This is a genomic window from Amycolatopsis sp. NPDC028719 (assembly GCF_055565395.1).
Genome location: NZ_JBVHUL010000009.1, coordinates 140,678 through 252,003, shown reverse-complemented (window position 1 = coordinate 252,003; position 111,326 = coordinate 140,678). Strand labels below are relative to the sequence as shown.

Annotated in this window: 110 protein-coding genes and 1 tRNA gene (1 of these 111 cut by a window edge); 51 read left to right on the top strand and 60 right to left on the bottom strand. The window is 70.9% G+C overall.

Features of this window, described 5'->3' with window-relative positions; all coding sequences use genetic code 11:
- Window positions 1–566 precede the first annotated feature (566 nt).
- From ACZ4TR_RS35930 to ACZ4TR_RS35920, 3 genes are all read left to right on the top strand, one after another.
- Window positions 567–1,556 (top strand): hypothetical protein, encoded by a 990-nt coding sequence (locus tag ACZ4TR_RS35930; protein ID WP_465292419.1) that lies wholly within the window; start codon window positions 567–569, stop codon window positions 1,554–1,556.
- On the top strand, window positions 1,529–1,843 hold the full coding sequence (locus ACZ4TR_RS35925) for a hypothetical protein (RefSeq protein ID WP_465292417.1): 315 nt from the start codon (window positions 1,529–1,531) through the stop codon (window positions 1,841–1,843). Before ACZ4TR_RS35930 ends, ACZ4TR_RS35925 begins: the two co-directional genes overlap by 28 nt.
- A gap of 1,830 nt (window positions 1,844–3,673) precedes the next feature.
- Window positions 3,674–4,513 carry a class I SAM-dependent methyltransferase gene (locus tag ACZ4TR_RS35920; RefSeq protein WP_465292415.1) on the top strand — a complete coding sequence of 280 codons (840 nt, stop codon included), beginning with the start codon at window positions 3,674–3,676 and terminating at the stop codon, window positions 4,511–4,513.
- Window positions 4,514–4,527: 14 nt separating this feature from the next.
- Here ACZ4TR_RS35920 and ACZ4TR_RS35915 read toward each other — a convergent pair whose 3' ends face one another.
- From ACZ4TR_RS35915 to ACZ4TR_RS35895, 5 genes are all read right to left on the bottom strand, one after another.
- The gene (locus ACZ4TR_RS35915; RefSeq protein ID WP_465292413.1) at window positions 4,528–5,310 is read right to left on the bottom strand and encodes an LLM class flavin-dependent oxidoreductase; all 783 of its coding nucleotides are present in this window, start codon (window positions 5,308–5,310) and stop codon (window positions 4,528–4,530) included.
- A 19-nt stretch (window positions 5,311–5,329) separates the two neighbouring features.
- Window positions 5,330–8,050, bottom strand: coding sequence for an FxSxx-COOH system tetratricopeptide repeat protein (gene fxsT / locus ACZ4TR_RS35910; protein WP_465292411.1), 2,721 nt, complete (start codon window positions 8,048–8,050; stop codon window positions 5,330–5,332).
- Window positions 8,051–8,827: 777 nt separating this feature from the next.
- The gene (locus ACZ4TR_RS35905; RefSeq protein WP_465292410.1) at window positions 8,828–9,190 is read right to left on the bottom strand and encodes a hypothetical protein; all 363 of its coding nucleotides are present in this window, start codon (window positions 9,188–9,190) and stop codon (window positions 8,828–8,830) included.
- Between the two features lie 98 nt (window positions 9,191–9,288).
- On the bottom strand, window positions 9,289–10,164 hold the full coding sequence (locus ACZ4TR_RS35900; protein ID WP_465292408.1) for a Scr1 family TA system antitoxin-like transcriptional regulator: 876 nt from the start codon (window positions 10,162–10,164) through the stop codon (window positions 9,289–9,291).
- 88 nt (window positions 10,165–10,252) lie between these two features.
- Window positions 10,253–10,651: a MarR family transcriptional regulator gene (locus ACZ4TR_RS35895; protein ID WP_465292407.1), complete on the bottom strand. Its 399-nt coding sequence runs from the start codon at window positions 10,649–10,651 to the stop codon at window positions 10,253–10,255.
- Window positions 10,652–11,093: 442 nt separating this feature from the next.
- Between ACZ4TR_RS35895 and ACZ4TR_RS35890 the strand changes: the two genes are divergently transcribed.
- Window positions 11,094–12,497, top strand: a complete 1,404-nt coding sequence (locus ACZ4TR_RS35890; protein WP_465292406.1) for a transcriptional regulator — start codon at window positions 11,094–11,096, stop codon at window positions 12,495–12,497.
- On the opposite strand, the gene ACZ4TR_RS35885 is transcribed toward ACZ4TR_RS35890, so the two are convergent.
- From ACZ4TR_RS35885 to ACZ4TR_RS35875, 3 genes are all read right to left on the bottom strand, one after another.
- Window positions 12,486–12,836: a signal peptidase I gene (locus ACZ4TR_RS35885; protein WP_465292404.1), complete on the bottom strand. Its 351-nt coding sequence runs from the start codon at window positions 12,834–12,836 to the stop codon at window positions 12,486–12,488. The genes ACZ4TR_RS35890 and ACZ4TR_RS35885 overlap by 12 nt on opposite strands.
- The gene (locus ACZ4TR_RS35880; protein ID WP_465292402.1) at window positions 12,833–14,395 is read right to left on the bottom strand and encodes a transcriptional regulator; all 1,563 of its coding nucleotides are present in this window, start codon (window positions 14,393–14,395) and stop codon (window positions 12,833–12,835) included. The genes ACZ4TR_RS35885 and ACZ4TR_RS35880 overlap by 4 nt, the downstream gene beginning before the upstream one ends.
- A gap of 144 nt (window positions 14,396–14,539) precedes the next feature.
- A complete protein-coding gene (locus ACZ4TR_RS35875; protein WP_020640049.1) occupies window positions 14,540–14,920 on the bottom strand; it encodes a helix-turn-helix domain-containing protein in 381 nt (126 codons plus the stop codon).
- Between the two features lie 156 nt (window positions 14,921–15,076).
- On the opposite strand from ACZ4TR_RS35875, the gene ACZ4TR_RS35870 reads away from it, so the two are divergent.
- The 7 genes from ACZ4TR_RS35870 to ACZ4TR_RS35840 are packed head-to-tail and all read left to right on the top strand — an operon-like array spanning window position 15,077 to window position 20,633.
- A complete protein-coding gene (locus tag ACZ4TR_RS35870) occupies window positions 15,077–15,265 on the top strand; it encodes an excisionase family DNA-binding protein (RefSeq protein ID WP_465292400.1) in 189 nt (62 codons plus the stop codon).
- Complete coding sequence (locus ACZ4TR_RS35865) at window positions 15,262–15,597, top strand: WhiB family transcriptional regulator (protein WP_465292398.1); 336 nt, start codon at window positions 15,262–15,264, stop codon at window positions 15,595–15,597. The genes ACZ4TR_RS35870 and ACZ4TR_RS35865 overlap by 4 nt, the downstream gene beginning before the upstream one ends.
- Window positions 15,594–15,923, top strand: a complete 330-nt coding sequence (locus ACZ4TR_RS35860; RefSeq protein WP_465292396.1) for a hypothetical protein — start codon at window positions 15,594–15,596, stop codon at window positions 15,921–15,923. The genes ACZ4TR_RS35865 and ACZ4TR_RS35860 overlap by 4 nt, the downstream gene beginning before the upstream one ends.
- Window positions 15,920–16,609, top strand: a complete 690-nt coding sequence (locus ACZ4TR_RS35855) for a hypothetical protein (protein ID WP_465292395.1) — start codon at window positions 15,920–15,922, stop codon at window positions 16,607–16,609. The genes ACZ4TR_RS35860 and ACZ4TR_RS35855 overlap by 4 nt, the downstream gene beginning before the upstream one ends.
- Complete coding sequence (locus ACZ4TR_RS35850) at window positions 16,602–18,728, top strand: cell division protein FtsK (protein ID WP_465292393.1); 2,127 nt, start codon at window positions 16,602–16,604, stop codon at window positions 18,726–18,728. Before ACZ4TR_RS35855 ends, ACZ4TR_RS35850 begins: the two co-directional genes overlap by 8 nt.
- The gene (locus ACZ4TR_RS35845) at window positions 18,725–18,889 is read left to right on the top strand and encodes a hypothetical protein (protein WP_465292391.1); all 165 of its coding nucleotides are present in this window, start codon (window positions 18,725–18,727) and stop codon (window positions 18,887–18,889) included. The genes ACZ4TR_RS35850 and ACZ4TR_RS35845 overlap by 4 nt, the downstream gene beginning before the upstream one ends.
- Window positions 18,879–20,633, top strand: coding sequence for a recombinase family protein (locus tag ACZ4TR_RS35840; protein WP_465292390.1), 1,755 nt, complete (start codon window positions 18,879–18,881; stop codon window positions 20,631–20,633). The genes ACZ4TR_RS35845 and ACZ4TR_RS35840 overlap by 11 nt, the downstream gene beginning before the upstream one ends.
- Here the strand turns inward: ACZ4TR_RS35840 and ACZ4TR_RS35835 are convergent.
- From ACZ4TR_RS35835 to ACZ4TR_RS35825, 3 genes are all read right to left on the bottom strand, one after another.
- A tRNA-Leu gene (locus ACZ4TR_RS35835) sits at window positions 20,615–20,698 on the bottom strand. The genes ACZ4TR_RS35840 and ACZ4TR_RS35835 overlap by 19 nt on opposite strands.
- Window positions 20,664–22,451 carry an AfsR/SARP family transcriptional regulator gene (locus ACZ4TR_RS35830; protein WP_465292388.1) on the bottom strand — a complete coding sequence of 596 codons (1,788 nt, stop codon included), beginning with the start codon at window positions 22,449–22,451 and terminating at the stop codon, window positions 20,664–20,666. Before ACZ4TR_RS35830 ends, ACZ4TR_RS35835 begins: the two co-directional genes overlap by 35 nt.
- Before the next feature lie 36 nt (window positions 22,452–22,487).
- A complete protein-coding gene (locus ACZ4TR_RS35825) occupies window positions 22,488–23,429 on the bottom strand; it encodes an NmrA/HSCARG family protein (protein ID WP_465292386.1) in 942 nt (313 codons plus the stop codon).
- A 154-nt stretch (window positions 23,430–23,583) separates the two neighbouring features.
- Between ACZ4TR_RS35825 and ACZ4TR_RS35820 the strand changes: the two genes are divergently transcribed.
- Window positions 23,584–24,363 (top strand): cellulose binding domain-containing protein, encoded by a 780-nt coding sequence (locus tag ACZ4TR_RS35820; RefSeq protein WP_465292384.1) that lies wholly within the window; start codon window positions 23,584–23,586, stop codon window positions 24,361–24,363.
- Here the strand turns inward: ACZ4TR_RS35820 and ACZ4TR_RS35815 are convergent.
- The 3 genes from ACZ4TR_RS35815 to ACZ4TR_RS35805 form a co-directional block, all read right to left on the bottom strand.
- Window positions 24,335–25,387 carry a cytochrome P450 gene (locus ACZ4TR_RS35815; protein ID WP_465292382.1) on the bottom strand — a complete coding sequence of 351 codons (1,053 nt, stop codon included), beginning with the start codon at window positions 25,385–25,387 and terminating at the stop codon, window positions 24,335–24,337. The two genes, ACZ4TR_RS35820 and ACZ4TR_RS35815, sit on opposite strands and share 29 nt — an antisense overlap.
- Window positions 25,388–25,445: 58 nt before the next feature.
- Window positions 25,446–25,523 carry a tryptorubin family RiPP precursor gene (locus ACZ4TR_RS35810; protein WP_225440239.1) on the bottom strand — a complete coding sequence of 26 codons (78 nt, stop codon included), beginning with the start codon at window positions 25,521–25,523 and terminating at the stop codon, window positions 25,446–25,448.
- A 133-nt stretch (window positions 25,524–25,656) separates the two neighbouring features.
- Complete coding sequence (locus ACZ4TR_RS35805) at window positions 25,657–26,547, bottom strand: LysR family transcriptional regulator (RefSeq protein WP_465292381.1); 891 nt, start codon at window positions 26,545–26,547, stop codon at window positions 25,657–25,659.
- Between the two features lie 97 nt (window positions 26,548–26,644).
- Here ACZ4TR_RS35805 and mdlC point away from each other — a divergent pair, with 97 nt between their 5' ends.
- Genes mdlC through ACZ4TR_RS35790 form a run of 3 tightly spaced genes read left to right on the top strand, consistent with a single transcriptional unit; the run spans window position 26,645 to window position 30,880 of the window.
- Window positions 26,645–28,219 carry a benzoylformate decarboxylase gene (mdlC, locus tag ACZ4TR_RS35800; RefSeq protein WP_465292379.1) on the top strand — a complete coding sequence of 525 codons (1,575 nt, stop codon included), beginning with the start codon at window positions 26,645–26,647 and terminating at the stop codon, window positions 28,217–28,219.
- A 2-nt stretch (window positions 28,220–28,221) separates the two neighbouring features.
- Window positions 28,222–29,649, top strand: coding sequence for a benzaldehyde dehydrogenase (locus ACZ4TR_RS35795; RefSeq protein WP_465292377.1), 1,428 nt, complete (start codon window positions 28,222–28,224; stop codon window positions 29,647–29,649).
- A gap of 19 nt (window positions 29,650–29,668) precedes the next feature.
- A complete protein-coding gene (locus ACZ4TR_RS35790; RefSeq protein ID WP_465292375.1) occupies window positions 29,669–30,880 on the top strand; it encodes an MFS transporter in 1,212 nt (403 codons plus the stop codon).
- On the opposite strand, the gene ACZ4TR_RS35785 is transcribed toward ACZ4TR_RS35790, so the two are convergent.
- Complete coding sequence (locus ACZ4TR_RS35785) at window positions 30,881–31,054, bottom strand: hypothetical protein (RefSeq protein ID WP_465292373.1); 174 nt, start codon at window positions 31,052–31,054, stop codon at window positions 30,881–30,883.
- Window positions 31,055–31,111: 57 nt separating this feature from the next.
- Window positions 31,112–31,720: an HSP18 transcriptional regulator gene (locus ACZ4TR_RS35780; RefSeq protein WP_465292372.1), complete on the bottom strand. Its 609-nt coding sequence runs from the start codon at window positions 31,718–31,720 to the stop codon at window positions 31,112–31,114.
- A 105-nt stretch (window positions 31,721–31,825) separates the two neighbouring features.
- Between ACZ4TR_RS35780 and ACZ4TR_RS35775 the strand changes: the two genes are divergently transcribed.
- Window positions 31,826–32,626, top strand: a complete 801-nt coding sequence (locus tag ACZ4TR_RS35775) for an ANTAR domain-containing protein (RefSeq protein ID WP_465292370.1) — start codon at window positions 31,826–31,828, stop codon at window positions 32,624–32,626.
- A 46-nt stretch (window positions 32,627–32,672) separates the two neighbouring features.
- Here the strand turns inward: ACZ4TR_RS35775 and ACZ4TR_RS35770 are convergent, their stop codons facing one another.
- From ACZ4TR_RS35770 to ACZ4TR_RS35760, 3 genes are read right to left on the bottom strand one after another with little or no spacing between them, the layout of a single operon-like run.
- Complete coding sequence (locus ACZ4TR_RS35770) at window positions 32,673–33,119, bottom strand: nitroreductase/quinone reductase family protein (RefSeq protein WP_465292369.1); 447 nt, start codon at window positions 33,117–33,119, stop codon at window positions 32,673–32,675.
- A 52-nt stretch (window positions 33,120–33,171) separates the two neighbouring features.
- The gene (locus ACZ4TR_RS35765) at window positions 33,172–33,345 is read right to left on the bottom strand and encodes a hypothetical protein (protein WP_364516526.1); all 174 of its coding nucleotides are present in this window, start codon (window positions 33,343–33,345) and stop codon (window positions 33,172–33,174) included.
- A 46-nt stretch (window positions 33,346–33,391) separates the two neighbouring features.
- Complete coding sequence (locus tag ACZ4TR_RS35760) at window positions 33,392–33,991, bottom strand: TIGR03086 family metal-binding protein (RefSeq protein ID WP_465292367.1); 600 nt, start codon at window positions 33,989–33,991, stop codon at window positions 33,392–33,394.
- Window positions 33,992–34,090: 99 nt separating this feature from the next.
- On the opposite strand from ACZ4TR_RS35760, the gene ACZ4TR_RS35755 reads away from it, so the two are divergent.
- The 3 genes from ACZ4TR_RS35755 to ACZ4TR_RS35745 are packed head-to-tail and all read left to right on the top strand — an operon-like array spanning window position 34,091 to window position 37,152.
- On the top strand, window positions 34,091–35,350 hold the full coding sequence (locus ACZ4TR_RS35755; protein ID WP_465292365.1) for an amidase family protein: 1,260 nt from the start codon (window positions 34,091–34,093) through the stop codon (window positions 35,348–35,350).
- Window positions 35,351–35,358: 8 nt separating this feature from the next.
- Window positions 35,359–36,162 carry a MerR family transcriptional regulator gene (locus ACZ4TR_RS35750; RefSeq protein WP_465292363.1) on the top strand — a complete coding sequence of 268 codons (804 nt, stop codon included), beginning with the start codon at window positions 35,359–35,361 and terminating at the stop codon, window positions 36,160–36,162.
- A 12-nt stretch (window positions 36,163–36,174) separates the two neighbouring features.
- Complete coding sequence (locus ACZ4TR_RS35745) at window positions 36,175–37,152, top strand: TIR domain-containing protein (RefSeq protein ID WP_465292361.1); 978 nt, start codon at window positions 36,175–36,177, stop codon at window positions 37,150–37,152.
- A gap of 74 nt (window positions 37,153–37,226) precedes the next feature.
- On the opposite strand, the gene ACZ4TR_RS35740 is transcribed toward ACZ4TR_RS35745, so the two are convergent.
- Genes ACZ4TR_RS35740 through ACZ4TR_RS35730 form a run of 3 tightly spaced genes read right to left on the bottom strand, consistent with a single transcriptional unit; the run spans window position 37,227 to window position 40,432 of the window.
- Entirely contained in the window at window positions 37,227–38,405 is a 1,179-nt protein-coding gene (locus ACZ4TR_RS35740; protein ID WP_465292359.1) for an MFS transporter, read from the bottom strand.
- A gap of 57 nt (window positions 38,406–38,462) precedes the next feature.
- Entirely contained in the window at window positions 38,463–39,659 is a 1,197-nt protein-coding gene (locus tag ACZ4TR_RS35735) for an MFS transporter (protein WP_465292357.1), read from the bottom strand.
- A complete protein-coding gene (locus tag ACZ4TR_RS35730) occupies window positions 39,656–40,432 on the bottom strand; it encodes a DeoR/GlpR family DNA-binding transcription regulator (RefSeq protein WP_465292355.1) in 777 nt (258 codons plus the stop codon). The genes ACZ4TR_RS35735 and ACZ4TR_RS35730 overlap by 4 nt, the downstream gene beginning before the upstream one ends.
- 122 nt (window positions 40,433–40,554) lie before the next feature.
- Between ACZ4TR_RS35730 and ACZ4TR_RS35725 the strand changes: the two genes are divergently transcribed.
- Complete coding sequence (locus ACZ4TR_RS35725; RefSeq protein WP_364516542.1) at window positions 40,555–41,142, top strand: TetR/AcrR family transcriptional regulator; 588 nt, start codon at window positions 40,555–40,557, stop codon at window positions 41,140–41,142.
- Here the strand turns inward: ACZ4TR_RS35725 and ACZ4TR_RS35720 are convergent.
- Window positions 41,139–42,239, bottom strand: coding sequence for a Gfo/Idh/MocA family protein (locus tag ACZ4TR_RS35720; RefSeq protein WP_465292353.1), 1,101 nt, complete (start codon window positions 42,237–42,239; stop codon window positions 41,139–41,141). The genes ACZ4TR_RS35725 and ACZ4TR_RS35720 overlap by 4 nt on opposite strands.
- On the bottom strand, window positions 42,236–42,970 hold the full coding sequence (locus ACZ4TR_RS35715) for a sugar phosphate isomerase/epimerase family protein (protein ID WP_465292351.1): 735 nt from the start codon (window positions 42,968–42,970) through the stop codon (window positions 42,236–42,238). Before ACZ4TR_RS35715 ends, ACZ4TR_RS35720 begins: the two co-directional genes overlap by 4 nt.
- A gap of 210 nt (window positions 42,971–43,180) precedes the next feature.
- Here ACZ4TR_RS35715 and ACZ4TR_RS35710 point away from each other — a divergent pair, with 210 nt between their 5' ends.
- Both ACZ4TR_RS35710 and ACZ4TR_RS35705 read left to right on the top strand, forming a co-directional pair.
- The gene (locus ACZ4TR_RS35710) at window positions 43,181–43,375 is read left to right on the top strand and encodes a hypothetical protein (protein ID WP_155546414.1); all 195 of its coding nucleotides are present in this window, start codon (window positions 43,181–43,183) and stop codon (window positions 43,373–43,375) included.
- Between the two features lie 77 nt (window positions 43,376–43,452).
- A complete protein-coding gene (locus tag ACZ4TR_RS35705) occupies window positions 43,453–44,298 on the top strand; it encodes an SAM-dependent methyltransferase (protein WP_465292568.1) in 846 nt (281 codons plus the stop codon).
- An 81-nt stretch (window positions 44,299–44,379) separates the two neighbouring features.
- Here the strand turns inward: ACZ4TR_RS35705 and ACZ4TR_RS35700 are convergent, their stop codons facing one another.
- The 10 genes from ACZ4TR_RS35700 to ACZ4TR_RS35655 all read right to left on the bottom strand — a co-directional run bounded on the left by ACZ4TR_RS35700 (window position 44,380) and on the right by ACZ4TR_RS35655 (window position 55,443).
- Window positions 44,380–44,820 (bottom strand): hypothetical protein, encoded by a 441-nt coding sequence (locus ACZ4TR_RS35700; RefSeq protein ID WP_465292349.1) that lies wholly within the window; start codon window positions 44,818–44,820, stop codon window positions 44,380–44,382.
- Window positions 44,821–45,087: 267 nt separating this feature from the next.
- Complete coding sequence (locus ACZ4TR_RS35695; protein ID WP_465292347.1) at window positions 45,088–45,456, bottom strand: CU044_2847 family protein; 369 nt, start codon at window positions 45,454–45,456, stop codon at window positions 45,088–45,090.
- Window positions 45,457–45,479: 23 nt separating this feature from the next.
- Window positions 45,480–46,778: an ABC transporter substrate-binding protein gene (locus ACZ4TR_RS35690; protein ID WP_465292345.1), complete on the bottom strand. Its 1,299-nt coding sequence runs from the start codon at window positions 46,776–46,778 to the stop codon at window positions 45,480–45,482.
- Window positions 46,775–47,878: a hypothetical protein gene (locus ACZ4TR_RS35685; protein ID WP_465292343.1), complete on the bottom strand. Its 1,104-nt coding sequence runs from the start codon at window positions 47,876–47,878 to the stop codon at window positions 46,775–46,777. The genes ACZ4TR_RS35690 and ACZ4TR_RS35685 overlap by 4 nt, the downstream gene beginning before the upstream one ends.
- Window positions 47,875–49,287: a vWA domain-containing protein gene (locus ACZ4TR_RS35680; protein WP_465292341.1), complete on the bottom strand. Its 1,413-nt coding sequence runs from the start codon at window positions 49,285–49,287 to the stop codon at window positions 47,875–47,877. The genes ACZ4TR_RS35685 and ACZ4TR_RS35680 overlap by 4 nt, the downstream gene beginning before the upstream one ends.
- A gap of 4 nt (window positions 49,288–49,291) precedes the next feature.
- On the bottom strand, window positions 49,292–51,481 hold the full coding sequence (locus tag ACZ4TR_RS35675; protein ID WP_465292339.1) for a serine/threonine-protein kinase: 2,190 nt from the start codon (window positions 51,479–51,481) through the stop codon (window positions 49,292–49,294).
- A complete protein-coding gene (locus ACZ4TR_RS35670; RefSeq protein WP_465292337.1) occupies window positions 51,478–52,935 on the bottom strand; it encodes a trypsin-like peptidase domain-containing protein in 1,458 nt (485 codons plus the stop codon). Before ACZ4TR_RS35670 ends, ACZ4TR_RS35675 begins: the two co-directional genes overlap by 4 nt.
- Before the next feature lie 246 nt (window positions 52,936–53,181).
- Window positions 53,182–54,153: a transporter gene (locus ACZ4TR_RS35665; protein WP_465292335.1), complete on the bottom strand. Its 972-nt coding sequence runs from the start codon at window positions 54,151–54,153 to the stop codon at window positions 53,182–53,184.
- Window positions 54,150–55,034 (bottom strand): ABC transporter ATP-binding protein, encoded by an 885-nt coding sequence (locus tag ACZ4TR_RS35660; protein WP_465292333.1) that lies wholly within the window; start codon window positions 55,032–55,034, stop codon window positions 54,150–54,152. Before ACZ4TR_RS35660 ends, ACZ4TR_RS35665 begins: the two co-directional genes overlap by 4 nt.
- A gap of 13 nt (window positions 55,035–55,047) precedes the next feature.
- Window positions 55,048–55,443, bottom strand: coding sequence for a GntR family transcriptional regulator (locus tag ACZ4TR_RS35655; protein WP_465292331.1), 396 nt, complete (start codon window positions 55,441–55,443; stop codon window positions 55,048–55,050).
- A 119-nt stretch (window positions 55,444–55,562) separates the two neighbouring features.
- Between ACZ4TR_RS35655 and ACZ4TR_RS35650 the strand changes: the two genes are divergently transcribed.
- From ACZ4TR_RS35650 to ACZ4TR_RS35640, 3 genes are all read left to right on the top strand, one after another.
- Window positions 55,563–56,336, top strand: coding sequence for a cyclase family protein (locus ACZ4TR_RS35650; protein WP_465292329.1), 774 nt, complete (start codon window positions 55,563–55,565; stop codon window positions 56,334–56,336).
- Window positions 56,333–57,961: a thiamine pyrophosphate-binding protein gene (locus tag ACZ4TR_RS35645; protein WP_465292327.1), complete on the top strand. Its 1,629-nt coding sequence runs from the start codon at window positions 56,333–56,335 to the stop codon at window positions 57,959–57,961. The genes ACZ4TR_RS35650 and ACZ4TR_RS35645 overlap by 4 nt, the downstream gene beginning before the upstream one ends.
- Window positions 57,962–58,054: 93 nt before the next feature.
- A complete protein-coding gene (locus tag ACZ4TR_RS35640; RefSeq protein WP_465292325.1) occupies window positions 58,055–59,047 on the top strand; it encodes a hypothetical protein in 993 nt (330 codons plus the stop codon).
- Between the two features lie 269 nt (window positions 59,048–59,316).
- On the opposite strand, the gene ACZ4TR_RS35635 is transcribed toward ACZ4TR_RS35640, so the two are convergent.
- The 3 genes from ACZ4TR_RS35635 to ACZ4TR_RS35625 all read right to left on the bottom strand — a co-directional run bounded on the left by ACZ4TR_RS35635 (window position 59,317) and on the right by ACZ4TR_RS35625 (window position 61,891).
- Window positions 59,317–60,603, bottom strand: coding sequence for an HNH endonuclease signature motif containing protein (locus ACZ4TR_RS35635; RefSeq protein ID WP_465292323.1), 1,287 nt, complete (start codon window positions 60,601–60,603; stop codon window positions 59,317–59,319).
- A 108-nt stretch (window positions 60,604–60,711) separates the two neighbouring features.
- Window positions 60,712–61,443, bottom strand: coding sequence for a hypothetical protein (locus ACZ4TR_RS35630; RefSeq protein ID WP_465292321.1), 732 nt, complete (start codon window positions 61,441–61,443; stop codon window positions 60,712–60,714).
- Between the two features lies 1 nt (window position 61,444).
- A complete protein-coding gene (locus ACZ4TR_RS35625; protein WP_364516580.1) occupies window positions 61,445–61,891 on the bottom strand; it encodes an Lrp/AsnC family transcriptional regulator in 447 nt (148 codons plus the stop codon).
- 158 nt (window positions 61,892–62,049) lie between these two features.
- Here ACZ4TR_RS35625 and ACZ4TR_RS35620 point away from each other — a divergent pair, with 158 nt between their 5' ends.
- Window positions 62,050–65,442, top strand: coding sequence for an indolepyruvate ferredoxin oxidoreductase family protein (locus ACZ4TR_RS35620; protein WP_465292319.1), 3,393 nt, complete (start codon window positions 62,050–62,052; stop codon window positions 65,440–65,442).
- Here the strand turns inward: ACZ4TR_RS35620 and ACZ4TR_RS35615 are convergent.
- The 4 genes from ACZ4TR_RS35615 to ACZ4TR_RS35600 all read right to left on the bottom strand — a co-directional run bounded on the left by ACZ4TR_RS35615 (window position 65,423) and on the right by ACZ4TR_RS35600 (window position 68,436).
- The gene (locus ACZ4TR_RS35615; RefSeq protein WP_364516584.1) at window positions 65,423–66,049 is read right to left on the bottom strand and encodes a response regulator; all 627 of its coding nucleotides are present in this window, start codon (window positions 66,047–66,049) and stop codon (window positions 65,423–65,425) included. The genes ACZ4TR_RS35620 and ACZ4TR_RS35615 overlap by 20 nt on opposite strands.
- Before the next feature lie 63 nt (window positions 66,050–66,112).
- Window positions 66,113–67,078, bottom strand: a complete 966-nt coding sequence (locus tag ACZ4TR_RS35610) for a GlxA family transcriptional regulator (protein ID WP_364516586.1) — start codon at window positions 67,076–67,078, stop codon at window positions 66,113–66,115.
- 1 nt (window position 67,079) lies between these two features.
- Complete coding sequence (locus ACZ4TR_RS35605; protein WP_364516588.1) at window positions 67,080–67,589, bottom strand: ATP-binding protein; 510 nt, start codon at window positions 67,587–67,589, stop codon at window positions 67,080–67,082.
- 205 nt (window positions 67,590–67,794) lie between these two features.
- Window positions 67,795–68,436 (bottom strand): FMN-dependent NADH-azoreductase, encoded by a 642-nt coding sequence (locus tag ACZ4TR_RS35600; protein ID WP_465292317.1) that lies wholly within the window; start codon window positions 68,434–68,436, stop codon window positions 67,795–67,797.
- An 82-nt stretch (window positions 68,437–68,518) separates the two neighbouring features.
- On the opposite strand from ACZ4TR_RS35600, the gene ACZ4TR_RS35595 reads away from it, so the two are divergent.
- Entirely contained in the window at window positions 68,519–68,995 is a 477-nt protein-coding gene (locus ACZ4TR_RS35595) for a MarR family winged helix-turn-helix transcriptional regulator (protein WP_465292315.1), read from the top strand.
- 3 nt (window positions 68,996–68,998) lie between these two features.
- On the opposite strand, the gene ACZ4TR_RS35590 is transcribed toward ACZ4TR_RS35595, so the two are convergent.
- Both ACZ4TR_RS35590 and ACZ4TR_RS35585 read right to left on the bottom strand, forming a co-directional pair.
- Entirely contained in the window at window positions 68,999–69,601 is a 603-nt protein-coding gene (locus ACZ4TR_RS35590) for a SecDF P1 head subdomain-containing protein (RefSeq protein WP_465292313.1), read from the bottom strand.
- A gap of 22 nt (window positions 69,602–69,623) precedes the next feature.
- Window positions 69,624–71,411, bottom strand: coding sequence for a glycoside hydrolase family 76 protein (locus ACZ4TR_RS35585; protein ID WP_465292312.1), 1,788 nt, complete (start codon window positions 71,409–71,411; stop codon window positions 69,624–69,626).
- 153 nt (window positions 71,412–71,564) lie between these two features.
- On the opposite strand from ACZ4TR_RS35585, the gene ACZ4TR_RS35580 reads away from it, so the two are divergent.
- Window positions 71,565–72,629, top strand: a complete 1,065-nt coding sequence (locus ACZ4TR_RS35580; RefSeq protein ID WP_465292310.1) for a serine hydrolase domain-containing protein — start codon at window positions 71,565–71,567, stop codon at window positions 72,627–72,629.
- Here the strand turns inward: ACZ4TR_RS35580 and ACZ4TR_RS35575 are convergent.
- The 3 genes from ACZ4TR_RS35575 to ACZ4TR_RS35565 are packed head-to-tail and all read right to left on the bottom strand — an operon-like array spanning window position 72,626 to window position 75,046.
- Window positions 72,626–73,210, bottom strand: coding sequence for a lysostaphin resistance A-like protein (locus tag ACZ4TR_RS35575; protein WP_465292308.1), 585 nt, complete (start codon window positions 73,208–73,210; stop codon window positions 72,626–72,628). The two genes, ACZ4TR_RS35580 and ACZ4TR_RS35575, sit on opposite strands and share 4 nt — an antisense overlap.
- Window positions 73,207–74,103 (bottom strand): NAD(P)H-binding protein, encoded by an 897-nt coding sequence (locus ACZ4TR_RS35570; RefSeq protein WP_465292307.1) that lies wholly within the window; start codon window positions 74,101–74,103, stop codon window positions 73,207–73,209. The genes ACZ4TR_RS35575 and ACZ4TR_RS35570 overlap by 4 nt, the downstream gene beginning before the upstream one ends.
- 37 nt (window positions 74,104–74,140) lie before the next feature.
- Window positions 74,141–75,046, bottom strand: a complete 906-nt coding sequence (locus ACZ4TR_RS35565; protein ID WP_465292305.1) for a DMT family transporter — start codon at window positions 75,044–75,046, stop codon at window positions 74,141–74,143.
- A 73-nt stretch (window positions 75,047–75,119) separates the two neighbouring features.
- Here ACZ4TR_RS35565 and ACZ4TR_RS35560 point away from each other — a divergent pair, with 73 nt between their 5' ends.
- Window positions 75,120–76,043, top strand: a complete 924-nt coding sequence (locus ACZ4TR_RS35560; RefSeq protein WP_465292303.1) for a LysR family transcriptional regulator — start codon at window positions 75,120–75,122, stop codon at window positions 76,041–76,043.
- A gap of 5 nt (window positions 76,044–76,048) precedes the next feature.
- On the opposite strand, the gene ACZ4TR_RS35555 is transcribed toward ACZ4TR_RS35560, so the two are convergent.
- Window positions 76,049–76,939 (bottom strand): LysR family transcriptional regulator, encoded by an 891-nt coding sequence (locus ACZ4TR_RS35555; RefSeq protein ID WP_465292301.1) that lies wholly within the window; start codon window positions 76,937–76,939, stop codon window positions 76,049–76,051.
- 85 nt (window positions 76,940–77,024) lie between these two features.
- On the opposite strand from ACZ4TR_RS35555, the gene ACZ4TR_RS35550 reads away from it, so the two are divergent.
- Window positions 77,025–77,969 (top strand): threonine/serine dehydratase, encoded by a 945-nt coding sequence (locus ACZ4TR_RS35550; protein WP_465292300.1) that lies wholly within the window; start codon window positions 77,025–77,027, stop codon window positions 77,967–77,969.
- On the opposite strand, the gene ACZ4TR_RS35545 is transcribed toward ACZ4TR_RS35550, so the two are convergent.
- Together ACZ4TR_RS35545 and ACZ4TR_RS35540 are read right to left on the bottom strand one after the other, a co-directional pair.
- Entirely contained in the window at window positions 77,923–78,741 is an 819-nt protein-coding gene (locus ACZ4TR_RS35545) for an LLM class flavin-dependent oxidoreductase (RefSeq protein ID WP_465292298.1), read from the bottom strand. The two genes, ACZ4TR_RS35550 and ACZ4TR_RS35545, sit on opposite strands and share 47 nt — an antisense overlap.
- 294 nt (window positions 78,742–79,035) lie before the next feature.
- Complete coding sequence (locus ACZ4TR_RS35540) at window positions 79,036–79,866, bottom strand: peptidoglycan-binding domain-containing protein (RefSeq protein WP_465292296.1); 831 nt, start codon at window positions 79,864–79,866, stop codon at window positions 79,036–79,038.
- Window positions 79,867–80,276: 410 nt separating this feature from the next.
- Here ACZ4TR_RS35540 and ACZ4TR_RS35535 point away from each other — a divergent pair, with 410 nt between their 5' ends.
- The 5 genes from ACZ4TR_RS35535 to ACZ4TR_RS35515 all read left to right on the top strand — a co-directional run bounded on the left by ACZ4TR_RS35535 (window position 80,277) and on the right by ACZ4TR_RS35515 (window position 82,668).
- Window positions 80,277–81,329 (top strand): C40 family peptidase, encoded by a 1,053-nt coding sequence (locus tag ACZ4TR_RS35535; RefSeq protein WP_465292294.1) that lies wholly within the window; start codon window positions 80,277–80,279, stop codon window positions 81,327–81,329.
- A gap of 64 nt (window positions 81,330–81,393) precedes the next feature.
- Entirely contained in the window at window positions 81,394–81,822 is a 429-nt protein-coding gene (locus ACZ4TR_RS35530) for a hypothetical protein (protein WP_465292292.1), read from the top strand.
- 67 nt (window positions 81,823–81,889) lie between these two features.
- The gene (locus ACZ4TR_RS35525) at window positions 81,890–82,090 is read left to right on the top strand and encodes a DUF3072 domain-containing protein (RefSeq protein WP_364516619.1); all 201 of its coding nucleotides are present in this window, start codon (window positions 81,890–81,892) and stop codon (window positions 82,088–82,090) included.
- A 114-nt stretch (window positions 82,091–82,204) separates the two neighbouring features.
- Window positions 82,205–82,483 (top strand): hypothetical protein, encoded by a 279-nt coding sequence (locus ACZ4TR_RS35520; RefSeq protein WP_364516621.1) that lies wholly within the window; start codon window positions 82,205–82,207, stop codon window positions 82,481–82,483.
- A gap of 11 nt (window positions 82,484–82,494) precedes the next feature.
- Window positions 82,495–82,668 (top strand): hypothetical protein, encoded by a 174-nt coding sequence (locus ACZ4TR_RS35515; RefSeq protein WP_465292291.1) that lies wholly within the window; start codon window positions 82,495–82,497, stop codon window positions 82,666–82,668.
- Between the two features lies 1 nt (window position 82,669).
- On the opposite strand, the gene rho is transcribed toward ACZ4TR_RS35515, so the two are convergent.
- Window positions 82,670–83,731 carry a transcription termination factor Rho gene (rho, locus tag ACZ4TR_RS35510; RefSeq protein ID WP_465292289.1) on the bottom strand — a complete coding sequence of 354 codons (1,062 nt, stop codon included), beginning with the start codon at window positions 83,729–83,731 and terminating at the stop codon, window positions 82,670–82,672.
- Between the two features lie 241 nt (window positions 83,732–83,972).
- Between rho and ACZ4TR_RS35505 the strand changes: the two genes are divergently transcribed.
- A complete protein-coding gene (locus ACZ4TR_RS35505) occupies window positions 83,973–84,494 on the top strand; it encodes an ATP-binding protein (protein ID WP_465292287.1) in 522 nt (173 codons plus the stop codon).
- Window positions 84,495–84,743: 249 nt separating this feature from the next.
- Here the strand turns inward: ACZ4TR_RS35505 and ACZ4TR_RS35500 are convergent, their stop codons facing one another.
- Window positions 84,744–84,956 carry a hypothetical protein gene (locus ACZ4TR_RS35500; protein ID WP_360681344.1) on the bottom strand — a complete coding sequence of 71 codons (213 nt, stop codon included), beginning with the start codon at window positions 84,954–84,956 and terminating at the stop codon, window positions 84,744–84,746.
- A 42-nt stretch (window positions 84,957–84,998) separates the two neighbouring features.
- Window positions 84,999–86,171: a glycoside hydrolase family 64 protein gene (locus ACZ4TR_RS35495; RefSeq protein ID WP_465292286.1), complete on the bottom strand. Its 1,173-nt coding sequence runs from the start codon at window positions 86,169–86,171 to the stop codon at window positions 84,999–85,001.
- A gap of 326 nt (window positions 86,172–86,497) precedes the next feature.
- Here ACZ4TR_RS35495 and ACZ4TR_RS35490 point away from each other — a divergent pair, with 326 nt between their 5' ends.
- Together ACZ4TR_RS35490 and ACZ4TR_RS35485 are read left to right on the top strand one after the other, a co-directional pair.
- Window positions 86,498–87,394 carry a glycoside hydrolase family 16 protein gene (locus ACZ4TR_RS35490; RefSeq protein WP_465292284.1) on the top strand — a complete coding sequence of 299 codons (897 nt, stop codon included), beginning with the start codon at window positions 86,498–86,500 and terminating at the stop codon, window positions 87,392–87,394.
- A 17-nt stretch (window positions 87,395–87,411) separates the two neighbouring features.
- Window positions 87,412–87,906, top strand: coding sequence for a methylated-DNA--[protein]-cysteine S-methyltransferase (locus ACZ4TR_RS35485; protein ID WP_465292282.1), 495 nt, complete (start codon window positions 87,412–87,414; stop codon window positions 87,904–87,906).
- On the opposite strand, the gene ACZ4TR_RS35480 is transcribed toward ACZ4TR_RS35485, so the two are convergent.
- On the bottom strand, window positions 87,903–89,183 hold the full coding sequence (locus ACZ4TR_RS35480; RefSeq protein WP_465292281.1) for an extracellular catalytic domain type 1 short-chain-length polyhydroxyalkanoate depolymerase: 1,281 nt from the start codon (window positions 89,181–89,183) through the stop codon (window positions 87,903–87,905). The two genes, ACZ4TR_RS35485 and ACZ4TR_RS35480, sit on opposite strands and share 4 nt — an antisense overlap.
- Window positions 89,184–89,318: 135 nt before the next feature.
- On the opposite strand from ACZ4TR_RS35480, the gene ACZ4TR_RS35475 reads away from it, so the two are divergent.
- Genes ACZ4TR_RS35475 through ACZ4TR_RS35460 form a run of 4 tightly spaced genes read left to right on the top strand, consistent with a single transcriptional unit; the run spans window position 89,319 to window position 93,422 of the window.
- Complete coding sequence (locus tag ACZ4TR_RS35475; RefSeq protein ID WP_465292279.1) at window positions 89,319–90,881, top strand: alkaline phosphatase D family protein; 1,563 nt, start codon at window positions 89,319–89,321, stop codon at window positions 90,879–90,881.
- 60 nt (window positions 90,882–90,941) lie between these two features.
- The gene (locus ACZ4TR_RS35470; RefSeq protein ID WP_465292277.1) at window positions 90,942–91,814 is read left to right on the top strand and encodes a helix-turn-helix transcriptional regulator; all 873 of its coding nucleotides are present in this window, start codon (window positions 90,942–90,944) and stop codon (window positions 91,812–91,814) included.
- Between the two features lie 46 nt (window positions 91,815–91,860).
- A complete protein-coding gene (locus ACZ4TR_RS35465; protein ID WP_465292276.1) occupies window positions 91,861–92,706 on the top strand; it encodes an oxidoreductase in 846 nt (281 codons plus the stop codon).
- Window positions 92,703–93,422, top strand: coding sequence for an SDR family oxidoreductase (locus ACZ4TR_RS35460; RefSeq protein WP_465292274.1), 720 nt, complete (start codon window positions 92,703–92,705; stop codon window positions 93,420–93,422). Before ACZ4TR_RS35465 ends, ACZ4TR_RS35460 begins: the two co-directional genes overlap by 4 nt.
- 4 nt (window positions 93,423–93,426) lie before the next feature.
- Here the strand turns inward: ACZ4TR_RS35460 and ACZ4TR_RS35455 are convergent, their stop codons facing one another.
- On the bottom strand, window positions 93,427–94,296 hold the full coding sequence (locus ACZ4TR_RS35455; protein WP_465292272.1) for an NAD(P)H-hydrate dehydratase: 870 nt from the start codon (window positions 94,294–94,296) through the stop codon (window positions 93,427–93,429).
- A complete protein-coding gene (locus tag ACZ4TR_RS35450) occupies window positions 94,274–94,993 on the bottom strand; it encodes a histidine phosphatase family protein (RefSeq protein WP_465292270.1) in 720 nt (239 codons plus the stop codon). Before ACZ4TR_RS35450 ends, ACZ4TR_RS35455 begins: the two co-directional genes overlap by 23 nt.
- An 82-nt stretch (window positions 94,994–95,075) precedes the next feature.
- On the opposite strand from ACZ4TR_RS35450, the gene ACZ4TR_RS35445 reads away from it, so the two are divergent.
- Window positions 95,076–96,296 (top strand): PP2C family protein-serine/threonine phosphatase, encoded by a 1,221-nt coding sequence (locus ACZ4TR_RS35445; RefSeq protein WP_465292268.1) that lies wholly within the window; start codon window positions 95,076–95,078, stop codon window positions 96,294–96,296.
- A gap of 19 nt (window positions 96,297–96,315) precedes the next feature.
- Here ACZ4TR_RS35445 and ACZ4TR_RS35440 read toward each other — a convergent pair whose 3' ends face one another.
- On the bottom strand, window positions 96,316–96,699 hold the full coding sequence (locus ACZ4TR_RS35440; RefSeq protein WP_465292267.1) for an STAS domain-containing protein: 384 nt from the start codon (window positions 96,697–96,699) through the stop codon (window positions 96,316–96,318).
- 169 nt (window positions 96,700–96,868) lie between these two features.
- Between ACZ4TR_RS35440 and ACZ4TR_RS35435 the strand changes: the two genes are divergently transcribed.
- The 6 genes from ACZ4TR_RS35435 to ACZ4TR_RS35410 all read left to right on the top strand — a co-directional run bounded on the left by ACZ4TR_RS35435 (window position 96,869) and on the right by ACZ4TR_RS35410 (window position 104,632).
- Window positions 96,869–97,252, top strand: coding sequence for an STAS domain-containing protein (locus ACZ4TR_RS35435; protein WP_465292265.1), 384 nt, complete (start codon window positions 96,869–96,871; stop codon window positions 97,250–97,252).
- Complete coding sequence (locus ACZ4TR_RS35430) at window positions 97,249–98,823, top strand: PP2C family protein-serine/threonine phosphatase (protein ID WP_465292263.1); 1,575 nt, start codon at window positions 97,249–97,251, stop codon at window positions 98,821–98,823. Before ACZ4TR_RS35435 ends, ACZ4TR_RS35430 begins: the two co-directional genes overlap by 4 nt.
- Window positions 98,820–99,245 (top strand): ATP-binding protein, encoded by a 426-nt coding sequence (locus ACZ4TR_RS35425; protein ID WP_465292261.1) that lies wholly within the window; start codon window positions 98,820–98,822, stop codon window positions 99,243–99,245. The genes ACZ4TR_RS35430 and ACZ4TR_RS35425 overlap by 4 nt, the downstream gene beginning before the upstream one ends.
- Before the next feature lie 81 nt (window positions 99,246–99,326).
- The gene (locus ACZ4TR_RS35420) at window positions 99,327–103,403 is read left to right on the top strand and encodes a SpoIIE family protein phosphatase (RefSeq protein ID WP_465292259.1); all 4,077 of its coding nucleotides are present in this window, start codon (window positions 99,327–99,329) and stop codon (window positions 103,401–103,403) included.
- Window positions 103,400–103,702, top strand: a complete 303-nt coding sequence (locus ACZ4TR_RS35415; RefSeq protein WP_465292257.1) for an STAS domain-containing protein — start codon at window positions 103,400–103,402, stop codon at window positions 103,700–103,702. Before ACZ4TR_RS35420 ends, ACZ4TR_RS35415 begins: the two co-directional genes overlap by 4 nt.
- Window positions 103,703–103,909: 207 nt before the next feature.
- Entirely contained in the window at window positions 103,910–104,632 is a 723-nt protein-coding gene (locus ACZ4TR_RS35410; protein ID WP_465292255.1) for an ANTAR domain-containing protein, read from the top strand.
- A gap of 3 nt (window positions 104,633–104,635) precedes the next feature.
- On the opposite strand, the gene ACZ4TR_RS35405 is transcribed toward ACZ4TR_RS35410, so the two are convergent.
- Complete coding sequence (locus ACZ4TR_RS35405) at window positions 104,636–105,046, bottom strand: ATP-binding protein (protein ID WP_465292253.1); 411 nt, start codon at window positions 105,044–105,046, stop codon at window positions 104,636–104,638.
- A 123-nt stretch (window positions 105,047–105,169) separates the two neighbouring features.
- Between ACZ4TR_RS35405 and ACZ4TR_RS35400 the strand changes: the two genes are divergently transcribed.
- On the top strand, window positions 105,170–108,439 hold the full coding sequence (locus ACZ4TR_RS35400; RefSeq protein WP_465292251.1) for a glucodextranase DOMON-like domain-containing protein: 3,270 nt from the start codon (window positions 105,170–105,172) through the stop codon (window positions 108,437–108,439).
- An 18-nt stretch (window positions 108,440–108,457) separates the two neighbouring features.
- Window positions 108,458–109,027 carry a DinB family protein gene (locus ACZ4TR_RS35395; protein ID WP_465292249.1) on the top strand — a complete coding sequence of 190 codons (570 nt, stop codon included), beginning with the start codon at window positions 108,458–108,460 and terminating at the stop codon, window positions 109,025–109,027.
- A 119-nt stretch (window positions 109,028–109,146) separates the two neighbouring features.
- Here ACZ4TR_RS35395 and ACZ4TR_RS35390 read toward each other — a convergent pair whose 3' ends face one another.
- The 3 genes from ACZ4TR_RS35390 to ACZ4TR_RS35380 form a co-directional block, all read right to left on the bottom strand.
- Window positions 109,147–109,530 carry a hypothetical protein gene (locus ACZ4TR_RS35390; protein ID WP_465292247.1) on the bottom strand — a complete coding sequence of 128 codons (384 nt, stop codon included), beginning with the start codon at window positions 109,528–109,530 and terminating at the stop codon, window positions 109,147–109,149.
- Window positions 109,531–109,603: 73 nt separating this feature from the next.
- Window positions 109,604–110,869: a sensor histidine kinase gene (locus ACZ4TR_RS35385; protein ID WP_465292245.1), complete on the bottom strand. Its 1,266-nt coding sequence runs from the start codon at window positions 110,867–110,869 to the stop codon at window positions 109,604–109,606.
- On the bottom strand, window positions 110,866–111,326 hold the 3' portion of the coding sequence (locus ACZ4TR_RS35380) for a response regulator transcription factor (RefSeq protein WP_465292243.1). It continues 229 nt past the right edge of the window; only the last 461 of its 690 coding nucleotides appear in the window; its start codon lies beyond the right edge, outside the window — the gene reads right to left on this strand; it ends in the stop codon at window positions 110,866–110,868. The genes ACZ4TR_RS35385 and ACZ4TR_RS35380 overlap by 4 nt, the downstream gene beginning before the upstream one ends.

The following is a 111,326-nucleotide window of genomic DNA, read 5'->3' as shown; positions in this document are numbered from 1 at the left end:
GTCAATCGTTAGTTCGGGTGACATAGTTACATAATCCAGAAGTGAGCCTTGATCACAGGTGCATATCGGTTCTCCGCAGCCGATCATGAGCACCTTCGAGAGCCTCTGACCTCGCTTTTTGTGTTTGCGGGCTCGACGCTGACCAAGCGACGTTGGCCTGGATCTTCCGCAGCTCCTCAGTCAGCGCGAACCACTCCTCGCCACGATCCGCCCCCGCCACCTTTGCTGCCGCCGGACACAGTCGAACAGCTGATCGACCTCGGGAAGGACCGTTCGCAACTTGACCACTTTTTGTCACGTTCCCGCCATACACCTTCCAGTTGGGTGGGACGACACACCTCGATGCACCCGACTAACCCAGCCGCGCGCTGGGTAGCATGGGTGATCTCCTCCGAACCTGCAGGGCGATAAAACGTGCGACGCCGGGAATCGGGAAAGTGGCGAAGTCCTTGAACATGTCCTCGCAGCGGGGCATAGCCGAGCTGGGCACGCCAGCGCGTAGTGCGCCCAGCCTGGTGGGCGCCCGCGACTGCGACCAGCTGGTACAGAGAAACTCCCGGCGGTCGGTGACCGGGTTGGCCTGGGAGGCTGATGCGGTGTACGCGCGTGATGATGAGAGTGTTGAATTGAATGCGGAGTTCTCGGTGGTTGCCGACGGCGAGCACCTGAATTTGGTGCTGGAGAGCGCCGGCGGCCGGGCGGCTGGACCTCGGCCACGTAACGACCAGTATGTGCCCGCGTTGACGTTGCTGCTTGGTCGGCTTCGCGACCGACGGGCGGTGCTGGTCTCCGGCTTGGTGGCGTCGGCGCGGACCGCCCACTTGTCGGAGGAAGCTCGCAGCATCGTTCCGAGTCCGATCCAGTTGGCCGCGGAGCACGCCATCAACGAGGTGGGGCTGCAGATCACGCGGGCGCAAGGGCGGGTCGGTCTGCCGGACGGTGCTGCGAAGGAAGGAAACAACCGGAAGCGAATCGAGCTGCACCTGGATGTTCCGGGTTACGGTCCGGACGATGCTGCACGGCTCGCGGCAGATCTCGCGGCACCCGCCAAACCGGCCTCGATCGCGGAGCTGCCGCAGGCAGACGAACTGCTCCGAGATCTCGCTGGCGAGACGATCCTGACCGTCGCCGGTCGACAGAACAGGGTGCTCAAGATCGAGGACGGATTCGTGCTGGTGGCTACCGACCGGTCGCCGGAAGGGCGACCGGTCGCCGTCGCCGACGTACAGCCTGGGCTCGACTTGCTCGCTGAACGGGGCTCGGTCCATGTTTCGGTCAACGAACTCGGTCACCGAAGCGCTTTCGTCGGGGCAGTGCTGGCAACTCTGCCGCACGCTGACGTCAGCTCGTCGCCTGTGATGGTGACACTGGAAAGCTCAGCGGTCGAACCGGCCCGGGTGACATCCACTTCGGCGAGCTCGACGCGCTCGCTCAGGTTAAGGTCCGAACCGAACAGGCACGACTCCGTCGGCTGCTCGCGGATGGCCGCGACAGCGCGGCGTGCGCATTGTGCGGCGACGAGTATCCGGTGCGGTTCCTTGTCGCCGCGCACGTGAAGAAGCGCGCAGCCTGTACCGACGCCGAGCGTCGGAACCTGCGCGACGTAGCGATGCTCGCATGCAGCTTCGGATGCGACATCCTCTACGAGTCGGGCTGGGTCACAGTCGACGGCACCGGCCACATCCGAACCGTCGAGGTCGACGGACTCCGGGCCGGGAGCCTGAAAACGCGCATAGAATATCTGTCCAGTCGACGCTGCGAAGCCCACGGGCCGGAGTCCGAGCCATACTTCGCCTGGCACCGCACGACCACGTTCCGCGGCCGACTCGGCAGCCAACCCTGAACGCTGGCGCTTCGAGCTACAGAGGTTGAACGGCTGGCATTACGGAAGTTGCGGGCGAGTTCCAGGCCGACGTGAGTGAGGAACGCGTAGATCAGCTCGGGCCGGTACTGGATACGTTTGAGTCGGGTTGGGTCTCACCTACGGCGTCCTGTCAATCCGCCGAAAGAGCTCACTCCGGCACCCAACCAGCAGCACCTCTGGACGTAGCCCCGCGGTCGCCTCATCCTGACTTACTGAGACTGAGCGTAGCTGCGAAGCCGAGCCGGAAGGGATTAAGTTATGAAAGCGTCAGAGCTTGCCTATCAGACATCAGCACGCGTGACTACATATACCCGATTGCCAACCCTCGACTAATGAATTATGGGCGTTGACGTAAACGTATGATGGAAGCTAAAAACCAACAGGAGAATCAGTGCAATTGCGAGACGCAATAGACTCGGACATTATGCCGCCTAGCTTGACTCACTTCCTTCCCGTTGGCACACTTATCACTGCAAAATCGCTTCAGGACCTAATGGATCGAGCGCTTCTACTTTATTCACAGGAACCACATCTTCACCCATTAACAGATAGCACTCTAGCTCGTATCGCACGTCAAGATTGCATTGACCTGGGTCTCGATCCACGTGAGCCCGCGCGCGCTGAAGCCCTTACCAAACTTGAATCAGGCTCCGCAAAACTGGCCGTAAGCCATCAACCAACATTTCTCGCCTACACCGGCGTCGTTGGCCAGTTCGAGCTAGCCAGTCGTCTTTCAAAATTCACCAAAGATGCCGGATCCGTAATCCTCTACGTCGCTCTCGATGCCGACGACGCGGCCGACTCAAGGATTCACGCAAGCCACTTTCCTTCGATCTTCTGCCACAATGGATCAATTCCGCTCGCGGCAATGTACAAAAGATTCAAGTTCAAAGACATCCCACACTTTATAACTCCACCAGTTTTACCAAGTGACGTCACCCGTTGGCGAAAGTCCATCTTTGGCGTTATTTCACAAGAAGGGGAACTTCCTGGGACACCCTTGAGGGCAGTTCGACAACGACTCGAGGTCGCGACACACAAAATGCTAGGCCTAGCAGCTAGCACTCACTCCTACGCAGCGTTCAACGCTGGAATGATCATCCACGCTGCCCAGAAGCGAGCGAATGTGACCGCCCTACCGATCCGTCTCACGAGCCTTCTGAATTACGCTAATGACCATCTTAGACATCTCGTGAATATCTGGTCGGATGTTAGCCAGACTGCTCGCAGCCAACATGAAATCCTTCGGCATGGAGGCCTTGAATCAAAGATGTCCAATGCTTCTTTTGAATGGCCACTCTGGGTGCTATGCCCTAGATGCCAACACCGCTTTAGAGCACTCTCGCTGAACGATCCACCTCCAACTAGCCATGACTGCGTTACACGCAGCCTTCGAAGTGCTGCAACGTCAGCTGTAACACACTTCCCGCGAGTTCTCCTGGAGGATCTTTTTGTAGAAGCGGTCCTTCGACCACTAGTAACGTTGACCTACTCCGGCAGCGCCAATCACGTGATCCTTTCACAATGGACGAGTCAAGAAGTCTATGGTCGCCCAATGTCTAGCTACACTTCGCGTCCAGTCCAAGCTATGTATGGACCTGCCGTCAGCGCGAAACTCCACCACGCTGCACCAACAGCGACTGTCCGCCAAAACGTCCAAGAGCGCGTGAAATTTGGTCGAGAGTCCCTCCTCTATCCTACTCTCTATCCACAAAGTCTGTCGACGTTGAGTTGGCCCAGACTGCAATCGAGTGACCTCGAACCTCAGTAGATCACACCTTGGAGGCCTTGATCGACAAGGAGGATTAAATGTCACCAGCAATACCCTTTAATATCACCTGCGCACGAGTACGTCGCATGATTCAGGTTATGGAACAATTGGGAGTTGCCCAGGTTACAACACAAGTTCGCGAGCATCTCGACGCATGTACACAATGCTGGAGAGCATACAACGCGGCACGGTGGCGCATAAGCGATGGATCACAGGAGGTTCTAGAGCTGCGCGAATTCCTCGGAGACCAATTCATCTACGGCATCGACGCCTCGACCAAGCTCGCAGAAGACTGGCGCACTAAGCCGCGGAAAGCAATCAAAGAGGTTGAAGAGTTCTATATGCATACGCCGTGGTATGCGTATAATCTCGTCATTTGGAAGGCTAGCGGCAGACGCCCAGACTACGTCGGAATGGCATACAGTGCACTAAGAGCTCTCGGCGTTACGAGGATCCTTGACTTCGGCGCCGGCGTGGGTACCGACACATTGCAGTTCGAAGCCTTAGGTTTTGACGTGATAGCCGTGGACTTTGACAATCTGGCTTCTCGCTTCCTTCGTTACCGCCTAGATTCCCGCGGCGCCAGAGGCGCACGCTTTCTTCTGCCGCACGAGGCCACAAGAACGGACTACGAAGGACGCATCTTGTGGTGCATGGATGTCGTCGAGCATCTTCCTGATCCCGAAAGTATTTTATCTCCTATTCTTCAGACGGTCAGAGGCGTCGTCGTCAGCTCCGAACATTCGGGCAAGTCTAACGGACGCCAAGATTTCCACTTTGACCACTCCGATGAAAGACTGTCGAGCCTCTGGAGGCAGGCCGGCTTAGTGAGAAGTGACCTGATATCCAAGGAGAGTCCTCTGAGTCTCTTCGTTTAAATGCGTCGAGTACACTACACTGATGAACGAATCAGTTCCATTGCAGCCAAGGCGCCAGCGAACTGCGAAGAGAAAGGTGGATAAACATGCATAATGATGCGATCGATTGACGCTTCAACCCACCTTTTGACATTTTCCACCGAGCGACATTTATCGTCGTCGACCCGAAGTCGAGTCGATATCGAGAATCGCTTGCATTCAAGAAGTCGAGAACGCGCGAAATCAATCAACTTCAGCGGATCCTGCACGTGCGACTCGATGTCCATCCCATCTGCGATCTCCGTTGCTAGTGCGGCCATTTTGCAACCGTGAACACCGAGGACAATATCGGGATGAGGCATCGGCTCAAGAAATCCTTCTCTGAGAGTCCAGGTTGAGCGAATACTCGCTACCGCATGCCGCACGTTGCCTCGCCTCTCTTGATCGCACGGAACTTGGCGATTGAGCCTTGCCTGTTCCTTGGAGAAAATATTGCGTGGACCTGGACCGGCCCCTAGGCCAAGTATCAAGCGTCCTGAAGAAACATGATGGAGCGTCGCGGCCATAACCGCTAACGAGCCAGGGTCTCTGTTTGCAACATTCAGAACCATGGGTCCGACAGAGATTCTGGAAGTAACTGCAGCTAGGGCGGAGACCACAGTCCACGCCTCTAGCGAATGAGGTGCGCCGTACTCGCGGCCGCTGAAATGATCCCAAGTCCAAACCCCGTCGAATCCGACATGCTCTGCCCAAATTGCGGCGCTCTGCATATCTGGCCAGCTCGCACCGAATGGGACAAGGAGTAGATCGACCTTCATAAACTTCCTTCCCAAATTTCTAACTATCGTTCCTACCGTCAGGTGGCTCGATATCAAGAGATAGGGATTCCCTACTTTCTTGCGTCTCGTGGTTTAGTCCTCCGAGGATTCTGGACCGAATGTCCAGCGCTTCCGCATCGAGTGTGACTGCTTCGCTGACCCTTCCAAGACGTCGTAAGTCGGACGCCGACCAACTAAGACTCCGTGCAGTATCAGGGTGCCCGTCAGGATATAGACTTCGCCACGCCTCAAGTGCAGACATCTCGAACTCCAACGCGTGCAAGAAATCTTTTGCTACCCTGTAGTCCCTGGCGATGCTTGAGAGAGAACGCGCAACGGTTGGGTGGTTGTCGCCGAACAATCGTCGACGCATTTCCAGGGCCGCTTGGTGATTCTGCAACGCCAGACCGAGATTGCCTAGTTCACGCAGATCGGAACCAATCATGTCGAGACTCCAGGCCACCTCGGGGTTGTCACCGACGTAGAGTCGCCGGCGGACTGACAATGCTTCCCGATCTAGCTCCAATGCCTTTTCGTAAGCACCCAGGCAGTGGTAGTCGTACGCCAGGCTGTCGATTGTCCAAGCTATTTCAGGTCGATCGCCATGAAAAGCCTCTCTCCACAAGGAGAGCGCCTCGATATGCATGTCACGCGACCGCTCATAGTGCCCTAGCCGACGAAGAGACACTGCGAGATTCTCAAGCGTCCAGGCACGTCGACTATCTTTGATGTTCAACCTTTTCCACAGATCGAGCGCCTTGATGTGCAGGTCCTTTGCCTGCTCGTATTTTCCTTGCACGTGGAGGTCATGAGCAACTTCGCTTAGTAGCGCGGCCAAGTCCGCCGAGTCGTTTCCATCGACCTTCATAATCGCGAGAGCGCGAGAGTGTACGGCGAATGCCTCGCTATAATGACCGAGGATGCGATGGACGGCGCCCAACTCTGTCATGCACGCTGCCACCTCCCTCCCATCTGTGACACCCAAGCTGGGCCAATCAATCTCGATAGCGAGCTTAAGGTGACGAAGTGCTTCGCCAAGATCGGCGCCCGTCGCCGTGAGGTAAGTCCCAAACCAAGTTCTAAGTCTGGCGCTGTGAATGGTTGCCGTTTTCAACTCTCCCGCATGTGAAAGTGCAGACTGAACGTGCGGAGATATGGCCCGGCAACGCGGCCAGTCGTCAGGAGATTTCGGATTGGGAAGGTTGTAGGCAAGACCTTGCAGCAGGTCATGTATTGTCATTTTCCGCATCGGCCCATCAAGTCGATCTCGACATACTGTTTGAGTGAGGCTGTGTATTCCAGGGTTTTCGGGAAGTTCGGTGACCAGGCCGTACCTTCCAAGTATGGCGACCGCTTCAGCCCAGTCCAAGGGGTCATGTTGATTCAATTCAAGTGACTGCTTGCTGAGATGCTCGATCGGCACCTGATCTGCTGCACAGAACGCCAGGCTATTCATAATCTTAGCAGCGAGCAAAGAAGATGAAGCTACCCGATCGAGAGTGGACGAAATAGTAGCATAGATTGACACAGGGTAAACCAAAGGGTATCCGCGCTTCAGTAGATTCGCCCCGCTCTGTTCAGCGTGCGCTAAGTACGATGACAGGGTAATTCGCTGCTGACTTGCGTAAAGGCCAGCCTGATCGAGGGCCAGCGGGAGGCACCCTAGATGTTTCGCCAATCGTCGTGCGCTCAGGCTGTCGTTGTCTCCGCTGCGAAGTGCGAGGAGCGCGGCGGCGCTGGACACATCAAACGGTCCAACATAAATAGGCTCGGCGATGCCGCTCCATGACTCGTTAAGGGACGTCACGAGTACATGACCTCCAATAGAGGAAGGTATGTAGCAACTAATTGTTTCGGGTGCTTCAGCGTTGTCAAAAACAAGAATCCATCGGCCCGTAGCGGACAAGTGAGCGAGCACGCGATCGATGACTACGTCTTCCTGAATGGTGACATCGTGACCCAACGCGTAGCCAAGGTTGGTAAGTCCATCTTTAGTGGTTTGACGGCTACTCGCATTGATCCACCAACGTATCTTGTATCGACTAGCGGAGTTTTGAAGGAATCGTCGGGCAATCTGCGATTTCCCGACGCCTGGGTAGCCGACCAGCGCGACTACAGTTGAGTCTGCCGTAGGCAGATCTTTTGCCAGCTCGACACTTATCGATTTAAGGATGTCTTCACGACCAAGGAAACCGGAGACCGACGGCGCCACGTTGCTAACTACCTGCACCTTATGCGCAGGAAGATGGTAATTACGATTCTTTACGTCTGGTAGTGTGGCTTCGTTATCTCTAGCATGACTGCGTGCGGCATCGAAAAGTTTGAACCAATAGGTAGAATTAGGCTTGCGTCCGGCCCAGCTGTGCCAGACCTGAACAAGCCCCCACAGCCGGTCCCAGTCGTGTGGAACAGTTGTGAGTTGTTGATCTGCAAGCCAATCGCTGATGCGCTGGCCACCTGCTCCAAGCTCGACGCCGTGGGTGACCTTGGCTTCCTTCGCTGCCTCGCGCCGCGACACAGGTCTGCGGATTGCTCGACGGGCAGCCACCGCTTCCTGCTCGAGCTGCTGCAGGGCTGCACGGAGGGCGACCCGTCCGGTTTGACGCATTGAGCTCGATCCTCTCGATCCTGACTCGATGGTCACTCCTGGAGCGCCCGCCTTGCCCGGAGCGGGCACCTGGGCAGTCGCAGGATCAGTACCTAGACCTGCAACGTAGCCGTCTGGCAGCGTGACTTCCAACCGGATCGCCCTGGATTTGGGGACGGGCAGGTGGGCGTCGTCCCAACCTCATCGCGTGCCCTTCCGCTCAGGAGGGCGTTCGAGGAGGTCTCGTGTCAACCACGTCCGCCGGATACGACGTCATAGCCGCTGCAGGGGAACCAGGGCCTGGGCTTACACAGATCGTCGCATGTGCGTATGTCGCCGTACCGTTACTCGCGGTTTTGGCGGCGGTAATCGTGCTCGTCTGGCACGGTGTGCGCGGCACCGATCCCGGCCCTGCTGGCCAGATGCTCATCTCACTTGTGCGTATCGTTCTACGCCGTTCGACCAGCTTTGAACCAAAGTTCGGACCTACCGCAAATCAAGGTACAGAAGATCCAGCAGCACAAGAATAGCTTCGGTCATCACCGGGGTTGCGCAGCAGTCGCGGACGGGCGCTCGACCTTCACAGAAGGTGCGGTGGCGACTTCGGGTCTGCCCAGGGTCAGGTTAAGCCAGTCGGTCACAGAGGCCGGCTCGGCAAGCGCGGACAGGATCATCGCCGGACACGAGGGCGCGGCGCGCGTCGGCAGCTGCTGGTCCTGCCCGGTTAAGCAGGACTAGCAGCCGACGGGCAGCGAGCAGGGCACGGCAGGCGTGTTGGCGGCACGCCGGGCCGTGATAGGTCGCCGACGCCCCCGTCCGTGGGCCAGGCAGCCTCTTGCCGCAGCCGGCGCGGACCGATTTGGCCGGGCTGAGCCCTCCAGCCTTTCGGGACGATGACACAGTGTGCCGACCTCATTGTCATGAGAGATGTCACGAATATCGCCGTCGCAGCCGTCCCGCGGACCATCGCGCCGTCACATTCCCTGTGACGGCCACAAAGACGCATTTACCAGCGTAGATGTTGTTCCTGGCAGCTGTGACGAGCGCACTTGAACCCGTCACAGCCGTCACATATAGGCGCTGCGCACCGGACTTGAGGCCGAGACAGACCACCTGCCACATCAGGCGATCGGCGGATCGGAGTTCGCCAAAACCGTACGTCTCGCCGCAGTATGCGGTCAGTGGCTCAACGACGATGGATCCGATCTTGCTGAGGTGGAATCCCCTGCTCACGTCGATAGATGGCGTCGCAGCGCTCGCGCTGACGAGGAATTCGGCGCCGTCGACGCTCACGGGATGGCTGGAACACCGCGGCTCCGGAGGCACCGCAGAGCATCGTGATGACCTGCCCGGGTACAGGGATCTCGGTCAGACGGGTCCGATGCCACTCGTCATCGATCACCGGGTGTAGCGCGAGCGGGTCGATATAGATCGCCGCGGTCATCACGACCTCTAATCGGCGCAGGTGTACCGAACGCGTCGGCATTTCCAAACTCGTCGATAAGGCGTCGCAAGAGGGTCTTCGCCGTGTCGCGGTAGCAGCTCAGCAGCTTTCGGTCGGTCAGGTACGTGTTGCAGTAGTGGTGGCCGAGCACCACAGCAATCGGATCGGATTGATCCTCGAAGAGCGTGAAGGCGCCGACCGATTTCAGCACCGTCTCCGTTGACGGCACGATCCGGACCGTCACGTGCTTGAGTTGCGCCGCCGCGCGAAGGTGTTCAATCTGCTCGTCGCGCAGGTCGTCCATGCCGTGAAATGCCTGGTCAGCGATCAGGAATACGTAGCGACGGTTCCCGTCGTTCAGTGCTTGCTGGCGGACTTGTCGGCTCAGCAGGTCCATGTCCCTGCGATCGTCCTGCACCACGGTCTTGTCAAGCACTCGTTCGGCATACGCTCGGGTCTGGAGAAGCTCGGGAATGCACGACGGTGCCCACTCCACGACGCGGCTTGAGAGCTGCTCATACGTCCACAGCAGGTGCCCTAGCTGCGGATCAGACTGGTCGACCAGGTTCGCGTCGCCGACGTGCGGGGCGAGCGCCATCACCCGGTCGTACTCGGCCCACTCGACCCGGAGATACCCGAGGATCCATGCCACAGCGGTCTCCGGCGCGACTTTGATTCCCAGCTCCCACGCCGAGAGCGTCGCGGGATGAACACCGATCTTCTCGGCCAGTCTCCGCAGGCCGATTCCACGGCGCTTGCGGGCGTCGCGCAGGCTGCTGCTGACAGCAACCGTGGCGGGCGGACGGATGATCGGCTTGGGCATCTTCAGGTCCTTGCTGGGGATGTTGGTGGCAGAGGCGCGCACGTGAGCTGCGGTTCGAGACCCGTCTGGGTGGGTTGGTGCTCGACCGCTATGGCGGGTTCTCGGCGGGGAGCGCAGCTCGTACGTCCGCGACCAGAGCACCGGCCGTTGCCGCGACCGTTTTCAGAGCGCCGATGTGCTCCAGCAGCCGGTCCAAGCCGAGCGGGGTAAGGCGGAGCTCGCGGGGTTCAGCGCGCGACTGGAGGTAGCCAGACGCGCGCAGGAACTCGATGTGCAGTTCGAGGTCGGGCGTGGGAAGCCCCAAAGCCTGCTGAACGGCGAGTTGCGAACGCCAGCTGGTGTCGGCCAGCAGGCAGGCGATGAACAGGCGGACCGGCTGGAGCAACAACGCGTCGAGGTCCGTACGCGCCAAGGGAGAGATCGGCGTCATCGTCGCCTCACCGCGACGCGAGCGGAGGCGTTCACGAGTCCACGGCACGTCGGACATGAACGGTCGGCCGGAGCCAGGCAGGAGTGAATCAGCACTTCGTGGCCGCAGAGTGAGCGGTACCGGCCTTGCTGGAGGCGGATGCCGCGCAGGAACTCCTCGTCCGTGACCGCGTGCGTCATGCCGTCCAGCACGCACCGGTACCAGCTGATGTAGAGCGCTGAGTGCAGCGACCTGCAGCTAGTGCCTGTCACGTCCACTCCCTTCGACCTCGCGAGTTGATGAAATCAGTCAAACGACTGTCAGATTCGACGACCAGAGCAGCAGCGCGGCAGTTGTGCGGCGCCTACACCGCACTAGCAGCTCTGAGCTGCAGTTACTGCTGCTACATTGACCCCGTCACGCGAGGTTGGGAGGTCGGTCATGCACGTAGGGCGACGTCGAGATGGGCTGATCTCAGCTCGTAAGGTCGCCGGCCTCACTCAAGAGGGCTTGGCGAAACGTGCTGCACGTCGACCGGTCGACCGTTGCTCGCTGGGAGGCGGGCGACTACGTGCCACTCCCCTACCTCTGGCCGAAGCTCGCGAGCGTGCTCGGTCGTTCACGAGACGAGCTGCAGACCCTGATCGGCCCGAGCGCTGCCACAGAGGAGTTCAGCCCGGACGACTCGTTCGAAGCGGCGTTCACGTGGCTGGATCGGCACGCCGGGTGGCCACTGGGGCGAGCCCGTGAACAGGTGCACGCGCGCGCCGCCGCCTCAACTCGGAACCGGCCGCATCCACCGCGAAGCGTCATCGCGGATGCCTTGGCTGGCTACTACGCGCCGCCGACCAGCGACCACCGGCCATACGCCGCGCGCTGCGGTCGGGTGGAGGTGACCACCAGCGTCCTTACGCGGCCGACATGGCTGGATCTCGCCTGCTCGCTCACGCCCACGGGCGAGCACACCGCCTTCGAGGGTGGCAGAGTGAGGCCACCGGCGGTGGTCGATGAGCGAGCTGCGGTGCAGCGTCTCGCGGATGCAGCAGCGTCCGGCATCCGGATCGCCGACGTTCCCCTGTACCGGCTGATCGAAGTCGACCCGCGGCTCGGGGCACTGCGGACGAAGGTCGGGATCGCGTCGTTCGCCGAGTACGCGCTTAGCGTTGACCTGCTGGAACGCGAGTTGATCGAGCACTTGGCGAGCGGTCGCGCCGCGCGTCCAGGACACATGCCGCTCCGGGACCGCCAACTTCCTGACGTGACCGCGGTGCTCGACCTGCCCGGCCGTCTCTGCGCGGGTGGCGTGCTGGCGTTGACAGCGATCGCGCGGCCAGCGGACCCGCTCCGTGGTGGCGCCGACTTCGTGCTGCTGGTGCAGAAGAGGTCAGCGCAGGTTGTGAACACGGCCAATCGTCTGTCGGTGATCCCGAAAAGCTTCCATGGGCCGCTCGCGGACCGGCGAGGCGACGCCCGGATCGGCGTCACCCTGCGCCGTGAGCTTGAGGAGGAGCTGTTCGGCAGGACCGACGTCGACCGATCCGCCGGAGATCTCAGGGTCGCTGATCCTATGCACCCGACCAGGCTTTCCGCTCCGATGCGGTGGCTGACCGAACAGCCCGGCCGGCTGCGGATGGAGTGCACCGGGTTCGGGCTCAACCTGGTCAGCGGGAACTACGAGTTCGCCAGCCTGGTCGTGATCGAGGATGAGGAGTTCTGGCCGCGGTTCGGTGGCGACGTGGAGGCGAACTGGGAGGCAGCGGGGCTACAGCAGTATTCGACGCTCGACGGCGACTTGATCACCGAACTGATCGGTGATGAAAACTGGAGCAACGAAGGACTGTTCGCGTTTCTCCAGGGTTTACGTCGCCTCGCGGAGATCGGCGGCGATCGAGTGGAGATTCCCGCCGTCGAATTAGGTTGCTGAAGGCCAACGAACGGTCAACACGACCGAATCCGCCAACGCTTCCCACGAATGGTCGACGCCCGGGCCCCACATCACGTAGTCACCCTGGCGCGTCATAATCTTGCCGCCGCCGGTGACCTCTACGCGGAACTCGCCGGAGATCAGCATCACCAGCGTGGTTCGCTGGTCGTCGGACGTCCACTCAGGACGCTTATCGCCCGCAGGGTGGTTGGCCCACTTGATTTCGACGTCCTTGGATGCGCGGACGCCCTGCGACGGGTCGATGAAGTGACCGACCAACCAGCCGCGCGTGTCGGCCGCGTCCTCGTTGGCATTGCCGGCGGTCCAACCGTCACTCACTGGCCTATCTCCCATTCTATCGCAGGCAGTTTCACGCGCTCTCCACCGATTTCCGCAAGGCACCGCAGCCCTTGCGTCATGGCGAACAGTCCTTCGTTGCTCCACGCTACATCACCCAACAACTCGGTGACGAGTTCCGCATCAGTAGTCGAATACTGACGAAGAGTCGCGGATTCCCAGTTCGCTTCGACCACTCCGCCGTAGCGTGTCCAGAATTCTTCGTCGTCGATGACGATCAGGCTGGCGAACTCGTAGTTCCCGCTCACGAGGTTTAGGCCGAAGCCGGTGCACTCCATCCGTAGGCGGCCGGGCTCGGCGAGGAGCCAGCGCATCGGCTCCGTGAGCCTGGTTGGGTGCATCGGGTCCGCGGTCAGCGTGTCGGCGACGGTGTTGTCAGCGTCTGGCCGGCCGAACAACTCCTCTTCCATCTCTCGTCGCAGGGTGGCGCCGATCTGGGTTTCTCGCCGGACGTCGGTGAGCGGCTGGTGGAAGCCCTTCGGGATGACGGCGAGCCGGCGCGTGGCGTTGAGTACGTGGCCGGAGCGTTCCTGGACCAAGAGCACGTAGTCCGCTTCGCCGCGGTACGGGTCGGCCGGCCGCGCGATGGCCGTCAACGCGAGGGCTCCGCCTGCGCAGAGTCGGCCGCCGACGTCCAGGACGGCTCCGAGGTCTGGGAGGTAGCGATCACGCAGGGGCAGCGACGTCGTGTCGCCGGCCGCGAGCGCGTCGAGCAGCTCGCCTTCGAGCAGGTCTATCGTCAGGGCGTAGTGGACGAAGTGGTCCACGCCGAACGTGCCGCCGAGGTGGCGTTCATGGATGTCCGTGCTCAATAGTCGGTAGAGCGGCGCGTTCATGAGCCGCGTGTTCATGGCCACCGTCTCGGCCAGCCGGTTAACCGCTGCATTCGTCGCGTGCTCGTCGAGCACTTCTCGCGGGTCCGGCCGGGCGCTCGCGATCGTGAGCCCGTCGTGCGGCGGGCGTAGTTCGCACGCCAGGTCGAGCCAATCAGCGCAGGTCAGGATGCTGGTGTTCACGGCCTGGTCACCGCAGCTTCCGGCGTACAAGCCGTGGTCACCGTGGTGCCGGCCGTAGTACTCGGCGAGTGCGTCGGTCACGGCGCGCTGGTCGACCCATGCGCGGCGCGTGGCCCGGGCGTACGCCTCCTGCGCGTCGACGCGCGCAGCCTGCTCGGCTACGGCGCGGCGTGCAGCGCCGGGGCTTCGGTAGGCGTGCTGGTCGAGCCATTCGAGAGCTGCGCCGATGTGGGGGTCCGCAGCAAGTCGCCGGTCGGCTTCCTTTGTGTCCGGCCTGGTGTGGACGGCCGGCCCGTCGCCGGTCAGCTCGGCGAAGCGCGCACGCTCGGCGTCCGACGCCCGCTCATACGCGGTATCGAGAACCTGCTGCATCTCCGACTGCGGGCGAAGTTCCGGCTTCTGATGCCATGACGCGACCGTGCGCGCGCCGATTCCGAGTTTCTCGGCGAATTTCTCATTGCTCAGCCGCAACGCGGATTGCAGCGCCGACGCTGACCGTCCGGTCCAACCGCCTACCCCGCTCATTGCAGCCCCAGAGCGCTCTTGTGCAGCGGATATGCAGTGGTTGCGCACTGCTCCTGCACTGGTTGTGCATGGGATCGGACGTCGTTTCGGCCTTGAATTCTAGGTATGGAAATCACCTGGTTCACCAGCCCGAATCGCCCGTCGCTAACGCTTCGGCTTCACGTGCTCGACCACGGTCGCGAGGCTCGTTTGGACGTCCTCCAGCCGATCGGTGATCTCGGCCAGGCGCTGTTCCAGTGCGTCCAGTCGGGACCACAGCTCGTGGCCGTCGTCGGCCGGCTCATCCGGGTGGGGCGGGGTGCGGTTTTGCAGCACGGCCAGCAGATGCTGCGGGTGCCAGCCCAGGGTCGTCGACAGCGCTTCGAGCGTGCGCGCGCTCCTGCGGCGCTCCACCGTGTGGTGCTGGAGCTCGCGCACGATCGCCTGCGACACGTGCGAACGCTCGGCCAGCTCGCGTTGTCGCCAGCCGAGTTCGTTCACGCGCATGTTGATGGCCTTGGCGACTGCCGCCCAGTCCTCCGTCACGTATTCCTCCGCGCTCCGCCTCAGCGCCGAGATTAGCGGTTCTTCAAGCCTTCACCACGTCGCTTAGCACTTCGTCGGCGGCGCGTCGGACAAACGCGCCCTTCGAAGAGCTGAAATCAACAACATAATCTTGAAATCATCAGATTGGTCTTTCTCATGAACTCGCACATCACCTTTCACACCATTCGAGAAGCGGCCTGGCTGCTCGGCGTCTCCCGCGCTGCGGTGAGCCAGGCCATCCGGACGCGCGAGCTGCGCGCCACCCGGTGCCGTTCCGGGCTCCGTGTGTCGTCGACCGAGCTGGCCCGTCTGCTCGGGTCGCGTCAGGCCGGAGGTGCCGCATGAGCGCCGACGACCTGCAGTTGATCGGGATCGCCTGGCGGCTGGACCGGCTGCGCTGGGTGCCGACCCAAGTCCTGACCGACGTCGTGACCAGCGAAGGAGTCTGTATGTGGCCCCCGCCGGAAGACGGGCCACCTGACGCTGACAGCGACGGCGAGCTGGCCGATCGGCTGTGCGGCGGGTGCCCTGTACGGGACGAATGCCTGGAGCTGGAGTTGCGGACGGCCGGCGTCGACACGGTCGGTGTCTGGGGCGGGATGACCGACGACGATCGGCGCGCGTTGTACCCGCTCTGGCTGCGTCGTGGCGAGCGGACCGATCGGGGTTCGCGATGAACGGACTCACCGTGACGCCCACGCAGATTCTCGCCGGTGTCGGCGTGCTGCTTGTGCTGTTCTGGGTCTGGCGGGCGGGTTCCCGCCGGGCGAAGGCCGCAGCGGAAGCTGCCCGGTCTGGAGCGCGGCTCGTGTCGCTGGCCGGACGGGTGCTGTTCAACGCCGGGCTGATCGTCGCCGTCCAGTGGGTGGTGATCGCTCACCCGGGTAGCCCGTGGCTTCTGTTCGCCGTGCTCGGGCTGCCCGCGCTGTTCGCGTCCTACGCGCTGACCCGCGCCATGACCGTGACCACGGTCGACACCTCGAAGCGGGGTGGTCGGCGATGAACCGGGCGCAACGGCTCGCGCAGGACGCGGCCGAAGCCGCGGAAGTGCGCGCTTACCAGACCGATCCGGACGTCGTCGCGCTGCGGATCGAGCGCGTTCGACGGCAGGTCGATTGGATGTGCTGGTCCGGGATTGTGCTCGGGCTGGCTTTCACGATGACCAACGTCCAGGGCTTCGCGTCGTCCGGCACACGGCCGGGGTCGTTGCCGTGGCTGGCTGCATGGGTGCTGGACCCGACCGTCTCGCTCGTCCTGCTTGCGATCCTGCGAGCTGAGCAAGTGACCGCGCGGTACCAGGTCAAGACGGGCGCGTGGGTGCGGCGGGCGAAGTGGTTCACGCTCGCGGCTACGTACGTCATGAACACCTGGACGTCGTTCGCGGCCGGAGAAGCTGCCTCGATCGTGCTGCACTCGGTGCCGCCGCTCGTCGTGTTCGTCGCCGTCGAGGCGATCACCGACCTGCGGGACAAGCTGACCGATGCCGTACTGGTTGCTGCCGAGCGGCGTCCCGTTCAGCAGGAGACCGGCGGGCGTGTGCTGTTCGCCGACTACCTCGCCATTGCTCGGGAGATCTGGACACCGGACGTCGAGATCACGCCGGCGTGGGTGCGGCGGGCAACCGGGTGCTCGCGTGGCCTGTCGCCCCGGCTGGCGCGGGCTCTGCGGGCGGAGGTGGGCCATGACTGACTCGTTGCCGGTCAAAGCCGATCCCGTGCTCGACGGCGAACTGGTCGACGACACGTTGCCGCAGCCGCGTCCGCGCGCAGCGAAGAGGAATCGCTTCGTGTGGTGGTGGCTGCATTCGCCGCGAGTCCCGTTGTGGCTCAAGAGCAAGGCTCAGGCGAGGCAAGCGCTCAAGGATGCCGTGGTTTGGCTGGTGCTGTCGCCGTTGAGGTTCCTCGGTGCCGTGGTGCGCGGTGTCGTGGTCGGCGCGCGGTGGTGGCGCGGTTGGGTGACCGTCCGGGACTACCGGACGGCGGCCGAGGAGTCGGAGAAGCTTGCCGACAAGTTCACCGAGATTCGGGCGCTGACATTGTTCCGGTGGAAGGTCACAGGTGCAGTCGTGGTCGTGACGGCCGTGGCGGTCGCCATCGTCGATCTCGTGTACGGAGCCGATCCTTTGTGGATCGGCAGCGCCGGCGCCGCAGTCGCACTCGCGATCTTCGGGCGAAGGAAGGACGGCAGTCCTGGCCGCAAGCGAGCGCTCGCCGGGCCGCGGACGTTGACCTGGACGATGGACCCGCAAGTCCTGGTGGACGCGTTCCGCGACGCGAAGCTGATCGGCAAGGACGAGACGTTGCGGCTCGTCGAGCGTGCAACGCGCGTCGGCGACGGTTGGGCGGTCACCGTCGATCTCCCTGCCACCCGCAAGGCGGCTGACGTGGTGAAGAACCGGGACGCGCTCGCGTCGGCTCTCGCGGTTGATGAGGTACAGCTCATCGTGGAGCGTGTCCGGGGCAATGGCGGCCACGCCGGGCGCGTATCGATGTGGGTCGCCGACGAAGACCCGTACAGCTCGCCGCCGTTGCGGACGCCGCTGCTCGGCGTGACGCAGTGGGACGCGTGGCGGCCGATCCCGTTCGGACGCGACGCCCGAGACCGGCGGATCGACCTTCCGCTGGTGTGGACGTCGCTGCTGGTGGGTGCGATTCCACGGCAGGGTAAGACGTTCGCCGCGCGGCTCGCGGCGGCTGGACTCATCTTGGACGCGTGGGTGCGGCTGTACGTGGCGGACTTCAAGGCCGGGAAGGACTGGGACGCGGCCGGATTGGTGGCGCATCGGTTCATGTCCGGCGACGAACCCGAACACGTTCTGGCGCTTGTGGACTGGCTGATTGAGCTGGTCGGCGAGGTCCAGACGCGGTTCCGGCGGATGCGCGACCGGGACGACCTCACGTGTCCGGAATCGAAGGTCACACCGGAGATGTCCCGCGATAAGGCGCTGAACATGCCGATCACGGCCATTTTCATCGATGAGGTTCAGGTTCCGCTGGAGGATCGCACCCCCGTCGACGTGCAAGGCAAGAAGCTCACGGCGGGCGAGTACATCGGCGAGCTGCTGACGTGGCTGGCGAAGAAGGGGCCGGCCGCTGGGATCGTCCTGGTGCTCGCCACACAGCGGCCGGACTCGAAGACGATCCCGTCGGGGCTGCGGGCGGTGCTCGGGTCGCGGTTCGCCCTGCGGGTGATGGACTGGCGCGACTCGAACATCGTGCTCGGCGAGCAGATGAACACGCGCGGGTTCGACTCCAGCCGACTGCTGCCCTCCCACAAAGGCGTCGGCATCCTTCGGCCGGACGGCGACACGTCAGCCGGCGCCGACGTGCTGGCCATGACGGTTCGGACCTACTACATGCCAAACGAGGACTGGCGGACCATCTGCGAGCAGGGCCGGACGATGCGCGAGGCGGCCAGGACGCTCACCGGGCACGCAGCCGGGCAGGACACCATGCCGGTGCTTGACCACGCGGCCGCGGTCAGGGCAATTAGTGCAGGTCACGCGGCTGAGTCGCCTGGTGAACTGCCCGACGTACTCGCGTCGCTCGTCGAGTGCTTGGGAGACGATCTCGGACCGGACGGTAGGGACTTCGTGGCGACAGCCGAGTTGCTGGACGTTCTGGAAATCGACTCCCGGACGTTCGCGCAGCAGATGGCCGAGGTGGGGTGCCGGCCGACGCGCGACCGCGTGATCGGCGAGGACGGCGAGACGCGGCAGGTCCGCGGGTACCGAACGGCTGAAATCAGAAGCGCGATCAGCCGGGCGGCCGCTGGCGCCAGCATCGCAGACGAGGACGGCCGACCATGAGCGCCGCTCGTTCCGAAGAGCCGCAGATCCGGGTTATCCTACCTGCGGGATTGCCTGAGCTGACGCCTGCAGTCGCGCGTGCACTGCTGGCCGTTCTGATCGAGGTTACTGAGGTGCCGGTGCTCGACGTTCCGGCGGAGGAGGTGAACCGTGGCAGCTGAAATCATCAGCGATCCGTGGGCAACACTGGATGACATCCTGGGCCTTGAGGTCGCCGACGTGACAGACGACGGAATCGGAAACCTGGCGGGCTACGGCCGGTGCTCGACCGAGGACAACCAAGACCCGGAGACCTCGCGCGGCTGGCAGTTCGGGAACGCTCGCAAGTTCGTCGAGCCGCTCGGCGGGCAGATCGTGGCGGAGTTCTTCGACGTCGGGCAGTCACGGTCTGTCCCGTGGGAACGACGAACCGAGGGCGCACGGCTGCTCGCCGAGTTGAAGAATCCGCGCCGCGGATGGGATGGGATCGTCGTCGGCGAGGGGACGCGGTGTTGGTTCGGTAACCAGTTCTCGCTCATCGCGCCGAAGTTCGCTGCCTACGGGGTTGACCTGTGGGTGCCGGAACTGGGCGGGAAGTACGACCCGCGTAACCCGTCCCACAAGATGCTCATGAGCGTGCTCGGCGGAATGAGCGAGTCCGAACGCCAGCACGTTCAGGCTCGCGTCCGCGCCGCGATGGATGCCCAGGTGATCAACGAAGGACGACACCAGGGCGGCCGGGCGCCGTACGGGTACGTCGTCGTCGACAGCGGTCCGCATCCGAACCCGCGGAAGGCTGCTGAGGGGTTCAAGCTGCGGGTGCTGGCGATCGATGAGTCGACGGCGGACGTCGTGCAACGAATCTTCGCCGAATACCTCGACGGCAACGGCGATCGAGCGATCGCCAACCTGCTCAACCGCGACGGCATTCCTTGTCCCTCCGCGCATCGGCCGGACCAGAATCGGCACCGGCTTGCCGACGGCTGGCAAGGAAGCTCAGTACGAGCGATCCTCGATAACCCGCGATACACCGGCTACGCCATCTTCGGGCGCTGGACGAAGCACGAGACGTTGCTTGACCCGGAAGACGTCGCCGCGGGCCACGTGGTGCGATTCAAGCGCGCGGCGCCGGACCGGATTGTGCGGTCACGCGAGCAGGCGCATCCGGCGATCGTCTCCGTGGAGACGTTCACGCAAGCTCAACTACTGCGGCGGTCGAAGTCGGCGGGTGGGTTGAAGACGGCACGCAAGGCCGAGCGAGGCGCCCGGAAGACCGCGCGGTCCTACCTCCTGCGCGGACTGGTCCGATGTGGAATCTGCGGCCGGAAGATGCAAGGCGCGACGATCAGGAAGGGTGCCTACTACCGCTGCACGTCGAGGACCATGGCGCCCGGCTCACTGGCGCTGGCGAATCATCCGAAGACGGTCAACTTGCGCGAAGGCGTGGTCGTCGAGGCGCTCAGCGGATGGCTTCACGAGCTGTTCCACCCGGACAACCGCGACCGGACGGCGGCCGCGCTACTCGGGTCGGACGGCAATCAGGCCGGCGGTGGCGCGTTGGACGCGGTGAGAAACAGGCTGGCGGACGCGGAGGCAAGGCTTCAGCGGTATCAGGCCGCCATCGCGGCCGGAGTGGAGCCCGAAGCACTCGTCGACCCGATCAACCAGGCACAGGCCGAACGAGCCACCGCGAAAGCACAGATCGAGAGTCTTCCGGCAGGCACGAGCGTGTCAACAGCTGAGGTCTACGCGAGGATTGATCAGCTCGGCGACGTCTGTGGAACGCTGGCCGATGGAACCACGGCCGGCCTGAGCCGCCTGTATCGGGCCCTGAACCTGGAGCTACGCTACGAACCAAAAGAGCTGGCCGTCTATGCGACGACCAGCCCGGGTGTAGATAGTGCGTGTGTCCGAGGGGGGACTTGAACCCCCACGCCCGTTAAGGGCACTAGCACCTCAAGCTAGCGCGTCTGCCATTCCGCCACTCGGACCTGCTGAAGAAAGAGTATACGGCCGCCCGGTGGGCTTGTTCAGGGGGGTCTGGATCCGGCCGGAAGCAGGCTCTGGCATCATCGGCGAGTTTTGGATCTGCTGCATCGATTCAGCGCCACGGCTCCGGGCGAACATGCGGAGCGGCTCCTGATAGCTGTAGCGGGACGGGCCGGCCGGGTCCAGTAAGTGCGCGTCCACCAGGGACTCCAGCAGGGTTGTCGTGTCTGCCAGGCCCAGCTCCAGGACCTCGGACGCCGTCTCTGCCGAGAACGTCGGGAACGCTGACAACCTCGAGAATGCCCGGGCCTGCCAGGGGGACAGCTCCGCCAGCGCCGACTCGTACGGCTTCTCGATCGCCTGGCACTCCGGGGGTGTTGCCGGTGCGCCCGGGGCCGGGCGGCCCACTCGCTCCAGTGCCTCGGCCAGCGTCCAGGCCGGGCGGGCCGCCAGGCGCGCGCCTATTGCCTGGATCACCTGGGGCAAGCCCGCTGTGTGGGACAGCAGCGTTCGCGCCTCCGGCAGCTCGCGGTTCACTCGCTCCGGGCCCAAAAGTCCAGTGAGCAGCGCCACCGAGTCCGGGAGGTCCAGGCCGCCCAACTTGGTCCAGTGGGCGTGGGCCAGGTCGTACCGGCGGCGGCGGGACGTGATCATCACCGCCGGGCCTCCGGCTCCCGGGAGCAGGGAACGGAGGTCGTCCGTGGGGCGGGCGTTGTCCAGGATCACCAGCAGCCGGCGGCCGGTCGTTCGGGTTCGCCACAGGGCCGCGCGTTCGCTCAACGAAGGCGGGGAGTCCGGCACACCGATGCCGCGCAACAGCTCCGACAAGGGGTCCGCTGACGTGGACATGTCCAGGAACAGGCGGCCGTCCGGAAAACTCGGGGTCAGGGCGTGGCCCAGGTGGACCGCCAAGGTCGTCTTGCCGATGGCCGCCAGGCCCTCGATACCGACTACCGACGCCCTGGTCAGCGCTTCGGAGAGCGCCGCGATCTCCGGCACGCGGCCGACGAACTCCGGGAGGTCCGGGGGTAGCTGCGACGGGCGGGACATCGGCGCCAGCGACGGGTCCGCCGCGAGGATGCGGCGCTGCATCTCCTGCAGTTCGGGGCCCGGGTACAGGCCCAGTTCGGACTCGAGGAGGCGCTGCATCCGGGCGTAGACGTCCAGGGCCTCGGCCTGACGGCCCGAGCGGTACAGCGCCAGCATCTGCAGCTCGCGGGGCCGCTCGCGCAACGGCTGCTCCGCGATCAAGCCGGACAGAGCCGCCACCGCTTCGACGTGCCGACCGGCCTCGATGTCGGCCGCCGCCAGGTCTTCGAGGGCTGTCAGGTGCAGCTCGGACAGGCGGACGCGTGCGGCCTCCGCGTAGTCGCCGTTCATCCCGGCCAACGGCGTGCCGTGCCATAAAAGCAGCGCCGCGCGCAAGGACTCGGGGTCGGACGAAGACAGCAGGCGCTCGAACTCCGTGACGTCCAGGGCGGCCGGCCGGATCGCGTAGCCGCCGCCGGCGGACTCGATCGGCACGCCCGCGTGCCGCAGACGCGATACGTACGAGCGCACCATGCCGATCGCCGCCCGCGGCTCGGCGCCGCCCCACAACGCCGAGACCAGCTGGGACGGCGACAGCGGCGTGCCCTCCTGCAGGAGCAGCACCGCCAGCGCCGCCCGCTGCTGGGGCGGGCCCAGCTCGACCTCGGCGTCGCCGCGCCACGCCCGGACCGGGCCCAGGACTTCGAACCGCATCGCTTCGGTCACGCAGAGCGCAACCGGCCGCCGCGGAGCGGTATTCCGTCACAGCCCCTGGAAGGCCTCCCGGTGCCCGGCGAGCCAGGTGGCGAAGTCCTGCAGCCGCGGGTTCAGCTCCCGCACCGCCTCCGGGTCGCGCGCGCCGGCGAACGCGTCTTCGTGCTCGGTGTAGTAGAAGAACATGTTCGAGAGGTCGTCGGCGCTCGGGAAGCCCGCCGCCCGCAGCGCCTCGACGCTCATCGGCCGGTAGGCGACGTCGGTGCCGAGCTCCTTGGCGAACGCCGCCGCGTACTCCTCGCCGGTCAGGTTCTCGCCCGAGATGCTGATCGTCTGCCCCGCCAGCGACGGGCCCTTCACCAAGACGCCGAACGCCGTCCGGCCGATGTCCTCCGCGGCGATGCCCGGCAGCCGGCGGTCGGCCATCGGCAGGTGCAGCGCGAGGACGCCGTCGTCGTCGCGGACCGGGCGGAAGAAGTCGACGAAGGCCTCGAAGTAGAACGTCGTCGAGAGGAACGTCGTCGGCACGCTCGCCTCGACGAAGTACTTCTCGGCCTCGGCCTTGCTGTCGAAGTGCGGGACCTTGTACCGCTCGTGGAGCGTCGGCACGCGGTCGTCGCGCAGGTGCAGGCGCGTGTCCGGCAGGGTCGACCAGATCACGTGCCGCAGCCCCGCGGCCTTCGCGGCCGCCGCCATCGCGCGGGCCTGCTGCTGCTCACGCTCGACGGAGTTGTACTCCCAGAACGCGGTGACCAGGTAGGCGCCGTACGCGCCTTCGAAGGCTTTCGTGAGGCTCGCTTCGTCGTCGAGGTCCGCGGCGACGACTTCGGCGCCCCGCGCGGCCAGTGCCTTCGCGGCCGGCGAATCCGGGTTGCGCGTGAGCGCACGCAGGGCGAACCGCCGCTCCGGGTCGTCGAGGATCGCGCGGGCCACCCCGCCACCCTGCTGGCCGGTCGCGCCCACGACGGCGATGATCTTCTGCTCGGACATCGGGAACCTCCTGGGATCGGGCCGGGCGTTCCGGCCACCGCTCCAGGTAAGCGCGGCGAGATGCACGGCGGGTGCACGCCGCGTGCACGCGGTTTACAAGACCCGCCGGGGTTTCTAGGATTCGCCGGTCGGGCCGCAGAACTGGAGGATCCGGATGGCGCGTGCCGGTCGGCGGCAGGACGACGAGATCTCGGTCGCCGAGCTGCTCCGCGAGACCGGGGCGACGCCGCGCTCGCTCGGCGGGCCGCCCGAGACCACGCCCGCCCGCGACGAGGACACCGGCGACGGCTACCGCGAACGCCTCGAGCAACGCGCCCGGGAAGCGGCCGCGGCGCAGCAGCGGGCCGGCCGGCGGATCCGGTGGGTTTCCGCGGTCGGCGGCGCCGTCGTGGTGCTCGGCAGCCTCGTGGTCATCGCGGTCGCGTCCGAAAGCTCCCCGGGCCGGCAGGCGGCGCTCGCCCCGGACTCGCTCGCGCCCGCGACGACTCCACGGCCGACGACGCCGGCCCCGGCGAGACCGAGTCCGACGCCGAGTCCGACGCCGATCCCGACCGTGCTGCGGCAGACCGAGGCTCCCCCACCCCGCACCCAGGCGCCGCCGCCGGTCGAAGCCGCGCCGTGCGTCGTGCGCTTTTCCGTGACGGACCAGTGGAACGACGGCTTCACCGCCGGCGTCGCCATCACCAACAAGGGCAGCGCGACGCTCTCGCCGTGGACGCTGTCCTGGACGTTCACCGCCGGCCAGCGGGTCACTCACGGCTGGGACGGCAAGTACGGCCAAAGCGGCAGCCGCGTCACGGTGACCCCCGAGTCCTACAACGCCACCCTCGCACCGGGCGCGACCGTCGGCACCGGCTTCAACGGCGCCTTCGACCACGGCAACCCGGCGCCCACGGGGTTCACCCTCAACGGCGCCCGCTGCGACGTGGGCTGACGACCTTCACGTCGGCCAGCTCCAGCAGGCCGTCGAGCTCGACGTGCGCGCGAGTGCGCCGCGGATCGGGCACCAGGCCCTCGGCGCGGACGACGTCGAGCAGCCGGCTCGCCAGCGGCAGCACCAGGTGCCGGCCCCAGCAGCGCTCGGTGACGTGCCCGAACGGCAGGTAGCCCGGGTGGCGGTCGGCGTCGAGGTCCGCCCAGCGCCGCGGCCGGAACTCGTCCGGCGCCTCCCAGAGCTTCGGGGAGCGGTGGCTCAGCAGCGGCAGCAGCAGGACGTCGTCGCCCGGGGTGATGCGGGCGTCCACCTCGGTGAACTCCGGCGAGCGGACGCGCAGGATGTTCCACGACGGCGGCAGGAGCCGCAGAGTCTCGTTGATGACGTACTCGTTGGGGACGTCGTCGTCGAACGGCGCGCCCAGCCAGACCGCGTTGGTCACCAGCGCGGCGACGGTGAAGCAGATCGGCCCGGCGACCCGGCGGTAGAGGTACATCCGGAAGCGCCGCTCGGCCAGGGTCTCGGCGGCCACGACCTGCCGTGCGAGGGTCGAAAGCGGCACGCCGGGAGCGGGTGGGCGGACCAGCGCGGCGCCGGCGGTGACGGCCGACCACGTCAGCTTCGGCGTCAGTTCCAGGCGGCGGTCGACGAGCACGCGGAACCGCCGGAGCTCCGGGCCGAAGACGAACCGGCGCAGGTGGGCGTGGGGCACGGCCGGCCACGCGCCCGTGAGGTCGGGGCGGTCGGCGGGCCGCTTCAGCGCGGCTCGCACGTCCGCGCCCAGGGCCTGCATGAGGCTCGCGGACTCGGCGCGGGTCACCTCGCGGTCCAGCACCGGCTTGAACGTCGGCCGCTCCTCCGCGCCGGCCGGGCGGGCGCGCAGGACGGCGTCCATCAGCGCCGGATCGGCGATCCCGACGGTGTCCGGTTCGAGCCGGAAGAGCCCGCTCTCGCGGTGGTCGCGCAGCAGTCGTTCCAGGCGGGGCGCGAAGACGACCGCGCGGTGGGCGGGGGCGATGACCACGTTCGGCACTCCTCGGGGAGAAACGGCCGGTCCCGGTGACCGGGACCGGCCGCGGTGATCAGATCCAGCCGTACCAGGCGTAGGCCTTCAGGCTTTTCTTGGGAAGCGCTTTCTTGACCAGGCGGACGAGCTTCACCGGATTCCTCCCTAGCTCGGTTGTCAGAACCGTGATCGACACTGGCAGCACCGGAACGGTTCCGCACGAAGCACTACACGTTCGGCCCAGACCTTTCGGCGTGAAATGGGCACCAAGGAAAATGCGTGTTGAATCAGCTGAGCACTTCGCGCATGAATGTCACAAGCCAATGCTGTGCCGGGCTGCGCGCGTGCGTGTGGCGCGTGTACACCGAAACCTGCGCGGGCTCCACGTCCATCGGCAGCTCGAACAGCCGGACGCGGTGCTGGGCCGCGAACATCTCCGCCACCAGGCGCGGCACCATCGCCACCAGCTCGCCGTCCTGCACGAGGTACGGCAGGGCCGCGAACCGGGTCACCTCCAGGACCACCCGGCCGAGCAGCCCGCACGCCTCCAGCGCGCGGCGGGGGCCGTCGTGGCCGGTCGGGCCGAACACCGTCACGTGGCGCTCCGCCGCCAGCTCGTCGAACTCCACCGACGAGCCCAGGCGCGGGTGATCGGCCGCGACCATCCCCAGGTAGCCCTCGGAGAACAGCGGGACCCGCGCCACGCGCTGCGAGCTGATCAGCGGCGACGCGATGAACGCGTCGATCTCGCCGCGGCCGAGCTGGTCGGCCGCGCGGTCGACGTCCAGCGGCCGGACGGTGAGCGTGACGCCGGGCGCCTGTGCGGGCAGCGCCGCCATCAGGCGCGGCAGCAGCGAGATCTCCCCCAGGTCCGACAGGCACAGCGTGAACGCCGCCCGGGCCGTCGACGGCGAGAACGACCACGCGCCGCTGACCGCCGTCTCGATGCCGGACAGCGCGCTGTGCAGCGGTTCGTAGAGCGCGCGAGCCGTCGTCGTCGGCACCAGGCCGCCGCCCGTGCGGCGGAACAGCTCGTCGGAGAACCGGCGCCGCAGCTTCTGCAGGCTGTAGCTGATCGTCGGCTGCGTGACGTGCAGGGACTCCGCCGTCGCGGTCACGCTGCGGGTCTCGTAGAGCAGCACGAACGTGCGCACCAGGTTGAGGTCGAAATCCCGCATCATCGATCCTGTCTATATGAGTAGACGACAACATTTATTGGAACACAGGCGGCGACCTCCCTAGGGTCTGGGCAACCCGTCCGAGGAGGACTCGCGCATGCCCACCGCCCGCCGGCTCGCCCATGAGTTCCTGCACCGCCGAGGCCTGACCACGATCTTCGGCAACCCCGGCTCCAACGAGCTCCCGTTCCTGACCGAGCTGCCGGACGGCTTCCGGTACGTCCTCGGCCTGCACGAAGGCGCCGTCGTCGGGATGGCCGACGGCTACGCCCAGGCGACCGGCCGGCCGGTGCTGGTCAACCTGCACGCCGCCGCCGGCTCGGGCAACGCGATGGGCGCGCTGACCAACGCCGTCTACTCGCGCTCTCCCCTGGTGCTCACCGCCGGCCAGCAGGTGCGGGCGGCCATCGGCATGGAGGCGATGCTCGCGAACGTCGACGCCACGCAGCTGATGCGTCCCCTGGCCGGCTGGTCCGGCGAGCCGAGCTGCGCCGCGGACGTCCCGCGCTCGCTCGCGCAGGCGGTGTTCGAAGCCGAGCTGCACCGGCGCCCGAGCTACCTCTCGGTGCCCTACGACGACTGGGCCGCGGAGCTGGACGCGAACGCCGCCGTGACGCTGGACCGAAGCGTCCAAAGAGGACTCACCCCGAGCGGGAGCCAGCTCGACGACCTCGCCGCGAGCGTCGCCGAAGCGAAGACCCCGGCGCTCGTCCTGGGCGGGGACCTCGACGCCACCGGCCTGTTCGACCGGGCCGTCGCGCTCGCCGAGCACCTCGGCCTGCCGGTCTGGGTCGCGCCGTCGCCGCACCGGCTGCCCTTCCCGAACCGGCACCCGCTCTTCCGCGGCGTGCTCCCGGCCGGCATCGCGCCGGTCTCGGACGCGCTGACCGGGCACGACCTCGTGCTCGTCCTCGGCGCGCCGGTGTTCCGCTACCACCAGTACGTGCCCGGGGCGTACCTGCCGGAAGGCACGCGGCTGATCCAGGTGACCGACGACGTCGGCGCCGCGGCCCGCGCGCCGATGGGCGAGGCGCTGGTCGCGGACTCCGGGCCGGTGATCGAGGCGCTGCTGGCCAAGGTGCCCGCCCGGACGTGGACCGGTAGCCACGCCGCGAACCCGGAGCCCAGGACCGGCGAGAAGGCGCTGCACCCGGAGGAGGTCTTCGCGGCGCTGCGCGCGACCCAGCCGGACGACACCCGCTACGTCGTCGAATCGACCTCGACGAACTCGGCCTGGTGGCGGCAGCTGGACCTGCGCCGCGAGGGCTCGTACTTCTTCCCCGCCGCCGGCGGGCTCGGGTTCGGCCTGCCCGCCGCGGTCGGCGTCGCCATGGGCAGCCCGGACCGCCCGGTCGTCGGCGTGATCGGCGACGGCTCGGCGAACTACGGCATCACGGCGCTGTGGACCGCGGCGCACTACCGCGTCCCCGTGACGTTCGTGATCCTGCGCAACGGCGTCTACGGCGCGTTGCAGTGGTTCGGCGAACTGCTCGGGACGCCGGACGTGCCGGGCACCGAGATCCCCGGCCTGGACTTCACCGCGATCGCCGCCGGGTACGGCGTTTCCGCCACCACCGTCACCGACCTCGACCACCTGCACACCGAACTCAAGACGATCCCGGACGGCCCGCGGCTGCTCCAGGTCGACACCGAACCGACCTCCCCGGAGTGATCATGACCCTGCTCGACGAAGACTTCCTCCGCGGTACCGGCGGGACCCACCCGGTCGTCGAACCGGCCACCGGGGAAACCCTGGGCGGCGTGGGCATCGCGACGCCGGACGACGTCGCGAAGGCCGCTTCGACCGCCGCGGCGGCCCAGCGTGACTGGGCCCGGCGCAAGCCGGCGGAGCGCGCCGCGGTGCTGCGCCGCGCCGGGGAACTGTGGGAGGCGCACGCGGCCGAGGTACAGGACTGGATCGTCCGCGAAGCCGGTTCGACGCGGCCGAAGGCCGGGATCGAGACGGAGATGGCGGCCGGGATCTGCTTCGAGGCCGCGGCCTTGCCGACCCACCCGCGCGGCGAGGTGCTGAGCACCGGCGAACCGCGCTGGTCCCTGGCCCGCCGCGTCCCGGCCGGGGTGGTTTCGGTGATCTCGCCGTTCAACTTCCCGCTGATCCTGGCGATCCGCTCGGTCGCGCCCGCGCTCGCGCTCGGCAACGCCGTGCTGCTCAAGCCGGACCTGCGCACCGCGGTGTGCGGCGGGGTGAGCCTGGTGCGCGTCTTCGAGGAGGCCGGGCTGCCCGAAGGACTGCTGCACCTGCTGCCCGGCGACGCCGCCGTCGGCGCGGCGGTGGTCGACGCGCCCGAGGTGTCGGTCGTGTCGTTCACCGGGTCGACGGCCGCCGGGCGCAAGGTCGGCGAGGCCGCCGCGCGGGCGCTCAAGCGCGTCCACCTGGAGCTGGGCGGGAACAACGCGCTCGTCGTGCTGCCGGGTGCCGACGTCGCCAAGGCCGCGTCCGCCGGCGCGTTCGGCTCGTTCCTGCACCAGGGCCAGATCTGCATGACGACCGGCCGCCACCTCGTCCACGAGTCCCAAGTGGACGAATACGTCGAGGCCCTCGCCGAGAAGGCGCGCCGGCTGCCGGTGGGCAACCCGGCCGCGGGCGACGTCGCGCTCGGCCCGATCATCGACGACCGGCAGCTCGCGCACGTCACCGACGTCGTCGACCGCAGCGTCGCGGCCGGCGCCCGCGTGCTGGCCGGCGGCAAGCCCGACGCGCCGTACTACCCGCCGACCGTCCTCTTCGGACTCTCCGACGACACACCCGCGTGGCGCGAGGAGATCTTCGGCCCGGTCGCGCCGGTGCGCGCCTACCGCGACCTCGACGAGGCCGCGCGGATGGTCAACGATTCCGAGTACGGCCTGTCGGTCGGCATCCTCGGCGACGTCGGCACCGCGATGACGCTGGCCGACGAGGTCCGCTCGGGCAAGGTGCACATCAACGAGCAGACCGTCGGCGACGAGCCCACCGCGCCGTTCGGCGGCGTGGGCGACTCCGGCAACGGCTCCCGCTTCGGCGGCGCCCAGGCCAACATCGAAGCCTTCACCGAGACCCAGTGGCTGACCGTCCGCGCGGACATCGCGGGCTACCCCTTCTGATTCCCCCAGGAGTACGACGATGACGACGACGTCACCCGCCCGTACCGCGTGGACGGCGGTCCTCTGCTGGCTGACCGTCCTGCTCGAGGGCTACGACCTGGTCGCGCTCGGCGCCACCATCCCGACCCTGCTGAAGAGCGGCTACCTCGGCTTCACCGCGGCCGGCGCGACGGCGGTCGCCACCGTGTCGCTCGTCGGCGTCGCCGTCGGCGCGGCGTTCCTCGGCCCGCTCACCGACCGCTTCGGCCGCCGCGTCATGCTCATCGGCTCGGTGCTGCTGTTCTCGTTGTTCACCCTGCTGACGCCGCTGGCGCCGAACGTCGCGACGTTCGGGATCTTCCGGTTCGCCGCCGGGCTCGGCCTCGGCGCGTGCATGCCGGTGGCGCTGACCGTCATGTCGGAGAACCTGTCCGCGCGGCGGCGGGCCAGCGCGAGCACGTTCACGATGACGGGGTACCACGTCGGCGCGGTGCTGACGTCCATCCTCGCGCTGTACGCCAAGGACGACTGGCACCTGCTGTTCTACGGCGGCGGGATCGTCGGCCTGCTGGCCGTGCCGCTGATGTGGTGGAAGCTGCCGGAGTCGGCGGCCTACCTCGCGTCCCGGGAGGACGCGGCGGCCGAGCGCGTCGGCCTGCGCGACCTGCTGGGCGCGCGGTTCCGGCGGATCAGCATCGCCGTGTGGACCGGCTCGTTCATGGGGCTGCTGCTGGTGTACGGGCTCAACACGTGGCTGCCGCAGCTGATGCGCACGGCGGGCTACCCGATTTCGACGTCGATCACGCTGCTGCTGGTGCTCAACATCGGCGCGGTGCTCGGGCTGGTGCTGGCCGGCACGATCGCCGACCGGTTCGGCATCCGGCCGATCGCCCGGATCTGGTTCGGCGCGGGTGCGGTGCTGCTCGCGGCGCTGAGCCTGCGCATCGGGAACGCGTTCGTGCTCAACGCGGTCGTGCTGCTGACCGGCGTGTTCGTGTTCTCCGCGCAGGTGCTGATCTACGGGTACGTGGCGCAGGCCTTCCCGGCGCAGGCGCGCGGCACGGCGCTCGGGCTGACGTCGGCGGTCGGGCGGCTCGGGTCGATCCTGGGGCCGTTCGTGACGGGCGCGCTGGTCACGGCCGGCGTCGCGTACCCGTGGGGGTTCTACTTCTTCGCCGTCGTGGCCGCGTTCGGGCTGGTCGCGGTGCTGACGCTGCGAAGCGAGACACGTGTGGCGCCCGCAGCCGTGTAGTCAGGTCGTTTCCTCGGGGCGGCGGCGCATGGTGGGCTCGGGGGCCTCGGTGCGGCGGTCGGAGTCCTTCAGCACTTCACGGGCCTGCGCTTCGGGGTCGGCGCTGTCGGCGGCTTGTTCTTCCGGCAGCAGCTCGGCGCGGGTTTCGGTGCGGTCGGGGATCTTGTCGTCCATGCCGGGGTGGTACCCGCTGACACACGGGCTCAGACACCGGCCCACGCCGCCGCGTCGTCAGTCCTTCGCCGCCCGCCGATGGCCCGCCTCGCGGCGGAGGCGATTCGTCTCGTCCGAGATCTGCCCGAGCTGCTCCGCCAGCCCGGCGTGAGCGCCGGTCAGGTGGGGGCGGGCCGCGGCCAGCGGCGGCAGCAGCGTCGCCGGGTCGTCGTCGCCCAAGGCCGCCCCCAGCCGGTCCGCGCTCTCCTGGGCCGCCGGGCCGAGGCCGTCCAGTGCGCTCACCCGGCCGGCGAGCTGGCGCAGGATCACCGAGTTGCGGCGCGCCCAGTCGGCGACCGCCCGGTCGCCCGCCCGGCGGTCCCGCTCCGCGTCGACCCGGGCCTCGCCCGTCCTCTCGCCCGTGTGAGACGGCTGCAGCCGCAAGTAGCGGCGTTCCGCGGCCTGCCGGCTGGCCACGCCGAGCGCCGGCGCCAGCGCCACCCAGCTGGCGCCCGCCGCGCGGGCCGCGGTGATCAGCTCCGGTTCCCAGCGGGCGAGTTCCTCGCGCAGCACGCGCAGGCCGGCCAGCGCGGACAGCAGCCGATCCTGGTCCGCCGCCCCGGCGCGTGCGGCCTCTACCGCCTGATGGATCCGGCGTAGCGCACCGGCGGGATCACTGGCGTCCATCCGTCATCCTTTCGACGACCCAGTTCTTGTCATCATTTTGACGACATGCTAGAACAAGAGTGTGCGGTGACGCCAGAGCCGTCGAGTCCTGGAGGTGAGCGCAGGGTGACACAGCATCGCGTGACCCTCGAACCACCCGCGACGGACGAGCACACGCCCGTGTCCGCGTTGCTCGAGGAACTCCTGGCGCGGATCGCCGCCGACGTGCCCGGCACCCTCGGCGCGGCGGTTTCCGTGGACCACGACGGAAAGCCGCTGCACCTGGTCGCCACCCACGGGCTCGCGGCCGCCTTCGTCCCGGCCCAGCTGGACGGGCTCGGCGGCCCGGTCCCGACCGCCGGCCGCACGGGCGAGCCGGTCGTCACCGCCGACGTCTTCGCCGACGAGCGCTGGCCGTCGCTCACCCTGAGCGGCCTGATCGAACGCCACCCCGAGCTGGCGGCGGACTGGTCGCGCGTCCGCGGCGCCGCGGCATTGCCCGCCCCCTGGGACGCCGAGGACAGCCTGGTCCTGTCGGTGACGCTCGACCGGCCCGCCACCCAAGAGACCGTGGAAGTGCTGCGGCGCAACGAAAGGCTCACGGCGATGGCGCTCGTCGTCGCCGAAGCGGCCCGGCCGGACCGGACCGGGCAGATGCTCGATCTCCTGCAGTCGCGGGCCGCACTCGAGGAGGCGAAAGGCATCGTCATCGCGCTGCGCCGCTGTGACCCCGACGAGGCCTGGGAGACGCTCAGACGGGCGAGTCAGGAGTTCAACGTCAAGGTGCGCGAACTCGCCGTGGCGCTGGTGGAACTGCTGGCCGGAGCCCCGGCGCCGCAACCCGGCGGCGACCGCACGATCCGTCCGGGACGCGCGGCGCGCACCGCCGCCGAGCAGGTGCTGCGGGCGTTCGAGGCCGACCGGTAACGGCGCGCGCACCGGCCCTCGAGCCGCGTACCTCCCCAGCCACGACTCAGACCGGGTCGATGCGGAACACGGCGATGCGGTCCGCCGCCGCGGCCGCCGCTTCCGGGGTCGCCGCCTCCGCCAGCCCCGTCGTCACCAGCCGCTTTCCCACGCTGGCCGGACTGTTCGCCACCAGCTCGCGCAAGAGCGGGCGCCGCTCCTCGACCGGGACCTCCGTCAGGCGGGCCGGCTTCGTCCGGCGGCCGCGGGTCAGCGTCACCGACGCCGCCGCGCGGGCGTTCGCGACCCACGCCGCCTTCGGGTAGGCCTGGAAGATGTAGCGGTCGCCGTCGATCGGGATCACCGCGATCGGGAACGTGCGCGGCACGCCCGTGCGCCGCCCGGGCACGGTGAGCAGCTGCATCGGGCCGAACGCGACACCCAGCCGCTGGAGCCCCACGACGATCTTGTTGCCGGCGTTGACCATCCGCCGGTAGTTCTGCGCTGTTGTCATGCCACGACCGTACACGAGATCATATGAAACTCATATGATCTGTGATTCGTATTCAGTGGCGCTCCGGGCCCGGCTGCGGATCCGGCGGCATCGGGTCCGGCACGGGCGTGCCCGGCTCGGGCGCCGGCCGGCCCGGACCCGGGTCGGGCAGGTCCGGGACCACGGGATCCGGCGGGATCGGTTCGGGCGGCGCCGGGGGTGCGGTCATGCGGGGTGCGGTCGGCATCGGTCTTCCCTCCGCCACGCTGCGCCGTCCGCGGCTCGGACGGCGATCACCGGGGACTACCACCACGGCCCGAAACGGAAACGCTCAGCGCGCGGCGGCCGAGGAACGCCAGCATCCGCGTCTGCTCGTCGGCGTCGTCGGGCGGGACGAGCTCCGGCCCGAAGAACCCCGGCCGCCGCACGACGTTCGCCCGCGCCCAGGCGAACGCCACCGCCACGAGTTCCGGCGGGAGCCGCACGTCCTGACCGGTCGCCGAGCCGATGTCCCAGCTGTGCGCGACGAGGTCGGTGGTCAGCAGCGTGACGATGCCGGCGACCGGGATCTCGCCGAGCCCGGGCAGCGAAACCGGCCGGCCCAGCTCCTCCGCGGTCAACACGCCGACCAGGGAGCTCCGCCACGTCTCGACGGGGTCCGCCCCGGCCAGCACGGCGGGATGCGGCGCTCCGGGCGCGCCCGCGGTCTCGGCGTAGTCCTCGCCGGCCGCCCAGGCCCGCAGCTGCCGCTGACCCCAGACGACGTGCCCGGCGACGTCCCGCACCGACCACTCCGTGCACGCCGACGGCGTGTCCCACTGGTCGTCGCGCACCACCGCCAGCACCGCGTCGAACCCGTCCTGGGCGCGCCGGTACAAGTCCATCGTGTCCATTTCGCTCCTTCGCCGAGGTGTGCTGTCTTCCGAGGACGAACGGGCGGGGCCGGACTCGACAGTTGACCCTGACACCGTGTCAGCCGTTAATCCGGACCCATGACGTTCTTCCGCACCGCCATCGAGGTGGCCGCCGACCTCCGCCGGGGCACGCTCTCGGCCCGCGAGCTGACCGAGCAGCTCTTCGCCCGCATCGACGCGTCCGACGTCACCGCCGTCGTCGCGACGCGCCGCGGCTTCGCGCTCGAAGCGGCTTCGAAAGCCGACGCGACGACCGGCGGCCCGCTGCACGGCGTCCCGATGACGATCAAGGACGCCTTCGCCGTCGCCGGGATGGCCACGACCTGGGGCGAGCCGGCGTTCGTGGACAGCGTCGCGGAGCACGACGCCGCGGTCGTCGAACGGCTGCAGGCGGCGGGCGCGATCGTCGTCGGGAAGTCGAACGTGCACCACCTGCTCGCCGACTTCGGCCGGACCGAGAACCCCGTGTACGGCCGGACGGTGAACCCGAGGGACCACTCCCGGACCCCGGGCGGGTCGAGCGGCGGCGCGGCGGCGGCGCTCGCGGCCGGACTGTCCTTTTTGGAGTACGGCTCCGACCTGGCCGGGTCGATCCGGATCCCGGCGGCGTACTGCGGCGTCTACGGCCTCAAGCCGACGCCGGGAACCGTGTCCCTGCGCGGTTTCCAGCCGCCCGGGCCGCCCGCCGAGCCCGTCCGGGAGTTCCCGTCGGCCGTCGGTCCCCTGGCCCGCTCGGCCGCGGACCTGCGCCTCGCGCTGAACGTCACCGGCGGGCCGGGAACGCCGTCGCGGCGGTCACGGCTCGCGGACTTCCGCGCCGGCGTCGTCCTCGACGATCCGAACTGCCCGGTGACCGACGAGGTCGGCCGGGTCCTGTCGGACGCCGTCGACGCCCTCGCCCGGGCCGGTGTGCAGGTGGTCGAAGGCTGGCCGGACGGCGTCGATCCGGCCGTCCAGGCGGAGGCGTTCGGTTTCCAGGTCGAGTGGTTCTTCGCCGCGATGGAAGGCCGCGAACCGGCCGGCGCGCACGAGCAGGAGCGGCGGCGGGCGGCGCTGGGAGCGGCGTGGGCCCGGTACTTCGCGCACGTCGACGTCTTCCTCTGCCCGACGGTGTTCACGACGGCGCTCCGGCACGACGACCGGCGCCGCTACGACGACCAGGTGTTCTGGGTCGCGCAGGCGTCGCTGCCCGGGCTGCCGGCGGTGAGCGCGCCGGCCGGGGGCGCGCTGCCGGCCGGGCTGCAGGTGCTCGGGCCGGCGCACGAGGACGACACCGCGATCACGTTCGCGGAGCTCGCCGCGGACGTCCTCGGCGGGTTCGTCCCGCCTGCGGAATGATCGGGTGCGTGTTTTCGATCGGCGACTTCGCCCGCCACGGCCGGGTGTCGGTCCGGATGCTGCGCCACTACGACGCGCTCGGGCTGCTGCGGCCGGCGCGCGTCGACCCCGCGACCGGCTACCGCAGCTACACGGCGGGCCAGCTGGCGCGGCTCAACCGGATCGTCGCGCTGAAGGACCTCGGGTTCACCCTCGACCAGGTGGCGACGCTGCTGGCCGACGACCTCCCGGTCGAGCGGGTGCGCGGCATGCTCGCGCTGCGGCGGGCGGAGCTGGAGGCCGCGCTGGTGGAAGGCGCGGCGCGGCTCGCGCAGGTCGAGGCGCGGCTGCGGACGATCGAGGAAGAAGGTCGCGCACCCGACGTCGTCGTCAAGGAACTGCCCGCGACGCGGGTGGTGGAGCTGACGGGTGTGGCGGCGGGGTTCGCGCCGGAGGCGATCGGCCCGGTGGTGCGCCCGCTGTGCGCGGAGCTGGGCCGCCGTCTCGCCCTCGCGGACGTCACCCCGGCCGGGCGGCTGACGTGCTATTACGAGCAGCGCGCGGAGGACGAGGTCGTCGTGCACGCGGCGGTTCCGGCGTCCGTCGGGCCGGGCGACCTCAACGGCTTGGCGGTGGTGGACCTCGCCCCGGCCCGCGCGGCGACGCTGGTCCACCGCGGCGCGATCGACGGCGTGCTGCCGAGCTGGCAGGCGGTGGTCCGGTGGATCGCCGACCACGGGTTCGCCACGGCCGGGCCGCAGCGGGAGCTCTACCTGGACTGCCCGGAGGATCCTTCGGGCTGGGTGACGGAGCTGCAGGAGCCGATCGGCTGAGAGGATTCCCCGATGACGCCGCCCCGTGCCTTCATTTCCTTCACCCCGGACACCGACCAGCACTGCGAGGCGGTCCGGGAGTTCGCGGCGCTGCTGCGGGAAAACGGGATCGACGTCGAACTCGACCAAGGAGCCCTCACCGAAGCCGATTTTGTGCTCGTGGTGGCGTCGGAGGGCTTTCGGCGGGCGGACGATCGCACGCTCGAAGCTTCGGCGCTGCGCGACCTTCTCCAGGCCGATCGGCCCCTGAAGCTCCTTCCCGTGATCCTGCCCGGCCGGAAGCTCGGCGACCTCCCCTCGTTCTTGCGGGGTCACAGCGCCGATCACTTCCTGGTCCCCGCGCTGACGGCGGACGGGATCGACCACCTGCTCCGTCACCTGACCCGGCAGTCGCTGCCGGTCTCCTGGCGATCGGAACTGCTCCCGCAGGGCTACGAGCCGCGGAGTCCGCTCGTCGAGGTGCACCTCGTTCCGGCCGGGCCGGCAAGCGGGCACGACGTGCTCGAGCGGACGTGCGACGAACTGGCGACGCTGGGAAGGTCCGACGGGCTCTTCGCGCCGACGCAGCCTTTGAGCGCCGGATCGTCAGCGGACGCGGCGTGGGCGTATTCGGCCGACCGGCAAGGCGGGGAATGCGGACTCGCCGTGGTGCGCGACGGACAGCGGACGTGCTGGTTCCCGTTGCCCGGCGCCATTCTCGACCGGGCGGACCTGGCGCGGCAGGTCTCGGCCCGGCTGCGCACCCTGCTGGCCATCAACCTCCCGGGGTCCGGCCGGCTGGCTCCCGGAATCGGGCTGGATCCGGTCACCGCGACAACCGGGATCGCCGAGGCGTCGGCCCACCACAAGACGTTCAGTTTGACCAGTCCCGGGCGCATCAGGATCGGTCCCGAAGAGGCCTTCGCGCCCGAAGAGCTGCATCGCGCGGCCGGGGAGATCGCCGAGGAGCTCGTCGCGCGGCTCGCGGCTCCGCTCGGCCACCACCGCTGACGGGCATCACACGTGATTGAAGGGGCATCACGTGTGATTGAGGAGGCATCACGTGTGTTTGGAGGGGCATCACGTCAGGCCGGGGCCGGCTGACGTGCGCTGGCTCGCCAGACCACGGCGGCCGACAGGGCGGTCAGCGTCGCCAGGGCGCCGGACACCGCCACCGCCGTCGCCGGGCCGACCTGCTCCGCCAGCACTCCCGCGCCGACGATCGCCACGCCCTGTGAGCTGTACAGGCACGTGCTGAGGCGGCCCATCACCGTGCCGCGGCGGGCGTCCGGGACCAGGCCGGCCACCGCCGCCTGCAGGCGGATCAGGTACACCGTCGACAGGCCGCCCGACAGCGCCCAGAACCCCGCCGCCCACCACGGGCCCGGCAGCAGCGGGCAGGCCAGCAGCGGCAGCCCGGCCAGTGCCGCCGGGACGGCGACCGACCGCGGCGCCTCCCGCGGCCGGGACGCCGTGCGGGCCGCCCACCAGCCACCCAGCACGCTGCCCACCGGGTCCGCCGCCATCAGGATCCCCACCCCCGCGGACCCGATGCCGGCCGACGCCGCGTACGGCGCCGCGAGGCCTTCCGGCACCACGAGGAAGCCGATCAGGGCCGCGAACGCGTACACCGCGACCAGCACCGGCCCCGTCTTCGCCGGCGGACCGGCCGTTTTCGCGGCCCGCGCCGCCGGGCGCGGGCGCACATACGCCAGGACGACCGCCGCGCTCGTGAGGAAGGTTGCCGCGTTGACCAGCAGCGCGAGGGCCGGCCCGGTCGCCGTCACCAGGACGCCGCCGGCGCCGAACCCGGCGACCTGCACCGCCTGGATGGTGATCTGCCGCAGGCCCATCCCGGCCTGGAACAGCGGGCCCGGCAGGACGTCCGGGAGCAGCGCCAGCTGCGCGGCCTTGAACGGCGCGGACGCCAGCGTCAGCACGCCGACGAGTCCCCACAGCAGCCACAGCGGCAGCCCCGGCACGGCCATCGCGGCCGCGAGCAGTCCCCGGACGACGTCGGTCGCGACGATGACCGCCCGCCGCGGGTACCGGTCGGCCAGCCCGGACAGCAGCACGCCGCCGAGCACAGCCGGCACGAAGGTCAGCGCGTACGTCAGCGCGGTCAGCGCCGCCGAGTTCGTCCGGGCGAAGACCACCAGCGCGAGCGCGACCCGCGCGACCTGGTCACCGCCCACCGACAGGCCTTCGGCCAGCCAGAGCGCCCGGAACTCCCGGACGCGCAGCACGTCGGCGAACCCCGCCATCCACACCACCCCGGGCAGTGCACGCGCGGGACGGCCGGCCGGTTTAGCCCCCGCGGGTCAGGAGGCGACCGGTTCCTCCGCCGGTTCCGGCTTCGGGCTCAGCACGCCCGCGAACACCGCCGCCAGCACGCACAGCACCACCGGCACCGCGAAGGTGACGTTCAGCGGCATCCACCGCGTCAACCCGCCGATCAGCGCCGGTCCCGCCAGCAGACCCACGTACCCCAGCCCGACCACCCGGGCCATCAACGCCCCCGAAGCCCGCGTGTCCAGGTTGCCCGCCGCCGTGAACAGCTGCGGCACCCCGCCCGATAGGCCCAGCCCGAACAGCGCCCAGCCCACCAGCGACAGCGGCACCCACGGCGCCGCCGCGGCCGTCGTCAGGCCGACCGCCGCCAGCGTCGCGCCATAGCGGACGATCGCCGCCGGGCCCGCCCAGGCCGCCACGCGGTCGGTCAGGAACCGGCCGGTCGTCATCGCCACCGCGAACGCGCCGTACGCCAGCGCCGCCGTCGAGGACGACGTCCCCAGGACCTTCTCCATGTGCAGCGCCGCCCAGTCGTTCGCCACGCCCTCCGACAGCATCAGCGCCAGCGCCAGCAGGCCGAGCAGCCACACCACGCGCCCCGGCGTGCGCCGGCGGGCCGGCGTGGCTTCGGCGGCGGATTCCGTGACCACCGAAGGCGCGTCCGTCGGCTCCATCAGGAACCGGGCCGACACCAGGGAAAGCACCACGCACAGCAGGCCGGTGCCGGTGAGCGTCACGCCCGTCGGCACACCCGCGCCCAGCGTCGCCGCGCCGATGACCGCCGCGAACGCGCCGCCGATCGACCACATCGCATGGAACGCCGCCATGATCGGGCGCGGGTAGGCGCGTTCCACCACCACCGCGTGCGAGTTCATCCCGACGTCGATCGCGCCGTTGCCGAAGCCGAACAGGATCAGCGAAAGGCCCAGCGTCCACCACGAGTTCGCGAACCCGGGTGCGAGCAACGCGAGCCCGAGCAGGACCCCGGCCGCCGGGACCAGGCGGCGGTGGCCGAGCCGGTCGACGAGCGGCCCGGAGATCTGCATGCCCGCGAACGCCGCGCCGCCGAGCACCAGCAGCAGGCCCCCCAGCGTGCTGTGCGAGATGCCGGTCGCGCGCTCGACGTTCGGGATGTGCACGACCCACATGCCCATCGCGAACCCGTTGAGGCCGAAGAACATGAAGGTCGCGAACCGGGCGGCGCGCGGGCGGGGCGGGGCGGTCATCGGTTCTCCCAGGGGACGGCGACGTGCACGAGCACGCCGAGGCCGGCCAGCGCCGCGCGCTGGTCCTCGGGCGCGCCCGGGTCGGTGATCATTACGTCCGCGCGGTCGGCGGGACAGACGTGGGCGAGCGCGGCGCGGCCCCACTTGGCGCCGTCGGCGAGCACGATCGCCCGGGCCGCGACGTCGAGGGCGGCCCGCTTGACCTCGGCGTCGCCCAGGTCGAACGCGGTGAGCCCGGCGTCGAGGCCGAACGCGCAGGGGCTCAGCACGGCGACGTCGAAGCGCAGGGCGCGCAGCGACGCGACGGTCAGCGGGCCCACCAGGGCCTGCTCCCCCGGCCTCGGCTCGCCGCCCGGCAGGAGCAGGCGGATGTCAGGGTCGTCGGCCAGCTCCCGGGCCGCGTGCAGCGACAGCGGCATCACGGTGACCGGGCGCCCGCGCAGCAGCCGCGCGAGCTCCAGCGCGGTCGTGCCGCTGTCGAGGACGATCGTTTCGCCGTCGCGGATCAGCTCGGCCGCCGCGGTCGCGATGGCCCGCTTCGCCGCGACGGCTTCCGTCGCACGGGCGGCGAACGGCGGCTCGACCCCGGACGGCGACGCGGGGACGGCTCCGCCGTGCACCCGCCGCAGCACGCCGCGCGAGGCCAGGTGGTCGAGGTCGCGGCGCACGGTCATTTCGGACGCGCCGGTGGCCGCCGCCAGGTCCGCGACGGCCACCTGGTCGGTGTCGCGCAGCCGCTCCACGATGATCCGCTGCCGTTCCGCACTCTTCACGCCGCGATGTTCGCAAGCCACGAGCATTCGCACAACCGATTTGTTCGTCCGCTCACGTCGCTTGTCGAAACACCGCTGCGGCATGATGGTGCCGTGCACGCCGCCGAGACCACCGCGACCCCGTGACCGGGGGCTACCTGAAGGGCCGGATCCGCCGCGAGGACATCATCACGGCGGCGGCCGCGGCCTACGGCGAGCTCGGCTACCACGGCTCGTCGCTGCGCGAGATCGCCAAGCGCGTCGGGATTTCGCACGCCGGCCTCCTGTACTACTTCCCCACCAAGGAGGCCCTGCTCGCCGCCGTGCTCGAACGGCGCGACACCGAGGACTCCGAGCGGGAGCAGCTGACGGTGCCGCCCGGCCTCGAGGTGCTGCGCCACTTCGTCGCGCTCGCCGAGCACAACGTCCGCCACCCCGGGATCGTCGACCTCTACTCCCGGCTCGCCGCCGAGGCCGTCGCCCCGGACCACCCGGCGCACGAGTACTTCGTGCGCCACTACCGGGCCGCGCGCGAAGGCGTGCGCGAGTCGTTCGCGGTGCTGGCCGCCCGCGGCGAACTGCGGGACGGCGTCGACCCCGGGCTCGCGACGCTGACGTTCATCGCGCTCATGGACGGCCTGCAGGTGCAGTGGCTGACCGTCCCCGGCGACGTCGACCTGGTCGGTTCGCTGCGCTTCTACCTGCAGAACCTGCTCACCGTCCCGGTCTAGAGGGTCTTCGCGTACGGGTCCCAGTCCGCCGGGAGCAAGGGCGGGACGTCGACCGTGCTGCCGACGTCCACCGCCTGGCCGCGGGTCATCGACTCGTCGATCGCCAGCATCGTGTCGAGCACGTGGTAGGCCAGCTCGCCGGACGCGCGTTCCGGCACACCGGCCCGGATCGCCCGCGCCAGTTCCAGGGTGCCGGTGCCGCGCGACGCCGCGTGTCCTGCCGCCGGCAGCTCTTCCGGCTGGTCGTGGCCGAGCAGGTGCAGCCGGGTCGGCTCGTCGAACCGGTTGGGGTCCGGCAGCACGGCGGTGCCGAGCGTGCCGGTCAGCTCCACCAGCCCGGTCCGCTTGAGTGCCGAGTCGAAGCTCAGCACCAGCTGCGCCGAGGCGCTTTCGAACTCGACGAGAGCGGTGACCGTGGTCGGCACCAGCACCGGGAACTCCGTCCCCGCCCGCGGCCCGGACCCCACGACCCGGGTGTCGCGCGCCCGCCCGCCGGCCCCGGTGACGCGCCGGACCGGGCCCAGCAGGTGCACCAGCGTCGTCAGGTAGTACGGGCCCATGTCGAGCAGCGGCCCGCCGCCGGCCTGGAAGTAGAACTCCGGCGCCGGGTGCCACACTTCCGGCCCCGGCACCTGGAACAGGGCCAACGCGGTCAGGGGACGCCCGATCCGGCCCGCGTCGACGCTCCGGCGCGCGGTCTGCAGCGCGGCGCCGAGCACGGTGTCGGGCGCGCTCGCCACGCGCAATCCCTTCTCCCGTGCTCGGTCCAGCAGCTTGCGGCCGGTCTGGCGGTCGAGCGCGAGGGGCTTCTCCGCCCAGACGTGCTTGCCCGCCTCCAGGGCCGCGAGCCCGACGTCGACGTGCGAGGCCGGGAGGGTCAGGTTGACCACGATCTCGACTTCGGGGTCGGCGAGCAGCTCGGCCACCGTGCCCGAATGCGGCACGCCGTGGGCCGCCGCCTGGGCCGCCGCGCGCCCGGTGTCGAGGTCGGCAACCCACCGCACGCTGACGTCCGGGAAGCTCGTCAGGTTTTCGAGGTAGGTGCCGCTGATGACGCCGGCGCCGATGATCCCGACGCCGACCGGCCCGCCGGTCACCGGCCCGCGCCGGTCAGGAAGGCGTGGCTGGCGGCGATGGCCTCGAAGACGTCGCCGTCGTAGGCGTCGAACTCGACCACGCGCAGCGCGTCCGGCGCGGCGGCGAGCACGTCGGTGACGGGCAGCCGGCCCTGTCCGGCGGGCACCTGGCCGGTGGCGTCGGTGGCCAGGCCGCCGTCCTTGACGTGGATCGCGCGGACGCGGTCGCCGAGCCGGCGCAGCAGGGCGGGTGCGTCCTCGCCGCCCGCCGTGGCCCAGTAGGTGTCGACCTCCAGCGCGACGGCCGGATCGAGCTGGTCGGCGAACACTTCGAAGGCGCTGCGGCCGTCGATCCGGGACTCCAGCTCCCACCAGTGGTTGTGGTAGCCGACCTGGACACCGTGTTCGGCCGCGAGCTTGGCGGCGGCGTTCAGCGCGTCCGCCGTGGCGGCGATGTCGGCCGGGTCCTGCCACTGCTCCGGCTTGACGAGCGGGTCGATGACCAGGCCGATGCCCAGCTCGGCGGCCGCGGTGAAGACGGCCGCCTGGTCGGCGCCGATCAGGCGGGCGTGCGCGCTCGGGGCGCTCAGGCCGTTCGCCGGCAGCCCGGCCCGCAGCGCTTCGACGTTCTCGACGACCCCGTACGGCTCGACGCGCGTGAAGCCGATCGCGGCGAGCCGCCGCAGGGTGTCGGCGGGATCGGCCGCGAAGGCGTCGCGGACCGAGTACAGCTGCACGGAATGCTCGCTCATCACCGGCTCCTGGAGGTCACGGGGTTCGCTGAATTTCTACCACCTGGTCAAAATTGGCACCAGGGATTTCCCGCCTGGTCAGCCGGACGGCCGCACCGGCGTGCCCGGGCTCACCGCCGTCGTTTCGACAGGCACCGTTTTGGCGAGGGCCGGTTGGGGCAGTAACGCTGGGACGAGGTCAGGGCCGATCCGACCCGGGAGGTGCCGGTAGTGGACAGGGCAGGGGACGAAGTGGACACGGGGGCCGTCGGGCACCCGGCGTCCCGTCGCGACCTGACGGAACTGTCCGAGGCCGCACGCGACCTCGACCGCCGGATCGAGCAGCACCTCGCCCGGCTGCGCCGCGAACGCGCCGAGCGTGCCTGGGACGACATTCCCGACCAGCGGCTCCGGCCGAGCGGCTGACCTCGCGTTCACCGCGCGGACCCGGGCTACTACGCTGGGTGGCTCCACGCCACGCGCCGAAGTACTGCGAGGTCGCCATGTCCGAGACGCTGTCCCCCAGCCAGAAGCCGGTGGGGGTCGACCCCGAGCGGCCGAGCATCGCCCGGATCTACGACGGGTTCCTCGGCGGCCACAACTTCTACGAGGTCGACCGCGTGGTGATGGAGAAGATCCGCGCGACGGTCCCGGAAGCGGTCGACATCGCCCGCGGAAACCGCGGTTTCCACAACCGAGCGCTGCGGATGCTGGCCGCCCAGACCAAGATCCGGCAGTTCGTCGACTGCGGGTCCGGGCTGCCGACGGCGGAGAACACGCACCAGATCGTCCAGCGCATCGACAAGGACCACACGGTCGTCTACATCGACAACGACCCCGTGGTCCTCGCGCACGGCCGGGCGCTGCTCGTGGAGAACGACTTCACGCACATGGTCGAGGCGGACATCTTCAAGCCGGAAGAAGTGCTCGGCCACGAGGACGTCCGGCAGCACATCGACTTCTCGGAGCCGGTCGCGCTGCTGCACGTCGGCACGATGCACCACTTCGAGGGCGACGGCGCGGCCGACGTCATGCGGGAGTACATCGACGCGCTCGCCCCGGGCTCGTACGTGGTGCTGTCGCACTTCTTCGACCCCGAGGTGCCGGAGCTGACCGCGATCGCCAAGCGCATCGAGGACATCCTGACCCAGGGCCCCCTCGGCGCCGGCCGGTTCCGCACGCGGGCGGAGATCGAAGCCATGCTGCCGGGCCTGGAGTTCCTCCAGCCGAACGCGACCTCCGAGCCGGGCCTCGCGGTGTGCGACGAGTGGTGGCCGGACGGCCCCCGGCTCACCCCGCTGTCGGGCTCGGCCAAGTGCGTGGCCGGGATCGTCGGCGTCAAGCGCTAGCTTGGCTCGCCACCGCAGTGGTCCGCGGTTCCGGTTCGCCGAACTGCACCACCCGGGCTCTGTCCACCGTGGACAGAACACCTAGGGCGCGTTCGGCGAGACCGGATCAGATCCCGCAGAGGGAGCACCGTCGGCCGGGTCGCGCGCCAATCCACCCGTATTCTCCCGGAAGAAAGGCGCGCCACCTCTGACGAACCTGCGACGAAGGCGAACCCGGAAAGGAACTTTCAGGCTCGCGCGAAGCCGCCCGTCTCGGTACCCCTGGGGCGTTCGGTGGACAACCAAGTTGTTCAAGTACTCGAAGTACTCTTGCCAGCGCCCCGGATCAGCGGAACCAGCCGCTCTGCGTTTCGCACGCTCGACCACCACGAGCGGATACAATTTTTTCCATGAGTCCGCTATCGAGCCGCCCAGGTAGCCGGCGACAGGCTCGATGTCGATGATGTCGTGGAGCACCAGCGCGCCGAGGTTGTCATAGAACCAGGCCAGGTCACGAACGAGTTCTCTTTCGTCCGCGGGCAAGCCCTCCAGCCCACGGGAAAGATCGTAGGTGGAGAGTTCGGCGTGGATGAATCCGCGCGCGGGCCAACCGGTCGCCCCGGTGCTCCCTGAAGAGATCCACCAGGACGGAGATCGAGTTGGAATGCCTGGAGAGCCGGGTCTGCCGCCGGGTGTTCGCCAGGGACGCCACCAAGGCGACTATCGACAGTACCAGCGCCGCGAGTTGCATTGAGCTGTCACCTCTCTGCCACTAGCTCCACCGCGGTCATGTCAAGCATGGGAACCGTGCTAAGGCAGCGGCACCTGCGCGGCCGCCGGTTCCTCCTCTGCACTGTCCTCAGTGGACGCCTCGCCGCGCATCCACTTCAGCTTCACCTCGAACTGGCCCTGCAACCCCGTGCGCGCGATCACCGCGCCGGCCTGGGCGTCCAGCTTGACGCCGAACTTGAGCTCGACCTCGTCCGGGCCCAGGTCGCGGAACTGGGCCAGCGCCGCGCCCGCTGCCGCGCGGACCTCGTTCAGTGCGTGCTCGAACGTCGTCGTCGCCTTGCGGAGCACCCCCGATGGCGCCGAAGCGCGCTCGAAGCCGGGTTCCACCTCCACTTCGACGAGCACCGATCCGCCGTCGGCCAGCGGGAAACGCACTAATTCCGGCAAGTGATCCTCCAAGGCGGCACCGATCAACAAGACAAATCCAGCCACTGCTCCGGGCCGATGCCGCGGCGCACCTGTTCCAGCTCGGCGAGCAGCCCGTCCTGCCCGTCCAGGCGGTCCGGGTGGACCAGGTACTCCAGCACCGCCTGGGAGAACGCGCTGCTCATCGCCGACGGCATCAGGTCCGACGCGTCGAAGCACAGGTCGGTGCCCTGCGCGAGGGTCGTCGCGATCCGCCGGGTGACGTCGCTGCGGTAGACGCCTTGCCCGACGAGCCGCTGGTGCACCGAGAACGTCGTCCCGCCCGACGGCCAGATGCGCTGGCCCGCCTCGCTGGCGAGGTAGACGATGAGCTTCCGGGCGGCCGGCGTGTCGTGGAACATCGCCGCGAGGTCGGCCGAGACCTCGACGGGACCGCCCGCCCCCGCGCCCGGGAACGGGAAGAACCGGAAGTCGCGGTCGGGTACGGGTGGTCCCGGGAGCGCACCGTACCCGCCGATCGCGAACGAGCCCAGGTGCTCCCAGACGCACCCCGGCGGTTCGGCGAACATCGCTTTGCCCGCGTCGGCGAACGACGTCAGCACCGCCGCCGTGCTGTCGCCGCGGACCGCGCCCGGCGCCAGCACCAGGTCGCCCCAGCTCCGCCATGCGGCCCGCACCGCCGGGTCGGTCCACGGCAGGGTGCCGGCCGCCCAGGCGCTGTAGACCCGCGGGCCGGCGCTGTGCAACAGGATGTCCTCGATCCAGTCGGTGCCCGGGAACCCGGAGTTCGGCGGGGCACCCATGCCGAGGCACCAAGGACGTTGCCCGCCCGCGGCGAGCTGCCGCGACGTCGCCAGGAGCTGGTCCCAGGTCGCCGGGGCCGGCCCGGTGAACGTCTTCGGCGAATACCAGACGATGCTCTTCAGGTCGGCCTTGACGGCGACCGCGTACATCGCGCCGCGCCCGAGCTGCTGCAGCTTCAGCCATGGCGGGCTGTACGTCTCGGCCGCCGCCGCGCCGAGGACGGCATCCAGCGGCTTCAGGTCGCCCGAGTGCGCGTACCGGGCGAGCTCGGCCGGGTTGGACAGCACCGCCACGTGGGGCGGGGTGCCCTGCTGCAGGTCGCCACGCAGCACCTGGTTCTGCGCGCGGGTGCCCTGGTACCGCGTCAGGATCCCGGTCTCGCGGGTGAAGCCGTCGAGCACGCGCTGGAACGCGGCCTGCTCGTCGCCGGTCCACGGGCCGAGCACGGTCACGACCTCCGCACCGGGTTCGGCGGAGCAGGCGGGTACCCCGGCCGCCAAAGCGGCGGCCAGCACGGCCACGGCGAAGCGTTTCCTCATCGGCTTCTCGCTCCCCGGAACCGGTATTCGTCGAGCCGGGGCTGCAGGCCGCCCGCGGCCAGCACCCCGATTCCCGCGGCCAGCACGGGAATCCCGTAGCCGAGTAGCCCGTTCCAGCCCGGCTCCGTGAGCCCCGGCAACGCCGGCTCGTCGATGTCGGCCGCGGGCGGGCCCTCGGGCGGGGAGGCCGTCGCGGCAACAAACGCGTCCACCGTGTCGCCGCAGGCTGCCACTCCTTCGGTACGGCACGAGGTGACCAGCACCCGGGCGAGCGACGCCTGGGCCTGGCCGGCGGCTGTCGTCGTCGCGGCGGAGCGTGCGTCCACCGTCCGCTCCAGCGCGGCACCGCTGTCCCGGGCGCCGGACTGGACTCCGAGCAGCAGCGCCGTCCCCGCCCCCAGCACCACCAGCGCCGCCGTCGCGGCGAGCAGCGCGGAGTTGACCGTCCGCCGGAACCGGCGGGCGAGGAAGCGCTGGGTCCGGATCAGCAGGGCGAGCAGAAGCAGCACCGGCACCGCCCACAGCAGCGTGATCGCCGGGTCCAGCCAGTCGGTGCCGAGCTGCCTGTCCAGCGCGGCGCGCTGGGCCACGGCCAGGGTGTCGAGCCGCGCGAGGATGCCGTTCTCCTTCGCGGTCAGCAGGTCGGCCGCGGACTGCAGGTCGCTCGCGGCGAGCGCGCCGCCGTTGTCCTGCCGGAAGTGGGCGCCGGCCTGCCCGATGACGCTGTTGTACGCGGGCAGCAGCCCTTCGATGAGCCGCAGCGTCTGGCTGCCCTGCTCGCCGGCCGCGTTGTGCTCCGCGACCTGGGCGAGCTGCTGGCCGGCCAGCGCGATCTCGTCCTCGTACTGTTCGCTGGGGCCGGTCAGGCGCGCGTGACCGTGCTCGAAGGCGGCCACCGCGGCGCCGTGGGCGGCCACGAGCGCCTCCCTCGCCAGCGACACCTCGGTCACGGCCGGCGCGGTGCGTTCGCGGACCTCGGCGATGCTCGCCCGCACCCCGAGGAAGGTCGCCAGCGCGGTCACCAGCACCAGCGCGCTGCCGGCCACCAGCCCGAGCCGCAGCCACCACAGGGTCTTGCGCGTGGTGCTCGTGGCGCTCACGACGGATCCTCGAACGGTTCGCCGCACCGCCCGCAGCGCTTCGCCGACGGCCGCGCTTTATGTCCACAATGGACACACTCACGCGGCGCACCACCGTCTTCCGGACGGAGCGGCGCGGCGACGGGTTCGGCGGTGTAGGTGGAGATGGTCGACCCGAGCACGAGCGAGAACCCGTCGCGGGGGCGGACGTTCTCCTTGATCGCGACGGCGCCGTCGTCGCGGACGTCGATCAGGCGGCCCAGGCGCTTGAGGATCTCCGCGTTGCCGAGGTCGGTGGCCAGCCGGTACGCGGTGCCCCATTCCCGCGCCGCCTCCGCCCGGTCTTCGCGCTCGAAGGCGTCCCAGCCCGCGCGGACCGCCCGGCCCAGCTCGGCCTGCCCGGTGATGCGGGCGACGTTCTCGTCCGGCACGCTCGAGAGCGCCAGGTCGTCGGTCAGGTAGCCGACGACCGGGAACTGGTCGCTCACCACGGTGTCCGCGCCCTCGAGCAGCGTGACCGTACCCAGCAGCCTGTCTTCGTGGCGGGTCAGCTCCGCCGCTTCGACGTCGAGGCAGAGGTGGTACTCGCGTTGCTCGTCGCCCCACGCGCCGGTGGGCAGCTCGAGCACGCGGCCGCCGGCCCGGCACTGCGCGGTGAGGTCCACTTCGGTCGGGAAGACCTGCTTGACGAACCTCAACCTGCTGTAGGGCATCGTGGTCAGCCGCAGCCGCAGGTCCGGCACCGTCCGGCCCATCGCCTGCTCGACCAGCCGCCGGAAGTCCCCGGCGAGCTCGGCGTCCTCCAGCACCGCGTCGGCGCTGCCACGCAGCACGGACGCGATGCGCTGCAGGTCCCGCGGCTCCCAGTCGTCACCGATTCCCCGGGCGTCGCAGGCGAACTCGCCCCGGCAGCGCTCGAGCGCGGCCTCCAGCGCGCCCGTGCGGTCGGACTCGTTCTTGCCGTCGGTCAGCAGCACGGCGTGCCGGATCGCGGTGGAATTGCGCGCGAAGAGCTCCCGGGCCAGGTCCAGCCACTGGCTCATCGCCGTGCCGCCGCCGGCGATGAGACCGGAGACGGCCGTCTTCGCTTCGTGCCGGGTCCGCGGGCCGGCCACGGCCAGCTCCGGGGTCGCCGGGTAGACCAGCTCGGCGTGCGCGGTGCACTCCACCACCCCGAACAGCACGCCGTCGCGCAGGGAGTCGACGGCGACCCGGCAGGCGTGCCGCGCGGCCTCGATCTTCGTGGGGGGCCAGTCCATCGAGCTGGAGCAGTCCACCAGCAGCAGTTCCGCGGTCTGCGGCACGCCGTCCGCCACCGTCGCCCCGGCGTCGCCCACCCGCACGGTGAGCACGGCGTCCATCCGCTCGTCCGAGGGGGCCAGGTACTTGTTCTGGCTCAGCTGCAGGGTGAACGACGGGGTTTCGGGCATCCGATCACCTTCTCGTCTTCGGCCGGACGGAGTTGGCGAGGTCGACGAGCACGCCGTGGTCGTTGCGGTCCCGGGCCCGCTCGGCGAGCCGGCGCAGGGACTGCTCCAGCAGCGTGCGCAGCCCGCGGTCGGTGACGCGCTCGCCGAGCAGGGCACCGCCGTTCCAGCCGGGCTGGGCGCCGTGACCGAGGGCGTCCAGTGCCGCCTCGCGGACGAGCGTCTCCAAGCGGTCCTGGGACTCGCCGTCGAGGTAGAGCTCGGGCAGCCGCCGCGCCGCGTCGGCGAGGTCGTCGGGGCCCGGCGGCCCGGACGGCAGGCGGGCCACCCGGATCCGCACGGCGGCGATCCGCGCGGCGTCGTAGTGGCGCGAGATCGGCGGGACGGCGTCCAGAAGGGCGACCGCGCCGTCGCGGCCCCGATCCCGCAGGTGGCTCCTGGCCAGGCCGAAGACGGCGCTGACCTGACCGTGGTCGCGGTGCCACACCGAGCGGTAGCAGCGCTCGGCCTGCCGGATGTCCCCGCGCAGTTCGGCGCAGAAGCCGAGCGCGAGCTTCGGTGCGAGCTCGCCCGGCCACGCGCGGTGCACCCGGTCGAACGCCGCCGCGGCCGGCTCGGTGTCGCCGCGGACGAGCGCCAGCAGGCCGTGGTGCCAGGCCGCCCGCCAGTCGCGCGCGGCCTCGGCGCCGAGCAGCTCTTCGGCCCTCGACAAGGTCACGGCCGCGCGGTCGGAGTCGCCCACCGCGACCAGCGCCCGCGTCCGGGCGAACTCGATCTCGACCGAGCGTTCGCCGAAGAACGCGAGCTTGTCCAGCCAGCGGTGCGGTCCCGGCGCGCCGGCGGCGGCGATGAACTCCGCCGCCGGGTCGTCCGGCGCGACCCGCGGAAGCGGGAGCCGGCCGGCGCCGTCGGCGGCGCGCGGCAGCCCGTGACCCAGTTCCCCGGCCCGGGAGGTGCCGGCGACCCAGCGGTCGAGACCGGGCACCGCGCCGAGGCCGTCGTCGAGCAGTTCGGCGGTGTCCTCGAACAGCGCCGACGGCACCGGGCGCGGCCGTTCGTCGCGCAGCGAAAGGATTTCCCGGCGCACGCCGTCGAGCTGCTCGGCCATCTCGGCCGCGGTGGCGAACCGCCGCTCGAACGGCGCGACCGCGCGCTCGAGGACCCGGCGCAGGGAATCGACACCGCCGGCGACGCGGTCCGGGTCGGTGGCCTCACCCGCGGCGTCCAGCAGCACCTGCAGCGTCCGGCCCACGGTGTGCAGGTCGGACCGGACGGTCAGGCCGTGCCGGGTCAGCTCGTGCGCCGGCACCTGGAACCCCTCGGTCCCGACGCTCGGACTCGCCGAGTCGTCGATCGCGCGGGCCGCGCCGAGATCGATGACCTTGACGCGCTTGTCGCCGTGGATCACGTTCTCCGGCTTCATGTCGCAGTACAGCAGGCCCTCGCCGTGGAGGTAGTCGAGCGCGCCGAGGATCGCGCGGCCGTAGACGATGACGTGCTCCACGCGCGGCGGCGGCCCCTTGACGAGGAGGTCGCGCAGGGACCGGCCGCCGACGTACTCCATCACCAGGTAGGTGTCCGGCTCGCCACCGGTGGGCGGGGTGTGCTCGACGAAGTCGGTGATCCGCACGATGTTCGGGTGGTCGAGCCGGATGAGCACGTCCCGCTCGACCCGCGCGAGCGCGCGCAGCATCGCGCTTTCGCTGTTGATCACGCCCTTGAGCACGACGTGCTGGCCGGCGAGCGCGGTGTCGGCGGCCAGGTACACCCAGCCGAGCCCACCGCGGGCGAAGCAGCCGAGGACCTCGTAGCGGTCGCCGACCCGCTCCTCGGGCGAAAGCTTCGGCAGGAAGGAGAACCGCTCGCCGCAGCTCTCGCAGAACCCTTCGGCGAACGCGGGTTCGCCGGCGTAGGCACGGCCCACCGGTTCGCCGCAGCGGCCGCAGAATCGGTGCTGCTCCGGGTAGTCCGGATCGGCGAGGACCAGCTTCTCGGGATCCGGTACTTCGACCGCGGGCAGCGACTGGAAGTCGGTTTCCCCGCCCCACAGCTCGACACTGCGCCGGGTGCTCTCCGGAGCGGGCGTGCTCAGCACGACGGTGGGGGTTTCGACCGGCACCCGGCGGTGGCCGCGCACCTCGCAGAACCCCGCCGGCCCGACGGGCTGCCCGTGACACCACATCGGCTCGGCGGTCATGAGCCGGCCAGCCGGTGGCGGACCGCGCGCACGTAGCGCTCGACCAGTTCCGCGGCCGCCGCCGGGTCGCCGGGGACCGCGGTCAGCGCCGCCATCGCCGGGCGGTACAGCCCGGCCAGTTCCTCGTCCTCCATGAAGCCCGCGTCGGTCGCCTTCGCGTTGTAGCCGCGGAGCCGTCCGCGCAGTTCGTCGTGCCGGGCGGCGTGCGCATCGAGGTCGGCGTGCAGCCGGACGAGCTCCCGGCGGGCCGCTTCGGCGTCGCGCTCGGTCACCGTCAGCGCGCGCCGGACGCGGCCGGGATCGATGCGCTCGCCCGCCGAGCGCAGCGCGGCCAGCCGCAGGCGCAGGTCCGCGGCGTGGCCGGGCACTTCGGCCGCCGGGTGCGCGCGCGTACCGACCTGGGCGGCCCGCTCCCGTGTCCGCTCCTCTTCGTGCTCCACCATTTCGACCAGCAGCGCCAGCCGGTCCAGCCGCCGCGCGTTCCGCTCGCTTTCCCAGCGGCGGGCCAGGCGCACGCCGGGCGAGTCCGGCCCGCTGAACTGGACGAGCACGGTGGCTCCCTTGTCCATCAACGGTTTGACCGCGCCGGTCAGCACCTCCTCCGGCGCGCGGGCGGCATCGACCCCGGCCACCGCCACGGCGACGTCCTCCGGGTTGGTCGCGAGCACCGTGGTGACCTCCTCGGTGCTGATGCCGGCGCTGACGTTCTCGGCCACCTCGTCGGCGGTCTTGCCGGTGGCGTCGACGATCGCGGCGAGCCGGTCGCCCCGGCCCGGCCGGGACCCGCGGCGTTCGCGCCGGACCTGGGTCAGGAAGTCCCGGACCACCGCCGAGTCGCGGTCGCCGATGACGACGACCAGCGGACCGGACGGCGGCCGCGGCGGCTCGCCCACCCACCGGGCGACCTCCGGGACGTGCCGGACGATCGTCTCGACCGGGATCAGGTAGGCGAGCCCGAGCCGTTCGTCGGTGTATTCGGTGACCACCATGCCGAGCACGGCGTCGGTGGCCTTGTCGATCACCCCGGCGCCGCTGAACCCGCGGCGGACCCGTTCGCCGGGCGGCTTCGAGTTCAGCTGGACCCACTCGCTGGCCGCCCCGGCCGGGCCGGCCAGCTCGGCGTCGTTCACCCACACGCCGTGCTGGTGCGGCGGCGGGAAGCCGTAGGTGTGGACCACCCGGTCGCGGACGGCGCCGAGGCGCACCAGCGGCGCACCCGGCACGCCGGGGAACGCCTCGCTCAGCTCCAGCAGCGCGATGTCCCCGCGGCCGTCGGGCAGCGGCGGCACCCAGCACCCCGGCCGGACGCCGGCGTACGCCTCCGGCATCCCGGGCAGGCCGACGAAGCGGACCACGAGCTGCCCGGCCGGGCACTCGGGTGGCGAAAGCGTTTCCGCGCTGACGGCCTGCACGACGTGCGCGCAGGTCAGCACCGTGGATTCGCCCAGCAGCATGCCGGCACCCAGTGTCCGGCCCGACGAGTCCAGCAAGCACACCCGCCACGGTTCCGAATCCCCCGCGCGCCCAGCGGACAAATCCCCGTTGTGCTCCCTCACCGGGAGCGACCTTACGGCGGCGCACCGACAGTCCGGGCGCGGTTCGCCCGCTTCCCCCGGCAGACCACCCGAACGGCCGCAGGGGCGCCGGGCCGTCGTGGGCAACTCACCACCCGGCGGACGGCCCGGTAGGAAACGGCCGTCTCAGGCGAGCGTGCGCAACCGGCGGAGCGCGAAGTACACCAGTGCCGCCGTCAGCAGCACGAAGATCCCCGTCTCGATGCCCTGGAACGTCCAGAACCGGTCGCCCGGCTGGTACTGCAGCCAGTTGTACGCGCCGGGACCGGCCTCGCTCTGCCCGCAGCCGCCGGGGCCGCACGGGCCGATCTCCGCGTTGGGCAGCACCATCTCCCCCGCCGCGTTGCGGACGCCTTGGGACAGTACCCAGTCGCCCGACGCCGTGTTCGGTGTCCGGTTGCCGTCCGGGAAGAACGTCAGTGCCTGCGCGGGGAGGTAGCGCGGCCGGGCCAGGACCTCGATCGCGACGCGGACCGCCGCGAAGCCGGCCAGCGCGATCCCCATGGCGGGCAGCACCTTGCGCCAGTACGTTCCCGCGAAGACGCCCAGCGCGAGCGCGAACAGCGTGTACGCGATCGGGACGACGCCCTGGACGTCGAAGGACAAGTACCCCAGCCGTCCGGTGCTCGCGGTGACCAGCGGCTCGAACCACCAGGAGACGCCGAGCGCGTACACGACGGCCAGCACCGCGGTGATCCCGCCGACCAGGCCGAACTTGACCAGCGCCCAGTGGAGGCGGCTGACGCCCTGCGTCCACACGAGACGGTGGGTGCCCTGCTCGACCTCGCGGGCGACCAGCGGCGCGCCGAAGAACACGCCGACCAGCACGGGCAGGACCACGAACAGCACGGCGACGAACACCATGCCGCCGAACTGCTGCTGGAACTGGTGGCCGAGGCCGCCGCAGCGACTGACCTCCTCGGTCTGGGTGATCATCGACGCGCTGCCGAGCGCGGCCCGGCACGCGGGCAGGCCGAGGCTGTCGAACGTCGTGTGCATCGCCAGGCCCGTCGGCACCATGATCGCGGCGAGCGCGACCAGGGCGCCGAGCGTGAACAGCGCCTGCTTGCGGTGCTGGCGCCAGGTCAGCCAGATCATGCCGGCACCCCCCACGCGGTAGCGGCGACGCGGGGCTCCGTGTCGGCGAGGTGGGCCAGCACCAGGTCCTCCAGCGTCACTTCGTGCTCCGTCCACAAGGGATCGACCGGCCCGTCGCCGCGGCGGACGAGCAGGGTCGACTGACGTTCGGTGTGGCTCGCGCGGACCACCTTCGCGACCCCGGCGATCGACTCGCTGCCGGCCCGCGGGCCGACCAGCGTGCGGTGCGTTTCGAGCAGTTCGTCGACGGGTCCGGTCAGCTGGACCCGGGACTGCTGCAGGACGACGAGGTAGTCGCAGCTGCGTTCGAGGTCGGCGAGCAGGTGCGAGGACAGCAGGACGGTCGTCTCGCTGTCGGCCACCGCGCCCATCAGCGTCTGCATGAACTCGCGGCGTGCCAACGGGTCCAGGCTCGCGATGGGCTCGTCGAGCAGCAGCAGCCTCGGGCGCTTGGCCAGGGCCAGCGCCAGCGCGACCTGCGCCCGCTGCCCGCCGGACAGCTTGCCCACCGGCCGGTCCGGCGGGATGCCGAGCATGGCGAGCCGTTCGCGGGCCAGCGCGGCGTCCCAGCGGCGGCGGTTCAGCTTGCCGCCCATCGTGACGAGCTCCGCGGCGGTGAAGTCGCGGTACAGCGGGGTGTCCTGCGCGACGAACCCGACGTCCGGGAGCACGGACCGCGGGTCGCGGCCGAACACGAGCACCTCTCCCGCGTCGGGGCGCAGCAGCCCGACGGCCAGGTGCAGCAAGGTCGTCTTGCCCGCGCCGTTCGGGCCCACCAGCGCGGCGATTCGCCCGGCGGGCACCTCCAGCGCGCAGTCCTGCAACGCCCAGGTGCGCCCGTAGCGCTTGCCCAGCGCCCGGGCCTGCACGGCCAGCTCCATCTCCGCCAACTCCCTACGCAAGGTCGCGGGGCACCCGGGTGCCGCGCAACGTGGTCTCGATCAGGGCGGCGATGTCGTCGGGCGACATCCCCGCGGCTTCGGCGCGCTCCAGCCAGGCCACCAGCTCGTCGCGCAGCCGCCCCTGGCTGCCCAGCGACGGCCCGGCCAGGCTGCCGGTGACGAACGTGCCCACCCCCGGCCGGCCTTCCGCGAGTCCTTCCAGGATCAGCTCGCGGTAGGCCTTGAGCACGGTGTTCGGGTTGATCGCCAGCGCCTCGGCCACATCCCGCACCTTCGGCAGCTGGTCGCCGGGGCGCAGCAGGCCGACCCGCAGCGCCTGCTTCACCTGGACGACGAGCTGCATGTACGTGGCGACCCGCGAGCGGCCGTCCAGGACGAACTCGATCACCCGGCACCTTCCTATTGTCCTACGACATTAAGACAACACCCGCGAACGCACCGCTGTCAAGGAACGCCCGCCGGGCATAAGGTTCCGATCAAGAGGCACACCGGCACCAGGAGGCAGGCATGTCGTTGTTGGACGGGCTGAGCAAGGCGATTGCCGGGGGAACGATCGAGATCGTCGATCTCACCGCCCCGCTGAGCGCGAGCACGCCGATCCTGCAGCTGCCGGAGCCGTTCGCCAACACGATCCCGTTCCGGCTGGAGGAGATCAGCCGCTACGACGAGCGCGGCCCGCGGTGGTACTGGAACGACATCCACACCGGCGAGCACACCGGCACCCACCTCGACGCCCCCGTCCACTGGGTGTCCGGAAAGGAGGGTCACGACGTTTCGCAGGTGCCGCTCAAGACCCTGGTCGCGCCCGCGGTCGTGCTGGACTTCTCGGCCCGTGCCGCCGAGGACCCGGACTTCCTCCTGTCGGTCGACGACGTCCGCGCCTGGACGGCCGAGCACGGCCCGCTGCCCGACGGCGGCTGGCTGCTCTACCGCACCGGCTGGGACGCGCGCAGCGACGACCAGGAGCGGTTCCTCAACGCCGACGAGACCGGATCGCACGCCCCCGGCGTCTCCCCCGAGTGCGCGCGGTGGCTCGCCGAGGAAAGCCCGATCACCGGGCTCGGCGTCGAGACCGTCGGCACCGACGCGGGTCAGGCGCCCGGCTTCGAACCGATGTTCCCGTGCCACGAACTCCTGCTGGGTGCCGGCAAGCACGGCCTGACGCAGCTGCAGAACCTCGCCACGCTGCCGCCGACCGGGACGCTGCTGGTCGTCTCGCCGCTGCCGATCGTCGGCGGCTCCGGCAGCCCCGCCCGCGTGCTGGCCCTGGTGGAGCGGTGAACGTCGCCGAACTCGTCGGCCGCACGCTGGCCGGCCTCGGCGTCGGCACGGCGTTCGGGGTGGTGGGCAGCGGCAACTTCGAGGTGACGAACGCGCTGCGCGCGGGCGGCGTCCGGTTCGTCGCCGCCCGCCACGAAGGCGGCGCCGCGAGCATGGCCGACGCCTACGCCCGGATGAGCGGGAAGGTCTCGGTGCTGTCGCTGCACCAGGGCTGCGGGCTGACCAACGCCGTCACCGGGATCACCGAGGCCGCCAAGAGCCGGACGCCGATGCTCGTGCTCACCGCGGACTCGGCCGCCGCGTCGGTGCTGTCCAACTTCCGCATCGACCAGGACGGGCTGGCCGCCGCGGTCGGCGCGGTGCCGGAACGCGTGCACTCGGCCGCGAGCGCGGTCGACGACACCGTGCGGGCCTTCCGGACCGCGTGGCAGCAGCGCCGGACGGTGGTGCTGAACCTGCCGCTGGACGTCCAGGCCGAGCCCGCGCCACCGGGAGCGCTGTCGCTGCCTCCTGTCGAGGGGCCGGCTCCGATGCGGCCGGACATCGGCGCGGCGGCGGACCTGGCGGACCTGCTGATCGCCGCCGAACGGCCGGTGTTCATCGCCGGCCGGGGCGCCCGCGGGAGCCGGAAGCCGTTGCGGGAGCTGGCCGCGCGGTCCGGCGCGCTGCTGGCCACCTCGGCCGTCGCGCACGGGCTCTTCCACGGTGATCCGTTCGCGCTGGGCATCTCGGGCGGGTTCGCGTCGCCGACGGCCGCCGAGCTGATCGCGGGCGCCGACCTCGTCGTCGGGTGGGGGTGCGCGCTGAACACGTGGACCACCCGCCACGGCAAGCTGCTCAGCCCGCACGCGGACCTCGTCCAGGTCGACCTCGAGCAGAGCGCGCTCGGCGCCCACCGGCCGATCGACCTCGGCGTCGTCGGCGACGCCGGGTGCACCGCGGAAGACGTCCTGAGCGAGCTGGGCGACCACCAGGCGGTCGGCTACCGCACCGAAGAGGTCGCCGCCCGGATCGCGGCCGGCCGCTGGACCGACGTCGAGCACGAGGACCTCTCCCGTGAGGGCCGCATCGACCCGCGCACCCTGAGCAAGCTGCTCGACGAGCTGCTGCCGGCCGAGCGGATCGTCGCGATCGACTCCGGCAACTTCATGGGTTACCCGAGTGCGTACCTGTCGGTGCCCGACGAGCAGGGGTTCTGCTTCACGCAGGCGTTCCAGAGCATCGGGCTGGGCCTGGGCACGGCGATCGGCGCGGCGCTCGCCCGCCCGGACCGGCTCCCGGTGCTGGGCACGGGTGACGGCGGGTTCCACATGGCACTGTCCGAACTGGACACGGCGGTCCGGCTCGGTCTGCCGCTGGTGGTGATCGTGTACAACGACGCCGCCTACGGAGCGGAGGTTCACCACTTCGGCGACGCGGACATGACCACGGTCCGGTTCCCCGACTCCGACCTCGCCGCGATCGGCCGCGGCTTCGGGTGCGCGGGGGTGACGGTCCGCTCCGCCGAAGACCTGTTCGCGGTGCGCGAGTGGCTCGCGGGTCCGCGCGCCGAACCGCTGGTGATCGACGCGAAGATCGCCGACGACGGCGGTTCCTGGTGGCTCGCGGAGGCGTTCCGGCACTGACCCGGCCTTGACAGCGACTCGGCCGGGGCTGGATGCTGAGCGAGTTGTCCTACTGTCGTAAGACAGCAGGTTTTCTGCTTCTGGGGAGTTGTCATGCGCTTGTTCATCTTGGCCGTACTCGCGGCCACCACCCTGGTAGCCGCACCCGCCGACGCGGGTCAGCCCCGGCCACCGTCCGACCCGGCGGGCACGCTGCTCGCCGCGTTCGACACGCATCCGATCGTCGCGAAGTCCAGCCCGGACGTCGGGCCGTTCGTGTTCGACCTGATCCGCGACCCGCGCTTCCCGGGCCGGGTGAACGACATCGCGGTGGAGTGCGGGAACTCGCGCCTCCAGCCACTGCTGGACGCCTACATCGGCGGTGCGGACGTGCCGGACATCAGCCGGGTCTGGCGCGACACGACCCAGCCGAGCTGCGGGTTTTCGACGTTCTACGAACAGCTTTTCGCCCTGGTGCGCCAGGTGAACACGACACTGCCGGCGAGCCGCAGGATCCGCGTGCTGGCGTGCGACCCGCCGATCGACTGGAGCCGTATCCAGGCGCCGGCCGACATGGAGCCGTTCCACGACCGGGACGCATCGATCGTGTCCGTGGTGAAGACGCAGGTGCTGCAGAAGAACCGCAAAGCGCTGATGCTGTTCGGCTTGGGCCACTTGACCCACGACGGCGGCAGCGGCGCGGTGGCCCAACTGGAGCGCGAGTACCCCGGCGCGGCGTACGTGGTCGCGGACCACCGCGGGTTCACATCGGACAACGCACGGCTCGAGAAAAGCTTGGGCTCATGGCCGTCGCTGATTTCGCTCCGGGGATCGTGGCTGAGCACTCTCGACACTCGCCTGTTCCCGACGAACCGGGAGTATCCGCCGGGCACGCGCGGTTATCCGGGCGTGGACGCGTACTTGTACGAGGGCCCGGCGGACCTGCTGCTGAGGGAGCCGTTGTCGGCTCGAGCGGTGCTGGATACGGGGTTCTTGGAGGAGCTGCGGCGTCGGGCGGTGGCGGTGGACTCGCCGCCGGATGGGTTGTTGTGGCCGGAGACGTTCTTCGAGCGGGAGCGCACTTCCGGGGTACTGCTGCACGGTTAGCCGGTTCGAAGCGGGCCGGTTGCCTGGGGTACCCGCCGTCGGGCGGCAGGGCCGAACACTGGGAGGCTGAATCGCGGTTGTGCTCAGCGCGATGCTCGTGACCGTCTGGCAGCCGATCTCGATTACTTTGCTGGCGCCGGTTTCGGTGCCTGAAGGCGCCGCGACCCTCTTGACCGGATTCAGGTGCTCCGGGGCCCTGCGGCACGGCCGGCATGACTCCGGGCGTGGGTGTAGGCCCGAAGCCGGTTGGCGGCGAGCCTTTCCCGTGTTCACGCCGCGAATGGCAGTGGTTGGTGGAGGTTGTTGCGCCTGGGTTTTCGGCGCTTGTCCAGGAATACCGGTGGCAGGAACTCGGGCAACCCGTCGGCAGCGATCCTTACCTGCCAGCCGGAACGGTGCAGCAACCGGTGATGATGAGCGCACAGCAAGACCAGATTGTCCAGCTCGGTCGGCCCGCCATCAGCCCAGTGCCGGACGTGGTGACCCTGGCAGTGCCGAGGTGAGCGATGACAGCCCGGGAAGGCACAGCCGCGATCTCGGAGGTAGAGCGCTCGGCGGAGCGGGGTGGAGACCAGGCGATGGTGACGGCCGAGGTCGAGAGGCTCACTCTGGGTGCCGAGGACCGCGGGAATGAGCTTGCAGTCGCAGGCGTGCATCCGGGCTTCGGCCGCGGAGATCGTGCCGAGGTCGCCCAGGAGAGCCCGGCCGACGCCGGGCTTGGACGTGGTGCCGAGGACGGCTTGACCGGCGCCGGCCTTGGGCGTCGTGCCGGTGCTGTTCAGTGCGGCCTGACCGGCGGCGGGCGTGGAGATGCCGCCGAGGGTGGCCCGACCGGCAGCAGCGTTGGACACGGTGCCGACCTGGGCGGCTTGACCGGCAGCGGAGGTGGTTCCGGTGTCGCCGAGCATGGCCTGACCGATGCCCGACCTCAGGTCCGCCAACGACACCGCCACCACCACATGAGCCCGCTCACCGGCCTGCATCGGCAGGTCTGGAGAGTTGAAAGCCAAGTCGATCACGTCGGAGAAGGCGTCGCCGTAGCGTTCCAACGGCGAGCGTAAGTCCGGGCCCTCGTCGGTGCTGTGACGCTCGGCGAGAGAGTCGAACAGGGCGCTGGCTCGGGCGCCGGTCTCGTCGTCGAAACGGCCGTTCAGCTCCCAGAACCCGGTTCTCTTCCGGCGCAACGACAACTCTCGGCTGGGAGTGGCAGGTTCGGTCTCGTCAGGGGCTCCGCCGTCAGGATCCAGGTGGGCGAGGATGCGTGCACCGAGAGCGGCGACTTGTTTGTGCCCGGCTTCGGAGGCGAAGGACAGCAGGCGCTGCTCGGCGTCGTCGCGGTGCTCAGCCGGGACCTGGGTCATCACCCCGACGATCGTGTCGATCATCGGGCTGCTCAACCGGCCTTCCGATGCGGCAGCGCCAGTGGCGGGAGCCAAAGCGGGGATGGGCGTGCCATCCAGGGTACGGCTTGAAGCAGACCACACAGCAGTGAGCAGCGCGGAGACACGGTCGGCCAGAGCCACCGCATCCGCTTTCCACACCGCTTCCCGGTCCATACAACAAGATTACCGAAGATCGAACGCCTGTCATCACACGATCAGGTGCGAACAAGTCCTCGGCATGGACACCGATGCGCCGATTTCCCACACCCCAGCGAAGCTGGATCAGGAGAAGCCAACCCGATGAGAAACCCAGACATTAGCCTCAACGTAAACAGCAAAGTCCTGCGCAACAGAGACGAACACAGGCCCAAGAGCGCCGGGAACCTCAACAGAACCGTCCCGATCGAACGGCAACCCGGTCCACTCCCGCCAGTCGGCCAAAGGAGCCTGCACAGTCGCCGAGCAGGAAGCGACACCGAGAATTCGGCCACCAGCACGCACATGAGTACGCAACCAACGATCAGCGGGCAAACCATCAGCCCGCACCCGAGCGGCGTACTCGCGCATCGGCATCGTCGGCACCGCGGCCTTGTCCGGCGGCCGGACCGGGATGACGAGCGACTCGAATCCGGCGGCAGCCGAGCGCATCCCTTCCAGCACCGTGCGGGAATGCCCGCGCCCCTGGTGGTCCGGGTGCACCGCGATCTCCAACGCGCAAGCGGTGTCCGGAGTGACGCCGTCGAGGGCGTCCTCCGCGGCCCACACCGCCACTTCGTCCCAGCCGCGGGAAGGCAACGACCCGCGGTCGCGGAACGGCACCATGATCCCGCGTGCGACCGGCCGGTCACCCTCCAGCAGCAGGACGACCAGGTGGGGCCAGCGGCTCGCCACCCGGCGGCGACGGACCAGCAGGCTCGCGAGGCTGCCGGCCATGAACTTCGGCGAGCCCGGCGGGTACGGGATCGCGTAGGCGGCCGATGCGAGGTCGGGGCGCTCAGCCAGCGTCACGAGCACGTCAGTTCCCCCGGGACCAGGATTCCAGCGCGATCAACGTCTTCGTGCCGGTCACCTGGTGGTGCCGGCGGATCTCGTCGATCGTCTTCTGCAGGTGGGCCATGTCGCGCACCCGCAGCCACACCAGCGCGTCCGGGTCGCCCGCGATCGTGAACACCGCCTGTGCCTCGGGCATGCGCGTGGTGGTGCGCAGGATCTCCGCGACCTTCGTGTTGCCGACGAACCGCAGCTCGGTGAACGCTTCGATCCCCCAACCCAGCTTCGCGTGGTCGACCTGCACGGTGAAGCCGGTGATCACGCCGGTCTCGCGCAGCCGGTCGATCCGGCGCTTGACCGCGGCCGTCGACAACGTGACGCGGCCGGCGATGTCGGACAGCGTCCGGCGGGCGTCCTCGCGCAGCAGGCCGAGGATCTCGTGGTCGGTCGCGTCGAGCAGGTCTTCGGTCATGCCTCCGAGCGTAAACGGACGCAAAAAACGGGACCACTCAGTCACTGGATACGCTGAACTTTGCGTGTGACACCCTGATCCGGCCCCGGCTGTTGCGTGAGGGTGACCCGCGCCGCACTGTGCTCCGAAGCACAACCGACGCGAAGGAGGCCCGCGCCGTGGAGACGTTCACGCTGGAGGACCGCTACCTGCGAGAAGCGGGGACCGTGCACCTGTCCGGGGTGCAGGCCCTGGTCCGGCTGCTGTTCGACCGCGTCCGCCACGACCGCGCCCACGGTGGCGACCCCGCCGTGTTCGTCTCGGGCTACGAGGGCTCGCCGCTGGCCGGCTACGACCTCGAACTCGGCCGCCGCGCGAAGCTGCTGGAGAAGCACGACGTCGTCCACCGCCCGGGCCTCAACGAGGAGCTGGCCGCGACCTCGGTCATGGGCAGCCAGCTCGTCGCGGGCGCCGGGGGGCGGCGCGGCGTCACCGGGTTCTGGTACGGCAAGGCCCCGGGCCTCGACCGCGCCACCGACGCCCTCCGCCACGCCAACCTGGCCGGCACCGACCCTCGCGGCGGCGCGGTCGCCCTGGTCGGCGACGACCCGAACGCGAAGTCCTCGACCGTCCCGTGCGCGTCCGAGCTCGCCCTCGCCGACCTGGCGATCCCGATCCTCTACCCGGCCGACTCCCAGGACGTCCTCGACCTCGGCATGCACGCGGTCGAGCTGTCCCGGGCGGCCGGTGTCTGGACGTCGCTGAAGATCGTCGCCAACGTCGCCGACGCTTCGGGCACCGCCACCGTGAGTCCACAGTGGACGGCTCCGGAGATCGACAGAGCCTACCGCCACACGCCGACGTCGCGTCTGCTCGGCACGAGCCTCGCCGAGCTGGAACGCAGCCTCTTCACCGTCCGGCTGCCCCTCGTGCTCGACTACCTGCGCGCGGCCGGCATCAACCGGATCACGCAACGGGGACCGGCCGACCGGATCGGCATCGTCTCCGCCGGGAAGTCCTACCTGGACCTCCAGCAGGCCCTGCGTGCACTGGGCCTCGACCCGGAAACACTGAAAAAGCACGGCATCCGCGTGCTCAAGCTCGGCGCGATCAACCCGCTGGAACCCGGGATCGTCCGCGAGTTCGCCGACGGGCTCGACGAGATCATCGTCGTCGAGGAGAAGCGCGGGTTCGTCGAGACCGCCATGAGGGCGGAGCTTTATGGCGTTCCCGGCGCGCCCGCGATCACCGGCAAGAAGGACCGCGACGGCCGCACGCTGTTCACCGAGCTCGGTGAGCTGGACCCGGACGGCATCGCGGCCGGCCTGGCCCGGCGGCTGCCCGAGGGCATCGCGTCGGTGGACGCCTTCGGTGCGCGCCGCCGTCGCGAGCGCATCTCCGTGCCGCTGCTCGCGCGGACGCCGTACTTCTGCTCGGGCTGCCCGCACAACTCGTCGACGAAGGTGCCCGAAGGCACGCTGGTCGGCGGCGGCATCGGCTGCCACACCATGGCCCTGTTCATGGAGCCGGACCAGGTCGGCACCGTCCTCGGCGTGACGCAGATGGGCGGCGAAGGCACGCAGTGGATCGGCATGGCGCCGTTCGTCGACGCCGAGCACTTCGTCCAGAACATCGGCGACGGCACGTTCACCCACTCCGGCAGCCTCGCCGTGCGCGCGGCGGTCGCCGCCGGGGTGAACATCACCTACAAGCTGCTCTACAACTCCGCCGTCGCGATGACCGGCGGCCAGGACGCCGTCGGCGGGCTACCGGTGGAGAAGGTCGCCGAGCTGCTGCTGGTCGAAGGCGCGAAGCGGGTCGTCATCACCAGCGACGCGCCCCGGCGGCTGCGGCGCCGGAAGCTGCCCGCCGGCGTCGACGTCCGCGACCGTACCGAACTCCTGGCCACGCAAGAAGAACTGGCCGCCGTCAAGGGCGTCACCGTGCTGATCCACGAGCAGGAGTGCGCGGCCGAGAAGCGCCGGAAGCGCCGTCGCGGCAAGCAGGAGACACCCGCGACGCGGGTCGTGATCAACGAGCGCGTCTGCGAGGGCTGCGGCGACTGCGGCACCAAGTCGAACTGCCTGTCGGTGCAGCCGGTGGCCACCGAGTTCGGCCGGAAGACCGCGATCCACCAGTCGTCGTGCAACGTCGACTACTCGTGCCTGGCCGGGGACTGCCCGTCGTTCGTCACCGTGGTGCCCACCGGGAAGAAGCAGCGCCGGAAGCTCGGCGAGCTGGCCGCGGACGCCGTGCCCGCTCCCCCGGTGTCCGAGAAGGACTTCACCGTCCGGATCACCGGGATCGGCGGCACCGGCGTGGTCACCGTGACGCAGATCCTCGCCACCGCCGCGGTGCTCGACGGGCGGCACGTCCGCACGCTCGACCAGACCGGGCTCGCCCAGAAAGGCGGCGCCGTCGTGTCCGACCTGAAGGTGACGGCGGAGCCGGTCGAGCAGGCCCCGAAGCTCGCCACCGGCGAGTGCGACCTCTACCTGGCGTGCGACGCGCTGGTCGGAGCGGACGCGACGAACCTCGGCGTGGCCGACGCCGCCCGCACCACGGCGGTCGTCTCGACCACCGAGGTGCCGACCGGCCGGATGGTCGTCGACACGACGGTGGCCTTCCCGGACCCCGGCAGCGTCCTCGCGCCCATCGACACTGCCGCATCGCGGACGGTGTCCCTGGACGCGCGCGGTCTGGCCGAAGAACTCTTCGACGACGACCAGTTCGCGAACGTGCTCCAGCTCGGCGCGGCCTTCCAGACCGGCGTGATCGGCCTGCCGGCCGAGGTGATCGAGCACGCGATCGAGCTCAACGGCACCGCGGTGGCCGCGAACCTGCAGGCCTTCCGCCGCGGTCGTCAGCTGGTGGCCGACCCGGACGCGCTGACGACGTCGCCGGCTCCGACGCGCACAGTCGCACAGCCCGCCGCGCGCAAGCTGGTGGACGCATCCCCCGGATCCGAGCTGGCGCGCCTGCTCGACGTCCGGATCCCGGATCTGGTCGCCTACCAGGACGAGCGGTACGCGCGGGCGTACGCGGAGTTCGTCGAGCAGGTGCGCGTGCTGGAGGACGGGCCGACGGAGATCACCGAGGCGGTCGCGAAGCACCTGTACAAGCTGATGGCCTACAAGGACGAGTACGAGGTCGCGCGCCTGTCGCTGGACCCGGCGTTCACGGCGGATCTCGAGGAGCAGTTCGGCGCGGGCACGAAGTACGCCTACCGCCTCCACCCGCCGGTCCTGCGGGCGCTGGGCATGAAGCGCAAGATCAGCCTGGGCCCGTGGTTCCGCCCGGCGTTCCGGCTGCTGCACGCGCTGCGGCGGCTGCGCGGAACCCGGTTCGACCCGTTCGGCCGCGCCGAGGTGCGGCGGGTCGAGCGCGAGCTCGTCGAGGACTACCGCGCCTCGGTGCTGCGCGCCTTCCGCGCCGACGACGTCGACCGGGCCCGGGTCCTGGCGCTGGCCGAACTGCCCGACCTGGTGCGCGGCTACGAGGACGTCAAGCTGGCCAACGTCGCCCGGTACCGGGCGAAGCAGGCCGAAGTCTTCACGCTCGTAGATAACTGAGCATCGCCCGGGCTTCGTCGGGGACGCGCAGCTTCGCGCTGACGTCCCCGGCGTGCTGCCGGGCGGCGGCGGTGCCGATGCCGAGCAGCCGCCCGATCGTCGGCACCGAGTGGCCTTCCGCCAGCAGCGCGACGACCTCGCGTTCGCGCGCGGTGAGCGTGCCGACGGGGTCGCCGGGCCGCGGCCGGGCCAGCTGCACGGCGACGACGTCGCGGTCCAGCACCGTGCCCCCGGCGGCGACGCGCCGCAAGGCGTCGAGGAACTCGCCGGGCTTGCCGACACGCTCCTTGAGCAGGTAGCCCGCGCCGCCGCCCCCGGCGGCCAGGAGGTCGCCCGCGTAGCCGTCCTCGATGAACGCCGAGAGCGCGAGGATGGCGAGCCCCGGCATCAGCCGGCGCGCTTCGAGGGCGGCCCGCAGTCCTTCGTCGGTGAACGTCGGCGGCATCCGGACGTCGACCACGGCCAGGTCCGGGATCTCCGCCGCGACGGCGGCCACCAGGTCGCCGGGGTGGTCGACGGCCGCGGCGACGTCGAACCCCTCGCTGCGCAGGAGCAGGACCAGCCCCTCCCGCAGCAGGGCGTCCTCTTCCGCGATGACAATGCGCACGCTGCCTCCTCGCCTCCACGTCCTCTCCCTGCCTGGATGCACGGATCGGGGGGTGGGTCCGGTTCAGCCGATGCCGGTGGTCCGGAACCGGGCGCGGTAGTCGCTCGGTGTCACGCCTAGGCCGCGCGCGAAGGCGCGCCGCAGCGTCTCGACGGATCCGAAGCCCGCTCGCCGGGCCACGACGTCCAGGGGCTCGGTCGTGCGTTCCAGCAGCTGCTGGGCCGATTCGAGCCGCACCTGCTCGACGAACCGCGCGGGCGTGCGGCCGAGCTCTTCGCGGAACAGGCGGGTCAGGTGCCGCGCGCTGACCCCGGCGCGGGCGGCCAGGTCGCCGAGGGTGTGCGGCGCCGCCGGATCGGCCGCGACGGCGTCGAGCACGGCCCGCAGCACCTCGGTGCGCGGGCGGCCCGTCTCCAGCCGGACGCTGAACTGCGACTGCCCGCCGGGCCGCTGCAGGAAGACGACCAGGTGCTTGGCCACCAGCCGGGCCACCTCGGCCCCGAGGTCCTCCTCGACCAGCGCGAGGGCCAGGTCGATGCCGGACGTGACGCCCGCCGAGGTGATCACCGGGCCGTCCTTGACGAAGATCGCGTCCCCGTCGACCCGCACGCGCGGGAAGCGACGGGCGAGCTGGTCGGTCAGGTCCCAGTGGGTGGTGGCGCGCCTGCCGTCGAGAACGCCCGCCGCGGCCAGCGCGAACGCGCCCGCGCACACCGACGCCGTGCGGTCCGCGCCGCCGGCCAGGCGCCGGATCTGCGCGACGAGCTCCGTGTCGGCGATCGTGCGGACCCACTCGGGGCCGCCGGGCACCAGCACGGTCGCCCCGCGCGGATCGGCCGCCGCGAGGTCGAGGTCGGCGCCCAGGCGCGTCCCGGTGTTGGCGCGGACGTCGGCGCCGCCGGGCGACGCCGTCTTCAGCTCGTACCGGCCGCCGTGCTCGTTGGCTTCGGCGAAGACCTCGAGCGGCCCGGAGACGTCCAGGAGCCGGACGCCGTCGTAGAGGACGACGAGGACGAGACGGCCGCGCACGTCAGCCCTGGCCGGACCAGCCGCTCAGCCGCGTGAGCAGGCGCTCCAGCACCTCCGGGTCCGCGGCCACGGGATCGCCGGAAACCGGCTCGTCGACCAGGGTCCGGCGGTCCTGCCGGCGCGGCAGGCGCACCTGCTTGGCGTTCATCCCGCCGGGCAGCTCGAGCTCGCACCAGGTGGTGCGGGCCCCGCCGGCACCGGGCGTGACGCCCACGCGCTCGCCGGGCCCGGCGACCTTCGGCTCCGGCAGGCCGGGCACGTCGTCGTCGACCTCGACCACCAGCACGTCGGCGCGCAGCCGCAGCCGCAGCGTCACGAAGGCGGGTGATCGCGGGTCACCGGCGTCGATGACGGTCTCGACCAGCCGTCTCGCGGTGGCGGTCACCTGCTCCAGCATCGGCAGCAGGGACCAGTCGGTGAGAATCAGGCGGACGAACAGCTCCGTGACCGGCAACGCGCTCGGTTGCGCGACCAGCCGGATATCGTCCATCTGCGAGGTGTGCGCGCTCAAACCTGACCTTCCTCGCCCAGGTGCGGACCGTCCGGGTTTCCGCATCTTTCCACCCGGCCTCCGGCGGCACGGTACCGGCTGTGTCCGCGCTGCTACCGGCGGGGCCCGGGGCGAAGTCGGCGAAGGCGAAGTTCTGCGCGCCGAACGGTTCCCCGAGGCGGCCTTCGGTCCGTCCGCCGTACCGGAGGCCGCCTCGGAAAGCGCGTCAGACCCGCGCGGGGGCCCACAGGTCGTCGATGGTCTTCTCGGCCGTCGCCAGGCTCGCGTCCGCCAGCGGGATGAGCTCCGCCATCGCCGGGTTGACGTGGGCCAGCGTCAGCTCGGCGGTGATGAAGCGCGGCTCGAGACCGGTCAGCGAAACGCCGTGGGGGAGCCACTGCTCGGCGTGGTCCCAGCCTTCGCGGGGCGTGCCCTCGCCGTAGCCGCCGCCGCGGGAGGCCAGCACGATGAACTCGCGGCCGCCGAGGAGGCCGGTCTGCGTCTCGTGGTCGACCGAAAGCCCGGGCGCGATGAGGTGGTCGACCCACGTCTTGACGCTGCTCGGCGCGCCGAAGTTGTAGAGCGGCAGGCCCAGCAGCACCGTGTCGGCCGCCTTGATCTCGTCGACCAGCTCGCGGGTCCGCGCCCACGCCGCCGCCTGCCCGGGCGTGTGCTGTTCCGGCGGCACCATGCCGGCCAGCCCGCTCGCCGCGTCGATGTGGGGCAGCGGGTGCGCGCCCAGGTCGCGGTAGGTGACGGTGCCGTCCGGGTGCGCGGCGCGCCACGCCGCCGCGGCCCGCGCGCTGAGCCGGCGGCTCACCGAGCGCTCGCCCTGGATGCTCGAGTCGATGTGAAGGAGATGCGCCATGTCGTTAGCCGCCCATAGATCGTTGATGTAAGACAAACCATTAATAGCACATCGACTGTTCGCCTGCCCATATACTGGGCGCATGACCTCGCTGCCGGTCGTCAACCAGCCGCCTCACCGCTGCGGGGCACTGCTCGGCCAGCTCACGCGGCGGCTGCAGCTGCGCAGCGAGTCGGTGCTGACGCCGCTGGGCCTGCGGCCGCGGCACCTCATCGCGCTCACGGTCCTGCGCGACCTGGGCGGCAGCTCGCAGCAGGACCTGGCGAAGATCCTCGAGATGGACGGCACGAACGTGGTCGGGCTGCTGAACGACCTCGAGGCCGAAAACCTGATCGAGCGCCGCCGCTCCCCCGTCGACCGGCGGCGCCACGTCGTCGAGCTCACCGACGTCGGCGCGAAGCTGCTGGTCCGGGCCGAGTTCGCGCTCGCCGCGGTGGAGGACGAGGTGTTCAGCGGCCTCAGCGACGAGCAGCGGGAAAACCTCTACGAACTGCTCCGCCAGGCGACGAACAAGACGGAGACCGAAGCCTGCCGGGAAGCCCTGCCGCCGACCTGCTGAGCGTCAGCCGCCGGCGATGTCACGCGCCAACTGCCGCGCTTCGGGCAGCGTGAACTTCCCGGTGATCTGCGTTTCCCCGCCGGTGATGGCCGACTGCACGGCCGGCGCGGTCAGCACCCGGCTCTTCAGCACCATCGCGACCTGCTCGCCGATGTTCCGCCCGGTCCACTCCGCCCAGGCCTTCGTCCCGGCGGTCGTGAAGCTCAGGGTGATGACCGAGCTGCCGGTCTGCGGATCGACGGTGGCGTCCACCCGGCTCACGTCGGCGCCGCTGAGGAAGCCGGGCGCGAGGATGTACTTCGTGCCCTCCGCGCGGTCGCAGCTGACCAGCGGCAACGCCGGGTCGTCGCGGCCGTCGAGGGGATCCGGCTTCCCCTGGGCGCAGTCGAACGCCTGCGCGGCGGCCTGCTGCGTGGCCGGGTCGGTGCTCTGCCGCTCGGTCACGGAGCCGGCCGCCGGCCCCGGCGGCAGTTCGGCCAGGACCGGCCGGAACCGCAGCTGGGAGCCGTCCTTGACGATGAAGCCGGTGGGCGCGGCCTGACCCGCGACCTCGGCCTGGCACCCGGTGACGAGCACGGCGACGGCCGCGAGGAGGAGGATCCGCACGGCGCCATTCTGGCGTGCGGACCTACCCGGCCGCCAGGATCGCTTCGAGCCCGGAGGCCTGGGTCCGCCAGTCCGTCACGTTCGGTGTCGTGCCGGTCCAGCGCTGGCCGATCCGGTTCAGCGAGTCCCGGTCGCCCGACCACAGCGCATCCGCCTGCCGCTGCGCGAACGCGCGGTAGGTCGCCGAGCCCGTCGCCGTGGCCAGGTCGCCGAAGTAGCGCAGGAAGATGCCCTTGAACTGCTTCTGGTTGTCGTCGCAGGACGCCGTCCCGAGGTCGCAAGACTCGACCAGCACCCCGCCCGAGGTGAGCCGCGCCATCGCCGCGTCCGCCAGCCGCTTCGCCGCGTCCACATAGGACTGGACGCCGGTCGCGCGCCCCAGCTCCAGCAGCCCGCCGATGCCGAGGCCCTGGTTGTACGTCCAGACCGTCTGGCCGTTGTTGGCGCAGGACGCCGTCAAGCCGTCGTTCACCAGGCCCGAGGAGTTGATCAAGCCGCTGCTCAGGAACCAGTCGCCCGCGGTCCGGGCCCGCTGGCCCCACACCGTGTCCCCGGCGAGCCGGTTGTGCAGCGACGCGGTCAGCCGCAGGTACAGCCCGGCCGTGACGGCGTTCTTGTACGTCCGCTCGCGGTTCCACCACACTCCGCCGCCGCAGCTGCCGGTGTCCCAGAACCCGTGGACGTAGTTCGCGATCGTCGTCGCTTCGGTGAGGTAGCGCGGGTCGTGGGTGCGGTCGTAAAGGGCGACCCAGGCCAGCCCCCACCACGCGCTGTCGTCGATGGCGCGGCTGACGAAGTGGCCCTCGATCGCGTCGGAACTCCTTGCCCCGGCCGGGAAAGCGGCGCGGTTGACGTCGAAGGTGCGGGCCAGCGCGGCGTCGAACCCGCCCGCGTCGGCCACCGCCGTCACCGCGACCGCGGAGTTCCACCAGCTCGACGGCCACCAGGCGGTGGAGGGGTCGTAGGACCACATCAGCGCGTCGAGCGCACCGGCGGCGCGGGTCGTCGCCGGGCGTGCCCAGGCCGTGCAGCTCCCTTGCGCGTGCGTGGCTTCGCGGCCGCAAGCGCGCACCGCGCCACCGTAGAGCCGGCCGCGGGGATCGCGCGTCGCGAACGCCGTGGTGCGGGTGCCGGCGGCGCCCGCGGCGACGCTCGTCCGGCCCAGCGACGAGCCGTCCGGCCAGCTCGCGCCGGCGTCCCAGGAGCGGTCGAGCCAGATTTCGTCGCCGGCACCGCCGGCTTCGATCCCGGCCCAGGCCATGCCTTTGCCGTCGAAGTGCAGCCGGATCGTGCGGCCGAACAGCGTAGCCGGCGCGACCGGCTGACTGTCCCCGGATCCCGGGGTGGTGCGGTCGCAGGCGGCGTCGCAGACGTCCGGGTGGATCCACGCGGTGCACGCGACGCCCTGCGCGTCCCCGCACGCCCGGACCAGCCCGCGGCGGTGGTGCTGCGGATCGGTCAGGTTGTACATGAGCGTGCGGGTGCCGGTCCACGTGCCGGGGACGCTCGCCTTGCCCAGCAGGCCTTCCCAGGTGGCGCCGGCGTCCCAGGAACGATCGAGCCAGACGGCGTCACCGGCGACGCCGTTGTCGATGCTCGCCCACGCCATGCCGTCGGGGTCGGAAGCGTGCAGCCGCACGACGCGGCCGTTGATCACCTTGTCGGGCAAGGGAAAGCTCTCCCGCGCGGCCCGCGACGGGTCGAGCGTGTCGCACGACGTGACGCACACCGCCGTGGCCGCTTCGGCGGGCCGGAGGGACATCGGAGTGAAGGAACCGAGGACGAGCAGCAGCACGAGCAATGTCCGCATCGACATCCCTCTCCACGCACCGGGGTTCGCTCCAGGATAGGAACTTTCCCGGCGGTTATGAAGGATTCCGCCCGGTTCTGGCTCGTTCCGGACAAAGGTTCTCCACCGGATAAATGAGTGGTGCCGCCCGGCCGGACGGAGTTGGCTGGCGCCGTGGCTGACATCTGGGGAAACTGCGAGGACCGGTTCGGCAAGGTGCGCGACGTTCTGGCGGAGTCGCTGGACACCGACGACGTGGGCGCCTCGGTCGCCGTGTTCGTGGACGGCGAGCCGGCGGTCGACCTCTGGGGCGGATATGTCGACACCGCGCGCACCGTCGCGTGGGACCGCGACACCCTCACCAACGTCTGGTCCACCACCAAGACGATGACCGCGCTGTGCGCGCTGGTCCTGGCCGACCGCGGCGACCTCGACCTGGACGCGCCGGTCGCGCGGTACTGGCCCGAGTTCGCGGCCGCGGGCAAGGAAACCACGCGCGTGCGGCACCTGCTCGGGCACACCGCGGGCCTGCCGGACTTCGACGGCCCGATCGCGGTCGAAGACCTCTTCGACTGGCCGGCCGTGACAACGCGGCTGGCCGCGCAGGCGCCGGCGTGGGAGCCCGGTACCGCGGGCGGCTACCACTCCGTCACCTTCGGGTTCCTGGTCGGCGAAGTCGTCCGCCGCGTCACCGGGCGCAGCCTCGGCACGTTCTTCGCCGAAGAGGTGGCCCGCCCGCTGGGCGCGGACTTCCACATCGGCTTGGCCGCGGAGCACGACCACCGGGTGGGCCCGCTGATCCCCGATCCTCAGGGCGACAAGCCGCCGGGGTTCCTGGTCGGCGTCTCGGATTCGTACTCCGAAGCTTGGCGGCGCGCGGAACTGCCCGCCATCAACGGGTACGGCAACGCCCGCTCGGTCGCGGCGGTGCAGTCGGTCCTGGCGTGTTCGGGAGTCTCGGGCGGCGTACGGCTGCTGTCGCCGGCGGGCGCCGAGCGGGTCTTCGAGGAGCAGTTCCACGGCGAGGACCGCGTCCTCGGCACGCGGATGCGCTACGGCCTGGGTTTCCGGCTGGAAGGCCGCACGTGTTCGTGGGGCGGGTGGGGCGGCTCGGTGGTCCTCGTCGACGCGGACCAGCACCTGGCCGTGTCGTACGTGATGAACCAGACCCTCTGGGACGGCGGGTACGACCGCGGCCTGGGCGTCGTGATGGCCGCCTACGAGGCGATCACGGCCTAGCCGTCGAGCTCCGGCGGGAACAGGCGAGGCAGGAAGGCGAGCATCAGCGCCGACCAGACGACGTGCGTCAGCAGCGGCGCCTGCACCCCGCCGGACCGGCCGCGCTGCACGGCGAAGAGCGTGCCCATCACCGTCGAGGCCAGTACCAGCGCGGGGTTTCGCGTCGCCGTCGTCGAGAGGACGTACAGCGCCGTCGATCGCCGGGCGCCGAAAGCGTCGTAAAGCGCGCCGCGGAAGAAGAACTCCTCCGCCACGCCCGTCACGAGCGTGGTCGCCGCCACCGAAGGCACCGAACCGTGGTGGGCGTGGCCGAGCACGCCCGCGATCGCCCGCCGCAGCGGCGGGATGCGGCGGGCCACCAGCGCGCAGCCGTAGAAGACGCCGAACGCGCCTGCCCCCACCACGACCGGCTGCGCGACGTCCCGGCGACCGCGGGGCACCGGTCCGGCACCGGCGAACCAGGTCGCCGCGACCGAGGCCGTGAGGACGTGGAACCGGCGGGAACCCGGCCGGCTGGCCAGGGACGCGCCGAGCAAGCCGGACCCGGCGGCCGTCACCCCGGCGAGGAGTGCCTTCTTCACGCGGGCCGCCGGCTCTTCGCCCGCTCGCCCAGGGCCTGCAGCACGGCTTCGTCGTAGCCCATCGGCTCGAACTCGACGATCCGGCGGATCGCGTCGTCGCGGACGACGACCTCGTTCGTCATCGAGTCGATCAGCGCCCGCCCGGTCGTCACGTCGATGTCCGTGACCAGCGAAAGCCAGTACGAGGACAGCTTCGGCGACAGCAACGGCACAGGCAGGATCAGCAGCGGCCGGCCCTCGATCGCCGCGACCCGCTGGAGCATGTCGCGGTAGGCCAGCACCTCGGGTCCGCCGATGTCGAACGCGCGGCCCGCGGCCTCCGGGTGGTCGAGCACGCCGACCAGGTAGCGGACGACGTCGGCGATCGCGATCGGCTGGGTGCGCGTGCCGACCCAGCGCGGGGTCACCATCGCCGGCAGGTGCTCCACCAGCTGGCGGGTCAGCTCCCACGACGTCCCGCCGTGCCCGACCACGATCCCGGCGCGCAGCACGGTCACCGGCACCCCGGTCTCCCCCAGCAGCCGCTCGACCTCGCGCCGGCTGGCCAGGTGCTCCGAAAGCGTGTCGTCGTCGTCCCCCAGACCGCCGAGGTAGACGATCCGGCCGACACCCGCGTCCGCCGCCGCCCGGGCGAACGCGCGAGCCGCGTCGGCGTCACGGCGTTTGAAGTCCGCACTGTCGAGTGAATGGACGAGGTAGTAGGCGGCTTCGGCGCCCTTGAGCGCGTCCCGCAGCGAACCGACGTCGGTGACGTCGCCGCGGACGGGCGTCCCGGCGCCGTCGTACTTCGCTGGGTGGCGCGTCATCGCGAGGACGTCGTGCCCCGCTTCTGCCAGCACCGGGCACAACCGGCTGCCGACGAACCCCGACGCCCCGGCCACCAGCACACGCATACCGGGGACGTTAGCCGGGACGGCCCCGGCCCGCAGATCACCCGCGCCGGGCCCGCCCGGCGAAGCAGACCGCGGCGACGACGCCCGCGCAGCCGACGAGCTGCAGCACGCTCGGCGTCTCCCCGAGCAGGCCGATGCCCAGCAGCACCGCGCCGACCGGCTGCAGCAGCATCAGCATCGCGCCGGTGGTGGCCGACATCCGGGGCAGCGCGGCGGAGATGAGGATCCAGCCGATCAGCTGACCCACCACGGCGAGCGCGACCAGCCAGCCGAGCGTCGCCAGGCCGGGGCTGAAGTCGAGCGTGCCGGTCGGGAGCCCGAGCACGACCGCGACGACGCCGGCGGAGATCGTCGCCAGCACCAGGGACTGCGCCTGCGCGCCCGCGCCGCCGCTGAGCCGGATCAGGAAGAGGTATACCGCGTACCCCGCGCCGGCCAGCAACGCGAACACGGCACCGGTGACCGGGTCGGGGCCGAACGAGGCGGTGCCGGCGAACCCGCCGGCCAGCACGACGCCGCCGAGCAGCACGGGCACGGCGATGAGGAACCGCCTAGCCGGCCGTTCCCGCAGGAAAGCGAACGCCAGCAGCGGCACGATGACCACCTGGACGGCGAGCAGCACGGTCGCGATGCCGGCGCCGATCCGCGGGATCGCCTCGCCCCACAGCACGAAGTCCAGCCCGAGCCCGGTGCCGGCCAGCAGCGGGAAGAGCACGCGCGGCGCCGGCCCGGACTTCCGCCGTTCCCGCGCGGCGAGCGCGAGCAGCAGCGGCAGGGCGAGCAGGCAGCGCCAGAACGCGCTCGTGCTGCCGCTGGCGTGCGAGACCTTGATGAAGACCGACGACAGCGAGATGCAGAAGCTGCCCAGCGCGGCGAGCAGGCGCGGGTCGAAGCGCTCGGTGAACGGCGTGGTGGTTGCGGGTCGGGGCGCGGTCGTGGTCACCCCTCCAGCCTGCGGGCCATGATTGTCAAGGACAAGCGATTGTTTCTGCGCGGAATTCGGTAGCATCTCTACCGTGTTCGGAATCGAGCGGATGCGCGCGCTGCACGCGGTCGCGACCCAGGGCTCGGTCGCCGCGGCGGCCGCGTCCCTGCACGTGACGCCGTCGGGGCTGTCGCAGCAGCTGGCGAAGCTGGAACGGGAAGCCGGGCAGCGGCTGCTGGAGCCGCGCGGCCGCGGCGTCCGGCTGACGAAGGCGGGCCAGGTGCTGGCCGGGCACGCCGAGCGGATCCTGGCGCAGGTCGCCGAGGCGAAAGCGGACCTGGAGCTGCTGCGCGAGGACGTCATCGGGCCGCTGCGGATCGGCGCGATCCCGACGACGGTGCACGCGCTGCTGCCGCCCGCGCTGGCCACCCTCGCCGCGCAGCACCCCCGGCTGGCCGTGACGCTGCACGAGGGCGAGGCGGAGCAGACGATGCCGCGCGTGCTGGCCGGCGACCTCGACGTCGCGGTGCTGGAGAGCTGGGAGGACCGGCCGACGGTGCTCCCGCCGGCGACGACGCGGATCGCGTTGTTCTCCGACGTCGCGGACCTCGCGCTGCCCGCCGGGCACCGCCTCGCGCACCGCAAGGCGGTCGATCTGTCCGAAGTGGACGACCTGCCGTGGATCGGCTGGACCCTGGGGTCCGGCTGTTACGAATGGCTGGTGCAGGTGCTGCGCAAGCAACGGCTGGAGCCCCGGATCAGCTGCACGGTCGGCAGTTACCCGACCCAGCTGGCCCTGGTGGCGGGCAACGCCGGCGCGGCGCTGGTACCGCGCCTGGCCCGCGAGCTCCAGCCCGAGGGCGTCCGCATCCTGGCCACGCGCCCGGCGCTGACCCGGACCATCTACGCGATCTGCCGGGCGGGCGAAGAGGATCACGGCGCGGTGCGCGCGTGCCTGGACGTGCTGCAGGACGCCTCCGCGCGGTTCCAGCGCGGGGGACGGACCACCGCCTGAGCCGGCTACTGTGGACGGCTGAGCCGCTCGACCATCTCGGTCACCAGCTTGCCCGGCCGCCGGTGGTGCACCAGGAAGATGTCGCGCACCGGCCGGGCGTCGGCCGCGTCGCGGACCTCGATCCGCGCCGGCCCCATCCGGGCCAGCACGCTCTCCGGCACGAACGCGACCCCCAGCCCGGCCTCGACCAGCGCGAGGATCACCTGGTAGTCCCGGGTTTCGTAAGCCACGCCGAGCGTGACTCCGGCGGCGCCGGCGAGCTGCTCCAGGCACACGCGGTTGGGCACGCCCGGGCTGCCGGAGATCCAGTCGTCGCCGGCCAGGGCGGCCAGCGTGAGCCGGCGGACGCGGGCTTTCGGGTGTCCCTCGGGCAGGATCAGCCGGAACCGCTCCGACCGCAGCAGCGTCCGGGTCAGCCCGCGCGGGTCGGGCAGCGGCGCGCCGGGATAGCGGTGGGTGATCAGCAGGTCGAGGTCGCGCGAGCTGACCAGTCCGTACCCGTCGGGCGGTTCGAGGTCCAGCAGCCGCAGCGCGACGGCGGGGTGGTCGCGGCGGAAGCCGGCGAGCGCGGCGGGCACGAGCGTCATGCCGGCACTGGCGAACGTCCCGACGGTGAGCTGCGCCGGTTCCTCGCCGAGCAGGGCGCGGACGGTCCGTTCGGCGGTGCGCAGCTCCCCCACGATGGTTTCCGCGTGCCCCAGCAGCGCCTCCCCGGCCGGCGTGAGCGTGACGCCACGGGGGTTGCGGTGCAGCAGGGGCGCGCCGACGTCGCGTTCGAGCTTGCCCAGCTGCTGGGAGACGGCGGACGGTGTGAAGGACAGCCGCTGAGCCGCCCCGGCGATCGAGCCGGCGTGCGCGACCTCGGCGAGCAGGGCCAGGCGGTGAGCGTCGAGCATGGCGGCCTCCAGCCGTAAGCGTCGCTGATGCCAGCATAGGAGACGGCGCTGGTGCTTACGGCGGTCCGCGCGCATGCTGGTGCGCATGATCAGCATTTCGGATGTCGAGCGGGCCGCCGCACGGATCGAAGGCCGGGTTCGCCGGACGCCGGTGTTCGAGGACGACGGCGTGTGGTTCAAGCTCGAGCACCTGCAGCACACCGGGTCGTTCAAGGCCCGCGGCGCCTTCAACCGGATCATCGCGGCGGGCGAGCTTTCGGCGGCCGGGGTGGTGGCCGCGTCGGGCGGCAACGCGGGGCTCGCCGTCGCCTACGCCGCCCGGGAGTTCGGGGTCGCCGCGCGGGTCTACGTCCCGGTGAACGCGCCGGCGGTGAAGGTGGCGAAGCTGCGGCAGCTGGGCGCGTCGGTCGAGCTGGTCGGCGAGAAGTACGCGGACGCCTACGACGCGGCGGTGAAGGACGCGGCGGACCGCGGCGCGCTCTTCTGCCACGCTTACGACCAGCCGGAGATCTGCGCCGGCCAGGGAACGGTGGGCCTCGAACTGCTGGCGGACATCGACGGGCCGGACACGATCCTGGTCGCGGTGGGCGGCGGCGGGCTGCTGGCCGGCATCGCGGCCGCCGTCGAAGGCCGGGCGCGCGTGGTCGGCGTCGAGCCGCGCACGGCCCCGACGCTGCAGGCCGCGCTGGCCGCCGGTGAACCGGTGCCGGTGGAGGTGTCCGGCGTGGCCGCGGACTCCCTGGGCGCGTCGCGGCTCGGCGACATCGCGTTCGCGGTGGCCACGCGCACCGGCGTGGGGTCGGTACTGGTGGACGACGCGGCGATCGTCTCGGCTCGGCTGGCCTTGTGGGACCGCTACCGCCTGGCTGTCGAGCCCGGCGGAGCGACGGCGTACGCGGCGCTGCTGGCCGGCGCCTACCGCCCGGAGCCGGGGGAACGCGTCGCGGTCCTGCTCTGCGGCGCGAACACCGACCCGGCGACGCTCACTTCCCCGACAGCCGTTCCACCAGCGGTGCGAACTCCTCGATGAAGGCGCTGTTGACGCTGACGTAGGAGACCCCGAGTTCCTCGCGCCGCCGTTCGAGCTCGGCGGCCATGTCGTCGACGCTGCCGCGGATCATGGTGAGCGAGTCGTGCTCGATGAGCGTCTCGGCATCGACGCCGATGAACCCCCGGATCCACGGCGGCACCTGCTCACCGACGACGAAGATGTTCAGCGCGAGCTCGATGTCCCGCTCGCCGGCCGCGGTTTTGATCTCTTCGACGTAGCCGGCCATCTCCTCGCGGGTGGTGAGCACCCCGCCGGCCAGCGTGACGATGTCGGCTTTCGCGGCGGCGAGCCGCCGAGCTTTGGGCCCACCGGCGGCGACCATGACGGGGGTGTGCGCGTCGCCGTCGAGCCGGCGCACGTGGTCGATGGTCTCGGAGATGGAGTCGAGCCGCTCCTGGCCCGAGCCGTAGGGCAGCCCGAGCTCTTCGGCTTGCTGCCGCATGGCAGGCAGCCCGGTCCCGAGCCCGAGTTCGAACCGGTTGCCGGTGACAACGGAGAGGCTGTGCGACTCCCAGGCGGCGGCCCGGGCGGTCCGCAGCGGGCTGGCGAGGACGAAGGAGCCGACTTTGAGCTCACTGGTGACGGCAGCGGCGGCCGCGAGGGCGGCGGTGGGGGTGGGCAGGTTGAGGTTGTCGGGGCAGAGCAGGGTGGAGTAACCGAGCTCTTCGGCGCGCCGCGCGGTCTGCAGCCATTTCGCGCCGCCTTCCGTCGCACCGGCGACCACGCCGAACCGGAACGCCTTCTTGGCCATCGAGCACCCCCAGGTTTGGTTGGTACTTCGATCAAACCACCGCCGGGGCCGGCGGTGCCACCGCGGGCTCGGGGTTCGATCGGCAGGCGCGGCCACTCCGCCGGCGTTCCGGGCCGGGGCGGTGGGTCGTGACGCCATGAATGAGTCATTCATGGCGTCGGGCGCGGTGAATGAGTCATTCACCGCATCGGCGGGGACACTGTCGCGTGGGGAACCGGCGCTCCGGCACCGAGCGGCAAGCAAGGACAAGAAGCGCCGATTTCCCACACCCCGGCGAAGCCGTATCAATAAAGATCAGCCCCGCTGATACTCCTCCCAGGTAACCTTCGCCACCGAAGGACCATCATCAGCCCCCCGCCCGGCAAGCCCGTTCATCCCGAGGTAGTAGTCCCCGGTCTGGTGCTGAGCCCCCGAAGAGAGATCCGGGTCGGAGATGGCCATGGCGTGGATGTGATACGCGAACCCCTGCGCAGGAGTCCGCAACCAGGCGGCGAACCCGACCTTCCGCAAAGCCTTCAGCAGATTCGTCCGGGAAGCCGACGACAGATTCGACACGGAGATGTCCATCGCCCCACCACCGTCATGGGTGCCGGCGGACGCATCGACACCACCCGGGTTGTAAGAACCCTGGGTCAAACTGACCGAAGACCCGAAAATCCCTTCGGCGGCAACGAGCATCGCCTTGGTGCGGGCGTTCAGAGTGACCCCGTGGTAAGTGACATGACTACCGGCCGAAACCGGCGAAGTCACCGTGTACCGGCCGTCGCCCAGCTTCTCCAGCGATGTCTTGCCCGGCAGGCCGGACGCGTCGATCCCGGTGTACCCCAGCGACTTCTGGTACTGCGAGTACGCCGTGATCGTCGTGGTGCCGAAGTACCCGTCGACGTACGTCGCGGCCAGCAGGCCCTTGGCCTGCAGCGCCTGTTCGACGAGCAGCACGCTGTCGTGCGCGCCCGGTGTCTGGGTGTCGTCGGCCCGGCGGGGGTCGATCTGGGCCGCCTTCAGCACGGCCTCCATGTTCGCCGTGGGCAGCGCCGTCGTGGCCGCGGGCTCGGCCTGCGCCGGTGCGGCCACGGCGAACGCCGCTGCGGTGAGTGCCGTCAGCACGGCGGCCTTCGTGAACATCCGTGTCCTCCACTGATCGGAATCCGTACGCGATCAGCTTCACCCGGCCCGGTACAAGGACCGTACAAAACTCACCTTCCGCAGCAGCCCCGCAGACACCGACGACATGTAATCCCGGTCACAGCCGATCCGGTTACCACTGGTCCAGCCGTGTTTCTTACCGTCACGGAGAGTTGCCAGATGGGGCCCCTGGACGCGGCCGTGTCTATTTCGTAACCTGTTCGAGATCTCGCGGCCCCCGGTCGTCGATGAGACGGCGACGCGAGATCGCCGCCGATACCCCTCGCCGGGTACCGGACCCCACCGCTTGCTCTTCCTGTTGCGGTCGAGCACGCGCCGGACACGGGCGAGGCCCCCGACTCGCCCCGGTACCCGACGGCGGCCGATCAGCAAAGGAGACCCGCGCGAGAATGCGTTCGCATCCCGTCAAGCGCGTGGTGTCAGGTGCGCTCGCCGCTGCCTCGGTGATCACTGTCGTCACCATGGCCCAGGCGCCGGCCACCGCCGCCCCCATCCCCGTCCTCCAGGCTCCCCCCACCGGGTCCGACGCCCTGGCCAAGTACCGCGACCTCTCGGCCCAGGCCGAGAAGCTCAACGAAGACCTGCTCAAGGCCCAGGACGACCTGACCGCCAAGCAGGGCCAGCTCGACAAGGCCACCGCCGACGTCACCGCCGCCAAGGACGCCGGTGCCCAGGCCATCGAGGCGAAGCAGAAGTACCAGGGCCAGGTCGACAAGTTCGCCGGCGCTTCGTTCACCAGCGGCGTCCAGCTGAACAAGCTGTCGGCACTGCTGGCAGGCACGTCTACGCAGGACTTCCTGGACCGCTCGGCGGCCCTCGAGGTCATCGCGACCGACAAGAACGCCGCGATGGACAACCTCAGCGGCGCGGCCGAGAAGGCCACCGCGGCCGAGAAGGCGGCGACGGACGCGGCGAAGCGGGCGACGGACGCCCGTGACGCGGCGGCGAAGCTGGCCTCGGACATCGAGGGCAAGAAGAAGAACCTCCAGGCCCAGATCGACCAGATCGAGGCCCAGAGCAAGACCCTCAGCACCGCCGACAAGACCGCCCAGAAGGACACCGGCGGCAAGGCGCCGGTCGTCAAGGCGGCCTCCTCGGCCGCGCAGAAGGCGGTCGACGCGGCGCTGAGCAAGCTCGGCAGCGCCTACGTCTACGGCGCCACCGGGCCGAGCACGTTCGACTGCTCGGGCCTGATGCAGTGGGCCTACAAGCAGGCCGGGATCTCGCTGCCCCGCACGTCGTCGGCGCAGGCGGGCTTCGGCACGTCGGTGCCGCGCGACCAGCTGCAGCCCGGCGACCTCGTCGCGTACTACTCCCCCGTGTCCCACATCGGGATGTACATCGGCGACGGCAAGATGGTGCACGCGCCGACGAGCGGCGACGTCGTCAAGATCTCGCCGCTGCTGAGCCAGTACGCGGGAGCGACGCGGCCGACGGCCTGACCGTCCGTTCGCGAGTGCCCCGTCCGGGAGGTGTGGAACCTTTCGGACGGGGCACTCTGCGTCCATGCCCGAGAACCACGAAGTCGACCGGCCGACCTCGGACGCGGTCGGCAAGGTCACCGAAGCCTTCGAGACGGTCGAACGCGCGCGGGGCCACCTCTACGCCTTCCACCAGATGACCGGCAGCGCGGACCTCCTGTTCGAAGACGCCGCGAAGATGCTGCGGGACGCCGGCCACGCCGAGTGGGCGGACCGGATCGACGAGGAGCTGATCGGGCTCAACGTGCTCCCGGACCGCTGGACGTTCCAGGTCGTCGAGGAGTACGACGACGGCTACTACCGGACCACCCGGGAATTCACGCGCGAAGTGCGGGAGGGCCTCACCGGCGGCCGCCGCCACGTGCAGGAGCAGCAGATGAAGGACGACCGGCGGACCCGCGGGCGCCCGGGCCACGAGGCGGGGCCGCCGAGCACCCCGCCCGCCGGCTCGTGACCGGCGATCGTCGGACCCCTGCGCTAGGGTCGAACCCGGACGAACAGATGTTCGATTGGAGGCTGTGGTGACTGATCAGGTGGAACCCAATCCGGAGAAGGACCCGAGCGACTGGACCACCGGCGACGAGCCGATGACCGGGCCGCAGAAGTCCTATCTGCAGACGCTGGCCCAAGAGGCCGGTGAAGAGGTGCCGGACGGCTTGACGAAGGCCCAGGCGTCGGAGCGGATCGATGAGCTCCAGCGAGCGACCGGGCGGGGGAACTGAGGGAGCGGTGGGGGGAGCGTGGCCGGGCCCGGTTGTGCTCGGCGACACGGCTTGCCGGCGGTTCGCACGGGTAGCCCGTACCCAGATGCCCGATTTCCCCGAAGGAGGACATCCGTGTACCTGACCGTGCTGCTCGTGGCCGTCGCCGGGCTTCTCGTTCTCGGCGCGACCGCCCTTCACGAGCTCCGCAAGCCCTATCCCCTGACCGCGAAGCGCACTCTCGTCGCGGCTTGGGTCGCCGCCGCCGGAGGGACCGGGTGGTGGGCCGCCGCTCCGGGGGCCGCGCCGCTGGTCGTCATCGTGGCCGGGCTGGGTTTCCTCGGCGCCACCCTGAATCGCGGGCCGGAACGGGCTTCCTACCCGCGCGCCACTCCGCACCAGCCGCCTCGATGACGGGAGCGACCATGTCCGAACCGAACGAGCAACCCGAGATCGCGCGGCCCGGCACTCCGGACCCCGGCCGGGCGGAGGACAACCTTTACGAGCCAGGCGAAGGCGATCCACCCGACAGCGCCGAAGAGGCGCACGGCGTCGGGCAGAAGGTGATCGGCGAACTCCGGGAGCGGCGGGAAAGCTGAGTCAGGCCGCGGCGGGCAGCGCGGCGCCCGTCACGCGGAACAGGAACTCGGCGTTGGAGCCGGTCTTGCGGAGCTGGTCGAGCAGCTGCTCGGTCGCGTGCGGCCCCGGCAGCGCGCGGCGGACCTCGCGCATCGCGGCCAGTTCGCCCGGCGTGACCAGGAGTTCTTCGCGCCGGGTACCGGACGCGGCGAGGTCGACCGCCGGGAAGACGCGGCGCTCGGCCATCCTGCGGTCGAGTTTCAGCTCGGCGTTGCCGGTGCTCTTCAGCTCCTCGAAGAACACCGTGTCGGCCAGCGAACCGGTTTCCACCAGCGCCGACGCGACGATCGTGAGCGAACCGCCGCCTTCGAGGTTGCGGGCCGCGCCGAGGATGCGCTTCATCGGCTGCAACGCGGCCGCGTCGACGCCGCCGGACAGTGTCCGGCCGGACGCGCGGGCCGAAAGGTTGTACGCGCGGCCGAGGCGGGTCAGCGAGTCGAGGAGCAGCACGACGTCTTCGCCGCGCTCCACCAGCCGTTTCGCGCGTTCGACGGCGAGTTCCGCCACCGCGACGTGTTCGGCGGGCGGACGGTCGAAAGTGGACGCGATCACCTCGCCGCGCATGGTGCGGCGCAGGTCGGTGACCTCCTCCGGCCGCTCGTCGGCGAGCAGCACCATGAGCCGGCATTCCGGGTGGTTGACGGCGATGCCGTGGCCGATCTCGCGCAGCACCGTGGTCTTCCCGGCCTTCGGCGGGGAAACGACCAGCGCGCGCTGGCCCTTGCCCAGTGGGGCGACTAGGTCGATGACGCGCGGCAGCAGGCGCGTCGGGGTGGTTTCGAGCAGCAGCCGCCGATCCGGGTGCAGCGGGACCAAATCGGCGAAGTGCGGCCGCGGTTCCGCCGGGTCGGCACCGTTGACGCTGACGATTTCTTCGCCCGCGCCGGTGATTTCGTCGCCGGGACGCAGCTTGTGCTTGCGGACGACCGAAAGCGGGAGGGCGATGTCGTCCGGCACCGGCCGGTAGCCGGTGCGGACGAACGGGGTTTTTCCGGACAGGTCAAGGATTCCGTGAAAAGACATGAGTGTTCTCCTGATGAGGGATCGGCCCGCGCGAACGGCGGGACCGGAGCTGAGGAAGAAGGCCGATCGGCCTGGATCCGGGGAGCTTCCTCCGGGCGGCCGAGGGCCGACATCCGCGAGGAGCACCTTTACGTTAGCGCGACGTCACGCAAAGCACAACGGGTAAGACCCCGGGGCGGTGGGTAGGTCTTCAGAGAAGCCCGAAGTACGGGGGAACCGCGGCTGACGATGGGAGCGGATCGTGCAGCGACACACTCCGGAAGCCGGCGTCGACACGGGCGAGAGCACCGACGCCGACCAAACCGGGACCACGGCGAGGGCGCGCACCCGCGCCGGCGCCGTGGTCATCTCGACGTTCGAAGAGCTGGCGCCCGCGCTGCCGAACGAGATGGCGGATCTGCGGCGCAAGCTGACCCGCTGGCTGGGCGAGCTCCCGCTCGACCCGGAGAGCACGCACGACATCACGCTGGCCACGTACGAGGCACTGGCGAACGTGGCCGCCCACGCCTACCCCGACGGCCACGGCTGGGCCCGCCTCCAGGCGTCGCGCACCGGCGACGCCGTGACGGTCACGGTGACCGACACGGGGTGCGGGATTCCGGCGACCCGCCCGCGCCAGGCTGGCCTGCGCACCTCGGGTGGCCGGGGCCTGGTGCTGATCGACAAGGTGACGGACCAGTCCGACATCGACACGGGTGACGCCGGGACGACGGTCCGCATGACGTGGCGGCCGGCGGCTTTGCGGGACGAGAACCCGGCCTGATCGAGGGACACCACCAGCGCTGGTGCGGGTGGTGCTCGATTGCCAGGGATGGTGAGTTGACGCAGCGAGCTACTACTCACGCAGCATGCGTTGCACGGAGGCGGCTTCGCACGGCGGCTTGCGCCGGATACCTGCCTGAACCGCGGCGAATCCACTGGATTTCCGCGGAACGGCGAAGGGCGGAACTCGACTCGCTACAACAGCCGGTTCCGCCCCGCCATTCCCCCAGTGTCCTACGTCACAACCCCCTCAAGCGGCTCCGGCCAGCCGCACCAGCCGGTTCCGCGGGTACGAAACGAGTTCCCTCTCCTGATCCGTGGTGAAGATCTCGACGGAGTCCTCCAGCAACTCCGCCGAGGTCACCTGCAGCTGCCACGCGGGCAGGCCCGGCGCCGGCTCGTGCCAGAACCACTGGCCCTTGGTCAGCTGGTCCGCCGGGACCGTCGCGTCGTCGGTGTTCATGCCATGAGGCTAGCCGTCACCACCGACAGTTTTCGCACGGCCTCAGCCGTGCGCAGCGTTGACGGTGAGGGTCAGCACCTCGGGGTCGCCCGCGAAGACCGCGCCGCTGAAGTCGGGGCCCGGGCTCACGTCGTCGTACGGGAACGCGTAGCCGCGGTTGTCCGGGAGTTTCGAGTGGACGATGCGCGCGTAGTGGTTGGTCACGTCGCCCTGGTAGAACTTCGCCGGGTCCTCCGCCGTGGGCTGGTTCGGGTTGTCCAGCAACGTCGTCCGGTTCAACGCCGCCGCCAGGCGGGGGACGATCGCCTTGCGCGCGTCGCTCGCGCCCTGGGCCAACGCGAACGGGCCGCTGTCACAGCTCCACACGTCCGCCGTCGCCGGCTTGGCGAACGACTCGGACCCGAACACCAGCTGGTCGCCCGAGACGCGGCCGGTGAACGTGCCCACGCCCGGGTTCTGCGAGTCGACGACCAGGTCCGTGCCCGCGTACTTCTGCCAGACCTGGTCGATGTAGGCGTCGAGGTACCCGCCGAACTGCTGGGCGTGGTGGTGCGGCGACAGCACGCGCAGGTTCCCGCCACCGCCCGTCTGCACCAGGCCCGGCCACTCGCCGCCCAGTCCCGACAGCTCGGAAGCGATCTGGTCGAGCGCGCCCGCGGGCAGCCCGTTGACCGTCGACGTACCGGATCCGGACGTGGTCAGCGAAAGTCCCATCGGGATGCCCACGAAGTCGACGTAGCTGATGTTCGCGAACAGCTGCGTGTCGTTGAACGTGAACTCGCTGAACGACCAGTTCTTGCCGTAGTTCGCGTCGCCGGAGTTCAGGAAGCTCGGGTGCACCAGGTTCGGCCCCGGGTCGAGGAAGAAGTCCAGCTTCGCGTCGGTGACGACGTAGATGCGCGCGCCACCCATCTTGGGGACCGGCACCTGCGCGCCGGAGCCGATCGGGATGGCGCAGTCTTCCGGCAGCGGCGTCGTCGGCGCCGACGGCGAGTCCGGGTAGTACGGCGTGCCGTCGGCGCGCAGCAGCACCAGGCGCCCGTCCGGCGTGGTGCCGGTGACGTAGGCGTACACGGTGCCGGAGCCCGAGTTGTTCACCAGCTTGAGGCCGAACGTGTCCGGCGTCGCGGCGTAGGCGGACCGCGCGAGGGGCAGCGCGGTGGCCGTGGCGAGGGTCGCCGCCGTGAGGCCGAGGAACGAGCGACGGGAGATCATGATGTCCTCCACGTTGAGGAGACAGATTGCGGAGTCCGGAAAGGACATCCGAGGACGGTTCGCAGTTCGTTGTGGACGCCAACAAACTATGACCCGGGTTTCGTTACCTGGCAACCCTTCGAAAGAAGGTCCAGACCACTGTCTGGCCTGGCCCGCGCGATGCCCCGGCACGGCGAATTCCAAACGCGGCTCCCCCGGGACTGCCCCCGGGTACCGGGTGCGGGGTACTTCCGGGCACCTCCCTTGACGCGGCCGCGGACCGGCGGTGACAGTGGGAGGCCTCGCAGGTCGTGGACGACCCCGTTCCCCTCAGGAAGCGAGACCCCATGCGCACCGTCAAGCGGCTCACCGCCGTGCTGGCCACGTTGTCGTTCGTGCTGACCGCCGCCCCGGCGCACGCCGACGCCGAGTGGACCACCGTGTTCCAGGACGACTTCGACGGCGCCGCCGGCACCGGCCTCAACACCCAGGACTGGCTCTACGACACGGGAACCGGCTACCCAGGTGGCGCCGCGAACTGGGGCACCGGCGAGATCGAGACGGCCACGAACTCGACGGACAACGTCTACCACGACGGTGCCGGTCACCTGGCGATCAAGCCGTTGCGCGACGCGGCCGGAAACTGGACCTCCGGCCGGATCGAAACCCAGCGCACCGACTTCGCCGCGCCCGCGGGCGGCCGGCTGGAGATCAGCGCGACGCTCAAGCAGCCCTCCCCCGCGAGCGGGCTCGGCTACTGGCCCGCGTTCTGGGCGATGGGCGCCGACGCCCGCCCGGTCGGCGCGACGAACTGGCCGAGCATCGGCGAGCTCGACATCATGGAAGACGTCAACGCGCTCAGCAAGCACTCCACCACCTTCCACTGTGGACAGTGGCAGGGCGAGTGCCACGACCCGGACGGCATCACCAGCGACCTCCAGGACTGCGCCGGCTGCCAGGACGGCTACCACACCTATTCCGTCGTCGTGGACCGCCGCGACGCCGCGGCCGAGGAACTGCGCTTCTTCCTCGACAGCACCCAGACCTTCGCGGTGCGGCAGAACCAGGTGTCCGACGCGACCTGGAAGGCCGCCGTCGACCACGGGTTCTTCGTCATCTTCGACGTCGCGATCGGCGGCTCCTACCCGAACAAGGTCTGCGGGTGCACCTCCCCGGGTGCGGACATCACGCCCGGCGCCGAGATGAGCATCGACTCGCTCTCGGTGAAGACCAGCGTGGGCTGACCCGTAGGCTGGGCGCCATGAAGCACGCCGTCATCACGTCACCGATCGGACCGCTGACCCTGGTCGGCGACGGCGAGGCGCTGGCCGGGCTCTACTTCGACGGCCACCTCCGAACACCCCGCCTCACCGATCTCGGGCCCCGGGACGATGACGGTTTCGAGACGGCGAAGCAGCAGCTCGGCGAGTACTTCGCGGGCACGCGGCGCGCGTTCGACCTCGAGCTCGCGCCGCGCGGCTCGGCGTTCGAGAAGCAGGTTTGGGCGCTGCTCACGAAGATCCCGTACGGCGAGACCCGCACGTACGGGCAGCTGGCCGCCGAGCTGGGCGACCCCGGCGCCGCGCAGGCGGTCGGGAACGCCAACGGCTGGAACCCGATCAGCGTCATCGTGCCCTGCCACCGCGTGGTCGGCACGAGCGGCGGCCTGACCGGGTACGCCGGCGGCCTCGCCCGCAAGCGGTTCCTGCTGAGTCTCGAGGAACCGCCCGCGGACGAGGTCGGCCGGTTGTTCTAGCCCACGGCGCAGGACACGGCCGGCGGCGTCAGGTTCCCGCCGTGCTCGACGGTGAAGCCGATGACGTTGCCGCTCCCGTTGGGCCGCGCGGTCAGCACGTACCCGGTGCTGTCCCAGGTCCCGCTGTAGTTCCAGCTGCCGATGAGCTTCTGCGGAGCGTGGAAGGTGAGCGTGAGCACCCAGTTGTTCGCCCCGGTCACCGTCACCTGCCCGTTGAAGCCGACGTTCCACTCCGCCGTCTTGGCGTAGGTCCCGGTGCAGCCACCCGGCTGCGGCGTCGTGGTCGTCGTCGGCGTGGTGGTGGTGGTGGTGGGCGTGGTGGTGGTCGTCGGCGTCGTCGTGGCCGAGCCGCTGGTCAGGCCGAGGAAGGCGATCGCGTACGCCACCATCCCGTTCTGCGGCAGCGCGTGCCCGGCGCCCTGGACGCTGATCCCTTCGACCGGCGCCTGTGTGCCGGTGCCGCCGTAGCGCGTGCGGGTCCAGCCGGACTGCGGCGCGTCACTCGACGACGGCGTCTGGCTCACCCCGCGCAGGTTCGTCCACTGCTTGATCTCCTCCCCGAAGTTCGGGTAGCGAAGGGTGTCGTCGGCGGTGCCGTGCCACAGCTGCATCCGCGGGTACGGCCCGCTGCGCCCGCCGCTCATCTGGCGGGCCTGGTCGCCCCACTGCTGGGCGGTCTTGATGAGCTGGCCGCCCGAGCACTGGCTGTTCCAGCTCGACCCGTCGGTGGTGGCGAAGCAGCCGGCGGGCACGCCCATGAACGCCGAACCGGCCGCGAAGACGTCCGGGTACTCCGCGGCCAGGACGTTCGTCATCATCGCGCCGGAGGAGAAGCCGGTGACGAACACGCGGGCGGGATCGACGTTGTAGTGCTGCTTGGCGTAGTCGACCATCGAGAGGATGCCGACCGGGTCGCTGCCGCCGCCGCGGGTGAGGGCCTGCGGCGAGGAGACGTCGAAGCACTGCCCGCTGCGGGTGGCCTCCGGGAAGACGATGACGTACCCGTACTGGTCGGCGGCGGTGACGTAGTCGCGCGCGTACCCGTTGAACACCGCCGAGGCCGAGCCGGTGCAGTAGTGGATGGCAACCAGCAGCGCCGGCCGGGCGGCGACGTGATCCGGGACGTAGGCGTACATGTTGAGGTTGCTCGGGTTGGTGCCGAAGCCGGTCACGCGGGTCAGCGTGGCCGCCGACGCGGGCTGCGCCGTGACCACCAGCACGATGGCGGCGGCGATCGACACCACGGCGGCGAGGAAGGCGGTGAGGAGTCTTCGCACTCGACGAATCCTTTCCGGGAGCAAGGCGCAGCTGCGACGATCGTTCGTTCGCGACCCGGGACCGGTCAACGATTATCGGGATGTTTCGGGACTTCCCGAACTGCCGACCCGCCGTTCTGCTGAAAGGATCCGGGGATGACCGAGCTCCTCCTGGGACCGCTGCTCCGGCACGTCGACGCCACTTCCGCGACGATCTGGGTCGAGACCGGCGGACCGTGCGAAGTCCTTGTCTCGGAAGCGAAAGCGCGGACCTTCGAGGTCTCCGGGCACCACTACGCGCTCGTCGTGCTCACCGGGCTCGAGCCCGGGCGCAGCACGCCGTACGAGGTCCGGCTCGACGGCGAGCTCGTCTGGCCCGAGCCGGACAGCGACCTGCCGCCCAGCCGGATCCGGACGCTGGCCCCGGACGACCCGCGGTTCCGGCTGGTCTTCGGGTCGTGCCGCAAGCCGCGGGAGGAGGACGCGCTCGGCCCGGACGCGCTGGCCGCCTACGCCCACCGGATGGCCGGGCTCGACGAGGCCGAATGGCCGGAATCGCTGCTCCTGCTGGGCGATCAGGTCTACGCCGACGAGACCACCGGCGCGACGCAGGAGTGGCTCGCGACCCGGCGGGACACGAGCGAGCCGCCGGGGAAGGAGGTCGCCGACTTCGAGGAGTACTGCCACCTGTACTTCGAGGCCTGGTGCGAGCCGGCCGTGCGCTGGCTGCTGTCCACCGTGCCGACGTCGATGATCTTCGACGACCACGACGTCCGCGACGACTGGAACACCTCCCAGGCCTGGCGCGAGGAGATGGCTCGCACCTCGTGGTGGCCGGAGCGGATCCGCGGCGCGCTCGTGTCGTACTGGGTCTACCAGCACCTGGGCAACCTCGGGCCGCGCGAGCTGGCCGAAGACGACCTCTACCAGCGGGTGAGCACGTCCGGGACGGACAACGCGGAGCTGCTGCGCGCGTTCGCCGACCAGGCCGACCGCGAGGCCGACGGCGCCAAGGGCACCCGGTGGTCCTACCGCCGCGACTTCGGCCCGGTCCGGCTGCTGGTCATCGACTCGCGCGCCGGGCGGATCCTCGAGGGCGGGCAGCGGTCGATGATCGGCGACGAGGAGTTCCGCTGGATCGAGGAGCAGACCTCCGGCGAGTTCGACCACCTGCTGATCGGGACGTCGCTGCCGTGGCTGATGCCCACGGCGCTGTCGGCCGCGCAGTCGCTCAACGAGAACCTCTGCGCGCGGCCGGGGCTCGTCGGGCGGGTGTCGGAGTGGTTCCGCCAGCTCGCCGACCTCGAGCACTGGCCGGCCTTCCGCGAGTCGTTCGACCGGCTGACGCGGGTGATCGGGCGGGTCGCGGAGGACGGTCCGGCGTCGGTGAGCGTGCTCTCGGGCGACGTCCACCACGCGTACGTCGCGCGGGCCGACCTCCCGGGGGCGCCGGTCCACCAGCTCACCTGCTCGCCGGTGCACAACACCGTCCCCTGGTACATGAACCGCCTGTTCCGCGCCGGCTGGTCGCGGAAGCTGACCCGGCTGAGCGCCGCCCTGGCGCGCCGGGCCGGCGTCCCGCCCGCGCCGCTGACCTGGGGCTGCGTCTCGGGGCCGCACTTCGGCAACGCCGTGATGACGCTGGACGTCGACGGGCGCGAAGCCACCGCGACCCTGCTGCAGCCCGAACGGGACGGAGAGCCGATCCGGCTCGCATGAGGGTGAGGGTGGGTGCGGCGCGGCCACCCTTCCCGGCCTGATCGGCGTTAGCCTCGGATCATGGCTCAGAAAGACCCGCGGAGCGAAGCTCCTCCGTTGAGGGTGGCGGCGGGGGCATCGGCGGAAAACCCGCTCGGGGAGTTCCTCCGCGCCCGCCGCGAACAGGTGGGACCGGAGGAGCTCGGCCTGCCCGCGGGCGGAGCGCGCCGGGTCGCCGGGCTGCGCCGCGAGGAGGTCGCGGTGCTGGCCGGCGTCAGCACCGACTACTACGTCCGGCTCGAACAGGGCCGGGAGCGGAATCCGTCACCGCAGGTCCTCGACGCGCTGGCCCACGGGCTGGCCCTCGACGAGGACGCCACCGCCCACCTGCACCGGCTGGCGCAGCCGGCTCCGAAACGCCGTCGCGCGCGGCGGCGGGAGCAGGTCAGCCCGAACCTCCTGCGGCTGATGGACGGCTGGCCGGACACACCCGCGCTGGTGCTCGGGCGCTGCCTCGAGGTGCTCGCGCACAACGCGCTGGGCGAGGCGCTGTTCGGCGGCCACACCCACAGTGATGACCTGGTCCGGCTGGTGTTCCTCGACCCGGACGCGCGGCGGTTCTACCCGGACTGGGAGCGCGTCGCGGTGAACACCGTCGGCGGCCTGCGCGTGGCCGCCGGCCTCGATCCGGACGATCCCCGGCTCGTCGAGACGGTCGGTGAGCTGTCGGTCAAGAGCGCGGACTTCCGCCGGCTCTGGGCCCGGCACGACATCCGGCAGAAGACGCACGAGACCAAGCGGTTCCACCACCCGCAGGTCGGCGAGCTCGTGCTGAGCTACGAGGCGCTGACCGTGAACAGCGCGCCCGGCCAGCAGCTGGTGGTCTACCAGGCCGAGCCCGGCAGCCCGTCGGAAGCCGGGCTCGCCCTGCTCGGCAGCCTCGCCGCGAGCTAGAAACCCCCCTTTTCTGTCAATTCACCCATGGACGGAGTACTTCGTCATGCCCGAAAACTGGTTCATCACCGGCTGCTCGACCGGCCTCGGCCGCGCCCTGGCCGAAGCCGTGCTCGGCCGCGGGCTGCGGGCCGTCGTCACGGCCCGCGACCCGGCGAGCGTCGCCGACCTCGTCGAGCGGCACGGCGACCGCGCGCTGGCCCTGCCGCTCGACGTCACCGACCACGCGCAGGTGACCGACGCGGTGAAGCGCGCCGAAACCGCGTTCGGCCGGATCGACGTCCTGGTCAACAACGCCGGCTACGGCTACCTCGCCGCGATCGAGGAAGGCGAGGACGACGAGATCCGGAAACTCTTCGACGCCAACGTGTTCGGTCTCGCCGACGTCACGAAAGCGGTACTGCCGGGCATGCGTGCCCGGCGCAGCGGTCACGTCGTGAACGTGTCGTCCCTCGGCGGGCTCGCCGCGTTCGGGGCCACCGGCTACTACCACGCGACGAAGTTCGCCGTGGAAGGGCTTTCCGAGTCCCTGGCCGCCGAAGTGGCGCCACTGGGCATCAAGGTGACGATCGTCGAGCCCGCCGCGTTCCGCACCAACTGGTCCGGGCCCTCGATGCGCGAGTCGGCGATCCGCATCGACGACTACGCCGAGACCGCCGGTGCCCGCCGGGCCGCGACCACGGCGTCCTACGGCAACCAGCCGGGGGACCCGGTCCGCGCGGCCGAGGCGATCCTCGCCGCCGTCGACGCCGACGAGCCGCCCCTGCGGCTGCTCCTGGGCAAGGCCGCCTACGACATCGCCACCGCCCGGCTCGACACCCTCCGCTCCACCTTCGACACCTGGCGCGAGACCACCCTCGGCGCCGACTTCCCGGCCAAGGAGAACCCGTGAAGATCGTCCTCATCACCGGCGCGAGCAGCGGCATCGGGCGCGCCACCGCGCTGCGGCTGGCCCGCGAAGGCCACCACGTCGTGCTCGGTGCCCGCCGGGAAGACCGGCTGACCGCGCTGGCGAAGGAAATCCACGACGCCGGGGGCACCGCCGACGTGCGCCCCCTCGACGTCACCGACCGCGCGGACGTCGCCGCGTTCGCCGACGCCGCCGTGGCCGCGCACGGCCGGCTCGACGTGTTCGTCGCCAACGCCGGCGTGATGCCGTTGTCGCGCCTGGACTCCCTGCTCGTCGACGAGTGGGACCGGATGCTCGACGTCAACGTCCGCGGCTTGCTCCACGGGATCGCGGCCGCACTGCCGCACTTCCGGAACCAGGGCGAGGGGCACTTCGTGACGATCGCCTCCACCGGCGCGCACGAGGTCGTGCCGACCGCCGCGGTCTACTGCGCCACGAAGTACGCCGCCCGGGCGATCACCGAGGGCCTGCGCCTGGAGGCCGACCCCGGCATCCGCGTGACGACCGTGTCACCGGGCGTCGTCGAGTCCGAGCTGGCCGACTCCATCACCGAACCCGGTGCGAAGGAAGCGATGCGCACCTACCGCGCGGTGACGCTCCCGCCGGACACCATCGCCGGAGCGATCTCCTACGCGATCGGGCAGCCGGCCGGCGTCGACGTCAACGAGGTCATCGTGCGGCCCACCGCCCAGCGGTGACGGCTCAGCGTTCCAGCTCCGCGATGACCCGGGGGATCTCGGCGACCAGCTCCCGCGCGAGCAGGCCCGTGCTCCCGGTGTCCGGGATCAGCCGCTGCCCCGCCACGGCGTGGACGTGCGTCGCCCAGCAGGCGGCCTGGGCGAGGTCCGCGCCCCGGGCGAGGAACCCGCCGGTCAGGCCGGCCAGGACGTCGCCGCTGCCGGAGGTCGCCAGCCCGATGTGGCCGCTGCCGTCCCGCCAGGTCCGCCCGCCCGGCTCGGCGACCACACCGAAGAGCAGCACCACCCCTTCGTAGCGCTCGGCGATCCGGACGGCGGTCTCGAGGTCGTCGACGTCTGCTTCGTCACAGCCGTCGAGGAACGCGGCTTCGGTCCGGTTCGGCGTCAGCACGAGCCGGCCGGACAAGGGTTTCGCCAGCTCCGGGGCCCGGCTCAGCGCACCGAGCGCGAAGGCGTCGAGCACCACCCGGGCGTCCGGGGCGATGGCGGGGATCAGGTGCCGCAGCAGGTCTTCGGTCTCTTCGACGCCGGTGAGGCCGGGGCCCACCACGACGGTGCCGGCGCCGGGCAGCACGTCGGCCAGCCGGTCGACGGCGTCGCCGCCGATCGCCCCGGAATCCGTTTCCGGCAGCCCGAACACCGAAGACTCGGGCACCGACACCCCGAGCGCGCCGGCGTGCCGTTCGCTGACCGCGAGCTGCAGCGTGCCGGCCCCGGCGCGCAGCGCGGCCGTGCCGGACAGCGCCGGCGCGCCCGGCACGGTCCGGGCGCCGCCGACGACGAGCACGGTGCCGCGGTCCCCGGTGCCGATCCGCCGGTCCCGCAACAGGGCCGGGCTGATCGGCGCCGGGTCAGGTGAGCTGTTCGGCGGCATCGTCGTCCGCCGTCGGCGGGGTGTCGGTGGCGTGCAGGTGGCCGACCTCCTGGGCCAGCACCATGGTGAACGCGCCGTCGCGGTCGCGCTCCCACGTCGTCACCGAGCCGTTCGGCACCTCGGTGGCGTGGGCGGCCCGCAGCAGATCGGGTTCCGGCAGGCCTTCGAGGAGGTAGCGCAGGCCGAAGACGGTCATCTCGTGCGCGGCCAGCAGCACCCGCTTCCCGGCGTGCTCCGCGCTCAGCTCGGTCAGCAGGGAGCGCAGCCGCAGCACGACGTCCGCCCACGACTCCCCGCCCGGCGGCCGGTAGTAGAACTTGCCCAGCCGCCGCTTGCGCCGCAGCTCGTCGGGCCACCGCTCGCGGACGCCGTGGGAGGTCAGCAGGTCCAGCACGCCGAGTTCGCGGTCGCGCAGCCGTTCGTCCGGGATGATCGGCACACCATCGGGGGTGGCCAGGCGCGCGGTGTCCCAGGACCGGCGGTAGGTCGAGGTGACCACCAGGTCCGGCGGGTGCTCGGCGAAGAGCTCCCCCGCGGCCTTCGCCTGCTCCCGGCCCAGGTCGGTCAGCGGGACGTCGGCGTCGCGTTCGGCGACGTCGATCACGTCCGCTCCCGCCGACTCCGCTTCCTCCCGGGCCACGTTCCCGGTGCTCTGGCCGTGGCGCAGCACGGCCACCCACTCCAAGTCGACGCTCACGCCGGGCTGGTTACCCCCGGGGACCCGCCGACGAAACCCGGGATGGTTAGGCGCGCAAAAGACTCCCGGCTAGGGTCGTTCCATGTCGCGAAGTCTCGACGCCGAGGATCGTCTGAAACTGCTGGAGACGATCATCGGCACGCCCGCCGAGCACCTCGGGTTGGCCGCCCTGCTCGCGGAAACCCTGCAGCGCCTGCGGGACGGCATGGCCGTCGACACCGCGACCGTGCTGCGGTACCAGCACAGTGGCCGTCAGCTGGTGGCCTTCGCGGCCGCCGGTATCGAAGAAGAGGTCCACCAGGGCGTGCGGGTACCGATCGGCAGCGGCTTCGCCGGCCGGGTGGCGCTCGAACGGGCTCCGGTCATCCTCGACCACGTCGACGAAACGACCGTCGTCAACTCCCTGCTGTGGGAGCGCGGGCTGCGGTCCATGCTGGGCGTGCCGATGGTCGCCACGGGCGAGCTCGTCGGGGTGCTGCACGTCGGGTGCGTCGAGCCCCGGCAGTTTTCCGAAGCCGAAGTCGCCACCATGCAGCTGCTCGCCGACCGCCTGGCGATGGCGATCCAGGTCGAAGCGCTCGAAGAGAACCGCACCGCCACCATGGCGCTGCAGCGCAGCTTGCTGCCGAACAGCCTCCCGGACCTGCCCGGCCTCACCTTCGGCGCCCGGTACGTGCCGGGCGCGGAAAGCGGCCTGGGCGGCGACTGGTACGACCTGTTCTCGCTCCCCGGCGACCGCGTCGGCGTCGTGATGGGCGACGTCTCCGGCCACGGTCTCGAGGCCGCCGTGATCATGGGGCGGCTGCGCAGCGCCTTGCGCGCCTACGCCCTCGACTGCGAGAACCCGGCCGACGTGCTCGCCAAGCTCGACCGGAAGGCCAACCACTTCGAGCACGGCGCGATGGCCACCGTCGCGTACGGGATCGTCGAGCCGAGCCGCGAAACCATCGCCCTGTCGCTCGCCGGCCACCTGCCACCCGTGCAGGCCGAGCCGGGCGGACCGGGCCGGCTGCTGGACATGCCGCCGGACCCCCCGATCGGGCTGACCATCGGGGAGCCCCAGCGGCGTACGGCGGTGATCAAGCTGGCTCCGGGCAGCGTGCTCGCGTTCTACACCGACGGTCTGGTCGAGCGGCGCGACCGACCGGTCGACACCGGGATGAAGCAGCTTGCGGAAGCCCTGCGCGCCGACGAGCCCGACCGGGTCTGCGCGCAGGTGATGGCCGCGATGATCGGCAGCCGGCCGGCCCAGGACGACGTCGCCCTGCTGGCCATCCGGCGCGAGCTCCCGGCCGGCGGCTGACCCCCGGCCGGGACACCGCTCAGGACGCGGTGAGCGCCGCCTCGCGGGTCGGGAACAGCGAAAGGCTGTCCTCGAGCCCGGTGAGCTGGATCGGGCGCAGGGTCGCCCGGCCGGCCGCGACGATCCGCACCACGGTGCCGGGTCCGGCGTCGCGGTGGATGGTCAGCAACGCCGTCAGGCCGGGCGAGGCGAGGAAGTCCACCGCCGTCAGGTCGACCACCAGCAGCGGCGGGGCGGCCGCCAGCGCCTCTTCGGCGGCCTGGACCAGAGCCGGTGCGGTGGTCGTGTCCACATCCCCGGTGACCTCTACGACGACCGCGCCGTCCTGCTCCGTTCGGGCGATCCGGAACTCGCCGAATGGCACAGCGGTGGCCGAACCCTCACTGTGGATGTGTTCCGTCATCGTCTTTCGTCTCCTCGCCTTCGGCTACGCCCCGGGATTTCCGGCGGCGCGCGTGATCACGAAGGCTGTCTGCTCAACCGCTGTCAATCATGCCCGCACCGCACGCCCGCCGCCGTTTCAACCCCGTGTCCGTCTTGCACACCCGCCACGAGCAGGCAGGATGGTGGTCATGGCCGAAACGGACGAAACCGGGAACACCCTCGGTGCCGCCGCGAGCTCAGCGGGCACGGTGACGCTGGAAGACCGGCACGGCACCGCCGTGCTCCGGATCGACGGAGCCCTCGACCTCGCGCTGGCGCCGAAGCTGCGGCAGCTGGCCGAGCGGGCCGCGCGCCTGAAGCCCACGTTCCTCGTCATCGACCTGACCGCGGTGACCTTCCTGGCGTCGGCCGGCATGGCGGAGCTCGTGCGGACGCACCGCGGGCGGACGGTGTCCGCACCGTTGCGGGTGGTGGCCACCGGCCGGATCACCTTGCGGCCGCTGCAGCTGACCAGGCTGACCGACGAGCTCGCCATCTACCCGTCGCTGTCCGAGGCGCTGGCCACCGGATGACCGCGCCGGGGTTCGACGGGCTGCTCGGCGCCGTGCGCCGGGCGTTCGACGACGGCTCCGGCACCCCGCCGGTCACCCAGGTCCGCCTCCTCACCCCCGCCGAAGCGCGCTCGGTGCTCGGTGACCACGTCGCGGTCGCCGTGACCGACCGCGCGCTCCTCGCGGATCTGGTGCCGGGCCGGGAGATCACCGGCGCGATCGCCGTCGCCGGCGACGGGCAGGCCGCACTGGTCTACACCACTGAGGAGGGCGGCCGGGCGCCGTCCGCCGTCGCCGCCGCGATCGACGCCGCGACCGCCCACCTGGCGGACACCGTGCGGCGGCTGCGGGGCGAAGCGGGGGTGCTCGACGCGCTGCACTCCACCGGCCGCGAACTGACCGCCCAGCTCGACATCGACCGGATCGTGCAGGACGCCACCGACGCGGCCACGAAGGCGACCGGCGCCGAGTTCGGCGCGTTCTTCTACAACCTCATCGACGAGCTCGGCGAGTCCTACACGCTGTACACGATCTCGGGCGTGCCGCGCGCGGCGTTCGAGCGGTTTCCCATGCCGCGCAACACCGAGGTGTTCGCGCCGACCTTCGACGGCGCCGGCACCGTCCGCAGCCCCGACATCACGCGGGACCCGCGGTTCGGGAAGAACGCGCCCCACCACGGGATGCCGGAGGGGCACCTCCCCGTGTGCAGCTACCTGGCCGTGTCGGCGATCAGCCCGACCAGCGGAGAAGTGCTGGGCGGGTTTTTCTTCGGCCACTCGGAGCCCGGCCGGTTCACCGCGCGGCACGAGTACCTCGCCGAGGGCATCGCCGCCTACTCGGCCATCGCGCTGGACAACGCCCGCCTGTACGAGCGCGAGCGGACCCTCGCCTCGGAGCTCTCGCGCAGCATGCTGCCGGTCGCGCCCGCCGTCGAGGGCCTCGACGTGCTCACCCGGTACCTGCCCGCGGCGACCGGGAGCAAGGTGGGCGGCGACTGGTTCGACGTCATCGCGCTGCCGTCCGGCGCGACCGCGTTCGTCATCGGCGACGTCGTCGGCCACGGCGTCACGGCCGCGACCGTGATGGGCCAGGTCCGCACGGCCATCCGCTGCTACGCGCTGCTCGAGCTCGCCCCGTCGGAGGTGCTGCGCAACGTCTCCGCGCTGACCGGCGGGCTGTTCGGCGAGAGCTTCGTCACCTGCTTCTACGCGGTCCACCGGCCGGACGAGGGCACGTTGACCTTCGCGAACGCCGGCCACCTGCCGGCGATCCTCATCCGCCCGGACGGCACGCCGGAGGAGATCGGCGAGGCGCTGGCGCAGCCGCTGGGCATCGGCGCGGAGTTCCCCCAGCGCACCACCGGGTTCCCGCCCGGGGCGGACCTGGTGCTCTACACCGACGGACTGGTCGAAAGCCGCACGCGGGACCTCACCCTGGGTGTGGAATGGCTCCTGGCGGGCATCCCGGTCCTGCTGGCCGCGACCGACCTCGAGACGGCGTGGGACAAGCTCGTCGACGAGCTCACCCACGGCCGGCACGACGACGACATCGCGCTGATCCACGTGCGTCACCGCGGAGAGGACGGAGCATGACGGACCCCCTCCCCCCGGGCGCCCCCGCACCCCCGGTGACGTTCCACCGGCGCATCGCCGCGGTGGCGGACCGGCTGCCGGAGCTGCGCGGAGCGCTGGCGGACTGGCTGAGCGGGCTCGGCCTGAGCGAAGACCGCCAGGAGGACGTCGTCCTCGCGGGCTACGAAGCGATGGCCAACTCCGCCGAGCACGCCTACCGCGACGGCGAAGCGGGTACGGTCGACGTCCGGGCCGAGGCGCAGAACGGGCGCCTGACGGTGACGGTCACCGACTACGGAGCCTGGCGCCCCCCGGCCGCGACGAACGGGCTGCGCGGCCGCGGCCTGCTGCTCATCGACAGCCTCGCCGACCACAGCGCACAGGTGCACCGCGAAGACGGCACGACGGTCACGATGACGTGGCTCTCCGACGCCCCGGGCTGACGACCTCGCCCCGGCCCGCGTAGACGGCGGCGCCGGGCCCGCGCGGGTAGGCTCACCCCGGTCGCGGCAACCGGGAGAGTGATGAGCGTCGGCGAGGAATCCGGCCAGCGCGCCGTCTTTCCGGGCACCAGCCAGATGGCGGCCCGGATGCGCGAGTTCGACTGGACCGCGTCGCCGCTGGGTGCACCGGCGGAGTGGCCGACCAGCCTGACCACGGCCGTGCGGATCTGCCTCACCTCGCGCTTCCCCATGATCGTCTGGTGGGGGCCGGATCTGCGGTTCCTCTACAACGACGCGTACCTGCCGCTCCTCGGCACCAAGCACCCGGCACTGGACAAGCCGGGCGCGCACGTCTGGAGCGAGATCTGGCACATCATCGGCCCGATGCTCGAGAGCGTCATGACGACCGGCGAGGCGACCTGGTCGGAGGACCTGCTGCTGCCGATGAACCGGCACGGCTACTGGGAAGAGACCTACTGGACCTATTCCTACAGCCCGGTCCACGACGACGAAGGCGCCGTGCGGGCCGTGTTCACCGCGGTCACCGACACGACCGAGCGTGTCATCGGCGAACGCCGGCTGGCCACGCTGCGCGAGCTCGGCACCCTGGCCGGCATCGCCCGCACCGTCGGCGAAGCCTGCGAGCTGGTCGCCGGCGTGCTCGGCCGGGCCGGCGCCGACGTCCCCTACGCGGCGATCCACGTCCGCGACGGCGACGGTGAGCTCGGTCTCGCGACCGTCACCCCCGGCGGTACCGGGCCCACTGACAGCTGGCCGCTGGCGGAAGTGCTCGCCGAGGGAACACCGCGCACGGTGTCCGATCTGCCGGCGACCTTCGGCGAGCTGCCCTCGGGCGGCTGGTCCACGCCGCCCACCGAGGCGATGGTGCTGCCGCTGTCCGGCGCCCCCGGCACCCCGGCCACCGGCGTGATCGTGCTCGCGGCGAGCGCCGGGCGCGCCCTCGACGAGTCCTACCGGACGTTCCTCGGGCTGGTCGCCCAGCAGACCGCGGCGCTGGTCAACAGCGCGCTCGCCTACCAGGCCCAGCAGCAGCGCGCCGAGGAGCTGGCCGCGCTGGACGCGGCGAAGACCACCTTCTTCGCCAACATCAGCCACGAGTTCCGGACCCCGCTCACCCTGATCCTCGGTCCCGTCGCCGAGCTGGACAAGACACTGGGCGACGCGGACGAGCGCGTCCGCGAGGAGATCGCCGTCATCCACCGCAACGCGCTGCGGCTGGGCCGGCTGGTGAACAACCTGCTCGACTTCTCGCGGATCGAGGCGGGCCGGATGCAGGCCAGCTACGAACCGGTCGACCTCGCCACGTTCACCGCGGAGCTGGCGAGCGTGTTCCGCGCCGCCGTCGAGCGGGCCGGGCTGGCGTTCGAGGTCGCCTGCGTCCCCTTGGGCGAGGCGGTGTACGTCGACCGCGGGATGTGGGAGAAGGTCGTCCTCAACCTGCTGTCCAACGCGGTCAAGTACACCTTCGACGGCTCGATCCGGGTGACGACCGCCCTGGACGACGGGTACGCCGTGGTCACCGTGGCCGACACCGGGATCGGGATCGACGCCGCCGAGCTGCCCCGGCTGTTCGAGCGGTTCCACCGGATCCCGTCGGCGCGGGCACGCTCGAACGAGGGCAGCGGGATCGGCCTGGCCCTGGTGCGGGAGCTGGTCGGCATGCACGGCGGCACCGTCGCCGCGGAGAGCACGCCCGGCGTGGGCACGACGTTCCGGATCCGGCTGCCGCTGGGCACCGAGCACCTGCCGGCCGAGCACCTCGTCCCGGAGCCGTCGGCGTCCGGGATCGACGCGGAGACCGCCGAGCCGTACGTGCAGGAGACCCTGCGCTGGCTCCCGGACGACGAGCCGGCCCCCGACGTCGCGCCGGTCCCGGTCGCCGGCGCCCGGGTGCTGGTCGCCGACGACAACGCCGACATGCGTGACTACCTCGCCCGGCTGCTGCGCGAGGACTACGCGGTGACCGCGGTGCGCGACGGCGTCGAGGCGTTCGCGGCCGCGGCGAGCGAGCCGCCCGACCTGATCATCAGCGACGTGATGATGCCGCGGCTGGACGGCCTGGGCCTGCTCGCCGAGCTGCGCGAGGACCCGCGCACCGCCTCGGTGCCCGTGCTGCTGCTGTCCGCCCGCGCCGGGCAGGAGGCCGCGGTCGACGGGCTGGCCGCCGGGGCCGACGACTACCTCGTGAAGCCGTTCTCGGCCGAGGAACTGCTCGCCCGCGTCCGCACGACCATCCGGCTGGCCCGGCTGCGGACGCAGCACTCCCGGTGGCGCGCGGCGATGATCGACTCGCTGCAGGAGGGCTTCTTCGTCTGCGATGCCGACGGGCGGGTCGTGGAGATCAACGCCGCGTGCGCCGAGCTGCTCGGCTTCGGCCCGGACGGGCTGCCGTACCCGGCGCCGCACCCGTGGTGGCCGCCCCGCGACGCCGACCCCGACGCGTACCGGCAGGTCGCCGCCGCCTTCACCCGCTCACGGGACGAGGCCGCCGGGAGCTTCGTGCTGCCGCTGCGGCACCGTGACGGGCACCGGGTGTGGGCCGCGATCGCCTACAACGAGCTGCACGACGACGAGGGCAGCCGCCGGCTCGTCGGCACGATCCGCGACGTCACCGCGGAGCGCTACGCCGTGCAGCGCGAAAACGCGCTCGCCGCGATGAACCAGCGCCTCGCCGGGGTCAGCGGCGTGCCGGCCTCGCTCCGCACCGGGCTGGACCTGCTGCGCGAGCTGTGGCTGGCCGAGCGCGTCCTCGCGGTGACCTGGCCGCACGACGACGAGCCCGAGCTGATGTCCACCGACCCCGCCGACCGGCGGTGGACGGATCTCGCCGCGCCGCTGCGCGCGCGGCTCGGCGAAGTGCGCTCGCTCCCGGCGCTGCACGCGACCTCGGCCGACGGCGGGGCCGGCGCGACCCTGGACCACCCCGGCGGCCGGCTGACGCTCTGGGTGGAACCGGACCCCCGCCGCCCGCTCGGCGTCGAGGACCGGACGTTGCTGGCGCTGCTGGCCGGGACGCTGGCGCACGCCCTGCGCCGCGCCCACCGCGACGACCGGCAACGCGAGGTCGCCATCGCGCTGCAGCGCTCGATCCTCGGACCGGCCCTGCTGCCCGACGGCTTCGCGGTGCGCTACGAACCGGCGAACCCGCCGCTGGAGGTCGGCGGCGACTGGTACGACGTCGTCCCGCTGTCCGGCGACCGGATCGGCATCGTCGTCGGCGACTGCGTCGGCCGGGGACTCGCCGCGGCCGCGGTGATGGGCCAGCTGCGCAGTGCGTGCCGCGCGCTGCTGCTGGAGGCCAACGGCCCGGCGCACGCCCTGACCACCCTCGACCGCTTCGCCGACCGGCTGCCGGGTGCCCTGTGCACCACCGTCTTCTGCGGGATCCTCGACCCCGCCACCGGCGCGCTCACCTACAGCAGCGCCGGGCACCCGCCGGGCACGCTGGTGCACAGCGACGGCTCGTCGGAGTTCCTCGACGCGGGCGGCAGCGTGCCGCTCGCGGTCCGCGTCCCCGACGCGCGCCCGGAGGCCACGGCGGTCGTCCCGATCGGCTCGCTGCTGATGCTCTACACCGACGGGCTCGTCGAACGCCGCCGCGAGTCGCTGGACGACGGCATCGACCGGGCCACCTCGGCCGCCCACGACGCGCGGGACGCCGACCTCGCCGACCTGGCGGCGAAGCTGATGAGCGGGCTCCGGCCGGCGGACGGGTACGAGGACGACGTCGCGCTGCTGCTCTACCGCCGGTCGGTGCCGCCGCTGGAGCTGGACTTCCCGGCGCACCCGGACAGCCTCGCCTCGACGCGCCACTGGCTGCGAGCGTGGCTGGGCACGGCGTCGCTCGGCGAAGAACTCGCGCAGGACGTGCTCGTCGCCACCGGCGAAGCCTGCGCGAACGCCGTCGAGCACGCTTACCCCGAAGACTCGGGCACCGCGCACCTCTCGGCCCGCTTCGCCGGTTCGCACCTGACGGTCACGGTGACCGACCGCGGCCATTGGAAGCGGCCACCCCCGGACAACCACGTCCTGCGCGGTCGCGGGATGGCGATGATGGAAGCACTGGCCGACGCGGTCGCGGTCCGGCACGACACGACCGGCACCACCGTCACGTTGGAATGGAGAATCGGTTCGTGACGACGGCACTCACGCTGGTCGCCTCCGCGGGCGACGACGGGGACCGGATCCTGGCCGTGACCGGAGAGATCGACATGAGCAACGCCGCCGAGTTCGGTGCCGCCCTCGACCGCGAGCTCGCGGCCGCGGCCGCCCTGACCGTCGACCTCACCGGGGTGACCTACCTCGACAGCGCCGGCGTCGCCGCCCTGTTCGACCGGGCCGGCACCCACGACCTGCGCCTGGCCGCGCCCCGCCTGCTCGAGCGCGTGCTGCGCATCTCGGGCCTGACCCAGGTGACGAAAGTGATCATCCGCTGAACGGTTGGCTTTCCCGCCACGGGGTAAGCGCAGCGCAGCGACGGTCGCCGGGTGGGTTGCGCTGCCGGTCGTCGCCAGGTGGTTCCGGCACCCAACCCACGACGTTCAGCAGCGAGCGACGGGCCGGAGTCACCGCCCTCCTCGGTCGCCGGGTCCGGGCCGTCCACGGGTACTGTGCGCGCAGGAACCGGGACGGAGGTGGGCGCAGTGACCGGTGATCCGATCCCGTCCGAGCACCTTGACGAGCTGACCGCGGCGATGGCGGACCTCACGCGTGCGCTGGAGACCGAGCCTTCCGAGGCCGAGATCCTCGACGCCGTCTGCGCCGAAGCCGTCCGGGCCGTGCCCGGCGCCGACATGGCCAGCATCACCGCGATCCGCGACGGCAAGCCGGAAACCGCCGCTTTCACCGACGAACGCGCCGTCGAGATCGACGGCGTCCAGTACGCGGCGGGCGATGGCCCGTGCCTCCGAGCGGCCGAGAGCGGCGAGATCGTCCGGCTGCCACTCGCCACGGCCGGCGCGCTGTGGCCCGAGTTCACCGCGCACGCCCGGAGCCTCGGCGTCGGCAGCTACCTCGCCGCGCCGCTGCGGGTGGACGGCGCCCTCGCCGGCGCGCTCAACCTCTTCGGCTTCGGCGACCACGGCTTCGCCGAGACCGACTCCCGGCTGCTGCGGCTGTACACGACGATCGTCTCGTTCGGGCTGCGCACCACGCGCCGCTACCACCGGGCCCGGCAGCGCACCACCGAACTCGAGGCGGCGATGCACTCGCGCGCGGTGATCGAGCAGGCCAAGGGCATTCTGATGGCCGTGCACGGGATCACCGCCGACGACGCCATGAAACGCCTGATCGCGGAGTCGCAGCACACCAACGTGAAGCTCCGGGACGTCGCGGCCCGGTTCGTCGAAAGCCTCTCGGCCGGCTGACGCTCAGGCGGTGCGGCGGACCGGGAACGGCCAGGTCAGCGTGATCACCGTGCCGTCGTCGGTCGAGCGGAGGTCCAGCCCGTCGACCAGCGCCTGGATCAGGCGCAGGCCGCGGCCGCCGTCGGACCGCTCCGCGATCGTGGTCCAGCGCCCCTGGTCGGCGACGGTGACGATCAGCACGTCCTCGTCGACCCGTGCGCGGACGTCGATCAGCCCGGGCCGGCCGTGGTAGGCGTGGTCCAGCACGTTCGCCATCGCTTCCCAGCAGGCCAGCACGACGTCGTCGGCCTGCCTGCCGACCTCGTCACCGGCACGTCTGCGAAGCCACGACACGAGGTGCCGCCGCAAGCTCGGCAGAGTCCGTGGCGAAACCGTGCCGCGGTACCGCCAGCCATCCGCTCCGTGCTCTTCCACGTTCACCTCCTCGGGGGACTGTGGGATTGCTACCCACCGGTCGGATTTCTCAATCACGGGTAACGGCTTTCCCTGCTGCGTTCGGCTCTGGTGCGGCGCGGGCCGGCGTGATCGGATGTGCGGATGACTCGGTCGACGTCGTCCGTGGTGCTCTGCGCGGTGCTGGCCGCCGCCCTCCTTCCCGCTCCGGCGGCGGTCGCCGCACCGGCACCCGGGCCGGGCGCCCTCTCGCACTTCGGGCTCGCTCGCAAGGACTGCCTGGGCACCTCGCGGACCACGGCCGGCAAGGCGTGGTTCACGGTGGCGGGGGGCGTGCTGTCCGACGTCTACGCGCCGGTGATCGACAACACGAACGTCGAGACGCTGCAGTTCGCCGTCACCGACGGCCGGACGTTCACCGACCTGCAGGCGCGGGACATGACCTACACCGTCCGCACCAGCGCGGGCGGGATGGCCTGCGAGGTGACGTCGACCCCGCGCAGCGGCCGGTACCGGCTGGTCACCGAGTACCTGACCGACCCGGCCCGGACCGGCGTGCTCATCCGGACGCGCCTGGACCCGCTGCGGGGATCGGGCCGCGACCTCAAGGTCTACGTGCGGTTCGACGCGAGCATCAACGGCAACGGCGGTGGTGGCCCGGCGAACGGCGGCGGAGACACGGCTTCGGTGGACGCGGCGACGTCCGCGCTGGTCAGCGCCGACCCGAACACGGTGTCCAGCGCGCCGGCCCGCGACTACGGGACCCCGCTGGCGGCCGCCCTGCGCGCCGACCGCCGGTTCCTCGGCACGTCCAGCGGGTTCGTCGGCACCGCCGGCGACGGCCTGGCCCAGCTCGACCGCGACCACCGGCTCACCGACCGGACGCCGTCGGCGGTGAACGGCAACGTCGTGCAGACCGCGCAGCTGGACCTGGAGCCGCGCCGCCCGAGCGTGCTGGCGCTGGGCTTCGGCTCGGACGCGCGCGCCGCCGTCCAGACCGCCGGTGCGAGCCTGCGCACGCCGTTCGACCAGAGCTACCGCGAGTACGCGCGCGGCTGGCGCGACTACGACAACGGGCTGACTCCGTTGCGGGGCAAGGACTCGGACGCGTACTACCAGTCGGTCAACGTGCTGAAGGCCAGCGAGGACAAGACGTTCCCCGGCGCGGTGGTCGCGTCGCTCGGCAGCCCGTGGGGACAGGCGGTCTCCGCGGGCGACGCACCCGGCGGCAAGCCCGTCTACTTCGGGTCCTACCGCGAGATCTTCGCCCGCGACCTCTACGAAAGCTTCTCGGGCCTGCTCGCCGCGGGTGACCGCGAGACGGCGCGGGCGAGCGTGCGGTGGTTGTTCGGCCGTCAGCAGCAACCCGACGGACGCTTCCCGCGCAACTCCCTGCTCAACGGCATGAAGGCGCCCGACTCCGGTGGCGACCAGCTCGACGAGAGCGCGTACCCGATCCTGATGGCGTTGCAGGCCGGGCTCGACCGCGACCGCACGCTCTACACCGACCACATCCGCGCGGCGGCGGACTTCGTCGTCGCGCACGGCCCGGCGTTCGGCTCCGAGCGCTGGGAGGAGCAGGGCGGCTACTCCCCCTCGACGATCGCCGCCGAGATCGCCGGGCTGGTCGCGGCCGGCGTGCTCGCCGACCGCAATGGCGACCCGGCGCGCGCCCGCGTCTACCGGGCGACCGCCGACCACTTCCAGCGCAGCGTCAAGGGCTGGACGGTGACGTCCACCGGCCCGTACGGCGGCCGGTACTTCCTGCGCCTGACCAAGAACGGCGATCCGGACTCGGAGTGGATCTACAACCTCGGCAACGGCTCGGTCGACGCCGACCAGCGCGCGGTCGTCGACGCCGGGTTCCTCGAGCTGACGCGCCTCGGCGTGCTGCCGGCGAACGACCCGGACGTCGCCGCGTCGCTCGGCGTCGTGGACCGCGTGATCAAACGGGACACGCCGGCCGGTCCGGGCTGGTACCGCTACGGCACTTCCTCGGCGGGCAGCGAGGACGGCTACGGCGACTGCTACGGGCCCGACCCGACGAACTGCGCGCCGACCGGGGCGCCGTGGCCGGGGCCGAACACCGGGTCCGGGCACCTCTGGCCGGTGCTCGCCGGTGAACGCGGCGAGCAGGCCGTGCAGACCGGTGACCGCGCCGGCGCGGCGGCGCTGCTGCGCGCCATGCGGGCCCAGACCGGGGGCACCGGGCTGATTCCCGAGCAGGCGTGGGAAAACCCGGCGGTGCCGGCGTCGCCCTACGGTGCGGACCCGCGCACGGCGTCGATCGGGTTCGCCCCCGGGCAGCCCGCCGGTTCGGTCGCGCCGCTGAGCTGGGCGCAGTCGCAGTCGGTGCGCCTGGCCCGGGCCCTGGACGACGGCCGGCTGACCGAACAGCCCGCCGACGTCCGCGCCCGGTACGTCACGCACGCTCCGCCCGCGGCGCTGGCGATCACCCTTGACGCGCCGGCTTCGGTGTCCACCTCGACCGCGACGGTCACGGGAACCGCCCCCGCCGGCAGCCGGGTCGAGCTCGCCGTGTCGGCCACCGACGCGGGGACGACCACCGTGCTGTCGACCCGGGCTTCGGCGGCAGGGACGTTCAGCGCGACGGTGCCGACGCCGCTGGGCGCGAACGTCGTCACCGCGGCCGCCACTTCCGGCACCGGAACCGGCTACGCGCAGAAGACGATCAGCTCGGACTTCGTCACCGGCACGGTGCTGCTCGACGCGGCCGACCCGGACGGCGACGACCACGGCCCGGGCACGTACACCTACCCGACGGCCGGCGACTTCCACGCGGGCGCGTTCGACCTGCAGCGGTTCCAGGTCATCGATTCGGGCACCAGCCTGGTGTTCCGCGCCCAGGTCCGCGACCTGTCCCCGACGTTCGGCTCACCGCTGGGCGCGCAGCTGCTGACGATCTACGCGCACGACCCGGCCGCGACGGCGACGGCGACCGCGGCGCCGTTCCCGAGCCGGGCGTACTCGATCGCCGCGCAGGACGCGTGGAGCCGGCGCCTCGAGGTCCAGGGCTTCGCCGACCCGGTTCTCGTCGACGCTTCGGGCGCTTCGCTGGCCACGCCGTCCGTCCAGGCTTCGCAGGCGACGCGCTACATCACGGTGAGCGTGGCGAAATCGGCGTTCGGGACCCCGGCCGCCGGGTGGACGTTCGCGGTGGTGCTGACCGGCCAGGACGGCAACTCGCCCGACCAGGCGCGGCCGTTCACGCCGACGGCGGGTCAGTACACGTTCGGCCTGTGCGCGGCGGGCGGCACGGCGCCGCTCTGCGCCGCGGACCCGGCGACGGCCCCGAAGGCGGTCGACGTGCTGACGCCGTCCGGTGTGGACCAGGCGGCCGAGCTGGATCCGACGCGGGGGCCGGTCGCGGTGCGTGGCGTGCCGGTGGGCTGATCTGGCAGGGTCGAAGCCGTGATCGACGACTTCGCGAAGCGGTACCTGCACGACGATCTGCGCGAGGCCCGGGAGGCGGTGCTCGGAAAGCTCGACGGGCTGGACGAGTACTCCGTGCGCCGCCCGCTGACCGCGACCGGGACCAACCTGCTCGGCCTGGTGAAGCACCTGGCGTTGTGGGAGACCCGGTACCTGGGCGAGGTGTTCGGCCGGCCGTTCCCGGAGCCGCTGCCCCGCTGGGACGACGCCGAGGCACGCGGCCGTGACTTCTGGGCGACCCCGGAAGAGACGCGTGCGGAGATCGTCGACCGGTTCCGCCGCGCCGCGGAACACGCCGACGCGACGATCGACGCTCTCCCCGTCGACGCACCCGGCCACGTGCCGTGGTGGCCGCGGCCGGATGTCCTGCTGTTCAACGTCATGGTGCACGTGCTCACCGAGACCACCAGGCACGCCGGGCACGCCGACATCCTGCGGGAACAGCTCGACGGGGCGACCAGCGCGCCGAGCCGTGACGCGGATTTCTGGACGGCGAGGCACGCGGAGATCGAGCGGGCCGCCGCGGCCGCGGGCCCGGCCCGGCCGTAACGCGCACGCGGGCGGACGACACGGCGGCTGCCGCCGTGTCGTCCGCCCGATCACGCGTGTCGTCCGCCCAGACAGGCGCGTCGTCCATCCGGACACGCGTGTCGTCCACTGTGGACCGGTCAGCGACGGCCACCGTGGTCGTCCCCGTCCTCGGGGTGCCCGCCGTGGTCGTCCCCGTCCTCGTGGTGCCGCCCGTGGTCGTCGCCCGGCTCGGCACCGTGGCCGCGGTGGTCGTCGCCGAGGTCGTGGGTGCGCGACGGATACGTGCTCGGCGCGGGCCGGCTGGGATACGTGCTCGGCGCCGGGCGGGCCGTACTCGGCGACGCGGTGACTTCGCTGCTGCCCGGGGTTTCCGTGGTGGCCGAGGCGGTGGCCGACGACTCGCTCGTCGTGGTGGCCGGCACCCGCGTACCGTCGTCGGCTCCGGACTGCGCCAAGGCCGCCGTCGTCCCGCCCACCGCGAGCACCGCACCGGCCGCCGCGATCACCAGAATCTTGCGCATGTCTGCTCCTTCTCGTTCTCCGACAACGAAAGAAGCATCACGCGCCCGGCGATAGCGGCGCGCTGCGCGACGCTTAAGGCATCCCTAAAGCCTTCCCGAGGTCCAGCACGATCCGCGCCCCCGGCCCGCGGGTGACCGTGAACTCCCCGCCGGACGCGCGGGCCGTCTGGCGCGCGATGTCCAGCCCGAGCCCGGTCGAGCCGGCGCCGCTCGCGCCCCGCGCCCCCTCGTCGAAGCCCGGGCCCTCGTCCGACACCTCCAGCCGTGCCCCACCGGACGTCGCCGTCAGCCTGATGGCGTAAGGCGTTCCCTCGGGTGTGTGCGCGAAGACGTTGCCCAGCAACGCGTCCAGGCACGCGGCCAGCTCCGGTTCGCCGACCGCGACGGGCAGCGGACCCGGGTCGAGCGACACCGTCACCGCTCGGTCCTGGTCCTGCGCGAGCACCGACCAGAACTCGGCCCGCGCCCGGACGACCGAGGCCGCGTCGCACGAGCCGGGCGCCGAGTCCCGCGCCCGCGCCTGCTCGATCAACGCCGTGACCTGCCGCTCCAGGCTTTCCGCGTGGCCGGTGATCCGCTCGGCCTCGGCCGGGTCCCGCAGCGACTCGGCGTCCAGCCGCAGCACGGTCAACGGCGTCCGCAGGCGGTGCGAGATATCGGCGACGGCCTCGCGTTCCTGCCGCACCAGGTCCCGGATCCGCGCCGCCAGGAGGTTGAGCGCGGCGGCGACCGACCGCACCTCCCCCGGCCCGCCCGGGCGGGCCCGCGCGTCCAGGTCGCCCTCGGCGAGCCGGCGTGACACCTCGGCGAGCTCGTGGACCGGCCGCACGATCGAGCGGGCCAGCCGGTCGGCGACGAACACCCCGAGCGCCAGCAGCACCACGCCCAGCCCGGCGAGCACCAGCCAGGCGGCACTGAGCCCGCGGGTCAGCTCGGCGCGGTCGACGAAGGCCCGCACGACCGCCGTCCCGGCCGGCAGGCCTTGGACCGCGACGAGGATTTCGCGCCCGCCCGCGTCTTCCACGGTCAGGCTGCTGCCCTGCGCCGCGGCCAGGGCGACCCCGGGAGTGCGCGGGGTGGGCGCGCCGAGCACGGTGCCGTCCGGCAGGAACACGGAAACCGGGTGGCCCGCGGTCGTGTTGAGCTGGTCGACCGCCGGCCGCAGCGACGCCGCGTCGGACGTCGCCACCAGCGACGTCAGCGACTGCGCCTTGGCCGTCGCGGCGGTGACCGCGCGGTCCGCGGTGACCGACCGCAGCAGGATCGCCAGCGGCACGAGGAACGCGACGAGCACCAGGCTCATCGCGGCCGCGACCAGCACCGCGAGCCGCTTCCTCACGCCGGGCCCTCCGGGGCCGCCAGCCGGACGCCGACCCGCCGCACGGTGTGCAGGTACCGCGGCTCCTGCGCGGTCTCGCCGAGCTTGCGCCGCAGCCACGACAGGTGCACGTCCACCGTCTTGTCCGCACCGGCGTACGGCAGCTTCCAGACGTCGGCGAGCAGCTCGCGCTTGCTGACCACGGTCCCGGCCCGGCTCGCGAGGTAGTGCAGGAGGTCGAACTCGCGCGGGGTGAGGTCCAGCGGCGCGCCGTCGAGGGCCGCCTGCCGCGTCCGCGCGTCGACCGACAGGCCACCGACGACGACCGGGGCCGTCGTCTCCTCCGGCTCGGCCCGCCGCAGCACCGCGCGGATCCGCGCGTCGAGCTGGGCGCCGCCGAACGGCTTGACCACGTAGTCGTCGGCACCGGAGTCGAGCAGCCGGACGATCTCCTCCTCCGCGCCCCGGGCGGTGACCA

Bases quoted from the DNA above. Each gene is read 5' to 3' on its own strand.
- ACZ4TR_RS35920 (WP_465292415.1), top strand. From the start codon at position 3,674: ATGTCACCAGCAATACCCTTTAATATCACCTGCGCACGAGTACGTCGC.
- ACZ4TR_RS35915 (WP_465292413.1), bottom strand. From the start codon at position 5,310: ATGAAGGTCGATCTACTCCTTGTCCCATTCGGTGCGAGCTGGCCAGAT.
- ACZ4TR_RS35900 (WP_465292408.1), bottom strand. From the start codon at position 10,164: ATGCCCAAGCCGATCATCCGTCCGCCCGCCACGGTTGCTGTCAGCAGC.
- ACZ4TR_RS35895 (WP_465292407.1), bottom strand. From the start codon at position 10,651: ATGTCCGACGTGCCGTGGACTCGTGAACGCCTCCGCTCGCGTCGCGGT.
- ACZ4TR_RS35880 (WP_465292402.1), bottom strand. From the start codon at position 14,395: ATGAGCGGGGTAGGCGGTTGGACCGGACGGTCAGCGTCGGCGCTGCAA.
- ACZ4TR_RS35870 (WP_465292400.1), top strand. From the start codon at position 15,077: ATGAACTCGCACATCACCTTTCACACCATTCGAGAAGCGGCCTGGCTG.
- ACZ4TR_RS35865 (WP_465292398.1), top strand. From the start codon at position 15,262: ATGAGCGCCGACGACCTGCAGTTGATCGGGATCGCCTGGCGGCTGGAC.
- ACZ4TR_RS35860 (WP_465292396.1), top strand. From the start codon at position 15,594: ATGAACGGACTCACCGTGACGCCCACGCAGATTCTCGCCGGTGTCGGC.
- ACZ4TR_RS35855 (WP_465292395.1), top strand. From the start codon at position 15,920: ATGAACCGGGCGCAACGGCTCGCGCAGGACGCGGCCGAAGCCGCGGAA.
- ACZ4TR_RS35850 (WP_465292393.1), top strand. From the start codon at position 16,602: ATGACTGACTCGTTGCCGGTCAAAGCCGATCCCGTGCTCGACGGCGAA.
- ACZ4TR_RS35845 (WP_465292391.1), top strand. From the start codon at position 18,725: ATGAGCGCCGCTCGTTCCGAAGAGCCGCAGATCCGGGTTATCCTACCT.
- ACZ4TR_RS35825 (WP_465292386.1), bottom strand. From the start codon at position 23,429: ATGTCCGAGCAGAAGATCATCGCCGTCGTGGGCGCGACCGGCCAGCAG.
- ACZ4TR_RS35820 (WP_465292384.1), top strand. From the start codon at position 23,584: ATGGCGCGTGCCGGTCGGCGGCAGGACGACGAGATCTCGGTCGCCGAG.
- ACZ4TR_RS35805 (WP_465292381.1), bottom strand. From the start codon at position 26,547: ATGCGGGATTTCGACCTCAACCTGGTGCGCACGTTCGTGCTGCTCTAC.
- mdlC (WP_465292379.1), top strand. From the start codon at position 26,645: ATGCCCACCGCCCGCCGGCTCGCCCATGAGTTCCTGCACCGCCGAGGC.
- ACZ4TR_RS35795 (WP_465292377.1), top strand. From the start codon at position 28,222: ATGACCCTGCTCGACGAAGACTTCCTCCGCGGTACCGGCGGGACCCAC.
- ACZ4TR_RS35790 (WP_465292375.1), top strand. From the start codon at position 29,669: ATGACGACGACGTCACCCGCCCGTACCGCGTGGACGGCGGTCCTCTGC.
- ACZ4TR_RS35785 (WP_465292373.1), bottom strand. From the start codon at position 31,054: ATGGACGACAAGATCCCCGACCGCACCGAAACCCGCGCCGAGCTGCTG.
- ACZ4TR_RS35780 (WP_465292372.1), bottom strand. From the start codon at position 31,720: ATGGACGCCAGTGATCCCGCCGGTGCGCTACGCCGGATCCATCAGGCG.
- ACZ4TR_RS35770 (WP_465292369.1), bottom strand. From the start codon at position 33,119: ATGACAACAGCGCAGAACTACCGGCGGATGGTCAACGCCGGCAACAAG.
- ACZ4TR_RS35765 (WP_364516526.1), bottom strand. From the start codon at position 33,345: ATGCCGACCGCACCCCGCATGACCGCACCCCCGGCGCCGCCCGAACCG.
- ACZ4TR_RS35760 (WP_465292367.1), bottom strand. From the start codon at position 33,991: ATGGACACGATGGACTTGTACCGGCGCGCCCAGGACGGGTTCGACGCG.
- ACZ4TR_RS35755 (WP_465292365.1), top strand. From the start codon at position 34,091: ATGACGTTCTTCCGCACCGCCATCGAGGTGGCCGCCGACCTCCGCCGG.
- ACZ4TR_RS35745 (WP_465292361.1), top strand. From the start codon at position 36,175: ATGACGCCGCCCCGTGCCTTCATTTCCTTCACCCCGGACACCGACCAG.
- ACZ4TR_RS35740 (WP_465292359.1), bottom strand. From the start codon at position 38,405: ATGGCGGGGTTCGCCGACGTGCTGCGCGTCCGGGAGTTCCGGGCGCTC.
- ACZ4TR_RS35735 (WP_465292357.1), bottom strand. From the start codon at position 39,659: ATGACCGCCCCGCCCCGCCCGCGCGCCGCCCGGTTCGCGACCTTCATG.
- ACZ4TR_RS35715 (WP_465292351.1), bottom strand. From the start codon at position 42,970: ATGAGCGAGCATTCCGTGCAGCTGTACTCGGTCCGCGACGCCTTCGCG.
- ACZ4TR_RS35705 (WP_465292568.1), top strand. From the start codon at position 43,453: ATGTCCGAGACGCTGTCCCCCAGCCAGAAGCCGGTGGGGGTCGACCCC.
- ACZ4TR_RS35690 (WP_465292345.1), bottom strand. From the start codon at position 46,778: ATGAGGAAACGCTTCGCCGTGGCCGTGCTGGCCGCCGCTTTGGCGGCC.
- ACZ4TR_RS35680 (WP_465292341.1), bottom strand. From the start codon at position 49,287: ATGCCCGAAACCCCGTCGTTCACCCTGCAGCTGAGCCAGAACAAGTAC.
- ACZ4TR_RS35675 (WP_465292339.1), bottom strand. From the start codon at position 51,481: ATGACCGCCGAGCCGATGTGGTGTCACGGGCAGCCCGTCGGGCCGGCG.
- ACZ4TR_RS35670 (WP_465292337.1), bottom strand. From the start codon at position 52,935: ATGCTGCTGGGCGAATCCACGGTGCTGACCTGCGCGCACGTCGTGCAG.
- ACZ4TR_RS35665 (WP_465292335.1), bottom strand. From the start codon at position 54,153: ATGATCTGGCTGACCTGGCGCCAGCACCGCAAGCAGGCGCTGTTCACG.
- ACZ4TR_RS35660 (WP_465292333.1), bottom strand. From the start codon at position 55,034: ATGGAGCTGGCCGTGCAGGCCCGGGCGCTGGGCAAGCGCTACGGGCGC.
- ACZ4TR_RS35650 (WP_465292329.1), top strand. From the start codon at position 55,563: ATGTCGTTGTTGGACGGGCTGAGCAAGGCGATTGCCGGGGGAACGATC.
- ACZ4TR_RS35640 (WP_465292325.1), top strand. From the start codon at position 58,055: ATGCGCTTGTTCATCTTGGCCGTACTCGCGGCCACCACCCTGGTAGCC.
- ACZ4TR_RS35635 (WP_465292323.1), bottom strand. From the start codon at position 60,603: ATGGACCGGGAAGCGGTGTGGAAAGCGGATGCGGTGGCTCTGGCCGAC.
- ACZ4TR_RS35625 (WP_364516580.1), bottom strand. From the start codon at position 61,891: ATGACCGAAGACCTGCTCGACGCGACCGACCACGAGATCCTCGGCCTG.
- ACZ4TR_RS35600 (WP_465292317.1), bottom strand. From the start codon at position 68,436: ATGGCGCATCTCCTTCACATCGACTCGAGCATCCAGGGCGAGCGCTCG.
- ACZ4TR_RS35595 (WP_465292315.1), top strand. From the start codon at position 68,519: ATGACCTCGCTGCCGGTCGTCAACCAGCCGCCTCACCGCTGCGGGGCA.
- ACZ4TR_RS35585 (WP_465292312.1), bottom strand. From the start codon at position 71,411: ATGCGGACATTGCTCGTGCTGCTGCTCGTCCTCGGTTCCTTCACTCCG.
- ACZ4TR_RS35570 (WP_465292307.1), bottom strand. From the start codon at position 74,103: ATGCGTGTGCTGGTGGCCGGGGCGTCGGGGTTCGTCGGCAGCCGGTTG.
- ACZ4TR_RS35555 (WP_465292301.1), bottom strand. From the start codon at position 76,939: ATGCTCGACGCTCACCGCCTGGCCCTGCTCGCCGAGGTCGCGCACGCC.
- ACZ4TR_RS35550 (WP_465292300.1), top strand. From the start codon at position 77,025: ATGATCAGCATTTCGGATGTCGAGCGGGCCGCCGCACGGATCGAAGGC.
- ACZ4TR_RS35545 (WP_465292298.1), bottom strand. From the start codon at position 78,741: ATGGCCAAGAAGGCGTTCCGGTTCGGCGTGGTCGCCGGTGCGACGGAA.
- ACZ4TR_RS35540 (WP_465292296.1), bottom strand. From the start codon at position 79,866: ATGTTCACGAAGGCCGCCGTGCTGACGGCACTCACCGCAGCGGCGTTC.
- ACZ4TR_RS35535 (WP_465292294.1), top strand. From the start codon at position 80,277: ATGCGTTCGCATCCCGTCAAGCGCGTGGTGTCAGGTGCGCTCGCCGCT.
- ACZ4TR_RS35530 (WP_465292292.1), top strand. From the start codon at position 81,394: ATGCCCGAGAACCACGAAGTCGACCGGCCGACCTCGGACGCGGTCGGC.
- ACZ4TR_RS35515 (WP_465292291.1), top strand. From the start codon at position 82,495: ATGTCCGAACCGAACGAGCAACCCGAGATCGCGCGGCCCGGCACTCCG.
- rho (WP_465292289.1), bottom strand. From the start codon at position 83,731: ATGTCTTTTCACGGAATCCTTGACCTGTCCGGAAAAACCCCGTTCGTC.
- ACZ4TR_RS35500 (WP_360681344.1), bottom strand. From the start codon at position 84,956: ATGAACACCGACGACGCGACGGTCCCGGCGGACCAGCTGACCAAGGGC.
- ACZ4TR_RS35495 (WP_465292286.1), bottom strand. From the start codon at position 86,171: ATGATCTCCCGTCGCTCGTTCCTCGGCCTCACGGCGGCGACCCTCGCC.
- ACZ4TR_RS35490 (WP_465292284.1), top strand. From the start codon at position 86,498: ATGCGCACCGTCAAGCGGCTCACCGCCGTGCTGGCCACGTTGTCGTTC.
- ACZ4TR_RS35485 (WP_465292282.1), top strand. From the start codon at position 87,412: ATGAAGCACGCCGTCATCACGTCACCGATCGGACCGCTGACCCTGGTC.
- ACZ4TR_RS35475 (WP_465292279.1), top strand. From the start codon at position 89,319: ATGACCGAGCTCCTCCTGGGACCGCTGCTCCGGCACGTCGACGCCACT.
- ACZ4TR_RS35470 (WP_465292277.1), top strand. From the start codon at position 90,942: ATGGCTCAGAAAGACCCGCGGAGCGAAGCTCCTCCGTTGAGGGTGGCG.
- ACZ4TR_RS35465 (WP_465292276.1), top strand. From the start codon at position 91,861: ATGCCCGAAAACTGGTTCATCACCGGCTGCTCGACCGGCCTCGGCCGC.
- ACZ4TR_RS35455 (WP_465292272.1), bottom strand. From the start codon at position 94,296: ATGCCGCCGAACAGCTCACCTGACCCGGCGCCGATCAGCCCGGCCCTG.
- ACZ4TR_RS35445 (WP_465292268.1), top strand. From the start codon at position 95,076: ATGTCGCGAAGTCTCGACGCCGAGGATCGTCTGAAACTGCTGGAGACG.
- ACZ4TR_RS35440 (WP_465292267.1), bottom strand. From the start codon at position 96,699: ATGACGGAACACATCCACAGTGAGGGTTCGGCCACCGCTGTGCCATTC.
- ACZ4TR_RS35435 (WP_465292265.1), top strand. From the start codon at position 96,869: ATGGCCGAAACGGACGAAACCGGGAACACCCTCGGTGCCGCCGCGAGC.
- ACZ4TR_RS35430 (WP_465292263.1), top strand. From the start codon at position 97,249: ATGACCGCGCCGGGGTTCGACGGGCTGCTCGGCGCCGTGCGCCGGGCG.
- ACZ4TR_RS35425 (WP_465292261.1), top strand. From the start codon at position 98,820: ATGACGGACCCCCTCCCCCCGGGCGCCCCCGCACCCCCGGTGACGTTC.
- ACZ4TR_RS35420 (WP_465292259.1), top strand. From the start codon at position 99,327: ATGAGCGTCGGCGAGGAATCCGGCCAGCGCGCCGTCTTTCCGGGCACC.
- ACZ4TR_RS35400 (WP_465292251.1), top strand. From the start codon at position 105,170: ATGACTCGGTCGACGTCGTCCGTGGTGCTCTGCGCGGTGCTGGCCGCC.
- ACZ4TR_RS35390 (WP_465292247.1), bottom strand. From the start codon at position 109,530: ATGCGCAAGATTCTGGTGATCGCGGCGGCCGGTGCGGTGCTCGCGGTG.